Annotated in this window: 107 protein-coding genes, 1 tRNA gene and 2 pseudogenes; 25 read left to right on the top strand and 85 right to left on the bottom strand. The window is 41.5% G+C overall.

What is annotated here, in order from left to right; genetic code table 11:
- Positions 1–184: 184 nt before the first annotated feature.
- From sufB to J5M87_RS01795, 8 genes are all read right to left on the bottom strand, one after another.
- The gene (sufB, locus tag J5M87_RS01830) at positions 185–1,597 is read right to left on the bottom strand and encodes a Fe-S cluster assembly protein SufB (RefSeq protein ID WP_154632455.1); all 1,413 of its coding nucleotides are present in this window, start codon (positions 1,595–1,597) and stop codon (positions 185–187) included.
- A 30-nt stretch (positions 1,598–1,627) separates the two neighbouring features.
- Positions 1,628–2,062: a Fe-S cluster assembly sulfur transfer protein SufU gene (gene sufU / locus J5M87_RS01825; RefSeq protein ID WP_154609078.1), complete on the bottom strand. Its 435-nt coding sequence runs from the start codon at positions 2,060–2,062 to the stop codon at positions 1,628–1,630.
- Positions 2,049–3,278 carry a cysteine desulfurase gene (locus J5M87_RS01820; protein ID WP_154609077.1) on the bottom strand — a complete coding sequence of 410 codons (1,230 nt, stop codon included), beginning with the start codon at positions 3,276–3,278 and terminating at the stop codon, positions 2,049–2,051. Before J5M87_RS01820 ends, sufU begins: the two co-directional genes overlap by 14 nt.
- 5 nt (positions 3,279–3,283) lie before the next feature.
- A complete protein-coding gene (gene sufD / locus J5M87_RS01815) occupies positions 3,284–4,546 on the bottom strand; it encodes a Fe-S cluster assembly protein SufD (protein WP_154609076.1) in 1,263 nt (420 codons plus the stop codon).
- A 29-nt stretch (positions 4,547–4,575) separates the two neighbouring features.
- Positions 4,576–5,346 carry a Fe-S cluster assembly ATPase SufC gene (sufC, locus tag J5M87_RS01810; RefSeq protein ID WP_154609075.1) on the bottom strand — a complete coding sequence of 257 codons (771 nt, stop codon included), beginning with the start codon at positions 5,344–5,346 and terminating at the stop codon, positions 4,576–4,578.
- 80 nt (positions 5,347–5,426) lie between these two features.
- Positions 5,427–6,605: a glycosyltransferase family 4 protein gene (locus J5M87_RS01805; RefSeq protein ID WP_154609074.1), complete on the bottom strand. Its 1,179-nt coding sequence runs from the start codon at positions 6,603–6,605 to the stop codon at positions 5,427–5,429.
- Entirely contained in the window at positions 6,602–7,330 is a 729-nt protein-coding gene (mecA, locus tag J5M87_RS01800) for an adaptor protein MecA (protein ID WP_154609073.1), read from the bottom strand. The genes J5M87_RS01805 and mecA overlap by 4 nt, the downstream gene beginning before the upstream one ends.
- A 695-nt stretch (positions 7,331–8,025) precedes the next feature.
- On the bottom strand, positions 8,026–8,865 hold the full coding sequence (locus J5M87_RS01795) for an undecaprenyl-diphosphate phosphatase (RefSeq protein WP_154609072.1): 840 nt from the start codon (positions 8,863–8,865) through the stop codon (positions 8,026–8,028).
- Positions 8,866–8,992: 127 nt separating this feature from the next.
- Between J5M87_RS01795 and J5M87_RS01790 the strand changes: the two genes are divergently transcribed.
- Both J5M87_RS01790 and J5M87_RS01785 read left to right on the top strand, forming a co-directional pair.
- A complete protein-coding gene (locus J5M87_RS01790) occupies positions 8,993–10,558 on the top strand; it encodes an ABC transporter substrate-binding protein/permease (protein ID WP_154609071.1) in 1,566 nt (521 codons plus the stop codon).
- Positions 10,551–11,300: an amino acid ABC transporter ATP-binding protein gene (locus tag J5M87_RS01785; RefSeq protein WP_154609070.1), complete on the top strand. Its 750-nt coding sequence runs from the start codon at positions 10,551–10,553 to the stop codon at positions 11,298–11,300. The genes J5M87_RS01790 and J5M87_RS01785 overlap by 8 nt, the downstream gene beginning before the upstream one ends.
- A 185-nt stretch (positions 11,301–11,485) precedes the next feature.
- Here J5M87_RS01785 and J5M87_RS01780 read toward each other — a convergent pair whose 3' ends face one another.
- From J5M87_RS01780 to J5M87_RS01755, 6 genes are all read right to left on the bottom strand, one after another.
- Positions 11,486–11,695 carry a capsule biosynthesis transcriptional regulator gene (locus tag J5M87_RS01780; RefSeq protein WP_075098784.1) on the bottom strand — a complete coding sequence of 70 codons (210 nt, stop codon included), beginning with the start codon at positions 11,693–11,695 and terminating at the stop codon, positions 11,486–11,488.
- Positions 11,696–11,780: 85 nt separating this feature from the next.
- Positions 11,781–12,674 carry an SPFH domain-containing protein gene (locus J5M87_RS01775; protein WP_375138174.1) on the bottom strand — a complete coding sequence of 298 codons (894 nt, stop codon included), beginning with the start codon at positions 12,672–12,674 and terminating at the stop codon, positions 11,781–11,783.
- 94 nt (positions 12,675–12,768) lie between these two features.
- Positions 12,769–14,019, bottom strand: coding sequence for a threonine ammonia-lyase IlvA (ilvA, locus tag J5M87_RS01770; protein WP_154609068.1), 1,251 nt, complete (start codon positions 14,017–14,019; stop codon positions 12,769–12,771).
- Between the two features lie 129 nt (positions 14,020–14,148).
- Positions 14,149–15,171 (bottom strand): ketol-acid reductoisomerase, encoded by a 1,023-nt coding sequence (gene ilvC / locus J5M87_RS01765; protein WP_154609067.1) that lies wholly within the window; start codon positions 15,169–15,171, stop codon positions 14,149–14,151.
- A 131-nt stretch (positions 15,172–15,302) separates the two neighbouring features.
- Positions 15,303–15,779: an acetolactate synthase small subunit gene (ilvN, locus tag J5M87_RS01760; protein ID WP_067086499.1), complete on the bottom strand. Its 477-nt coding sequence runs from the start codon at positions 15,777–15,779 to the stop codon at positions 15,303–15,305.
- A complete protein-coding gene (locus J5M87_RS01755; protein ID WP_154609066.1) occupies positions 15,772–17,475 on the bottom strand; it encodes an acetolactate synthase large subunit in 1,704 nt (567 codons plus the stop codon). The genes ilvN and J5M87_RS01755 overlap by 8 nt, the downstream gene beginning before the upstream one ends.
- A 342-nt stretch (positions 17,476–17,817) precedes the next feature.
- Here J5M87_RS01755 and ilvD point away from each other — a divergent pair, with 342 nt between their 5' ends.
- Complete coding sequence (gene ilvD / locus J5M87_RS01750) at positions 17,818–19,533, top strand: dihydroxy-acid dehydratase (RefSeq protein WP_154609065.1); 1,716 nt, start codon at positions 17,818–17,820, stop codon at positions 19,531–19,533.
- Positions 19,534–19,580: 47 nt separating this feature from the next.
- Positions 19,581–19,952, top strand: a complete 372-nt coding sequence (locus J5M87_RS01745; RefSeq protein ID WP_154609064.1) for a DUF6176 family protein — start codon at positions 19,581–19,583, stop codon at positions 19,950–19,952.
- A 567-nt stretch (positions 19,953–20,519) separates the two neighbouring features.
- On the opposite strand, the gene J5M87_RS01740 is transcribed toward J5M87_RS01745, so the two are convergent.
- Positions 20,520–20,861 (bottom strand): metal-sulfur cluster assembly factor, encoded by a 342-nt coding sequence (locus J5M87_RS01740; RefSeq protein ID WP_154609063.1) that lies wholly within the window; start codon positions 20,859–20,861, stop codon positions 20,520–20,522.
- 811 nt (positions 20,862–21,672) lie between these two features.
- On the opposite strand from J5M87_RS01740, the gene J5M87_RS01735 reads away from it, so the two are divergent.
- Genes J5M87_RS01735 through tnpC form a run of 4 tightly spaced genes read left to right on the top strand, consistent with a single transcriptional unit; the run spans position 21,673 to position 23,751 of the window.
- The gene (locus tag J5M87_RS01735) at positions 21,673–21,858 is read left to right on the top strand and encodes a hypothetical protein (protein WP_154607888.1); all 186 of its coding nucleotides are present in this window, start codon (positions 21,673–21,675) and stop codon (positions 21,856–21,858) included.
- Complete coding sequence (gene tnpB, locus J5M87_RS01730; protein WP_208769377.1) at positions 21,839–22,189, top strand: IS66 family insertion sequence element accessory protein TnpB; 351 nt, start codon at positions 21,839–21,841, stop codon at positions 22,187–22,189. Before J5M87_RS01735 ends, tnpB begins: the two co-directional genes overlap by 20 nt.
- A gap of 49 nt (positions 22,190–22,238) precedes the next feature.
- Positions 22,239–22,445, top strand: coding sequence for an IS66 family transposase (locus J5M87_RS01725; RefSeq protein WP_154632457.1), 207 nt, complete (start codon positions 22,239–22,241; stop codon positions 22,443–22,445).
- Positions 22,417–23,751: an IS66 family transposase gene (gene tnpC, locus J5M87_RS01720; RefSeq protein ID WP_208769383.1), complete on the top strand. Its 1,335-nt coding sequence runs from the start codon at positions 22,417–22,419 to the stop codon at positions 23,749–23,751. The genes J5M87_RS01725 and tnpC overlap by 29 nt, the downstream gene beginning before the upstream one ends.
- 212 nt (positions 23,752–23,963) lie before the next feature.
- Here the strand turns inward: tnpC and rbfA are convergent, their stop codons facing one another.
- From rbfA to J5M87_RS01670, 11 genes and pseudogenes are all read right to left on the bottom strand, one after another.
- Entirely contained in the window at positions 23,964–24,317 is a 354-nt protein-coding gene (gene rbfA / locus J5M87_RS01715; protein ID WP_154607682.1) for a 30S ribosome-binding factor RbfA, read from the bottom strand.
- Positions 24,318–24,787: 470 nt separating this feature from the next.
- Positions 24,788–26,767 (bottom strand): annotated as a pseudogene (gene infB, locus J5M87_RS01710) (translation initiation factor IF-2); the annotation flags it as partial.
- Positions 26,768–26,817: 50 nt separating this feature from the next.
- A pseudogene (locus J5M87_RS09890) lies at positions 26,818–27,520 on the bottom strand (translation initiation factor IF-2 N-terminal domain-containing protein); the annotation flags it as partial.
- Between the two features lie 17 nt (positions 27,521–27,537).
- Complete coding sequence (locus J5M87_RS01705; RefSeq protein WP_154607684.1) at positions 27,538–27,876, bottom strand: YlxQ-related RNA-binding protein; 339 nt, start codon at positions 27,874–27,876, stop codon at positions 27,538–27,540.
- Positions 27,833–28,129, bottom strand: a complete 297-nt coding sequence (rnpM, locus tag J5M87_RS01700) for an RNase P modulator RnpM (protein WP_154607685.1) — start codon at positions 28,127–28,129, stop codon at positions 27,833–27,835. The genes J5M87_RS01705 and rnpM overlap by 44 nt, the downstream gene beginning before the upstream one ends.
- An 18-nt stretch (positions 28,130–28,147) precedes the next feature.
- On the bottom strand, positions 28,148–29,287 hold the full coding sequence (gene nusA / locus J5M87_RS01695) for a transcription termination factor NusA (RefSeq protein WP_154607686.1): 1,140 nt from the start codon (positions 29,285–29,287) through the stop codon (positions 28,148–28,150).
- A 33-nt stretch (positions 29,288–29,320) separates the two neighbouring features.
- The gene (gene rimP, locus J5M87_RS01690; protein ID WP_067086524.1) at positions 29,321–29,791 is read right to left on the bottom strand and encodes a ribosome maturation factor RimP; all 471 of its coding nucleotides are present in this window, start codon (positions 29,789–29,791) and stop codon (positions 29,321–29,323) included.
- Between the two features lie 349 nt (positions 29,792–30,140).
- On the bottom strand, positions 30,141–30,776 hold the full coding sequence (trmB, locus tag J5M87_RS01685) for a tRNA (guanosine(46)-N7)-methyltransferase TrmB (RefSeq protein WP_154607687.1): 636 nt from the start codon (positions 30,774–30,776) through the stop codon (positions 30,141–30,143).
- On the bottom strand, positions 30,773–31,567 hold the full coding sequence (gene ccrZ / locus J5M87_RS01680) for a cell cycle regulator CcrZ (protein ID WP_154607688.1): 795 nt from the start codon (positions 31,565–31,567) through the stop codon (positions 30,773–30,775). Before ccrZ ends, trmB begins: the two co-directional genes overlap by 4 nt.
- A gap of 50 nt (positions 31,568–31,617) precedes the next feature.
- Positions 31,618–32,664 carry an ABC transporter permease gene (locus J5M87_RS01675; RefSeq protein WP_154607689.1) on the bottom strand — a complete coding sequence of 349 codons (1,047 nt, stop codon included), beginning with the start codon at positions 32,662–32,664 and terminating at the stop codon, positions 31,618–31,620.
- Entirely contained in the window at positions 32,661–33,395 is a 735-nt protein-coding gene (locus tag J5M87_RS01670) for an ABC transporter ATP-binding protein (RefSeq protein ID WP_154607690.1), read from the bottom strand. Before J5M87_RS01670 ends, J5M87_RS01675 begins: the two co-directional genes overlap by 4 nt.
- Before the next feature lie 62 nt (positions 33,396–33,457).
- Between J5M87_RS01670 and J5M87_RS01665 the strand changes: the two genes are divergently transcribed.
- Positions 33,458–33,874, top strand: a complete 417-nt coding sequence (locus tag J5M87_RS01665; protein WP_154607691.1) for an HIT family protein — start codon at positions 33,458–33,460, stop codon at positions 33,872–33,874.
- Positions 33,871–34,161, top strand: a complete 291-nt coding sequence (locus J5M87_RS01660) for a chemotaxis protein (RefSeq protein WP_154607692.1) — start codon at positions 33,871–33,873, stop codon at positions 34,159–34,161. The genes J5M87_RS01665 and J5M87_RS01660 overlap by 4 nt, the downstream gene beginning before the upstream one ends.
- Before the next feature lie 167 nt (positions 34,162–34,328).
- Here the strand turns inward: J5M87_RS01660 and J5M87_RS01655 are convergent, their stop codons facing one another.
- The 4 genes from J5M87_RS01655 to J5M87_RS01640 form a co-directional block, all read right to left on the bottom strand.
- A complete protein-coding gene (locus tag J5M87_RS01655) occupies positions 34,329–35,438 on the bottom strand; it encodes an LCP family glycopolymer transferase (RefSeq protein ID WP_154607693.1) in 1,110 nt (369 codons plus the stop codon).
- The gene (locus tag J5M87_RS01650) at positions 35,435–35,968 is read right to left on the bottom strand and encodes a GNAT family N-acetyltransferase (RefSeq protein WP_154607694.1); all 534 of its coding nucleotides are present in this window, start codon (positions 35,966–35,968) and stop codon (positions 35,435–35,437) included. Before J5M87_RS01650 ends, J5M87_RS01655 begins: the two co-directional genes overlap by 4 nt.
- Positions 35,955–36,401 carry a tRNA (adenosine(37)-N6)-threonylcarbamoyltransferase complex ATPase subunit type 1 TsaE gene (gene tsaE / locus J5M87_RS01645; protein WP_154607695.1) on the bottom strand — a complete coding sequence of 149 codons (447 nt, stop codon included), beginning with the start codon at positions 36,399–36,401 and terminating at the stop codon, positions 35,955–35,957. The genes J5M87_RS01650 and tsaE overlap by 14 nt, the downstream gene beginning before the upstream one ends.
- Positions 36,402–36,677: 276 nt before the next feature.
- On the bottom strand, positions 36,678–38,138 hold the full coding sequence (locus J5M87_RS01640; RefSeq protein WP_154607696.1) for an NCS2 family permease: 1,461 nt from the start codon (positions 38,136–38,138) through the stop codon (positions 36,678–36,680).
- A 268-nt stretch (positions 38,139–38,406) separates the two neighbouring features.
- Here J5M87_RS01640 and J5M87_RS01635 point away from each other — a divergent pair, with 268 nt between their 5' ends.
- From J5M87_RS01635 to serS, 6 genes are all read left to right on the top strand, one after another.
- The gene (locus J5M87_RS01635) at positions 38,407–39,222 is read left to right on the top strand and encodes a Cof-type HAD-IIB family hydrolase (protein ID WP_154607697.1); all 816 of its coding nucleotides are present in this window, start codon (positions 38,407–38,409) and stop codon (positions 39,220–39,222) included.
- 1,119 nt (positions 39,223–40,341) lie between these two features.
- Positions 40,342–41,334 (top strand): PTS sugar transporter subunit IIB, encoded by a 993-nt coding sequence (locus tag J5M87_RS01630; RefSeq protein ID WP_154607698.1) that lies wholly within the window; start codon positions 40,342–40,344, stop codon positions 41,332–41,334.
- Between the two features lie 183 nt (positions 41,335–41,517).
- Positions 41,518–42,318 (top strand): PTS mannose/fructose/sorbose transporter subunit IIC, encoded by an 801-nt coding sequence (locus J5M87_RS01625; protein ID WP_119876022.1) that lies wholly within the window; start codon positions 41,518–41,520, stop codon positions 42,316–42,318.
- Positions 42,319–42,333: 15 nt separating this feature from the next.
- Positions 42,334–43,245 (top strand): PTS system mannose/fructose/sorbose family transporter subunit IID, encoded by a 912-nt coding sequence (locus tag J5M87_RS01620; protein ID WP_154607699.1) that lies wholly within the window; start codon positions 42,334–42,336, stop codon positions 43,243–43,245.
- Positions 43,246–43,413: 168 nt separating this feature from the next.
- Positions 43,414–43,785: a DUF956 family protein gene (locus J5M87_RS01615; RefSeq protein ID WP_154607700.1), complete on the top strand. Its 372-nt coding sequence runs from the start codon at positions 43,414–43,416 to the stop codon at positions 43,783–43,785.
- 210 nt (positions 43,786–43,995) lie between these two features.
- Positions 43,996–45,273, top strand: a complete 1,278-nt coding sequence (gene serS, locus J5M87_RS01610; protein WP_154607701.1) for a serine--tRNA ligase — start codon at positions 43,996–43,998, stop codon at positions 45,271–45,273.
- A 1,041-nt stretch (positions 45,274–46,314) separates the two neighbouring features.
- Here the strand turns inward: serS and J5M87_RS01605 are convergent.
- From J5M87_RS01605 to J5M87_RS01540, 14 genes are all read right to left on the bottom strand, one after another.
- A complete protein-coding gene (locus J5M87_RS01605; protein WP_154607702.1) occupies positions 46,315–47,082 on the bottom strand; it encodes an acetyl-CoA carboxylase carboxyl transferase subunit alpha in 768 nt (255 codons plus the stop codon).
- Positions 47,079–47,945, bottom strand: a complete 867-nt coding sequence (gene accD, locus J5M87_RS01600) for an acetyl-CoA carboxylase, carboxyltransferase subunit beta (RefSeq protein WP_154607703.1) — start codon at positions 47,943–47,945, stop codon at positions 47,079–47,081. Before accD ends, J5M87_RS01605 begins: the two co-directional genes overlap by 4 nt.
- A 272-nt stretch (positions 47,946–48,217) precedes the next feature.
- Complete coding sequence (accC, locus tag J5M87_RS01595; RefSeq protein ID WP_154607704.1) at positions 48,218–49,588, bottom strand: acetyl-CoA carboxylase biotin carboxylase subunit; 1,371 nt, start codon at positions 49,586–49,588, stop codon at positions 48,218–48,220.
- Between the two features lie 173 nt (positions 49,589–49,761).
- Entirely contained in the window at positions 49,762–50,184 is a 423-nt protein-coding gene (fabZ, locus tag J5M87_RS01590; protein WP_154607705.1) for a 3-hydroxyacyl-ACP dehydratase FabZ, read from the bottom strand.
- Positions 50,181–50,648: an acetyl-CoA carboxylase biotin carboxyl carrier protein gene (gene accB / locus J5M87_RS01585; protein WP_160463123.1), complete on the bottom strand. Its 468-nt coding sequence runs from the start codon at positions 50,646–50,648 to the stop codon at positions 50,181–50,183. The genes fabZ and accB overlap by 4 nt, the downstream gene beginning before the upstream one ends.
- Complete coding sequence (gene fabF / locus J5M87_RS01580) at positions 50,649–51,881, bottom strand: beta-ketoacyl-ACP synthase II (protein ID WP_154607706.1); 1,233 nt, start codon at positions 51,879–51,881, stop codon at positions 50,649–50,651.
- Between the two features lie 11 nt (positions 51,882–51,892).
- Positions 51,893–52,627, bottom strand: a complete 735-nt coding sequence (gene fabG, locus J5M87_RS01575; protein ID WP_154607707.1) for a 3-oxoacyl-[acyl-carrier-protein] reductase — start codon at positions 52,625–52,627, stop codon at positions 51,893–51,895.
- A gap of 3 nt (positions 52,628–52,630) precedes the next feature.
- Complete coding sequence (gene fabD, locus J5M87_RS01570; protein ID WP_154607708.1) at positions 52,631–53,554, bottom strand: ACP S-malonyltransferase; 924 nt, start codon at positions 53,552–53,554, stop codon at positions 52,631–52,633.
- Between the two features lies 1 nt (position 53,555).
- The gene (fabK, locus tag J5M87_RS01565) at positions 53,556–54,521 is read right to left on the bottom strand and encodes an enoyl-[acyl-carrier-protein] reductase FabK (protein ID WP_154607709.1); all 966 of its coding nucleotides are present in this window, start codon (positions 54,519–54,521) and stop codon (positions 53,556–53,558) included.
- Between the two features lie 312 nt (positions 54,522–54,833).
- Positions 54,834–55,058, bottom strand: a complete 225-nt coding sequence (locus tag J5M87_RS01560; protein ID WP_067086589.1) for an acyl carrier protein — start codon at positions 55,056–55,058, stop codon at positions 54,834–54,836.
- 60 nt (positions 55,059–55,118) lie between these two features.
- A complete protein-coding gene (locus J5M87_RS01555; protein ID WP_154607710.1) occupies positions 55,119–56,096 on the bottom strand; it encodes a beta-ketoacyl-ACP synthase III in 978 nt (325 codons plus the stop codon).
- On the bottom strand, positions 56,093–56,527 hold the full coding sequence (gene fabT / locus J5M87_RS01550; protein ID WP_160463124.1) for a fatty acid biosynthesis transcriptional regulator FabT: 435 nt from the start codon (positions 56,525–56,527) through the stop codon (positions 56,093–56,095). Before fabT ends, J5M87_RS01555 begins: the two co-directional genes overlap by 4 nt.
- 120 nt (positions 56,528–56,647) lie before the next feature.
- Positions 56,648–57,439, bottom strand: a complete 792-nt coding sequence (fabM, locus tag J5M87_RS01545) for a trans-2-decenoyl-ACP isomerase (protein WP_154607711.1) — start codon at positions 57,437–57,439, stop codon at positions 56,648–56,650.
- An 831-nt stretch (positions 57,440–58,270) separates the two neighbouring features.
- Positions 58,271–58,909, bottom strand: coding sequence for an HAD family hydrolase (locus J5M87_RS01540; RefSeq protein WP_154607712.1), 639 nt, complete (start codon positions 58,907–58,909; stop codon positions 58,271–58,273).
- Between the two features lie 140 nt (positions 58,910–59,049).
- Between J5M87_RS01540 and J5M87_RS01535 the strand changes: the two genes are divergently transcribed.
- The gene (locus J5M87_RS01535; RefSeq protein ID WP_154607713.1) at positions 59,050–60,399 is read left to right on the top strand and encodes an aspartate kinase; all 1,350 of its coding nucleotides are present in this window, start codon (positions 59,050–59,052) and stop codon (positions 60,397–60,399) included.
- A 69-nt stretch (positions 60,400–60,468) separates the two neighbouring features.
- Here J5M87_RS01535 and lacD read toward each other — a convergent pair whose 3' ends face one another.
- From lacD to J5M87_RS01495, 8 genes are all read right to left on the bottom strand, one after another.
- Positions 60,469–61,467, bottom strand: coding sequence for a tagatose-bisphosphate aldolase (lacD, locus tag J5M87_RS01530; protein ID WP_154607714.1), 999 nt, complete (start codon positions 61,465–61,467; stop codon positions 60,469–60,471).
- A gap of 83 nt (positions 61,468–61,550) precedes the next feature.
- Complete coding sequence (nagA, locus tag J5M87_RS01525) at positions 61,551–62,699, bottom strand: N-acetylglucosamine-6-phosphate deacetylase (protein WP_154607715.1); 1,149 nt, start codon at positions 62,697–62,699, stop codon at positions 61,551–61,553.
- Between the two features lie 632 nt (positions 62,700–63,331).
- Complete coding sequence (gene alr / locus J5M87_RS01520) at positions 63,332–64,435, bottom strand: alanine racemase (RefSeq protein ID WP_154607716.1); 1,104 nt, start codon at positions 64,433–64,435, stop codon at positions 63,332–63,334.
- Entirely contained in the window at positions 64,416–64,787 is a 372-nt protein-coding gene (gene acpS, locus J5M87_RS01515) for a holo-ACP synthase (RefSeq protein WP_154607717.1), read from the bottom strand. Before acpS ends, alr begins: the two co-directional genes overlap by 20 nt.
- Before the next feature lie 77 nt (positions 64,788–64,864).
- On the bottom strand, positions 64,865–67,390 hold the full coding sequence (gene secA, locus J5M87_RS01510) for a preprotein translocase subunit SecA (protein ID WP_154607718.1): 2,526 nt from the start codon (positions 67,388–67,390) through the stop codon (positions 64,865–64,867).
- Between the two features lie 140 nt (positions 67,391–67,530).
- A complete protein-coding gene (gene manA / locus J5M87_RS01505; protein ID WP_154607719.1) occupies positions 67,531–68,475 on the bottom strand; it encodes a mannose-6-phosphate isomerase, class I in 945 nt (314 codons plus the stop codon).
- A gap of 260 nt (positions 68,476–68,735) precedes the next feature.
- A complete protein-coding gene (gene scrK / locus J5M87_RS01500; RefSeq protein ID WP_154607720.1) occupies positions 68,736–69,617 on the bottom strand; it encodes a fructokinase ScrK in 882 nt (293 codons plus the stop codon).
- Positions 69,618–69,707: 90 nt separating this feature from the next.
- Positions 69,708–71,591, bottom strand: coding sequence for a sucrose-specific PTS transporter subunit IIBC (locus tag J5M87_RS01495; RefSeq protein ID WP_154607721.1), 1,884 nt, complete (start codon positions 71,589–71,591; stop codon positions 69,708–69,710).
- A 225-nt stretch (positions 71,592–71,816) separates the two neighbouring features.
- Between J5M87_RS01495 and J5M87_RS01490 the strand changes: the two genes are divergently transcribed.
- Both J5M87_RS01490 and J5M87_RS01485 read left to right on the top strand, forming a co-directional pair.
- Complete coding sequence (locus J5M87_RS01490) at positions 71,817–73,271, top strand: sucrose-6-phosphate hydrolase (RefSeq protein WP_154607722.1); 1,455 nt, start codon at positions 71,817–71,819, stop codon at positions 73,269–73,271.
- Positions 73,252–74,214, top strand: a complete 963-nt coding sequence (locus J5M87_RS01485) for a LacI family DNA-binding transcriptional regulator (RefSeq protein WP_154607723.1) — start codon at positions 73,252–73,254, stop codon at positions 74,212–74,214. The genes J5M87_RS01490 and J5M87_RS01485 overlap by 20 nt, the downstream gene beginning before the upstream one ends.
- A gap of 63 nt (positions 74,215–74,277) precedes the next feature.
- On the opposite strand, the gene nusB is transcribed toward J5M87_RS01485, so the two are convergent.
- The 8 genes from nusB to uvrA form a co-directional block, all read right to left on the bottom strand.
- The gene (gene nusB, locus J5M87_RS01480; protein ID WP_154607724.1) at positions 74,278–74,709 is read right to left on the bottom strand and encodes a transcription antitermination factor NusB; all 432 of its coding nucleotides are present in this window, start codon (positions 74,707–74,709) and stop codon (positions 74,278–74,280) included.
- A complete protein-coding gene (locus J5M87_RS01475; protein ID WP_154607725.1) occupies positions 74,699–75,091 on the bottom strand; it encodes an Asp23/Gls24 family envelope stress response protein in 393 nt (130 codons plus the stop codon). The genes nusB and J5M87_RS01475 overlap by 11 nt, the downstream gene beginning before the upstream one ends.
- 27 nt (positions 75,092–75,118) lie before the next feature.
- On the bottom strand, positions 75,119–75,679 hold the full coding sequence (gene efp / locus J5M87_RS01470) for an elongation factor P (protein ID WP_067086631.1): 561 nt from the start codon (positions 75,677–75,679) through the stop codon (positions 75,119–75,121).
- Between the two features lie 63 nt (positions 75,680–75,742).
- Positions 75,743–76,804: a M24 family metallopeptidase gene (locus tag J5M87_RS01465; protein ID WP_154607726.1), complete on the bottom strand. Its 1,062-nt coding sequence runs from the start codon at positions 76,802–76,804 to the stop codon at positions 75,743–75,745.
- A 712-nt stretch (positions 76,805–77,516) separates the two neighbouring features.
- Positions 77,517–77,699 carry a hypothetical protein gene (locus J5M87_RS01460; RefSeq protein ID WP_154607727.1) on the bottom strand — a complete coding sequence of 61 codons (183 nt, stop codon included), beginning with the start codon at positions 77,697–77,699 and terminating at the stop codon, positions 77,517–77,519.
- A gap of 146 nt (positions 77,700–77,845) precedes the next feature.
- Complete coding sequence (locus J5M87_RS01455; RefSeq protein ID WP_154607728.1) at positions 77,846–78,160, bottom strand: hypothetical protein; 315 nt, start codon at positions 78,158–78,160, stop codon at positions 77,846–77,848.
- 330 nt (positions 78,161–78,490) lie between these two features.
- Positions 78,491–78,763, bottom strand: a complete 273-nt coding sequence (locus J5M87_RS01450) for a MazG-like family protein (protein ID WP_154607729.1) — start codon at positions 78,761–78,763, stop codon at positions 78,491–78,493.
- A gap of 68 nt (positions 78,764–78,831) precedes the next feature.
- On the bottom strand, positions 78,832–81,666 hold the full coding sequence (gene uvrA / locus J5M87_RS01445; protein WP_154607730.1) for an excinuclease ABC subunit UvrA: 2,835 nt from the start codon (positions 81,664–81,666) through the stop codon (positions 78,832–78,834).
- A gap of 124 nt (positions 81,667–81,790) precedes the next feature.
- On the opposite strand from uvrA, the gene J5M87_RS01440 reads away from it, so the two are divergent.
- Both J5M87_RS01440 and J5M87_RS01435 read left to right on the top strand, forming a co-directional pair.
- The gene (locus J5M87_RS01440) at positions 81,791–82,735 is read left to right on the top strand and encodes a magnesium transporter CorA family protein (RefSeq protein WP_154607731.1); all 945 of its coding nucleotides are present in this window, start codon (positions 81,791–81,793) and stop codon (positions 82,733–82,735) included.
- Between the two features lie 18 nt (positions 82,736–82,753).
- Positions 82,754–83,407, top strand: a complete 654-nt coding sequence (locus J5M87_RS01435; protein ID WP_154607732.1) for a DUF1129 domain-containing protein — start codon at positions 82,754–82,756, stop codon at positions 83,405–83,407.
- Positions 83,408–84,605: 1,198 nt separating this feature from the next.
- Here J5M87_RS01435 and rpsR read toward each other — a convergent pair.
- The 22 genes from rpsR to truA all read right to left on the bottom strand — a co-directional run bounded on the left by rpsR (position 84,606) and on the right by truA (position 107,726).
- A complete protein-coding gene (rpsR, locus tag J5M87_RS01430; RefSeq protein ID WP_002939250.1) occupies positions 84,606–84,845 on the bottom strand; it encodes a 30S ribosomal protein S18 in 240 nt (79 codons plus the stop codon).
- Between the two features lie 35 nt (positions 84,846–84,880).
- The gene (locus J5M87_RS01425; RefSeq protein WP_067086994.1) at positions 84,881–85,375 is read right to left on the bottom strand and encodes a single-stranded DNA-binding protein; all 495 of its coding nucleotides are present in this window, start codon (positions 85,373–85,375) and stop codon (positions 84,881–84,883) included.
- A gap of 11 nt (positions 85,376–85,386) precedes the next feature.
- Positions 85,387–85,677: a 30S ribosomal protein S6 gene (gene rpsF, locus J5M87_RS01420; protein WP_067086996.1), complete on the bottom strand. Its 291-nt coding sequence runs from the start codon at positions 85,675–85,677 to the stop codon at positions 85,387–85,389.
- Positions 85,678–85,834: 157 nt separating this feature from the next.
- Positions 85,835–87,199, bottom strand: coding sequence for a glycoside hydrolase family 32 protein (locus J5M87_RS01415; protein ID WP_154607733.1), 1,365 nt, complete (start codon positions 87,197–87,199; stop codon positions 85,835–85,837).
- 19 nt (positions 87,200–87,218) lie between these two features.
- Positions 87,219–88,832: an ABC transporter substrate-binding protein gene (locus tag J5M87_RS01410; RefSeq protein WP_154607877.1), complete on the bottom strand. Its 1,614-nt coding sequence runs from the start codon at positions 88,830–88,832 to the stop codon at positions 87,219–87,221.
- A gap of 468 nt (positions 88,833–89,300) precedes the next feature.
- Complete coding sequence (locus J5M87_RS01405; RefSeq protein ID WP_154607734.1) at positions 89,301–90,188, bottom strand: carbohydrate ABC transporter permease; 888 nt, start codon at positions 90,186–90,188, stop codon at positions 89,301–89,303.
- A gap of 11 nt (positions 90,189–90,199) precedes the next feature.
- Positions 90,200–91,114, bottom strand: coding sequence for an ABC transporter permease (locus J5M87_RS01400; protein ID WP_154607735.1), 915 nt, complete (start codon positions 91,112–91,114; stop codon positions 90,200–90,202).
- Positions 91,115–91,238: 124 nt separating this feature from the next.
- On the bottom strand, positions 91,239–92,264 hold the full coding sequence (locus J5M87_RS01395; protein WP_154607736.1) for a LacI family DNA-binding transcriptional regulator: 1,026 nt from the start codon (positions 92,262–92,264) through the stop codon (positions 91,239–91,241).
- Between the two features lie 184 nt (positions 92,265–92,448).
- Entirely contained in the window at positions 92,449–94,113 is a 1,665-nt protein-coding gene (locus J5M87_RS01390) for a DAK2 domain-containing protein (RefSeq protein ID WP_067091413.1), read from the bottom strand.
- 2 nt (positions 94,114–94,115) lie between these two features.
- Positions 94,116–94,481 (bottom strand): Asp23/Gls24 family envelope stress response protein, encoded by a 366-nt coding sequence (locus J5M87_RS01385; protein WP_067087011.1) that lies wholly within the window; start codon positions 94,479–94,481, stop codon positions 94,116–94,118.
- 614 nt (positions 94,482–95,095) lie between these two features.
- Positions 95,096–95,284, bottom strand: coding sequence for a 50S ribosomal protein L28 (rpmB, locus tag J5M87_RS01380; protein ID WP_067087013.1), 189 nt, complete (start codon positions 95,282–95,284; stop codon positions 95,096–95,098).
- Between the two features lie 230 nt (positions 95,285–95,514).
- Complete coding sequence (locus tag J5M87_RS01375) at positions 95,515–96,396, bottom strand: class II fructose-bisphosphate aldolase (RefSeq protein WP_067087018.1); 882 nt, start codon at positions 96,394–96,396, stop codon at positions 95,515–95,517.
- 173 nt (positions 96,397–96,569) lie between these two features.
- Positions 96,570–96,655 (bottom strand) — tRNA-Leu (locus J5M87_RS01370).
- Between the two features lie 63 nt (positions 96,656–96,718).
- Positions 96,719–98,278, bottom strand: a complete 1,560-nt coding sequence (locus J5M87_RS01365) for an ATP-binding cassette domain-containing protein (protein WP_154607738.1) — start codon at positions 98,276–98,278, stop codon at positions 96,719–96,721.
- Between the two features lie 825 nt (positions 98,279–99,103).
- Positions 99,104–100,714, bottom strand: a complete 1,611-nt coding sequence (locus J5M87_RS01360; protein ID WP_154607739.1) for a CTP synthase — start codon at positions 100,712–100,714, stop codon at positions 99,104–99,106.
- A gap of 111 nt (positions 100,715–100,825) precedes the next feature.
- Entirely contained in the window at positions 100,826–101,419 is a 594-nt protein-coding gene (gene rpoE / locus J5M87_RS01355; protein ID WP_154607740.1) for a DNA-directed RNA polymerase subunit delta, read from the bottom strand.
- Positions 101,420–101,606: 187 nt separating this feature from the next.
- The gene (gene tig, locus J5M87_RS01350; protein ID WP_154607741.1) at positions 101,607–102,890 is read right to left on the bottom strand and encodes a trigger factor; all 1,284 of its coding nucleotides are present in this window, start codon (positions 102,888–102,890) and stop codon (positions 101,607–101,609) included.
- A gap of 453 nt (positions 102,891–103,343) precedes the next feature.
- A complete protein-coding gene (locus tag J5M87_RS01345) occupies positions 103,344–104,960 on the bottom strand; it encodes an ATP-binding cassette domain-containing protein (protein ID WP_154607742.1) in 1,617 nt (538 codons plus the stop codon).
- A gap of 238 nt (positions 104,961–105,198) precedes the next feature.
- On the bottom strand, positions 105,199–105,762 hold the full coding sequence (locus J5M87_RS01340) for a TIGR01440 family protein (RefSeq protein WP_154607878.1): 564 nt from the start codon (positions 105,760–105,762) through the stop codon (positions 105,199–105,201).
- A gap of 3 nt (positions 105,763–105,765) precedes the next feature.
- Positions 105,766–106,236, bottom strand: coding sequence for an ECF transporter S component (locus J5M87_RS01335; protein WP_154607743.1), 471 nt, complete (start codon positions 106,234–106,236; stop codon positions 105,766–105,768).
- Positions 106,226–106,987 carry a bifunctional hydroxymethylpyrimidine kinase/phosphomethylpyrimidine kinase gene (locus tag J5M87_RS01330; protein ID WP_154607744.1) on the bottom strand — a complete coding sequence of 254 codons (762 nt, stop codon included), beginning with the start codon at positions 106,985–106,987 and terminating at the stop codon, positions 106,226–106,228. Before J5M87_RS01330 ends, J5M87_RS01335 begins: the two co-directional genes overlap by 11 nt.
- A complete protein-coding gene (gene truA / locus J5M87_RS01325; protein ID WP_154607745.1) occupies positions 106,977–107,726 on the bottom strand; it encodes a tRNA pseudouridine(38-40) synthase TruA in 750 nt (249 codons plus the stop codon). The genes J5M87_RS01330 and truA overlap by 11 nt, the downstream gene beginning before the upstream one ends.
- A 145-nt stretch (positions 107,727–107,871) precedes the next feature.
- On the opposite strand from truA, the gene J5M87_RS01320 reads away from it, so the two are divergent.
- On the top strand, positions 107,872–108,321 hold the full coding sequence (locus tag J5M87_RS01320; RefSeq protein WP_067086696.1) for a Fur family transcriptional regulator: 450 nt from the start codon (positions 107,872–107,874) through the stop codon (positions 108,319–108,321).
- 57 nt (positions 108,322–108,378) lie between these two features.
- Here J5M87_RS01320 and J5M87_RS01315 read toward each other — a convergent pair whose 3' ends face one another.
- From J5M87_RS01315 to J5M87_RS01305, 3 genes are all read right to left on the bottom strand, one after another.
- Complete coding sequence (locus J5M87_RS01315; RefSeq protein WP_154607746.1) at positions 108,379–109,044, bottom strand: amino acid ABC transporter permease; 666 nt, start codon at positions 109,042–109,044, stop codon at positions 108,379–108,381.
- Positions 109,045–109,298: 254 nt separating this feature from the next.
- Complete coding sequence (locus J5M87_RS01310; RefSeq protein WP_154607747.1) at positions 109,299–110,177, bottom strand: transporter substrate-binding domain-containing protein; 879 nt, start codon at positions 110,175–110,177, stop codon at positions 109,299–109,301.
- Between the two features lie 107 nt (positions 110,178–110,284).
- The gene (locus J5M87_RS01305; RefSeq protein ID WP_154607748.1) at positions 110,285–111,739 is read right to left on the bottom strand and encodes an amidase; all 1,455 of its coding nucleotides are present in this window, start codon (positions 111,737–111,739) and stop codon (positions 110,285–110,287) included.
- A gap of 583 nt (positions 111,740–112,322) precedes the next feature.
- Here J5M87_RS01305 and J5M87_RS01300 point away from each other — a divergent pair.
- The 3 genes from J5M87_RS01300 to J5M87_RS01290 all read left to right on the top strand — a co-directional run bounded on the left by J5M87_RS01300 (position 112,323) and on the right by J5M87_RS01290 (position 114,838).
- Positions 112,323–113,219, top strand: a complete 897-nt coding sequence (locus tag J5M87_RS01300) for a helix-turn-helix domain-containing protein (protein ID WP_160463125.1) — start codon at positions 112,323–112,325, stop codon at positions 113,217–113,219.
- A gap of 61 nt (positions 113,220–113,280) precedes the next feature.
- Entirely contained in the window at positions 113,281–114,117 is an 837-nt protein-coding gene (locus J5M87_RS01295; RefSeq protein ID WP_154607749.1) for an ABC transporter ATP-binding protein, read from the top strand.
- Entirely contained in the window at positions 114,110–114,838 is a 729-nt protein-coding gene (locus J5M87_RS01290; protein WP_154607750.1) for an ABC transporter permease, read from the top strand. Before J5M87_RS01295 ends, J5M87_RS01290 begins: the two co-directional genes overlap by 8 nt.
- The last annotated feature ends 505 nt before the right edge of the window (positions 114,839–115,343 follow it).

Here is a 115,343-nt window from a genome sequence, read left to right as displayed (position 1 = left end):
GTTTGACTTATATCAATAGTCAGGGGAGTGACGATTGATACCTGAGCCTAAAAATTCAAAAGTGAGGATTGTCGGGGTGAGAGTAAAATAATCCAGTGAATTATTTTAGACCAAACCTAGAAATAAAGGAGTGAGGATAATCGATTTCTTCGAAATGACGATTTTTATTTCACTCCTCGGTATATTAGCCGACTGAACCTTCCATTTCATAAGCAATCAAGCGGTTGAGTTCGACTGCGTATTCCATTGGAAGTTCTTTGGTAAATGGTTCAACAAATCCCATGACAATCATCTCTGTAGCTTCACCTTCTGACAGACCGCGGCTCATGAGGTAGTAGAGCTGTTCTTCAGAAATCTTAGACACTTTAGCCTCGTGCTCCAAGGCCACTTGCGAATTGTGGATTTCATTGAAGGGAATGGTATCTGATTTTGAAATATCATCCATGATAATAGTGTCACACTCGATGTGGCTGACTGATTTTTTAGAATTCCGGGCAAAAGTGACTTGTCCACGGTAGTTTACCGCTCCGCCACCTTTAGCAATCGATTTGGACACAATTGATGAGCTAGTATGCGGCACATTATGGATCATCTTGGCACCTGTATCTTGGTGTTGTCCCGTATTGGCAAAAGCGATAGACAGCATGGTCCCACGCGCTCCTTCACCGTCCAAGTAGACAGACGGGTATTTCATGGTGGTTTTAGCTCCCAGGTTGCCATCAATCCACTCCACTGTCGCATCTTTCATCGCACGAGCACGTTTGGTAACAAGATTGTAGACATTATCCGACCAGTTCTGAATCGTCGTATAGCGCATGTAAGCTCCGTCAAGGGCAAAGATTTCAACAATTGCCGCATGCAAACTGTCACTTGAATAGGTCGGCGCTGTACACCCTTCAACGTAATGCACACTTGCACCCTCATCTACAATGATGAGGGTCCGCTCAAACTGTCCGGTACTTTCGTTATTGATTCGGAAATAGGTCTGCAAAGGAATATCACATTTTACACCTTTTGGCACATAGATAAAGGTGCCTCCAGACCATACTGCACTATTGAGAGCAGCCAATTTATTATCGGTTGGTGGCACTAATTTGGCAAAATACTGCTTGAACAAATCAGGGTATTCTTTCAAAGCTGAGTCGGTATCTGTAAAGATAATGCCCAGCTTCTCAAATTCTTCTTTCATATTGTGGTAAACCACTTCTGATTCGTACTGAGCAGCAGCACCTGCAAGATAAGCACGTTCTGCTTCTGGAATTCCGATGCGTTCAAAGGTTTCCTTTATTTTCTCAGGCACATCATCCCATGAACGAGCTGGTTTGTCAGATGCCTTTTGGTAGTAAATCAAGTCATCAAAATCAATCTCAGACAAGTCTGCTCCCCACGTTTCAAGGGGCATTTTTTTGAAAGCCTCATACGATTTTAACCGAAATTCTAACATCCATTCTGGCTCGTTTTTCGCTGCAGATAAGGCTCGAATTACGTCTTCGTTCAATCCTTTTCCGGTTGACATAATAGGCTCTACATCATCATGAAAACCGAATTTGTATTCACCGAGGTCAATCGGTTTTGGTTCTACTCTTTCCTCTGTCATTCTTTCCTCCTCTATTTCTTTGAGATTTTTCTACTCTTCATTTAAGCCTTTTTTTAGCGCATTCCAGGCCAAGGTCGCACATTTTACTCGCTGTGGAAATTTAGCAACACCTGCTAGAAAAGCAGCATCCCCCAATTCTTTTTGTCGCGCATCTGTCTCTCCTTGAACCATCTCAGAAAAGACCTGTGCTAATTCCAGCACTTCTGCCTTTGTTTTTCCTAATACTAGATCTGTCATCATGCTAGCTGAAGCGGTTGAGATGGTGCAACCCGCATTGACAAAGGCAATATCTTGAATGGTTTCACCAGTTTCATCTAATTGCAGCGACAGATGGATAACATCTCCACAAGTAGGATTGTTCAAATCCACCTGATGAGCTCCAGCAATTTCTCCTTGATGATGAGGATGTTTGGAATGGTCTGCTACCACAGCCATATAGAGGCTTTCTAATTTAGAAAGTGCCATTGAAAAACTCCTTTGTCTTCTCTAGTGCTTCAAGCAATCGATCGCAGTCTTCCTTGGTATTATAAAGAGAAAAACTAGCACGAACCGTTGACTGCACACCCAAATAAGCTAGAAGCGGTTGAGCACAATGATGACCTGCTCGCACAGCTACTCCTTCATAGTCCAGTGCCGTTGCTACATCATGCGGATGCAATCCCTTTATATTAAACGAGATGACACCTGAACGTTTTGCCAAGTCTGCTGGACCATAGATTTCAATCCCCTCCATGGCCTGTAATTTTGGAAAAACATAGGCTAGCAAGTCTGCTTCGTGAGCTGCAATGTCCTCCATCCCCACTTCTTCCAGATAGTCGATTGCCTTAGCCAATCCAATTGCTCCTGCCATATTTGGCGTACCAGCTTCGAATTTCCAAGGTAATTCCTTCCACGTAGCAGATTGCTCATAAACAAAGTCAATCATTTCACCGCCAAATTCTACTGGATTCATTTGAGATAGCCATTTTTCCTTCCCATAGAGAACACCAATCCCTGTCGGACCTAGCATCTTATGGCCTGAAAAAGCAAAGAAATCCACATCTAAATCCAATACATCAATAGCCATGTGTAGAATGGACTGGGCTCCATCTACTACCATAATGGCATCAACTTCGTGCGCCAATCGAGTAATTTCTTTGATTGGATTGATTGTTCCTAAGACATTGGAGACATGGGCCAAAGAGACAAATCTTGTTTTTGGTGATAGTTTGGACTGCAAATCCTCCATATCTAAGAGCCCGTCTTTCAGGTAGACATAGACCAACTTTGCTCCCGTCTTTCGACAAGCTTCTTGCCAAGGGATAATATTGGCATGGTGTTCCATAATGGAAATCAAAACCTCGTCCTCTGGTTGCAAGATTTGGGCTGCAAAATGTGCCACCCAATTGAGACTAGTCGTAGTCCCCCTTGTAAAGAGCACTTCTTTTGTTGATTTGGCACGGATAAATTGTCGCACACGCTCACGCGCCGCCTCATAGCGGCTAGTCGCTCGTTCCGCTAAGGTATGCACGCCTCTGTGAACATTGGCATTATCCGTCTGGTAATAGTTTAGGATTTCTTCTAAAACAACTTGGGGTTTCTGCGTCGTTGCGGCATTGTCTAGATAGACCAAGGGCTCATCATGGACCAACTGGTCTAGGATTGGAAACTCTTTTTTGAGAGCATGGCTATCTACTGACATCTCTCTTACCTCTTACTTAACTTTTCTTCAATTCCGTCAATCATTTCATTGCGGACTTCTTTAACTGGAATTTCCGTAATAACTGCTCCTAGGAAACCACGTACAACCAAGCGCTCTGCTGTTGCCTTGTCCAAACCGCGACTCATGAGGTAATACATGTCTTCAGGATCAACCTGACCAATAGAAGCTGCGTGTCCAGCCGTTACATCATTTTCATCAATTAAAAGAATAGGATTGGCATCACTTCGCGCTTTATCTGACAACATCAAGACGCGGCTTTCTTGTTGGGCATCTGCTCCCTTAGCACCTTTAATAATGTGTCCAATTCCATTAAAGGTCAGCGTTCCTTTTTCTAAAATAACTCCATGCTGGAGGATATTTCCGATTGAATGGCGACCATAGTTCGTCACACGAGTATCAATCCCCTGTACTTGCTTGCCACTTGAGAGAGCTACGACTTTCATATCTGCATGGCTACCATCGCCAAACAAATTACTATCAAAATCAGCTACAACGTTGCCCTCATTCATCACACCGATTGCCCAATCAATACTTGCCTGATTACCTAGCGATGCGCGACGGCGAAGGTAGGTTGTAACACCTTGTCCCAAACGATCAATCGCCGCAAATTTAATCTGACTTCCAGCTCCTGCAATGACTTCTACCGTGATATTAGCTGTTGCTTTTTCACCACCATCTCCAATACTTTCAAATCGTTCTAGGTAGTTTAATTTGGTATGTTTACCAGTAATCACAAGGATATGTTTGTTAAATGGAACATCGCTTGTACTATCTTGGTAAAAAATACCTTCGACTGGCACCTTGATTTCAACATTATCAGGGACATACAAGACCGCTCCGCTATTGAAATAAGCGCTATGGTAGGCAGCAAGTTTATCCTCATCATAGGCTACTGTCTTATTGAAATACTGCTCTAGTATCTCTGGGATTTCTTCCAAAGCTGTGTAAAAATCTGTAAAAATCACACCTGCCTCTGCCAATTCCGGAGACAATTGCTCAAAAACGGTCTGAGTTCCCACTTGAACTAGCTTAGGATTATCTCCCAAAGCTGTAAAATCAGGAACATTGCTAGTTGCTTCTGATTCTGTGATTCTACCATCTCCAAGGTTCCAACGGTGGAATTTCACTCGTTCAATCTTTGGTAAATCTAATGTGTCTATTTTTTCAAAAGCTGCTTGACGAAGATTCCTCAACCAAGCTGGTTCTGCGTGTGCTTGTGAAAACAGTTTAATGGCTTCTTTGGTCATTATTTTCTCCTTTCTGAACAAGTTTCGCCTTAAACTTCCTCTTCGTAAGTCAAGCCTAGTTCTTCAGCAATTTTTGCATAGCCTTCTTTTTCAAGACGGATAGCAAGTTCTGGACCGCCTGATAGAACCACGCGTCCTTCCATCATAATATGAACCACATCTGGTGTAATGTAGTTTAATAACCGTTGGTAGTGGGTAATAATCATGGCACCAAATCCTTCTCCACGCATGGCATTGACCCCTTTTGAAACAACTTTAAGGGCATCGATGTCAAGACCTGAGTCAATTTCATCAAGAAGAGCAAAGGTTGGCTCCAACATCAAGAGTTGTAGAATTTCATTGCGCTTTTTCTCACCACCAGAGAAGCCTTCATTGAGGTAGCGCTCTGCCATTTCTTCTTTCATGTTGAGCAATTCCATTTTCTCATCGAGTTTCGTAATGAAATCACGGACAGAAATTTTCTCATCCTCTTCTTTTCCAGCATTCATTGCAGCACGTAGAAATTCTGCATTGGTAATGCCTGGGATTTCACTCGGGTATTGCATAGCAAGGAAGAGTCCCATACGAGCACGCTCATCGACCTCTAATTCCAAGACATTCACACCATCGAACAAGACTTCACCCTGAGTAACTTCATAGTTAGGATTTCCCATAATCGCTGCTGAAAGGGTTGATTTCCCTGTTCCATTTGGTCCCATAATGGCAGCAATTTCCCCTGTTTTCAAGGTCAAGTTAACTCCTTTTAAAATTTCCTTTCCTTCGATTGCCACATGCAAATCTTTGATTTCTAATACCGACATAGATACCTCCATTTAGTTTTTATCTGATTTATTATACCAAAAAAGAGCCTAATTGGCTCCTTCTTTGTTTAGAAACATTCTTATTTGTCTGCTTCTTGTCTTTCATCCTTTTTCGCTCGTTTTTTAGCTAAATATTCCTGCCGAACATCGCTATTGCCAATAAATCGCAAAAGGTTCAATATAGGCGTTCGATTTTCACCAAATATTCCAATCATTTCACTTAAGATTTCTACGCCCAGTAAGAGAGCAATCATCAGCAGAACTCCTCCTATTCTACTCGATACATTTAATAATAAGGAGGTTAGTGAGAAAATAAAGGATATGGCATAAATGACTAAGACAGTCCCCCGATGCGTCAATCCAAGCGACAAGAGACGGTGGTGCAAGTGCATGCGGTCTGCTTCATAGATTTTTTGACCGGACAAGGTTCTTCGAATAATCGCCACCACCGTATCCGTAATGGGAACTCCTAAAATAATCATAGGAGTCACCACAGCAACTGCTGTCGAATTCTTCAGGCCCTGCAAAGACAGAACTCCAATCATAAATCCGATAAATAACGCCCCTGTATCCCCTACGAAAATAATTGCTGGATTGTAATTATAGGGAAGAAAGCCAGCTATTGCAGCAACCAAGACAAAGACTGTTAGGGTCAAGTAAATATTGCTATCATGTAGGAAAAAATAGGAAACAATCCCCATGGTCGTCAGGGAAATAATCGACACCCCAGACACCAGCCCATCCAAACCGTCAATCAGGTTAACTGCATTGGTAATCGCTACAATCCAGAGAATCGTCAATGCAAAAGCCAACCAATTCGGAAAATGCAACATCGGCCCACCAAAGGGAATTTTAAAATTATCAAAATGAAAATCCGTAAAGAACCAAATAATCATTGCTGCAAGCAGAATACCAAGCAACTTGGGTAGAGGACGCAGCTCTTTAATATCATCAAGTAGACCTGTCGCGATGATGATACCGCCAGCAATGATAACTGGGAGGATATACTCCAAATACGTCCCTCGAGGCTGCACATGCGTCACGATAGGAGCCAAAAAACAGGTTGTTCCTAGCACAAAAGCGGTGAAAATTGCTAACCCTCCTGCAGTTGGCATCGGTACCTTGTTGATACGACGAGCATTTGGGTTATCCACTGCTCCAATTCGAAATGCTAAGAAGCGAACTAGAGGTGTCGCAATAATCGACACAATCATGGTCGAAACAACGACAATGATATACTTCAAAGCAAATGGAATCATGCTAGACTCACCTTCCCAAGCTCCTCAATTGCAGCAACTGGGAGTAGTAGAATACCATGCTCTTGAAGGACTGCACGTGAAATAGAAGTATCATCTGCATGCTCTAACATTCGTGACAAAATGTAGTCTGGATAGCGTGTGGAGCGATTTTCAATATTGATCAAAACTGTCATATAGTAGCGATCATTCATCTTGTACAATTCTGATTCCTCAACTGTAAAATCAACAAGGGACACAAACTGAACAGCCTCCTGAAGACTCGCAAAATCAAGGATATAGTAAATATAATTACGGATGTCCTCTTCCTCTTCTTCATCAAGCTCAGCTTCTTCTACCTGCTCCAAATGTTGAACAGCTTGGTTATCACCTGCACTCTTTTCGCGAATGGTTTTCTCAAGTGTCTTCAAAAATTCATCTGGTGTCATGTGTGACAGTTCATCTAAATCTGCCATATCCGCAAAATCATCAAAGTTCAGTTGCTGATCAATGTCTGATTTTGTCACAAAAATATCAACCTTATCTGGTTTTGGCGTCACACGAAAACTCAGCATCCCACTTTCACGGAAGGTTACTGGTAATTCTAATTCATCTAGCACGGTATAGAAAAATTCTTCTGTCTTTTCCTGTGGTACTAGAAAATCTGCCAATTCCATTCCACGCTCTTCCAAATCTTCCATTTTTATCGTGATTTTCAAGGTTGAATCACTGATTTGTTTCATCTTCATCTCATTACCTCATACTATTCCAATCCCTCCCAAACGACACGTTTGAGAATACGTATTTCATTCATTATACAAAAAATCAGACTCTTTTACAAAAGAAAAGGGAGGATATTCCTCCTCTTCCCCTCTCTACTTAAACGAAGGTGACCACTAATTCATTGAGATAGACAAAAAACAAAAATGTTTTAGTGTCCAACCGAAAAACACCCCCGAAAGGAGTTAGGTTCAACTATTTCACTGCGAAAAGAGCTTACTTGAACATTAGCCAATCTGTTTTCGATGCGAAACACCCTTACTACTTTGTTAGACAGGATTTTTTTATCAGAGAAAGTAATACTTGAGAGCTAGAAAGACAATTTTCGATAAGAAAAAGCAGCCCTTCTAGCAGATCCCGGATATTTTACTGAAAAACAAACCCACTAAGAGCTCATTTCGATTTTTTCAATGAAGAACAGCTTCACTTAGAAGCCAGACAAACATTTTTCAGCAAGAGAAGCTTTCGCTAGAAACTAAATCTGAACAAAAAATTTGTTTTTTCTATTTACTCAAATTACTTTACAGTACCTGATAATTTTCTCAACTGTTGATTTCCGAGCTTAAAAATAAAAAAGCGAGGATTTTAAGTTCCTCACTTCCTAATTTCTCAGTTCGGGTTAGAATAATCCACTGAATTATTCTAATCCCACTCCCTTTACTTCCTAAAAGATAAGCGTGATTAGATAGTAAATCACTAAAATTGTTCCTAGAGCGATGCGATACTTTCCAAAAAAGGTGAAGTCATGTTTTTTTACATAGTCTGTCAAGAAACGAATCACGACAAGCGAGATGAGAAAAGCTGTTACCATCGCTACTAATAACAACATCCATTGTCCAGCTGTCACACTTAAGCCTTTCACGAGCAGTTTAATCACCTTTAAAAAGCTGGCACCAAACATGATTGGAATCCCTAAGAAAAAGGTGAATTCTGTTGCTACTGCACGGCTCGTACCTAAAAGAATACCACCGATGATTGTTGCCCCTGATCGACTAGTCCCCGGAATCAAAGCAAGGACTTGGAACAATCCAATCGAAAGGGCTGTTAGATAAGACATCTTCGCCAAAGAAGTCACCTGTGGCTGACGATCTGTCTGTCTTTTTTCTACGTAGATAAAGGCCACACCATATACAATCAGCATCACAGCAACGACGATAAAGTTGTACAAGTGATCGTCTAACCAATCGTCAAATAAAAATCCCAAAACTGCTGCTGGTAAAGCTGCAATCACCACTTTCACCCATAATTGCCATGTCAACCGAATCTCACGACTGGACTTGCCTGGCTGAAAGGGATTCAGACGGTCAAAATAAATAACCATAACCGCTAATATTGCACCTAGCTGAATGACAACATTAAACATGGATGTGAAATCTGTACTGACATTTTTAAAGGAAACAAACTCCTGTATCAAAATCAAATGCCCTGTACTCGATATGGGCAACCATTCGGTTATGCCTTCAATCACTCCAAAAAAAATAGCCTTAAGAATCTCAATCACCATATTCTACTCCTTTTCGCCTCTCATCAATTATATCACAAAAGCGACTGAAACCGTATAAAATTTCAATTAGTTTGCAATTTGTCAGAATTTTTTATACAATGTAACTACTTTTAAAAAAGGAGAGACTATGAAAAAACGACTGTTGCTATTGCTTACGACACTCATGGGAATGTTCTTTCTCTGTACCGGTGTCAAAGCAGATGATTATCTACGTGTCGGAATGGAAGCCGCCTATGCTCCATTCAACTGGACACAAGAAACGGATGAAAATGGAGCTGTTCCCATCGAAGGAACCACTCAATTTGCAAATGGTTATGACGTTCAGGTTGCCAAAAAAATCGCAGACAAAATGGACAAAAAAGTGCTTGTCGTCAAAACCAAATGGGAGGGCCTTGTCCCTGCACTCACTTCTGGAAAAATCGATATGATTATCGCAGGAATGAGTCCAACAGAAGAACGCAAAAAAGAAATCGCCTTTTCTTCCAGTTACTATACCTCTATTCCTACACTCGTTGTCCGCTCAGATAGTAAGTGGGCAGACGCAACTAGTATCACTGAGTTTGTAGGTGCCAAAATCACAGCCCAACAAGGCGTTTATCTCTATAATTTAATTGATCAGATAACCGGCGTTGACAAACAAACTGCTATGGGAGATTTTTCTCAAATTCGTCAAGCACTCGAAGCTGGAATCATTGATGCCTATGTTTCAGAAAGACCAGAAGCTCGGACAGCCCAAGAAGCAAACCCTGCTTTTAAAATGGTTGAACTGACAACCGGCTTTGAGACACAGGCAGAAGATGTGACCATTGCTGTTGGAATGCGAAAAGACGATGCACGCATTGCACAGGTCAACCAAGTGTTAGCTGCCTTTACTGAAAAAGAGCAACTCGCTCTCATGGATGATATGATTGAAAATCAACCAGTTGAAAAAAACGAGACAACTGAAAAACCTTCTTTCTTTGCTCAAGTATGGAATATCCTTGTGAACAACTGGCCACAATTACTCCGCGGAACAGGCATGACCTTGCTCATTTCTATCTTAGGAACGATTATTGGTACCGCAATTGGCTTGCTCATCGGAGTTTTCCGTACTGCGCCACAGGCAGTAAATAAAGGACTTGCTTTTCTCCAAAAAGTCCTTGCTATTCTCATCAATATCTATATTGAAATCTTCCGTGGTACACCGATGATTGTACAATCTATGGTAATCTACTACGGAACCGCTCAAGCATTTGGCTTGAACCTTGACCGAACTTTGGCTGCCATTTTCATCGTATCCATCAATACCGGTGCTTACATGAGTGAAATTGTTCGTGGAGGAATCTTTGCCGTTGATAAAGGACAATTTGAAGCAGCAACAGCTCTTGGCTTTACCCATAATCAAACCATGCGTAAAATCGTCTTACCGCAAGTCATTCGCAATATCTTGCCTGCTACCGGTAATGAATTCGTCATCAACATCAAGGATACTTCGGTATTGAACGTTATCTCAGTAGTAGAACTCTACTTCTCTGGAAATACTGTTGCAACGCAGACTTATCAATACTTCCAGACCTTTACCGTTATCGCTATTATCTACTTTATCTTGACTTTTACGGTTACTCGAATCCTACGCATGATTGAAAAACGCTTTGATACAGATACTTACACAACTGGGGCTAATCAGATGCAAACGGAGGTGCTTCATGACTAATACGATTTTAGAAATCAATCATCTAAAAAAGGCATTTGGCCAAAATTTGGTTCTAAGAGACATTTCCATGACAGTAAAAAAAGGAGAGGTTATCTCCATCATCGGCTCTTCTGGATCTGGAAAATCAACCTTTTTACGGTCAATCAATCTGTTAGAAACACCTAGTGAGGGAGAAATCCTCTATCATGGGCAAAATGTTTTGGAAAAAGGCTATGATTTGACAAGCTATCGCGAAAAATTGGGTATGGTATTTCAATCCTTTAACCTCTTTAACAACTTGAATGTCTTAGAAAACGCTATTGTCGCCCAAACAACAGTCTTAAAACGTAGCCGCGCAGAGGCAGAAACCATTGCCAAAGAAAATCTAAATAAGGTTGGAATGACAGAGCAATACTGGACTGCCAAACCAAGTCAGTTATCTGGTGGCCAAAAACAACGGGTTGCCATCGCCCGCGCTCTTTCGGTCAATCCAGAAGTTATCCTCTTTGATGAGCCGACTTCTGCCCTTGACCCTGAAATGGTTGGAGAAGTTTTAAAAACAATGCAAGACCTAGCTAAGTCAGGATTAACCATGATTATCGTAACCCATGAAATGGAATTTGCCCGCGATGTTTCAGACCGTGTCATCTTTATGGATAAGGGAGTGATTGCGGAAGAAGGCAGTCCTCAGCAAATCTTTGAAAATCCTCAGGAAACACGGACAAAAGAATTCTTACAACGCTTCCTTGGACATGCTCTATAAAGCAAAAATGGAAGTGAGACTCAATCGGTATTTCGCAGAAATCGATTATCCTCACTCCTTTATTTCTAGGTTCGGGCTAAACTGTTAAAGCTATAAAGAAAATGAGGCTGGACACTTTTGTCTCAGCCTCATTTTTATACGAAGTAAAAGAGGAGACAGAATCTCCTCTTTTTTCACGCTTAAAATTAGTTCTCAAATTTTTTATGATTTTTATCATAAAAATCAATAAGTCCCAAAGCGGTAGCAAATGAAATGTTGTCAATTTTTGCACGGCCTTGTGCAAGGGCAATAACTGACATCTCACGTGCGTTTGTCTCTTTACTGATACGGTATCCAGTAATTTTCTTATCGCGTACCCAACCGACAACTGCGGCCACTTTTTCATAACTAGTCATGAGAAACCCCTTTCTTTATTATTCGTTCAATTCAGTCTATTATATCTTTTCTATCTTGTCAAGTAAAATGCGCAATAAATAGGCATTATTTAGCTTTCAAAGCAGACAATATCTGAGTACGAATATCTTCCATGCCTTCAGGACTTGCTGGCAAGAAAATGGTGCTATTTCCTGTATGTGAAAAATTATTAAGGGTATCAAGATATTGGTTGGTTAAGAGGATTGACATAATCTGCTCTTCTGTCAAACCAATATCTGATTCTTTTAACTCCTTGATAGAATCTGCTAGACCATCTACAATGGCTTTCCGTTGTTGGGCAATCCCCACACCATGAAGACGATCTTTTTCAGCTTCAGCTTCTGCTGCTGTGACAATCTTAATCTTGTCCGCTTCTGCCAATTCCTGAGCAGCAGCACGTTTCCGTTGCGCAGCATTGATTTCATTCATGGACTGCTTTACTTCTGCATCAGGCTCGACTTTGGTAATCAAGGTTTTCACAATAATGTAACCGTAAGTAGACATTTCTTCTGCTACCTGTTTTTGTACTTCAAGGGCGATTTCATCCTTTTTCTCAAACAATTCATCCAGCGTTAACTTAGGCACAGAGGAACGAAGAGCATCTTCAATATACGACTTAATTTGTGCTTCAGGACGTATCAATTTATAGTAGGCATCTGTAACATTATTTTCATTGACCCTGTACTGGGTTGCCACATTCATCGTTACAAAGACATTATCCTGGGTTTTGGTTTCCACGACAATTTCGCTCTGCAATAAGCGTAATTGAATCCGAGCTGCAATGTGGTCAATACCAAATGGAAGTCGTAGATGAATCCCACTCGAACTCAACTTCTGGTATTTACCAAAGCGTTCGATAATCACAACCGATTGTTGTCTAACAACATAGAGTGAGCTGAGGACAACTACTCCAACCAACAAAACAAGCAACACAAACACGATGCTAATAATACTAATCATCATAGAGCATCCCTCCTTTTCTTTGTAGGATATTATACTCCTTTATTTGAGACTTATCAAGTAAAAATAGGGGATTTTTACACTATTTTACCGCTTACACAAGAAGATTATATAAGGTTTCATTACCGCGAAGATTGATAAAGGACGGATCAAATGTTTCCATGCGTTCAATCAATCCTGCATAATCATGCTTGTCACCTAAAGCCACCCCAATCAAGACCGGACCTGTTCCCTTACTAGCACGCTTGATGTATTCAAAACGCGTAATATCATCATTTGGTCCCAAGATATCTGTTACAAATTCTCGCAAAGCTCCGGGACGTTGAGGGAAATTGACAACAAAATAATGTTTGATACCGTCATAAATCAGCGCCCGCTCTTCCATTTCTGGCATGCGGTTGATGTCGTTGTTCCCACCTGAGATAATACAGCAGACAGTCTTTCCTTTGATATACTCGCTCAAGACATCTAGAGCTGCAATACTGGCTGCACCTGCTGGCTCTGCCACAATCCCTTGTTTCGAATACAAATCAATTAAGGTTTCAGAAATCAAGCCTTCATCCACACCAATAAGATTCTCCACATACTGACGTGTCACTTCGTAGGTTAATTGGCCTACTTTTTGTACGGCAATGCCATCTGCAAATTTATCAATTTCCTTTAGCTTTACAGGACCTCCTGCTTCAAAGGCAGCCTTCATACTCCGAGCACCTTCAGCTTCTACCCCAATGACTTCAATGGCTGGATTGGTTTCCTTGATATAGGTAGCGACTCCCGCAATTAAGCCACCTCCACCAACTGGTACTAAAACTGTGTCAAAATCAATAGATTCGCGCTCTGCTTCTTCCATAATTTCATAGCCTACCGTACCTTGACCAGCCTGCACATGGATATCATCAAAAGGTGCAATGAAGGTACGGTTTTCACGCTCCGTAAAATCCTGTGCTGCTTTGGCTGAAGCATCAAACGTATCTCCGACCAACTTGATATCCACCATCTCACCACCAAAGAAACGGACTTGACCAATTTTTTGTTGGGGTGTGGTAATCGGCATGAAAATCGTCGCAGGAATTCCCAACTCATTACAGGTAAAGGCAACTCCTTGGGCATGATTTCCCGCACTGGCACAGACCACACCACGCTTACGCTCCTCTTCTTTCAGTTGGGAAATAGCGTAGTAGGCCCCACGAATTTTGAAGGAACGAACACGCTGGGCATTCTCTCTTTTGAGATAGATTTTCGCTCCATATTTTTCTGACAAATAACGGTCATAATCAAGTGGAGTATACACCACCACATCCTTTAATACCTTATGAGCACGTACAATGTCCTTAGCTGTTAACATAGTTTCTCCTTATCCATCCGTGAAAAAAGTGAGGAGCTGAGCATCTTGCTAGCCCCTTCCCTCACTTTCTTTCTATCTTTGTCTGATTTTTCAGTATCTACATCCTATCCGACTTGACCAAGCTCAAGCTTAATTGTAGATTTTGAAGGCATCGTCATCATTTTTACCAACAAATGGCATTGCTTTACGCAATTCAGCACCTACCTTTTCGATTTCAAGCTCCGCTGCTGCCTTGCGGTATTCTTCCATACGTGGACGACCTGCCTTGTAGTCTTCAACAAAGTCATTGGCAAATTTACCAGATTGAATATCTGCAAGAACAGCCTTCATGTTTTCTTTCACTTGGTCTGTAATCACACGTGGTCCTGATACGTAATCCCCAAATTCTGCCGTATTTGAAATAGACTGACGCATTTTCTTGAAACCACCTTCGTAAATCAAGTCCACAATTAGTTTCATTTCATGCAACACTTCAAAATAAGCTAATTCTGGTGCATAACCTGCTTCTGTCAAGACTTCAAAACCAGCTTCCATCAATGCAGTTAAGCCACCACAGAGAACAGCTTGCTCACCAAACAAGTCTTCTTCAGTTTCTTCCTTGAAGGTTGTTTCTAAAAGTCCAACACGCGCTGAACCAACACCTTTTGCCCAATCCATCGCAATGTGCTTGGCGTTACCCGTTGCATCTTGATAAACGGCATAGAGAGCTGGCACTCCAAAACCTTCTTCAAAGGTACGACGCACCAAGTGACCTGGACCTTTCGGTGCACACATGAAAACATCGACATCTGCAGGGACCTTGATAAAGCCAAAATGAATATTAAATCCATGGGCAAAACCGAGTGCATTTCCTGCTTCCAAGTTTGGTGCCACCTCTTCTGCATAAAGATCTGCTTGAATTTCGTCTGGAGCAAGAATCATGATGACATCTGCTTGTTTTGCAGCTTCTGCTACTTCAAAGGTTTCAAAACCATCTTCTTTTGCCTTGTCAAATGACTTACCAGCACGAACACCAATAATAACATCATGGCCTGTATCACGCAAATTTTGCGCATGGGCATGTCCTTGTGAACCATATCCAATAACGGCGATTTTTTTGCCATTAAGTGCTGCTACTGTTACATCTTTTTCATATTGCATTTCTACTGCCATAATCTGTTCTCTCTTTTCTAGTTTATTTTCATTAAATTTACTATTTTTGGATATTTTCTTAACTGTACGAACGCAAGCAAACTTCTCCAAATTCAGAGTGTCAATTGCTCCTATTCCAATTTCAGGGAGTATTAATCTCTACTGAATCCTGTCGCTCCTGTGCGAGCAATATTTTTAATTCCATAAGGTTGAATGACTCTAAGAAGCGCTTCAATCTTATCTCCATCACCCGTCATCTGAATAGTAATCGAATGAGGGGCTACATCAACGACACTTGCTCGGAAGGGCTGAATAATGGCTAAAATTTCTGCTCTCTTAGCAGGCGGTGCTACTATTTTAACAAGAAGCACTTCGCGTTCCAAGTGGGGAATATCCGTAATATCCCTGACACGCACTACGTCAATTAAGCGATTGAGTTGCTTGATGATTTGCTCGACCTCATCCATGGTCTTGACATCAATAATGACCGTCACCCTGGAAATTTCTGCTACTTCAGTCGGTCCCACTGAGATGGATTCAATATTAATCTGTCTACGAGATAGGACACCTGTAAAGCGGTTCAATACCCCAGATGAATTTCTCAACTTTGCTGTTAGCATTCTACGCATTGAACTTCACCCCCAACATTTCTGCATTGCTCTTGCCTGCTGGAACCATTGGTTGCACATGTTCTTTATTAGAAATATGAACTTCTAGTAAGAGCGGTCTATCTTCTTTTAGCACTTGTAAATCTTCGGCTAAAGTCGCTGGATCTGTACAACCTTCATAGCGAATGCCATAGGCTTCTGCTAATAAACGGAAATTCGGCTCTGCGTCAAAGACGGACTGGCTGCGGCGTTCTTCATAGAAGGATTCTTGCCATTGGCGCACCATTCCAAGGGAATGATTATTGAGCAGCACCACCTTAATAGGAACTCGGTAACCATTCAAAATGGCTAATTCTTGGTTAGTCATTTGGAAACCACCATCTCCAACGAAGAGAATGACTTCTCGCTCTGGATTGGCCAATTTTGCACCAATAGCTGCTGGAATCCCAAATCCCATCGTACCCATACCACCAGAAGTAATCAACTGCCTTGCATGTTTGTAAGGATAAAACTGAGCTGCCCACATTTGGTGTTGACCTACGTCCGTCACGATAATCGCATCGCCATTCGTTATTTCACCAATCAGCTCAACAACCTTTTGTGGCTTAATGTGGTCCGAATCCTCATCGTAGCCAAAGGGTGCCTTGCGCTTATTTTCCAAGGTCAGATTGGTCCATTCTTCATGGTCAGTTTCTACGGTTTCAAGAGCTAGTAGAGCTTCAAGCGTTGCTTTGGCATCCCCTACAACTGGAATATGCGTTTTAACTACTTTTCCAATTTCTGCTGGGTCAATATCAATATGTGCCACTGTCGAATGAACTGCAAAAGTGCTTGGATTACCAGTCAAACGATCATCAAATCGTGCCCCGATATTAATAATATAGTCCGCATCGGTCAAGGCCATGTTTGACGCATAAGAACCGTGCATTCCACCCATTCCTAGTGATAATTCATGCTGAATCGGAATGGTTCCCAGACCAAGAAGGGTTGATACAACCGGAATACGATAGCGCTCTGCAAAGGCAACTAATTCTTTTGTAGCATTAGCATAATTCACTCCACCACCTGCAAGAATAACGGGCTTTTTGGATATGGAGAGCCACTGCAAAATCTTCTTCACTTGCAAGCCATTTGGTTGAATCGTTGGCTGATAACTTGGTAATTGAACCGTATCATCATAGTAGAAATCAACTACAGCTTCTTGAATATCTTTTGGAATATCAATGACTACTGGACCTGGACGACCTGTTGTTGCAATATGAACCGCTTCAGTAATCACACGGGGAATATCTGCTGCATCTCGCACTTGATAATTATACTTGGTAATAGGCATGGTAATTCCAATAATATCTGCCTCCTGAAAGGCATCCTTACCAATTCCTCGAGTAGCAACCTGTCCTGTGAAGACCAATAGCGGTACGCTATCTCCCATCGCATCAGCTATTCCGGTAATGGCATTGGTTGCCCCTGGTCCACTCGTAACGAGCGCAACACCAATTTTCCCAGTTGACTTGGCATAACCTTCTGCTTCATGGGTTGCTCCTTGCTCGTGACGTGCCAATACATGCTGAATTCCGTCAAAGCGATAAATCTCATCATAAAGCGGCAATACTGCTCCACCTGGATAACCAAAAATGATGTCAACACCTAACTTTTTCAGGGTATCAAGTATCAGATAGGATCCCGAACGTACTTCATCTAATTGAACTTGGTTCAACTCTCCTCCTCCTCTCGTCTGTCGTTTTATATTTATCTTCTATAGTATCATGTTCTGAACAAAAATACCAGATGAATGTTGCTTATGTACTATCATATCATAATAGTTGCTAAAGTCAATAGAATTTTCTGAAAATTCCTAATTTTATTCGTTTTTAGAAACTTTTTAACATAATTCTCTCTCCAAATGTATTTTTAATTTTCTTTCGAAAGAAGGAAATGTTAGAATTTATAAAATAATTGAATTTTCAGAAATTACTAATTTTTTAATCTTATCATTTAATAAAACGCAAATCTATGCTATAATATAAGGAAAACTATAGAGAAAGAATAGGACGAGCCGATGACAGCTAAAGAAACACCGCAAGATTTGAGACACCGTAGTTCTGTCTATGATTCCATGGTTAAATCACCAAACCGTGCCATGTTGCGTGCTACAGGTATGCAAGATGAAGATTTTGAAAAACCAATCATCGGAGTGATTTCAACTTGGGCAGAAAATACACCTTGTAATATCCACCTGCACGACTTTGGAAAAATTGTCAAAACAGGAATTAAAGATGCGGGTGCTTGGCCAGTCCAATATGGAACCATTACTGTTGCAGACGGGATTGCAATGGGAACTCCTGGAATGCGTTTCTCCCTCCCTTCTCGTGATATTATTGCTGACTCTATCGAAGCAGCTATGGGTGGTCACAACGTTGATGCCTTCGTAGCAATTGGGGGCTGTGATAAAAATATGCCTGGCTCTATGATTGCCATTGCCAACATGAACATTCCTGCTATTTTTGCTTACGGCGGAACGATTGCCCCAGGAAACTTGGACGGCAAAGACATCGACCTTGTCTCTGTTTTTGAAGGAATCGGGAAATGGAATCACGGTGATATGACCGCTGAAGAAGTGCGTCGTCTTGAATGTAATGCCTGCCCAGGACCTGGTGGATGTGGCGGAATGTACACGGCCAATACCATGGCCTCTGCTATCGAAGTTCTTGGAATGAGCTTGCCAGGTTCTTCATCACACCCAGCTGAATCAAAAGAAAAGAAAGCAGATATTGAGGAAGCAGGTCGTGCAGTTGTCAATATGCTAAAACTGGGATTAAAACCGTCTGATATCTTAACACGAGAAGCCTTTGAAGATGCCATTACTGTCACCATGGCACTCGGTGGCTCAACCAATGCCACTCTTCACCTCCTTGCCATTGCTCACGCAGCCAATGTTGATTTAACTTTGGAAGATTTTAATGATTTCCAAGAAAAAGTACCGCACTTGGCTGACCTGAAACCATCTGGAAAATATGTTTTCCAAGATCTTTACGAGGTCGGTGGCGTTCCTGCGGTCATGAAATACTTGCTGAAACATGGCTTCCTACATGGAGATCGAATCACCTGTACTGGTAAAACTGTTGCAGAAAATCTCGAAGCCTTCGATGATTTGACACCGGGTCAACAGGTCATCATGCCACTGGAGAATCCTAAACGCGCAGATGGTCCACTGATTATCTTGAAAGGGAATCTAGCACCTGATGGTGCAGTAGCCAAGGTATCAGGAGTGAAAGTCCGCCGCCATGTCGGTCCTGCTAAAGTATTTGATTCTGAAGAAGAAGCAATTGAAGCTGTCCTATCTGACGAAATTGTAGACGGGGACGTTGTCGTTGTGCGTTTTGTTGGACCAAAGGGTGGTCCTGGCATGCCAGAAATGCTCTCTCTATCTTCTATGATTGTTGGGAAAGGGCAGGGGGATAAGGTCGCTCTCATCACAGATGGTCGCTTCTCAGGTGGTACTTACGGCCTTGTTGTCGGTCACGTTGCACCTGAAGCTCAAGTTGGTGGTCCAATTGCTTACCTCCGCACAGGCGATATTGTAACAGTTGACCAAGATACCAAAGAAATCACAATGGCTGTATCCGAGGAAGAAATCGAACGCCGAAAAGCAGAAACAACACTCCCACCACTCTACTCGCGTGGCGTACTTGGAAAATATGCTCATATCGTATCATCTGCTTCCAAAGGAGCCGTTACAGACTTCTGGAAAACCGAAGAAACAGGGCAAAAATAGACCAAAAAACCAGTCATTTCACTAACTGGTTTTTGAGAAAGGATAATATGAACTACAAGGTTGAACTGACTCGCTTTAAAGTTAAGGAAGGAAAGTCTGCAGTCGTTGATGAGTGGATGAACTTTCTAAATAGTCATATGGAAGAAACCCTACTAACTCTTGAAGATGAGAAAATGTATGTCGAAACGATTTTTAGAGAAACCCTAGACGGGCAAGAATACCTCTACTGGTATGCTGTCCAAGGTCTAGGTGGTATTGATGTCGAAGATTCTGAATCTGAAATTGACAAGAAACATCTGGAATACTGGGAAGAATGTATCGATAGCAGCTTTGGCTTCAAAGATTTAGATACACAGGTCGTCATGATTCAAAAGCCAATTATCGAAACCATGGAAAAACTAGATTCTGATGATAAGTGACACGATAAAAGAGACTGAAATAGCTATTTTCAGTCCCTTTTATTTTATCCATAGACACTTAAATGAATGACCTGTCCTTCTCATACTCTATAAAAATCAAAATCTGACTAGCTTCCACAATTGAGAATTGTGGAAGACTGGAAATAGAACGAGCACAGCTCGCCCCTTGCTTGCAATTGAGAATTGTGGAAGGTAAGAAATAGAGCGAGCATAGCTCGTCTCTACTGAACCACTAGTTCGAACTAATGTTAGCCGAGGATTATGATATAATCCTTCAGCTTGAAGAAAAAGTCTTTTTATTGCTACCCTCCTCATGTGCTTTCGGAAATCACGACTTCTGTCTCACTCCCACTTTTAGCACGGCGGAGGTGGCGGTATTGTGCTCGCTACGCTCGCAAATTTTCTAACCTTAAAACTACAGAAAATGAAATATCATTGTACTGTTTTTCTGAATTGTGAGGTTTGTCTACATTCTGAATCCTTATTTCCAACCTTCAACAGTCCACCGGACTGTTGAAGCAAGGTAGTGAACGACGTCAGACTTTGATTTTTGATGAGTATCACCTTTTATTTTGGGCTGATTCCCAACGTAATACGACCAACTCGGCTAATACGTGTCATTTTCCAGACAGGAGACCAAACAACTTCAATCCCAGCATTTTCAATGCCGTCAATCTTTTTTAACGCATCTATTAGCTCTTCTGGCAAGGTTTCCGAGCAGGTACAGCCAGCATCTGTGAACGTCATGACTACTTTACAAAATCCATTTTCATCCAGATGAATTTCATAAATCAGACCTAGATTATAAATATCCAGCTCAATTTCTGGATCATAAATGCTTTCTAAGGTTTGAATCAATTGATTTTCCAAAGCTAAGGCCCGATCGTTGATTTTAATATCTTCTCTCATTCTACCCCTCCACAATCTTATTTCTATAGTGGATTGAGAAAGGAATAGGACAGGCGATAGAACTAGCAATCATCAAACCGACTGAACGATGTCCTAACCTTTATTCAATTCACTATATTATGTCAAAAACCAACGCAGCTAATCTAGTTGATATTTATTGAGTATTATTCTCTCATATTTCATACAGATTTTCAAGAAGAATGAAAATCGTTTCAAAAGGGAGTGGGACAAACCAGGATGAGTGCGACGCGCTCACCCACAAAAGAATGTAATCTGGAAGATTACGTATAAAAAATCGTGATTTCGTAGAAATCGATTATCCTCACTCCTTTATTTCTAGGTTCGGGCTAAAATAATCCTCTGGATTATTTTAGCTTGAAGAAAAAGTCTTTTTATTGCCACCATCCTCATGTGCTTTCGGACATCAGCGACTTCCTTCGGAATTCCATGATTCATCTTCGAGTCCAAGGTCTCGAAGATGCCGAGTGACAGAAAACGTTATTAAATGAACGTTTTCTGTCACTTTTAGCACGGCGGAGGTGAAGGTATTGTGCTCGCTACGCTCGCAAATTTTCTAACCTTAAAACTACAGAAAATTAAATATCATTGTAATATTTTTCTGAATTGTGAGGTTTGTCTACATTCTGAAATAATCCTCTGGATTAGTTTACCCCCACCCGCAAGGTTGATTAGCTTTCACAATTCTCAATTGTGAAAGGTTGGAAAGTAAGCGCTCCATAACGAGGTATCTAGTAATCCTCTCACTCCTCCAGTATACTGTTAGTAGAAAACAGAATTGGAGGCTATTGTGATGTCACAACCTATTGTTCCTTTGGAAACGCCCCAATCTCGTCGTTTTGATAAGAAAAACAAAAACGAGATGGTGCTGAAATTGCGTATTGGAAGAGTTGAACTAAGCTTGTTCCAATCTCTTCATCAAGAAACACTGGAAACTATTTTAGATAAGGTATTGCTCTATGGCGATTCATCTCAGTGATCTAGGCAAGGTCTATCTTGTCTGCGGGAAAACGGATATGAGACAAGGTATTGACTCGCTCGCTTATCTTATTAAACGTCAATTTGAATTAGATCCCTTTTCTGGTCAAGTTTTTCTCTTCTGTGGTGGCCGCAAAGATCGTTTCAAGGCCCTTTATTGGGATGGACAAGGTTTCTGGTTGCTTTACAAGCGATTTGAAAACGGCAAACTCACTTGGCCTAATGATGAACATGAGGTCAAAGCCCTCACTTCCGAGCAAGTAGACTGGCTGATGAAGGGATTTTCGATAAGCCCTAAAATAAACCCTACAAACAGTCGTGATTTCTATTGAAATCATGGCTTTCTTTTCGGTATAATAAAGAAAACTGGAGGGTGAGACTATGGAAGAGTTATTAGCCATTATTAAACAACAAGCAGCTGTTAACCAACAACTCACAAATGAACTTGCTCTCCTTCGTGAACAAGTAGCTTATCTGACACAAAAGCTCTATGGCAAGTCATCAGAGAAGGTTGTGTATCAACCTGGTCAGCTAAGTCTCTTCGAAGAAGAACCACTTCCTGAAGAAGACGCTAACTTGCCCAGGTGACACAGAAACGATTACCTATAAACGTAAGAAAACCAAGGGAATTCGTCAGGCTATTTTTAGTCAATTCACTCCAGAGATGGTTCATCATGAACTAAAAGGCGAAGACTGCACTTGTCCAGACTGTCACGGTCAGTTGAAAGAGATTGGTTCAACCGTCCAACGTCAAGAATTAATCTTTATTCCTGCGCAATTGAAGCGGATTGATCATGTCCAACATGCTTACAAATGTCAGGCGTGTAGCGAGAAGAATCTCAGTGATAAGATTGTCAAAGCTCCCGTCCCTAAAGCCCCTTTAGCACATAGCTTTGGGCCAGCCTCCATCATCGCTCATACGATTCATCAGAAATTCAATCTCAAGGTACCGAACTACCGCCAAGAAGAGGATTGGAATAAACTTGGCTTGCCTATCACACGGAAAGAAATCGCCAACTGGCACATCAAGTCTAGTCAGTATTATTTCGAGCCGATTTATGATCTTCTGCACGAGAAATTACTAGAACAGCCCATTCTCCATGCGGATGAGACTTCTTATAAGGTCTTGGAAAATGATAGCCAGTTGACCTTTTACTGGACCTTCTTGTCTGGGAAGCATGAAGAACAGGGAATCACTCTTTATCATCACGATAAAGGGCGGAGTGGCTTGGTTGTGAAGGAGTTTCTTGGAGATTACACAGGCTATGTACATTGTGATATGTGGTCGGCATATAGGCAGTTAGACAAAGCTCAGCTAGTTGGTTGTTGGGCGCATGTCAGAAGAAAGTTCTTCGAGGCGACGCCTAAGAAGGTAGACAAGACCTCTTTAGGAGCTAAGGGATTAAGGTATTGCGACCGCTTATTTGCTTTGGAGAATGACTGGGTTGACCTCTCTACTGAAGAGCGACTACATAAACGCCAGGCAGAGTTAGCTCCCTTGATGGATGAGTTCTTCGACTGGTGTCGTGAGCAGGCTGTTTTATCAGGTTCTAAATTGGGCATGGCCTTAGAGTATAGCCTCAAATACGAAACCACCTTCCGAACGATTCTCTCGGACGGCAATCTAGTCTTGTCCAACAACATAGCAGAGAGGGCTATGAAGACCTTGGTTATGGGGCGTAAGAACTGGCTTTTTTCTCAGAGCTTTGACGGCGCTAAGGCGACAGCCATCATCATGAGCTTACTAGAAACAGCTAAGCGTCATGATCTCAACACTGAGAAATACATGACTTATCTTCTAGAACATCTTCCTAGTGAGGAAAGCCTCGCAAATAAGAACGTTCTAGAGGCTTATTTACCGTGGGCGGAAAGTATTCAAAACAACTGTAAATAGAAAACATTCCAGAGTCCGTCCAGACTTTGGAATGTTTTTCAATATACCTCGTTATGGGGCGGTTACGTTGGAAATAAGGCTAGCGAATTATTCTTCGCTAGCCTCTTTAATAGAATGTTGATTTATCAAGGTTTTACAAGCCAGACAACTACTGCGCCAAACTGTTGAATCTACAAAAATAATGAGGTCAGGGACTTTTGTCCCAACCCCTTTTAATCTTTATTCTCTAACGCGCGCAACATTTGGTCAATCTTGTTCCCATATTCAATGGATTGGTCTTTTTCAAAGACCAGATCTGGGATTTTATACAAGGTGAGCTTGCGGCCAAGTTCCCGTTTAATGGTTCCTTTTGCTTTTTCAAGCCCTGTCTGCGCTTTTTGATTTTCTGAAGCCAAATCACTCATAATAGAGTAATACACTTTAGCCACAGATAAATCCCCAAGCATCTGCACATCTGTGATTGTTACGCCTTGGACACGTGGATCACGGACTTTCTTTTGTAAAATCTCATTGACTTCACGTTTTATTTCCATGCCAACACGGTCTGTACGAAAATGATTTGCCATATTCGTTCCTCCTTTTTAAAGGATTTTCTGATTGAAAATCAAGCTAACACTCTGCAACTGAGTCATCTAATCAAGCCACCTAATAAGATACGGCAAATGGCACGATAGCTAAAACTAAAATACACCCTAAAAACTGTGTGAAACAGAATTGTGTTCTAGCTAAAAGTCGCTATGACAAAGAAACAATACTGTGACTGCTTTAGCAGACTACAGCTTTGGCTCCCTTTAGGGATAGATTCATCCGCCTTCAGCGAACGCTTCACAAATCTCCTAGTTGCCGTAGCTGTTACAAGCTGGGCGCGTTCTACGGACACGGATGCCCTTGGGGTATCAGGACTTTTTTAACGCTCTCACTACTTAGCTAACTGAACACGCCCTAAACACTGTGTGAAAAAGACAAATCTTCCTAGAGCCTACAGGCTCTACGTCAGATTTGCTATTTTCACTTGGTGTTTTACGGGCTTTGTATCTTATTTTTTAATCTCTTCCATGATGTAGGCTTCGATGACATCGTCAACTTTGAGGTCGTTGTAGTTGTCGATCATGAGTCCGCCTTCGCGGCCATTAGTGATTTCTTTGACATCATCTTTGAAATGTTTTAAACTAGCAAGTTTTCCATCAAAGACAACAACACCATCTCGAATGACACGAACGCTTGAGTCACGAGTAACTTTCCCGTTAATCACCATAAATCCACCGATTGTTCCCACTTTCGAAACTTTAAAGGTTTCACGAACGAGTGCTTCACCGATAATTTTTTCTTGGTACTCAGGATCCAGCATACCCTTCATCGCATCTTCCATCTCTTCGATAACCTTGTAGATGATACTGTGGAGACGAATTTCGACATCATCAGCTTCTGCTTGTTGGCGTGCCTGTGGTGTAGGGCGGACACTAAATCCAATGATGAAGGCATTTGATGCTTCTGCCAAGGTTACATCAGATTCATTAATTGCACCAACTGCTGAATGGACGATATTAACACGAACACCTTCTACTTCGATCTTCTGAAGAGAAGAAACAAGTGCTTCAACCGACCCTTGTACGTCGGCCTTGATGATGACATTAACAGATTTGACTTCTCCAGCTTTAAGAGTATCAAAGAGATTCTCAAGACTAACACGTTGAGTAACTTGACGTTGTTTCAAGAGGGCACGTTTTGCACGTTCTTCCCCTGCCGCACGCGCTGATTTTTCATCTTCATAAACTGCAAAATGATCACCAGCCATCGGCGCTTCATTTAGACCTGTAATCGAAACTGGAGTAGATGGTCCGGCTGCTTTCACACGACGACCAAGGTCATTGGTCATAGCACGAACACGTCCAAAGGTATTTCCGACAACGATTGGGTCTTGCACATTCAAGGTACCTTGTTGAACAAGAAGAGTCGCTACTGCACCTTTACCTTTATCCAAATGCGCTTCAATAACCGTACCAATCGCACGAACAGTTGGATCAGCTTTCAATTCTTGAATTTCAGCAACCAGTAAAACGGTTTCTAGCAATTCATCAATATTTTGGTTGAATTTGGCTGAAATTTCGACAAATTCACAGTCACCACCCCAAGCTGTTGAGATAACACCATGCTCCGCCAATTCACCAATTACACGCTCAGGGTTCGCACCTGGCTTGTCAATCTTGTTAATGGCTACAATGATTGGAACATTGGCTGCTTTAGAGTGATTGATTGCCTCAATAGTCTGTGGCATCACACCATCATCTGCGGCAACGACCAAAATCGTTAAGTCCGTAACCGATGCTCCACGTGCACGCATACTTGTAAAAGCCGCGTGTCCTGGTGTATCAAGGAAGGTGATTTTTCTACCACCTTCTTCAATTTGGTAGGCACCGATATGCTGCGTGATTCCCCCAGCTTCACCTGTTGCAACACGTGAATTCCGAAGGGTATCTAAAAGAGTGGTTTTCCCGTGGTCAACGTGTCCCATAATCGTTACAACAGGTGGACGTTCGACCATTTCTTCTTCGTTAAGATAACCATCTTCCACAAAGAAGCGCTCGATATCCGCATTATCCACTTCAATCTTTTCTTTGGCTTCGATTCCGTAGTCCACCATCAACAATTCAATGGTATCACCATCTAAGGATTGATTTTGAGTCGCCATAACCCCCATCATAAAGAGCTTCTTCACAATTTCAGCTGGCTCACGCTTGATGCGTTTAGCAATTTCAGCGACTGTCATACCTGATGTGTATTCAAACTCTGTAGGCAATTCGTGGAACTTACGTTCAGTGACAGGTTTCACAACTGGTTGTTGCTTGCCTTTTTTGTTCTTCTTGTTTGGATTCCAGTTACTATTTTTTTGATTTCTCACTTGATTTTGACTATTTCGATTCTTTTGTTGTTTCCGTGGACCGTCTTCTTCGTGATCAAAATCATCACGACGTTTTTCTGGTCGAGTTTGTTTTTTCCGACGTTTGTCTGCGGCAGGTAGTTCTTCCATAACTGCTGGCACGACCTTCTTAGGTTTTGGTTCCATCACAGGCTCTTCAAACTTAATTTCTTTTGGTTTTTGTGGTTGTTTTTTCGCTTCTTGCGCTTGGCGGAAGCGTTCTTCACTCGTACGGGCATATTCTTGCAATTGTTCTGCTTTTAAAGCGGCCGCCCGTGCTTTAAAATCAATTTTAGCTCTCGTTTCTTCTACTTTTGGAGCTTGCTCTGGACGATTTGGACCTCTGCTCGCTTGAGCTGAACGTTTATCAAAACTTTGTCCCTTATTTCTACGGTCCTGCTCTTTGCGGTCACGATGTGGTTTTTGCTGACCATTTGAGCCTTGCTCTTGCTGACGCCCTTGATTCTTGCCTTGATTTCGTCTAGCTGCTTGCTCTTTGGCACGCGCTTCACGCTCTGCCTTAAAATTTCGACTTTTGGGACGATTTGGAGTAGTTTGAGGGGCGACTGGTTTTGTTTCCTTGCTCACCTGTTCTACCACTTGCTCTGTCTTTTTAGAAGCAACTTCTGGTTTTACTTCTTGAACAGGGGCTTTTTCAACCACTTTATCAGCTACCTTTTCCACTGTCTTTTTCACTGCAGAAAATCCGTCAACAATCCGTTGTGCAACTTCTGCTTCGACACTAGATGAGTGACTTTTGACCTCAATTCCTAATTCTTTTGCCTTGGCGACAATTTCCTTGCTTTCTTTGCCCAATTCCTTGGCAATCTCATACAATCTCTTCTTAGACAATACCTTGTCCTCCTGTTCTATTCCATAATAGACCTCATTTTCTTAGTAAATCCAGCATCTGTCACAGCCAGCACCTTACGTGGTTTGCCAACTGCCGAGCTTAATTCCAGCGTTGAAAACGCGGTAACGACTTCTACCTGATAGGTATGGCTTTTATCTGTCACTTTCTTACTGAGATTTGGACCAGCATCATGCGCCAAAAAGACCAGTTTTGCTTTTTGCTTTTGAATGCTCTCAACGACCAGCTCTTCGCCTGAAATCAAACGACCAGCCCGTTGTGCTAATCCTAGTAAATTTAATAGTTTTTGCTGGTTATTCAAGACCCAATTCTCTCCTTTTGATCTTATGATCAACATAGGCAATCAATTCGTCGTAGAATTCGACAGCTACTTCCATGCTAAAGGCACGGTCAAATGCACGTTTTTTCTTAGCCTGAGCTGCTTCGGTATTATCAAGCTTGATATAGGCTCCACGACCATTTGCTTTTCCTGTTGGATCAATGAAGACTTGGTCTTCTTTATTTTTCACAATACGCAACAAATCACGCTTGTCAATGATTTCTCCAGAAACAACCGATTTTCGTAAGGGGATTTTTCTAGCTTTTGCCATAAGTACCTCCAGACAATCTTATTCGCCTGCTTCGTCTGTTTCTACAGTTTCTACTTCACCATATAAGGCTGCTTCCATTGCTTCGTATTCTGAAGCTGATTTGATGTCGATACGGAAACCAGTCAAATGAGCCGCTAAGCGAACGTTTTGTCCACGACGACCAATGGCAAGTGACAATTTATCATCTGGCACAACAACCGTTGCGTGTTTACCATCTTCTGTGTCAAAGATAACTTGATCGACTTCTGCTGGGGCAATGGCATTGTAGATAAATTCTGCTTCGTCTGGTACCCACTCGATGACATCGATATTTTCTTCGATTGGAATCATACGATCTAACTTAGCATCATAGCGTGCTGGGTGGAATTTCCCAGTAATTTTCTTGATGTTCGAACCACCACGTCCGACAATTGTTCCGATAGCATCAACATTGGGATTATGGCTACGAACAGCAACCTTGGTACGGTCACCTGCTTCACGGGCCACACTCATAATTTCCACCGTGCCATCATACACTTCCGGAATTTCTTGCTCCATTAAACGCTTAATCATTTCTGGATGACTACGGCTAACAAATACGTTAACCCCACGCGCATTATCTTCAACCTTGTAGACATACACTTCAATGCGGTCATGCGATTGGAAAACCTCACCAGGAATCTGATCTTGCTTAGACAATTGTGCTTCGATATTACCCAAATTAACATAGATGAAACGGTTGTCAAAGCGTTCAACAGTTCCAGACATGATTTCTTTTTCATGAGCCTTATAGGTATTATAAGTAATCGCACGTGTTTGCTTGCGCATTTTTTCCATAATGGTTTGTTTGGCAGATTGAGCAGCTACTCGACCAAATTCTGCTGGTGATTCTTCAAACTTAATCTTATCCCCTAATTCATAGGCTGAAGAAATAGCCAAGGCATCTTTTAAACTAATTTCCAGACGACTATCAAAGACTTCGTCTACAACCTCACGGACAGTATAGACACGAAAGTCTCCTTTTTTCTCATCAAACTCAATAGCAGCCGATTCTGATTGACCATAGCGGCGCTTATAAGCTGAGCGAAGCGACTCCATAACCGCCTCAATGATGTCTTCCTTTTTGATCCCCTTGTCTTCCTCTAAAATACGGAAGGCTTCTAGCATTTCTTTACTCATCTTGTTCTCCTTTTTCTCAAAAGGTCCTTTCTTTTAAATTTTTACAGCCAGACGTGCTTTCGCTACTGTCTGATAGGGAATGGTTACTTGTTTCTTTCTTGTTTTATCCATGTATTCTATCTGTAATTCCTGGTTCTCAAAGGAAAGGAGCGTTCCTTCAAACACCTTGTTTTTTTCAATTGCTTGATAGAGCTTTACATGAATGTATTGACCAACAGCCTTTTCAACTGATTCAGCATTTTTTAAGGGTCGCTCAAGACCAGGGCTAGTGACTTCTAGCATATACTGTTCTGGAAATGGATCCGGTTGAATCTGATCCAACAGCGGACTAATCACTTCGGACAGCTCAGCCGTATCATTGAGGGAAATGCCTCCCTCCTTATCTACAAAAATCGATAGGACATAGTCGCCACCCATCTTGCCATACTCCACATCAACAAGCTCATAAGGAGCTACAATGTGAGGAGTAATCGCCTGCGTGACAATGTCTACAATCGTCGCCATGGGAATACCTCCTTCTAGATACATATCGAAAGGGCTGGCACAAAACCAACCCTCCTTTTTCTCTATTTTTTCCTATTATAGCACAATTCCAAGGCTTTGTAAAGGAATATGCGTTTATCGTGGATAAACGCATGAAACAACTATTTCCGAATTATAGTCTGAATAAAAACAATTTATTTTAAGGTTCTTCTATAGTAAAAACACTAAACCATGTTCAATTCTTTATGAAAAATCCGAATTATGAAATACAGAAAACGTTATTTTCTCTCTAAAAGTCTTTCATGTATTTGGCGTGCTGTTTGTCTCACTAGCATTACTGCTTTTGATGAATTCTATTCGCACATATTTGTTAAAATGCTGCTTCGACACGGTAAATGACTTGACCTTTTTTAGAGAATTTTTCTTCATACTCCGTCATGACATTGTCTTCCATGTCACTAGCATGTAAATCCAACCAGACACCATTTAATGTCATGCCATACTGAGAAAAGCTCACGAGGCTATACTCAAACAGTCCACGGTTATCTGTTTTAAAGTGAATTTCACCCTTCTCTGGCAAAATTTCCTTATAAGTATCCAAAAAACTCTTATAAGTCAGACGGCGCTTTTCATGGCGTTTCTTCGGCCAAGGATCCGAGAAATTGAGGTAGAGCCGATCAATCTCTGCTGGCGCAAAATAATTGGTCAAACTCGATCCGTCCACCTGCAATAATTTGATATTTGGTAAACCTGCTTCGACGACACGATCCAAGGCATAGCTTAACACAGTCATCTGGATGTCAATCCCAATGTAGTTAATCTCTGGATTCTGAGCCGCCATTCCCGTGACGAAACGCCCCTTCCCAGATCCAACTTCAATATGAATAGGATTACCATTCCCAAAAATATTGGCCCATTTCCCCTTACAGTCCTCAGGAGTTAGGATAACATACTGAGGATATGCCGCTAGCATGTCGCTAGCTCCTTTACGATTTCTTACTCTCATACTTCCTTATAGTAGCTCTTACGGAAATACCGTAAGGCATAAATTTCTTTATTTGCTGCCTCCATGTCATAACTTTCGACATGTTTTGTAATTTGATTCAAATAGCCTAGTTGACCATACCAGTAAATCTTATTTAAAACCGTTTGGTTGTACTTGTATCCATAGCTTCTGAGCCACTCTTCCCATGATTGTCTTGGAATATAGTGGGTCAGTAAGTAAGCCACATCCAGCATCCGATCTGTCACACAAGCTGTTTCCCAGTCTGTTAGATAGATTAACCCACTCGTTGTTTCTACCCAGTTCGTATGGTGTAAATCCCCATGAACAAAAGTAGCCGTATCTTTCCGAAAACTTGGGAGATGATGTAATAAATCGCTACAAACAGACTGAAGATAGGTGTTTTTAGCCAGACGAGCTGGTGCTTCTTGCTGCCATTTGCGAACCAAATCCTGCGGTTCTTGATAAGTATAATTTAGCTGTAAGGCCTGATTCAGCAACATTTTGGAATAATGCATCCGTACGAGGATTTGCTGAATTTGCTTTCCACCCATATCTGATCGAGTCAGGGTATGACCATTCAACCACTCCTGCTCAACACGTTGCCCAACTCCCAATTCACGATTGGCAGAAAGAACAGGCGGAGTAATTTGCTCATGCGCTAGGGCTGAAACAATCGGAGGCATTTCATACTTGACAAAAACGGGTGTCCCATCTGTTCGCATCCCCTTAAATGCTTTACCACTATTTCCTGCGATTGATTGCAGACGAAGTCCGCTTGTATCAAATTGCATGCCATTTCTCCTTTAAAAAATTCTTTACTATTTTACTAGTTTTCACCTTATTAGTCAATCAATTTCTTTGATTTCACACCTAGGTAGACATGAGTTAAAACAAGACCCATTCCGACTATGACTACAAGGTAAATTTTCTCTCTTAAAACCATGAAGCCCACTCCTAATTGTAAGGCTAGCAGTCCATACATAAGTCCTCGAATCACACGCTGAAAACTCATTCGTTTAGCTTGCGCAGAAATCGGATAAAGTCGACTCACATATTGATAATCATAGACATGATACAAAGCTAGCAACTGAAACAACAAGAGATAATCAAAGAGGACCGTCAACCCAGTTGCCAACCAGGATTCTTGAATCAAACAAAGGCTGGCTAAAGTCAAGGCAAGCAAGCGAACACTCAACCAGAAAAAATCCCCCGACCGTAAAAAACCACGTAAAAAGAGATAAGCCCATGTGCTATCCTGTCTTTTCTTGACCAGATTTAACACAAAATCCAGATACTGACGCCGCTTGACATCACTGCTAATTCCCTTGACATGGGTAAAGAGGGAGTAGAATTGCAAGATATTTTGCTTCCGCTTGATTTCATACTGAATTGCCCTATCCCAATCAAGACCACCTTGTGCTGTTGCAAAACCGGTCGTAAAGGTTACCCAAACAGATTTCCCCACCGATAACAGACAAAGATAAATCACAAAGATAGGAACTGTCCAGCCTAATTTCAAATACAAGGGAAATAGCAAGCCTTGCCCCACCACTTGAATACTCCCCCACAAGATAATGGCACGCAGTCGAGCAGTTTTAATTTGCTGGTCAATGGCCATTTCCTTGGGCAACAAAAACTGTCGATCCGCTGGCTCGATATAGGTCGCTATTCGTCCAGCAAAAAAGAGCAAGGCGGTGACGAGAACAAGCAAGATAGAAACACCCCAAGGATTGGCTGGGAAATGTTCTAAAAGTTCTCGGTATTGCAAGGCCAGAAAACCAAGCAAAACCATTAAGACCAAAACAAAATGATCATTTAAGACATAGCGGAGATACTTCAGACAACGCTCGATAAACGCTCGTCTACGCTCTTGAAAGAGTTCTGTCATGCCTGCTCTCCTTCTTTAGTAAGAGCAAGATACAATTCATTCAAGCTAGCTTCTTTTCGACCAAATTCTGCCTGTAAGGTTGCTAAATCTCCCTGTGCACGTACCTGTCCTTGGTGTAAGATGACAAAGCGATCACACATTTTTTCAGCTGAATCAAGAACATGGGTTGACATCAAAATAGAAGTCCCCTTGGCCTTTTCTTCTTCTAACAAGCGAATCAAATCATCAATCGCTACCGGATCCAAGCCCAAAAATGGCTCATCAACAATCAACAAAGTAGGATTGACCATGAAAGCACAGATAATCATGACCTTTTGCTTCATTCCCTTAGAAAAATTTACTGGAAACCAGTCGAGTTTTTCATCTAAACGAAAGAGTTCAAGCAACTGCTGTGCACGAGAAAGGGCCTGTTCGACATCCAAATCATAGGCCATAGCCACCACTTCCAAATGCTCTTTTAAAGTCAACTCTTCATAGAGGCTTGGCGTTTCTGGAATAAAACCAATTTTCTTCCGATAGTTTTGTGGATTCGACTGAAGACTCTCTCCATCAATTAAAATCTGTCCCTGATACGGCGATAAGAGTCCGATAATCTCTTTAATCGTCGTCGATTTTCCTGCACCATTTAGACCAATCAAACCAACCAATTCTCCATCTGCCACTTGAAAGGAAATATCTTTCAAGACCGGAATATTGACATAGCCACCTGTCACATTTTTTACTTCTAACATACATTTTTTCCTATAATTTGATATACTTATTATAACAGAATTTCAAAAAAGAGGTTTACTTTATGTCAGATTGTATTTTTTGTAGCATCGTTGCGCGCGACATTCCCTCATCAACTATTTATGAAGATGAAAATATCCTTGCTTTTTTAGACATTACCCAAGTGACAAAAGGACATACTTTGGTTATCACAAAACAGCATTTCCGTAATCTGCTTGAAATGGACCAAGCAGCAAGTGCTACCTTATTTGCCAAGATTCCCGTGATTGCAAAGCATCTCAAAGATACCCTCGGAGCAACTGGCGTCAATCTGATTAGTAATATGGAAGCAGCTGCCGGTCAGACAGTTTTTCACACCCATATCCACCTCTTACCTCGCTTTGATGAGCAAGATGGACTGCACATTGCCTTTGAGACCAAGGAACCCGATTTTTCAGCCTTAGCTCAACTAGCCGACCAATTACGTTTGGAGAAATTATGAAAGTAACACACCTCATCGCAGCAGGAACAGCTGCTACTCTCTCCTATCTAGCAGTTAAAAACCGCGATAAAATCGCTCAAGAAACAGCTGAAACCAGAGATATCATTCACCGGATAAAGGACCACTCTCAAAAAGTCCAAGACAGTCTCGCCCTTATCCAATCCTATCAAGAACCTCTACAGGAAATGGCAGAAGAAATCCAATATAAGGTAAAAGTCTACCAACAAAGCATTGCTGGCAATATCAGCGAAATTCAGAAAGTGCAAAAGAAATACCAAGAAAAATAAAGATGCTACTAGCATAATATCTTCCTAAATAACAAAAAGACGATCTGCATCGTCTTTTTTTGCTGTATAAATACTAGAAAATCGAACTACTATGTTATGGTAAATTGCATAAAGGTTAGGCTCCCCAATTTGTAAAAACAACTTGACGGAGCTATTAATCGCCCTCTTTATTGTGAAGAATCAAGTCCTGTTTCTCCTACAAATGTGGTGCTACCTCCAATCGGAGCTGTTACTCCAGGTAAACCTGTATAAGCATTAATTAATGGGATAGAAGCTACCGAATCAGCTACCCTAACATTAGTCTTCAATTCAGTAGACGTCGGTAAGCCTAGGGAACTCTTAATGACATTTTGAATTTCTAGCAATTCTTCACTTGTCGGAATTTGGTAGTATAGTTCATCTACTAACTGACCATTTCCGACTAACTGATAGGTTTCAATATTCTTTAAGGAATCCTTATAGCCTAATAAGCCCGGCAAACTTGACGGAGTAATGGCTACATTGGTACGCATATTATTGGAAACAGCATTTAAAATCGGCTTGTATTGGGTAATCCCGTCTAGTTGCAATAACTTTCCAACGACCGCTTGAATCACTTCACGCTGCCTTTTTTGGCGACCAATATCTCCTTCAGGATCATCATAACGCATACGAGAGTATACAAGAGCCTGATTTCCATTAATATGCTGAACTCCTGGGTCAACAACTGAAGTATAGACCGGTTCATGCTCGCTGATTGAAATCGGAAAACCTAAGGTATTATTTACCGTAATGCCCCCAACTGCATCAACCAACTCAATCAGACCATCCATATTGATTTCAACATAGCGATTAATGTTAATATCAAGCATTTTTTCAACCGTTGCAATGGCCATCGGAGCTTGACCATAACTATAGGAATGGTTCAGTTTTTCTACTGTTCTGCTAGACGTTCCATCTGCATTTGCAATCTCAACCATAATATCGCGTGTCAAACTGACCATTGTCGTCTTTTGGGTCTTGGGATTAACGGTTACCAAAATCATGGAATCGCTCCGTCCATCTTCCCAGTTCCCACCACGGCTAGCCTGGTCCATATCAACCCCCATCAGAAGAACAGCAAGAGGTTCTGTTGCTTCAATGACCTTGTCCTCTTCTTGTCCTTCGATGGACTTATAGGTTTTTGAAAAACTCTCAGTTGAATAATTCAAAACAGTTGTTGCATATAATGCTCCCGCACCGACAGTCAAGCCAATAATGGCGAGTAGCATGAGAAAAATTTTCTTACCAATACTCATTTATCATCTATCAGCTTGCCCATATAATACAGGTCAAGCCATTCCCCTTCATCTGTTCTTGCACCCCATTTTTGAGTGCCTTCTATTTCAAAACCCACCTTCTGATATAAGGCAACAGCTCGCTCATTTCGAGCTTGAACCGTCAGCTCTAGCCGTTTGATGATACCGTAGCTTTTTGCCCATTCAATCACTTCTTCTAGTAAAATACGTCCGATACCATGTCCCCAATAGTCCTTTCGTAGAGCGATAAAGACATTCCCGATATGACTGATTCGGTACTGCTTTGAAGCACGAACGGTGACCGCTCCAATCACCTCTTCCCCGCATAAAGCAAGAAGATGAAGTTGGTTTGGACTACTCAGACTATTTTCAAAAATAACTGCTAGCTCATCTGGCGTAAACTGAAAACCCGTCTCATCCATAACAAGAAAGTCTGTCTCAATTGCCACCTGATTCATAAAATCAATAAAGGCTGCCGCATGTGTGCTGTCAGCTTGTTCAAAAAAGATTTCCTTCTCAATCTGTCCCATGTTCAATCTCTTCTACTAGCATTTGACTGCGTTTCCCATGAGCCTGCAAGGATAGTTGGCGACCAAAGCTAGTCTTTTCAATCACAATCGTGAGAAAATCATGCAAGAGGGAAGCCTCTAACAACTCTCCCCACTCAATCACTGTCACACCATCTCCATATAAAAAATCATCTAAGTCAATCGAATCTGGATCATCTCCAATACGATAAACATCCAAATGATAAAGCGGCAGGCGCCCCTCATATTCACGAACAATGGTATAAGTCGGACTTTTTATCATCTGCTGAATCTCAAGACCTAGAGCAATTCCCTTGGTTAGCGTAGTTTTTCCAGCCCCTAAGTCTCCTGTTAAAACAAGGACATCTCCTGCCTGCAACTGCTGACCAATCCGAGTGCCTAGCGCAATTAATTCTTCTTCGTTATGGCTTTTCATGCCCTATATTATACCATAGAAATAAGACTTTGTCATTTGATTATGGAAGACTTTAGTGAATTGAATAAAGGTTAGGATACCGTTCAGTCGCTTTACTTCAATAGTCCAGTGGACTTGTTGAAGGTTGGAAATAGGGATTATGGAGTAATCCTCAATTAACGCCAGTTCTATCTGCAGCTCCTTGCCTTCTTCTATTTCTTTCTCAATCCACTATAAATATAAAAAACGAATAAGCCTGTCAAGACCTATCCGCTTCAATGATATATACCCCATTCTTTATAAAATGGCTAAGATAATGAAGTTCAGAATGAACAGAGCTGTTGCTCCCCAAAGAATTGGGTGAATTTCTTTCGTCTTTCCAGTTGATACTTTGACCAAGCAATAGAAGATAAAGGCTGCTGCAATTCCGTATGAAATGGAGAAGCAAAGTGCCATGAAGAAGGCTGCAAAGAAAGCTGGTAGAGCATCTTCAAAGTTGCTCCAATCCACATCAAGGAAAGAAGAAACCATCATGACCCCAACGATGATAAGTGCTGGAGCAGTTGCAGCGGCTGGAACAATCCCTACAAATGGCAAGATTAAAATAGAAAGTAAGAACAAGACAGCTGTCGTAACTGCTGTCAAACCAGTTCGACCACCTGCTGAAATACCTGCAGCAGACTCCACATAGGTTGTTGTATTTGAAGTTCCGAAAATCGCACCTATAGAGGTACCAATGGCATCCGCAAAGAGGGCCTTATCCATTTTTGAATTGAAGCCTTTTCCGTTTTCAAGAGCTGCTTCATCTTCTGCTGAGAAAATACCTGTCTTACGACCAGTTCCGATAAAGGTTCCAAGCGTATCAAAGGTATCAGACAAACTGAAAGCGAAAATTGTCATAAGGACCAATGGCAAGCGTTCTGTATTGCTGAAGAGAGAAGCCATGCCACCAAAAGCTGCAAGGAAGGTTGTTCCCAATTCTGCAAAGGCACTACCGATATGATTTTCTGCAAAATTAATAGAAGAAATATCGACTACACCGATTGGAATTCCCGCAAGAGTTGTTGCAATAATCCCAATAAGAATCCCACCGCGAACATTTTTAATAACTAAGATAGCTGTTAAAATCAAACCAAAGACGGTTAAGAGAACACTAGGATTTGTAAAGGTTGAAATCGCTGGAACAACTCCACCACCTGCAAAAACAGAAAAGACACCATTTGAGAAAGTATCTGCTGTTGCATCAGCAGGAGCCACACCATTGACTGTAATAATATCAGAACCTGACGTTAAAAATGTGATGAGGTTAGCATTTTTGAAACCAAGATAGGCAACGAAAACCCCAATACCACCACCAATCGCATGTTGTAAGCTAACTGGAATCGCCTTGATAATACTCTTACGTACCTTTGTAACCGTGATAAAGATGTTGAACAAGCCACAGAGGAAGACCATAGCAAGAGCTTCCTGCCAAGTAAAGCCAAGACCGATAACAACGGTATAAGTAAAGAAGGCATTCAATCCCATCCCTGGTGCTAGCGCATATGGAACATTAGCAAATAAGCCCATGATTAAGGTAGAAACCGCGCTGGCAATAATAGTTGCCAAGAACACCGCTTGAGAAGGCATTCCTGCTACACTAAGTACACTTGGATTGACAAACAAGATATAGGACATGGCAAAGAAGGTCGTCATACCCGCCATTATTTCTGTTGAAACTGTTGTTCCATTTTCTTTTAGACCAAAATAGTTGTCCATTTTTCAAAAAATCTCCTTTATTTACGAACGATAAACACATTATAACCTAAAAATATTCACTTTTCAAGTCTATTGTTCGTGAAAATGTTTTCTTTTTTTACTATTTCCCTGTTTCTACTCTAAAACGTTCGGTTTTTCCGATGCTTTTTTCTAATTATAGACTGATAAGACGAACTCTTTTCAATTTCCTTCCAACTCTCTATGTTTTGCCAGACAGAGCTTAATCTGTTATACTGAAATGTATTAGCTGACTGAAAGGAGTTCCTGTATGACAAAAAAAATGATTGCTCTCGATTTGGACGGAACCTTGTTAAACAACAATAGCCAATTAAGTGACCTTACTATTGAAACCATTCGACAGGTCCAAGAAGCAGGCCATACTGTAATTATCGCAACAGGTCGTCCCTACCGCATGGCACGCCAGTATTACCAAGATTTAGGACTTTCCACTCCCATGATAAATTTTAATGGCTCACTGATTCATATTCCTGAACAGCGCTGGAAATGGGAGAAAAATATTCTCATCGATAAGCATTATCTGATTGACTTTCTAAAAGAAGAAGAACGATTTGAAGCCGATTTTATTGCCGGAGAGTACAAAAATAAGTTTTTCATCACCCAAAATTATTTAGATCATTTCAATCCTGCTCTTCTAGGAGTCGAGCAAATTACCCCCGATACTCTGATGAAACCAGAACGTATTACAACAGATCCTCACTCTATCTTGATGCAGACACGAGCAACAGATAAATACGCCCTAGCCGATGAAATCAGCCACCATTTCAATAATGAGCTGGAAATCAATACTTGGGGTGGTCCTCTCAATATCCTTGAGACCTGTGCAAAGGGCGTTACCAAAGCCTCTGCCTTATCCTATCTCCTCGACCACTACCGTATGGACGCAAAGGATCTCATTGCCTTTGGCGATGAACAAAACGATGTCCAAATGCTCTCCCTAGCAGGTATTGGCTATGCCATGAAAAATGCAAGTGACACTCTTCTTCCACATGCTGATCGTCTGACAGAGTTAACAAATGACCAAGACGGCGTGGCAAGAGAGCTACGCAAACTATTTTTAGACTAAGGAATCAATTCCCTCTTTGGGCGTTGATTTTTTGTAGGCTGATGATGATCCTACTCAGTCAAAATCACCGTTCACATTTTTGATATAGTGAATTGAATAAAGATTAGGACATCGTTATACTCTATAAAAATCAAAATCTGACTAGACAACGAAATCGTAGCTAGAACTGAAGTTCAGCAAGGTGAGTTAACGACGTCAGACTTTGATTTTTGACGAGTATAAGTCGCTTTGCTTCAATAGTCCAGTAGACTGTTGAAGGTTGGAAATAGGGATTATGGAGTAATCCTCAATTAACGCCAGTTCCATCTGCAACTCCTTGCCGTGTCCTATTCCTTCATAAGATACGAGAGCGTATAAAGCACAAAGTGAAAATAGGAAATCTGACGAAGAGCCAAAGGAGAGTTTGCTCTGCAAACTCCTATCACTCACCTCCAAAGGTATACTATACCTTTGGAGCTAGGAAGACTTATCTTTTTCACACAGTGCTTAGCCCGTGTTCAGTTTCATAAGATACAAGGGCGTCAAGAGCAAAGTATACCCATAGGGCATCCGTATCTGTAGAACGAGCAAGCTCGTAACAGCTACGGTAAGATAGGAGATGGACGATGTGTTCGGTGAACACAAGGCAATCTATCCCTAAAGGGAGCCTCAGCTGTAATCAACTAAAGTTGGAACATCTGAGTCTCTTTTTTACATAGCTCTTAGTCCGTGTTCAGTTCTCAATCCACTATTATTGTTCTCAGAAATAGGGACATGAATACCCCCAACAATGTAGAGAAGTGTTGGAGTAATCGGATGTCACACTTCTCTGTCATCTTTTTTTCTTATTTCAGAATCCTCCAATTCCTTTATTTATCAACTCTCATGCAAACTTGTTTGTAAATGTATAGACCATTTTTCAGAAATCCTTGAAAAATTTACTTCCAAACAGCACATATCTACTTGACAGAGGATTTGAAAACGTTTTATAATAAGACAGTTCGGAAATGTCGGCTCAAAATAGCAACATGGAGAACTTTAGTCATTGATTTAGACTACAACATTCAGAAACTGTAGATAGGCACAATATACTGAAGGTAGCTTGTTCAATGATTGGAAAATTACTTAGGAGGAAACATAATGAGTATCGGAATCATTATTGCAAGCCATGGTGAATTTGCTGCAGGTATTCATCAATCTGGTTCGATGATTTTTGGCGAACAAGAAAAAGTTCAAGTTGTAACCTTTATGCCAAACGAGGGGCCAGACGATTTATACGCTAAATTCAACGATGCCGTGGCTACTTTTGATGCGAATGACGAAATCTTGGTTCTTGCTGACCTATGGAGTGGGTCACCATTTAACCAAGCAAGTCGTGTTATGGGAGAAAATCCAGACCGCACCTTCGCTATCATTACTGGCTTGAATTTGCCAATGTTAATTCAAGCCTACACAGAACGGATGATGGATGCAAATGCAGGCGTTGCCGCTGTCGCTGCTAACATCATCAAAGAATCTAAAGACGGAATCAAAGCCCTTCCAGAAGAATTGAACCCTGTAGAAGAAGCAGCCGCTGCACCAACAGTTGCAGTCGCACAAGCTGCTATTCCTGAGGGAACAGTCATCGGAGATGGGAAATTAAAAATCAACCTTGCTCGTATTGACACACGCCTCTTGCACGGTCAAGTTGCAACTGCTTGGACACCTGATTCAAAAGCAGACCGAATCATCGTTGCTTCTGACTCAGTAGCTGCTGATTCACTTCGTAAAGAATTGATCAAACAAGCTGCACCAGGAAATGTCAAAGCAAATGTCGTACCAATCCAGAAATTGATTGACGTTGCAAAAGATCCTCGCTTCGGAAATACCCATGCCCTTATCTTATTTGAAACACCTCAAGATGCACTTCGTGCAATCGAAGGCGGTGTGCCAATCAAGACCTTGAATGTCGGCTCAATGGCGCATTCAACTGGTAAAACCATGGTCAACAATGTACTTTCTATGGACAAAGAAGATGTCGCAACCTTTGAAAAATTACGTGATTTAGGCGTTGAATTTGACGTTCGTAAGGTGCCAAACGACTCGAAGAAAGACTTGTTTGACTTAATCAACAAAGCAAATGTGCCCCACTAATTTCTAATTAGAAATTGTGGTCTGATTGACGGTTTCATTCATCGGCAAACTTGAGCTGTTCGCCTATCACACTTGGGTATGCCTATCCAGATGAACCCAATTCAATCATTCTTGGCACAATAAGAGGAAGAAACAATCGTTTTCAACCTCATCTTATATCGTTATGAAAAGAAAGGATTTATCATGTCATTACTTTCAATGATTTTGGTCGTCGTAGTTGCATTCCTTGCTGGTATGGAAGGTGTCCTCGACCAATTCCAATTTCACCAACCAATCGTTGCTTGTACCCTTGTCGGTCTTGTAACAGGTAACCTTGCAGCTGGTGTTGCACTTGGTGGTGCACTTCAACTTGTCGCTCTCGGCTGGTCTAACATCGGAGCTGCTATCGCTCCTGATGCTGCTCTTGCTTCTATTGCTGCTGCTATCATCCTTGTAAAAGGTGGCGACTTCTCACAAGGAGCTATCAGCGTTGCTCAAGGGATTGCTATCCCTCTTGCGATTGCAGGTCTTTTCCTTACAATGCTCGTTCGTACTGCTTCTGTTGCTCTTGTGCACGGAGCTGATGCTGCTGCTGAAAAAGGAAACTTCGCTGCAATTGAACGCTACCACTTAATCGCTCTTTCACTTCAAGGACTTCGTATCGCGATTCCTGCCGCTCTGCTTCTTGCGATTCCTGCTGAGTCTGTCCAAGCTATGCTTAACCTCATGCCTGAGTGGCTCAAAGGCGGTATGCAAGTCGGTGGTGGTATGGTAGTAGCTGTTGGTTTTGCTATGGTTATTAACATGATGGCAACCCGCGAAGTATGGCCATTCTTTGCGATTGGTTTCGTACTTGCTGCTGTCACTCAAATCACCCTTATCGGTTTTGGTGCTCTTGGTGTTGCCATCGCCCTTATCTACCTTCACCTTTCAAAAACAGGTGGAAATGGTGGCGGAGGTGCTACCTCTAACGACCCAATCGGCGATATCTTAGAAGATTACTAAGAAGGGAGATTTACAATGTCAGAAAAACTACAACTTTCCGTAAACGACCGTAAAAAAGTATGGTGGCGTTCACAATTTCTTCAGGCTTCTTGGAACTTCGAGCGTATGCAAAACTTGGGTTGGGCTTACTCTTTAGTACCTGCTCTTAAAAAATTATACACGAACAAAGAAGATCAAGCTGCGGCTCTGAAACGCCACATGGAATTCTTCAATACGCACCCATACGTAGCTGCTCCTATTATCGGTGTGACACTTGCTCTTGAAGAAGAACGTGCAAATGGTGCGGACATTGACGATGCTGCAATCCAAGGGGTAAAAATCGGTATGATGGGACCTCTTGCTGGTATCGGTGACCCAGTCTTCTGGTTTACTGTTCGCCCAATCCTTGGTTCTCTTGGTGCCTCTCTTGCCCTTACAGGAAACATCATCGGCCCACTTCTCTTCTTCATCGCATGGAACTTGATTCGTATGTCCTTCTTGTGGTACACGCAAGAAATCGGCTACAAGGCTGGTTCTGAAATTACCAAAGACATGTCAGGTGGTATCTTGCAAGACATCACAAAAGGAGCTTCTATCCTTGGTATGTTTATCCTTGCTGTCTTGGCACAACGTTGGGTATCTATCAACTTTGCCTTCAAAGTATCTGAAGTGCCACTTGCGAAAGAAGCATACATCCATTGGGATCAATTGCCAGCTGGTAGCGAAGGAATTCGCCAAGCCTTTGAACAAGTTGGTCAAGGACTTTCACAAACTCCTACTAAGGTCACAACCTTCCAAGATAACTTGAATGGTTTGATTCCAGGATTCATGAACTTGCTCCTTACCTTCCTATGTATGTGGTTGTTGAAGAAAAAAGTTTCTCCAATCACTATCATCATTGGACTCTTTATCGTTGGTATCCTTGCTCGTGTAGCAGGTATCATGTAATACTCGCCAAACATCAAACTCTGACCTTGTTCACTCACCTTGCTGAACTTCAGTTCTAGCGGTACTGCATTGCATAGTCAGAACGTTAAGGTTTACAGAGTATCAAAAAAGAAGGTTTCGGCCTTCTTTTTATGATATAATAAGAAGAGCAACACGAAAGGATGACTCATGGCACAATCGCAAAATAAACAGGTCGATTTTCAGACAACTGGTGTTTCCTACCTTGGCATCGGAGGAAAAGTCGGCAAATTTTTAGTTGGTGACAAGGCTCTAGAATTCTACGCCGATGCCAATGTGGAAGACTATATCCAAATCCCTTGGGAAAATGTCCTACAAATTGGTGCAAATGTTTCTGGAAAAAATGTCAGCCGGCATTTCCAAGTCTTTACCGATCAGGGGAAATTTCTTTTTGCCTCTAAAGATGCTGGTAGCATTCTCAAACATGCTAGAAACTATATTGGTAATGAAAAAGTCGTTAAATTACCCACTCTTTTACAAACAATCGGTCACTTTTTTAAAAATCTATTTGCCAAAAAGTAAAAAATCAAGTATAATCATCTCAACGGATAAGTAGTATCAGGCGTTTTTCAGAAAGTCTGCGGTCGCTGTGAGCAGATAAACAAGTGATATGAAATTCTACCGTTTAAACCACTTTAATAGAAAAACAAGTGCACTCATGTGAAGTTGGATGGAACCGTGGCTCTGTCACTCCAACACGTTCATGGGTGTATTTTTTATAGGAGGAAAATCATGTTAGATATCAAACGTATTCGTGCCGATTTTGACGGTGTCGCTACAAAACTCGCAACCCGTGGAGTAGCAACTGAAACCCTAGCTCAAATCAAAGAACTCGATGCCAAACGCCGTGAGGTATTGGTCAAGGTAGAAGAGCTCAAGGCCGAGCGCAATACCGTATCAGCTGAAATTGCCCAAGCAAAGCGTAACAAGGAAAATGCAGACGATAAGATTGCAGCCATGCAAACACTCTCTGCAACGATCAAGGAACTCGATGCTGAACTCCTTGCAATAGACGAGGAATTACAAGCTATTCTCGTCATCTTACCAAATACACCCCATGATAGCGTACCAGTTGGGGCAGACGAAGAAGAAAATGTCGAAGTGCGTCGTTGGGGAACACCGCGCGAATTCGACTTTGAACCAAAAGCGCACTGGGATCTAGGGGAGGACTTGGATATTCTTGACTGGGAACGTGGAGCCAAGGTAACCGGCGCTCGCTTCCTCTTCTATAAGAACCTCGGTGCTCGCTTGGAACGTGCCCTCTATAACTTCATGCTTGATGAGCATATCGCTGAAGGTTATCAGGAAATCATCACTCCTTACATGGTCAACCACGATTCTATGTTTGGAACAGGGCAATATCCAAAATTCAAGGAAGATACCTTTGAACTTGACCAAACCAACTTTGTCCTTATCCCAACAGCCGAAGTACCGCTTACCAACTACTACCGTGATGAAATTTTAGACGGTAAAGACTTGCCTATTTACTTCACCGCTATGAGCCCATCTTTCCGTTCAGAAGCTGGCTCTGCTGGCCGTGACACTCGTGGTTTGATTCGCCTGCACCAATTCCATAAAGTTGAAATGGTCAAATTTGCCAAACCAGAAGAATCTTACGAAGAACTAGAGAAAATGACAGCCAACGCAGAAAACATCCTTCAAAAACTAGGACTTCCTTACCGCGTTCTTGCTCTTTGCACAGGCGACATGGGCTTCTCCGCTGCGAAGACCTACGATTTAGAAGTCTGGATTCCTGCCCAAAATACCTACCGTGAAATTTCTAGCTGCTCTAATACTGAAGATTTCCAAGCACGCCGTGCCCAAATCCGCTACCGTGATGAGGCAGATGGTAAGGTCAAACTCCTTCATACCTTAAACGGTTCAGGACTGGCTGTAGGTCGTACTGTCGCTGCCATTCTTGAAAACTACCAAAACGCAGACGGCTCTGTGACTATTCCAGAAGTCCTTCGACCATACATGGGCGGGGCAGAAATCATTGCACCGAAATAAGACCGTTTTATAGAATAGAGGAAGAGCTATCCTCTAGCCCTTCTTCTGATTTTAATTCGCGACCTCACAATTCAGAAAAACAGTACAATGATCTTTCATTTTCTGTAGTTTTAAGGTTAGAAAATTTGCGAGCGTAGCGAGCACAATACCGCCACCTCCGCCGTGCTAAAAGTGGGAGTGAGACAGAAGTCGTGATTTCGCTGAAATCGATTATCCTCGCTCCTTTGTTTCTGGGCTCGGGCTAAAATAATCCACTGGATTATTTTACTCCGAAGGAAGTCGCTGATGTCCGAAAGCACATGAGGATGGTGGCAATAAAAAGACTTTTTCTTCAAGCTGAAACCAGTTGAGCAATGCTCAACTGGTTTGATGATTATAAATGCTGCCACATTCCCCTATTTCATCTCTTTTTGGCGAGACTGAGAAGCTAAAGAACTATGTTTGCGTGAAAGAAAATCCGACTCGAAACTTAGGGAATGATTTTTTACAGAAAAATGTAAGACTGGAAGTCTAGGAAGCGATTTTTCTCGAAAGAAGGCAAAACTTAGAAGATAGGGAGCATATTTTTCGTGAAAAAAGCGAAACTTGAAACTTAGGGAACAAATCTTTCATGGAAGAAGACTAGACCTGAAACTCAGAGAGCATTTTCTCACAGAAAAATGTAAGACTGGAAGTCTAGGAAGCGATTTTTCACAAAAGAAGGCAAAACTTAGAAGATAGGGAACTATGTTTGCGTGAAAGAAAGTGAAACTTGAAACTTAGGGAGCAAATCTTTCGTGAAAGAAGGCTAGACCTGAAACTCAGAGAGCATTTTCTCACAGAAAAAAATGAAACCTGAAAGATAGACACTTGACGATAGAAAACTAGATACGTTTGTATAGTGAATTGAATAAAGGTTAGTCGCTTTGATGAACGCCAGTTCTATCTGCTGATCCTTGCCTTGTCCTATTTCTTTCTCAATTCACTATAATGTAGGAAGTAGCAGAAGAACCCAAAAGTGAGGATAGGCGATTTCGATGAAATCACGCTCTTCCTCACTTTTTAATATTTTCGGAAACGCTCATACCGTTCTGCGACTAATTGTTCTCTTGAACGAGATTGTAACTCTGCAAAGCTAGCAATCAACTCTTCTTTCAAGACTTCCACAACTTCTGTTTGACTGCCTTTTTCTGAAATAACCTTGTCAACCACTCCCATTTCCAATAACTCATAGGAGGTGATTTTCATGAGCTTGGCAGCTTCCATAGCACGACTGGCATCTTTCCATAAAATAGAGGCAAATCCCTCTGGACTAAGCACTGCATAGATTGCATTCTCTAACATCCAGACTCGGTCTGCTACTGCTAGGGCGAGTGCGCCACCTGATCCCCCCTCACCGATGATCAGAGCAATAATGGGAACCTTTAAATCACTCATTTCCATGAGATTACGAGCAATCGCCTCCCCTTGGCCACGCTCTTCCGCACCGATTCCTGGATAGGCTCCAGCCGTATTAATCAACGTCAGAATTGGCCGACCAAATTTCTCAGCCTGCTTCATCAAGCGCAAGGCCTTTCGATACCCTTCTGGATGTGGCTGACCAAAATTGCGCTTGAGATTATCCTGCAAGCTTTTCCCTTTTTGGATGCCCACAACTGTCACAGGCTCTCCACCCAAAAAACCGACTCCACCGATGACCGCACCGTCATCACGAAATTGACGATCACCATGCAATTCCATAAAGTCATCTAGGAGCAGACGCGCATAGTCCAGACTGGTCAATCGAGCCTGATCACGTGCCTGCCGAATGATTTTTGCTATCTCCGTCATCTCTTTCCTCCATGCAATCGGACTAGGTAGCCAATGGTTTCCCGTAATGCTTGCCGCTTGACAATCGCATCGACAAATCCATGTTCTTGTAAAAATTCAGCCTTTTGAAAATCATCTGGTAGCTGCTCTCGAACAGTCGTTTCAATCACACGACGGCCCGCAAAGCCTACTAAGGCTTGTGGCTCAGCTAGGATAATGTCACCCTCCATAGCAAAGGAGGCGGTTACCCCACCTGTCGTTGGATCGGTCAAAATGGTCAAATAGAACAAACCTGCATTGGAATGGCGCTTAACAGTTGCAGAAATCTTTGCCATTTGCATGAGGCTCATAATCCCTTCCTGCATCCGAGCACCGCCCGAAGCTGTAAAAAGGACGACCGGCAACTGTTGCTCTGTCGCATATTCAAACAAACGGGTGATTTTTTCGCCGACCACGGTCCCCATACTAGCCATGATAAAGGAGGCATCCATAATACCGAGTGCTACTTCCTGACCTAAAATCTCTGCCTTTCCTGTCAATACCGCTTCATCCAAACCTGTTTTCGCACGGACTGCTGCTAACTTTTCGGTATACTGGGGGAAATTGAGAGGATTGGTCGTTTCAATACCTGTAAACAATTCTTCAAATGTTCCCTCATCAACAGTTAAGGCCAGACGCTCATAGGCACTAATGCGAAAGGTGTAGGAACAATGCTGGCACATTTTCTCCTGACCCAACTCTTTCTGATAAATCAGACGTTTGCAGGCAGGACATTTTGAAAATAGGGCATCCGGCACTTCGGGCTTATTCTGAGAAGTTGTGTTAATGAGCGATCGATTGGGATTGATGCGAATGTATTTATCCTTTTTTCTAAATAAAGCCATTGGCTCCTCCTTCTTTACTACTGATTAGCCTCACTTCTACTCGTCAAAAATCAATATCTGATGTCGTTAACCCTGCGGTTTTTAGGACACAAGCTACGCTAGTTTTATCTATCACCTTCCACAATTCTCAATTGCAAGGGGCGAGCTGCGCTCTTTCTATTTCCAGCCTTCCACAATTCTCAATTGTAAGGGGCGAGCTACGCTCTTTCTATTTCCAGCCTTCCACAATTCTCAATTGTGGAAGTTAGTCAGATGTTAATTTTTATAGTGTATTACTCTACTACTCCACGATAACGAGGTAAAAAGTCTTCCATGAGGTAGGCTGTGTCATAATCTCCTGCTACCACACGTTTATCCGCAATCAAGTCCAATTGGAAATCTGTATTGGTCACCAGTCCATCAATCTCTAACTCATACAAGGCACGTTGCATTTTCATCAGGGCTTCAAAACGATTGCCACCATGAACAATGACCTTAGCAATCATGCTGTCGTAGTAGGGCGGAATTGTATACCCTGGATAAACCGCCGAATCCACTCGCACTCCGACACCACCACTCGGTAGGTAAAGATTGGAAATCTTCCCGGGACTTGGGGCAAAGTTAAAGGCTGGATTTTCAGCATTAATGCGACACTCAATGGCATGACCCTGAATCCTAATCTCGTCTTGAATCACACTCAATTCTTGCCCTGCAGCAATACGAATCTGCTCCTTGACAATATCAATGCCCGTGACAAATTCTGTTACAGGATGTTCTACCTGAACACGGGTGTTCATTTCCATGAAATAAAACTGACCACTTGCTTCGTCTAGCAGAAATTCAATCGTTCCTGCATTTTCATACCCAACAGACTGGGCTGCTCGTACTGCTGCTTGGCCAATCTGTTCACGAAGGGTTTGCCCAATAGCAATGGACGGAGCTTCTTCAAGAACCTTTTGATTATTACGCTGCAGGGAGCAATCTCGCTCTCCTAAATGGACAACATGACCGTATTGGTCTGCTAAAATTTGAACCTCAATATGTCTTGCTGGGTAAATGACCCGCTCAAGATACATAGCCCCATTTCCAAAAGCGGCCTTGGCTTCGCTAGAAGCAGACTCAAAAGCTGTACTCAGGTCTGCTGCTTTTTCCACCTTGCGGATTCCTTTTCCGCCACCACCAGCCGAGGCTTTTAGCATGACAGGATAACCAATTTTTTCAGCAATGGCAAGGGCTTCTTCAGCTGTAAATACTTCTCCGTCTGAGCCTGGAATCACAGGGACATCTGCTTCAATCATCTTTTTTCGAGCATTGATTTTATCCCCCATGGCATCCATAACTGCTCCAGACGGTCCGATAAATTTAATTCCTACTTCGGAACAAAGAGTCGCAAAGGTAGAATTTTCACTTAAAAAGCCAAAGCCTGGGTGAATAGCTTGCGCCCCTGTTACGACAGCTGCAGAAATAATGGCATTCATGTTTAGATAGGAATCTCTCGAACGAGCTGGACCAATACAAATAGCTTCATCTGCTAACATCGTATGCAAAGCTTCCTTATCAGCCGTTGAATAAACTGCAACTGTTGCAATTCCCAATTCGCGTGCCGCACGAATAATCCGCACAGCAATTTCTCCACGATTTGCGATGAGTATTTTTTGAAACATGTTCTCCTCCTTCCTCTTCGTACTCTATAAAAACAGCACTATTTGACTAGAGTTTGGGACAAAAGCCCCGTATCCCATTACATTTTATCGTTTTAACAGTTTGACGCAGTAATTGTCAGACTTGTAAGGGAGTTTGGAACCTCAAAAGGGTTCTCACTCTCTATTTTCCAAACTCAGACACCTACCGCAAAGGTTAGGGTTCCACTTGCTGCGAGTACACCGTCTACTTCCGCTTTGGCTTCAACAACTGCAATCGTCCCACGGCGTTTGACAAAACGAGCTGTCATGATGAGCTGGTCTCCTGGCACAACTTGCTTTTTAAATTTTACCTTGTCCATACCTGCGTAAAATACCAATTTCCCCTTGTTCTCTTCCTTAGACAGTTCCAAAACACCTGCTGTCTGCGCTAGGGCTTCCATAATCAGAACTCCTGGCATAACAGGATGGTCTGGAAAATGCCCATTAAAGAACGGTTCGTTCATGGTCACATTTTTTAGCGCTACAATTTCATCTTCTCTAACCTCCAGCACCCGATCAACTAAAAGCATCGGATAACGATGAGGAAGAGCTTCTTTTATTTCTTGTATCGTCATCATACAATCCGTACCAATCCTTGTCCAAATTCAACCACAGCTTCATTAGCAACCAAGACTTCTGCTACTACACCATCACACGGTGCAGGAATTTCATTCATCACCTTCATAGCCTCGATAATCATCACGGTTTGACCTTTTTTAACAGTATCACCAACTGAAACAAAGGCTGCCTTATCTGGTGACGGAGATAGATAGGCTACTCCTACGAGCGGACTGTCCACAACTGTCCCTTCGCTCACGGTTTCAGGAGCCCTTTCTGCTACTCTTGCTGTACTGATTGCTTCAACTCTCAGCTCTGACATACCTCCTGCTGGGGTAGCTGACTGAATACTTGATCCAACCGACTCAGCCTTGTGTTCATTTTTACTAAAGACGAGTTGAATACCGTCGTTTGTATAAGAAAATTCCCGTAGACTTGATTGATCAAATTGGGCCATCAAGTCCTTAATCTCAGTATTGTTCACTTAATCCTCCCAACGTTTAAAAGCAATCACGGCATTATGGCCACCGAAACCAAAGGTATTTGAAATAGCATGGCGGATTTCCATATCACGACCTTGACCATAAATGACATCTGCTTCAATGTAATCGGACAATTCTGTCGTTCCCGCTGTCTTTGGTGCATGAGAATGGCGCATGGCCTCAATCACCGCAACCGCCTCAACGGCTCCTGCTGCTCCTAAGAGATGACCAGTGTAAGATTTGGTAGAAGAAACTGGCGTATTCGTCCCAAATACTGCTACAATCGCTTGGCTCTCGCCCTTCTCATTAGCTGGAGTAGAAGTTCCATGGGCGTTGATATAATCAATATCTTTAGGTTCTAAACCTGCTTCACCAATGGCTAACTTCATCGCCTTAATGGCACCAAGTCCTTCTGGATGAGGAGAGGTCATGTGGTGGGCATCGCAGGTATTTCCATATCCTACGATTTCTGCTAAAATAGTCGCTCCACGTTTTGTGGCATGCTCCAAACTTTCCAAAACAAGGACAGCTCCTCCTTCCCCCATGACAAAACCATTACGCTCCTTATCAAAGGGAATAGAAGCTCTCTCTGGATCTTCCGTGGTGGAGAGGGCTGTTAAGGCTTGGAAACCGCCGATTGCAAACGGTGTAATCGCAGCTTCTGAGCCGCCTGCTAAAATGACATCTTGAAATCCAAATTTGATTTCACGAAAAGCTTCGCCTATCGCATCATTAGATGAAGCACAAGCGGTAATCACACATTTACAAATGCCATTTGCCCCAACCTGCATAGCAATATTGCCAGCAGCCATATTCGGAAGAGCCTTAGGAAGGGTCATAGGTCGAATTCGCTTTGCGCCCTTGGTATTCATTTTTTCAACCTGCTCTTCAATCTCCTTGATTCCACCGATACCTGTTGATAAAATAACACCAAAACGGTCGCGATTTAGGTTATCGGTATCTAAAGCAGCATGAGCAACTGCCTCGTGAGCTGCATATAAAGCATATAGAGAATACAAATCATAGCGGTTGCTATCTTTTTTGACGAAATACTTATCAAATGGAAAATCGGTCACTTCTGCAGCATTGTGGACATTGTAGTCGCTCGTATCAAATTTGGTAATTGGTCCAATTCCGACTTTTCCAGACTTCAAGCTATTCCAAAATTCTTCAGGTGTATTTCCGATTGGCGATGTTAGGCCATATCCTGTTACTACTACACGGTTTGTTGTCATATCTTACTCCTTTATTGCATGGTTAAGCCACCATCTATGGCGATCACTTGACCTGTGAGGTATTCTTGGCGAGCGAGAAATACAGCAACTTCTGCTACTTCTTGTACCAACCCAAAACGTTTCATCGGAATTTGCCCTAACATAGCTGTCTTAATCTTATCCGGTAAAACAGCTGTCATATCTGACTCGATAAAACCTGGTGCAATCGCATTGACACGGATATTTCGACCGGCAACCTCACGGGAAATCGACTTGGTCAATCCAATCACGCCTGCTTTAGAAGCTGCATAATTGGCCTGACCGGCATTCCCTGTCAACCCCACGACACTAGACAAATTGATAATTGCTCCAGCTTTCGCCTTGGTCATCGGTTTCAATACAGCCTGTGTCATATTAAAAGTCCCTGTCAGATTAACCTTCAGTACCCCTTCAAAATCATCTTCTGACATCCTTAGTGCCAAACCGTCTTTGGTAATACCAGCATTGTTAACCAAAATATCGACAGAACCTGCATATTCAATGGCTTCTGCTACCATACGCTGTGCTTCACTAGAGTCCGCAACATTGCCTAGCACTACATGGACTTGAACACCATAAGATGCAAAACTCTCTATCACCTCTTCTGAAATACTATTGCGCCCATTTAAGATAATATTAGCTCCTTGTCTGGCAAATTCATGGGCAATACCCAGTCCAATTCCACGACTAGATCCTGTAATCAAGACATTTTTTCCCTTTACTTCCATTTTTTACTCCTCTGCCATAAATATTGCCAGTGTAGCGAGATTTTCGACCTGATGGACACGTGCTGAGCGATCAATTTTTTTCAAAAAACCTGACAAGACTGCTCCTGGCCCAATTTCAACAAATTCTGTTACCCCAGCTGCCTGCATACAAGCAATCGAATCATAGAAACGAACAGGTTCCATCACCTGGCGCGTCAAAAGAGGAACGATTTCTTCTTTGGTCATCACCTGAGCCAGCGTATTGCCAACCAAGGGAAGGGTAAAATCATGAAAGGAAACCGTCGCCAAGGCTGTTGCTAATTGCTTTGAAGCAGGTTCTAATAAGGCTGTGTGAAAAGGTCCTGATACATTGAGGGGGATCAAGCGCTTCACCCCTGCTTCTTTCAGCAAATCTAAAGCCCTATCGACTGCAGCAACTTCACCACCAATCACGATTTGAGCAGGTGTGTTGTAGTTAGCAGCTGCCACAATGCCATATTCTGAAGCTTCTTGACAGGCTTGTTCAATTATATGTAAATCCGCATTCAGGACGGCCACCATTTTACCACTACCTGCCGGCGCAGCAGTCTCCATATATTCACCACGCTTAGCTACCAGGGCAACCGCCTCTTTAAAATCTAAAGCACCTGAAGCTACCAGGGCACTATATTCACCTAGAGAGAGACCGGCCACCATATCTGCGCTTGCTCCCTTTTCCTGCAACAAACGCCAAATGGCAACTGAAGTCGTCAAAATCGCTGGCTGAGTATAGCGAGTTTGATTCAGTTTTTCCTCATCTGAGTCAATCAAGTGCCGTAAATCATAACCAAGAACACTTCTTGCTTCATCAAAAGTTTGTCTCACAATTTCATACTGGTCATAGAGGTCACGCCCCATTCCAAGATATTGAGCACCTTGACCAGCAAATAAATAGGCTCTTTTTGTCATCTTATTCTCCACTTATTGCCCAACGTGTAGCCTGTTCCTTGATGACACGAGCTGCTCCGTCATAAATATCACGCACAATCTCCGCACATGACTCTTCTTTTCTAATCAAGCCAGCAATCTGTCCAGCCATGACTGAGCCATAATCCACATCACCGTCTACAACCGCATTACGCAAAGCGCCAGCTCCTAAGACTTCAATGTCTTCGCTTGTTTTTTCCCCACGTAGAAAGTCTTTTTCCGCGCTTGCATAAGCTGTTGCCAACTTATTTTTGATAGCACGTACAGGATGACCTACGACTTGAGCGGAAACAGTGGTATCAATATCTTTTGCCCTGAGAATCTTAGCCTTGAAGTTTGGATGAGCATTGGATTCTGTTGCGACAACAAAGCGTGTCCCAACTTGTACTGCCTCCGCTCCTAGCATAAAGGCCGCTGCCGCACCAGCACCATCTGCAATTCCTCCTGCCGCAATAACAGGAATGGATACTGCCTCAACTACCTGTCGGACCAAAGTCATAGTCGTCAATTTTCCAATATGGCCACCAGCTTCCATACCTTCTGCGATGACAGCATCAACACCTAGTTTCTCCATGCGTTTTGCAAGGGCAACACTTGGAACAACTGGAATGACTGTAATTCCCGCAGCATGAAACCGTTCCATATACTTCCCTGGATTTCCAGCTCCAGTCGTTACCACTTTGACACCTTCTTCAATGACTAAATCAACAATGTCTTCTACAAAAGGTGATAAGAGCATGATGTTGACTCCAAATGGCTTGTCAGTTAATGATTTAACCTTGTCAATATTGGCTTTGACAACCTCTTTTGGGGCATTTCCGCCACCGATAATCCCTAGACCTCCTGCATTGGATACCGCACCAGCTAGATCACCATCTGCGACCCAAGCCATTCCACCTTGGAAAATAGGATAATCAATACCAAGCAGTTCTGTAATTTTTGTTTGCATACTGTCCTCTTTCAATTCTTCATTTGCTTAGTTAATCATTTGATATTCAAACAATTAACTAAACAAGGAAGTGAGTATCTTTCACTCACTACTTTTTTATAAATACTTTGATATATAGATGTTTTGAATGTCAAAGTATATACCCTAGTAAAAATGCTAGAAACTAGCATTTGACTACTCCTACTCAATCACAATCAGCACCTAAGTAGCTTTTACAATTAAGAATTGTGAAGATTAGAAAGCGTTCTAGCAAAGCTAATCTCTGCTAGAACTGACATTCACTCAATGTTAGCGACTGATTTTTGACGAATATTATTTTGTTTGTGCTTCTACGTAAGCCACTAAATCAGCTACCGTGTTCAACCCTTCTTCTGATTCGATTTGAATATCAAATTCATCTTCGATTTCTGAAATAACTTGGAACAAGTCCAATGAATCTGCATCTAAATCTTCAAATGTTGTTGTAAGGGTCACTTCTTCTGCATCCTTACCAAGTTCTTCAACAATAATTGCTTGTACTTTTTCAAATACTGCCATGATAGTTCTCCTTTAAAGAAAATATAAAATTTTTTAATAACTGTAAAAACAGTCCATTAACTAAAGTTTTAATAGAATAGCTCCCCAAGTGAGGCCTCCGCCAAATCCACTCATCACCAAAGTTTGGCTGCCGTCAAGGAGAATGCTACCCTGTTCTACACACTCCGATAGTAAAATCGGAATACTTGCTGCGCTGGTATTGCCATACTCGGCCATATTGGCTGGAAATTTCGCTAGATGACTGCCTAATTTCTTAGCCATTTTTTCCAAAATCCGTCGATTGGCCTGATGTAATAAATAATAATCAATCTCATCATCTGATAAATCGTGACTGATGAGCAAGTCTTGTATGGTCTTGGTCACATCTCGCAGCGCAAATTCAAAGATAGAGCGCCCTTCCATTTTCAGATAGGGATGAGGAACACTTGTTTCTGAAAAAGGAGATGAAAGTCCTAACACACCCGATTGTAAATCCATTCCTCTGCTACCATCTGTCCGATGAATTTCCCCTAGAAAATGCAGTTGCTCTGCCACATCTAAGAGGACACCTCCTGCACCATCTCCAAAGAGAACAGCCGTGCTTCTATCTGACCAATCAAGGGTTTTGGAAAGTGTTTCTGCACCAATGACCATCCCTCTTTTGTATCGACCCGAAGCAATCAACTTTTCAGCAGTTGATAAAGCAAAGACAAAGCCTGAACAAGCTGCAACCAAATCATAGGCAAAGGCTTGACTTGCACAAATATTGGCCTGAACTCGTGCTGCTGTTGACGGCATAGCAGAGTCGGGTGTAATCGTTGCAAGGATAATAAAATCAATCGTTTCTGGAGCATAGCCACTCTTTTGCAGCAACTGCTTTGCTACTTGTGTGGCTAAATCACTCGTATCCTCATTCCTTGTGATATGGCGTCTGCGAATCCCAGTCCGAGAGGCAATCCATTCATCACTCGTATCCATTAGCTGCACCAATTGATTATTTTCAATGACTTGCTTAGGAACATAATGGGCTACATGACTGATTTTTGCAAAGCTCGTCATTTTAAGTCCTCCAAGAAATGATAGAGTTTCAAGAGGCCCTTTTTCATGACCTTATATTCGGCTTCATCCATATCTGAGGTAATTTGGCGCACCATTTCTTTGTGAAAGCGTTGGTGCAATCGATAGACCAATCTCCCTTTTTTTGTCAAATGAAGATGAATCACACGGCGATCTCTAGTTGATCTAACCCGTTCAATATAGCCTTTTCGTTCCAAATTATTCAAACTGGTTGTTACTGTACCGAGTGTGACCATCAAAGAACGGGCTACATGACTAGGAGTTACACCTTCTCTGTCACCAATGACATCAATCGTGTGCATTTCCTTGATTGAAATATCCTTAAAACGACTACCGCGCAGGCTGGTTTCTTCAATAATCAATACATTATTAAAGATTGCAGTCAGATATTCATTTATCTTTGCTTCTTCCACAATTGAATGCCTCCTCACATACTTTGACTCTCAAAGTATACGATAAATTAGTTTGATTGTCAAATATTTTCTGTTACATCGGATAGCAACTATGGAACTATCCCTATCCAAAACAAGACATTATTTACCTGTAAATTGAGGTCTCCGTCTGTCAAAATGCGCCCGAACTCCTTCCTTAAAATCCTCTTTAAAGGCAAGTTCTCGTTGCAAGTCCAGCTCCAACCGAGTGTATGCTTCCCACTGCTCAAACTCACTTTTCCACATCAATTCTTTGATCGCACGGTAGGAATTTGGAGAATGGCGCAAGAGACGTTTGACCAATTGTTGACAGGTCTTTTCCATTTTTTCCTGCTCTACCACTCGGTAGACAAGTCCATAATCATAGGCTTTTTCTGCTGTAAGGCTTTCTCCTGTCATGGCCAATTGACTCGCGCGAGTCGTGCCAATACTGCGACTCAAGAGAAATAAGCCGCCCGCATCAGGTACTAGACCAACTCCTACAAAAGCTTGGATAAACCTTGTCTTATCTGAAGCAATGACAAAATCAGCTGCAACTGCCATATTGGCTGCCGCGCCCGCTACCGCACCGTCTGTCAACATGATGACTGGCTTTGGACATTTCTTTATTGCAAAGGAAATCCGGTTGACCAACTCTGCGATGCGAACTAAAGAGGCAATATCGTCTTCATCCACCGCTCGCTTCATTTCGACCAAATCTCCACCAACTGAAAAAACTGTTCCTTCTGCTTGGATAATGAGAACCGCAACTTCCTCTGCCAAACTTGCTTTTTCAATAGCATCTAAGATTTCCTCACACATGGGAATATTAAAGCCATTTGAGACTTCTGGACGACACAAGGTCAGTCTAGCAAGGCGATTTTTAACTTCATAACGAATGGTAACGTAGGTCATCTGCTACTCCTTTTATCTTAAAAGTATTGGAGCTATTCTATCACAAATTCTTTCAGAAAAAACTGTCCCTAGTGTGACAGCCGAAAAAGATATAGTGAATGGAATAAAGGTTAGGACATCATTAAGTCGCTTTGATGAACGCCAGTTCTATCTGCAGCTCCTTGCTTTATCCTATTACAAAGGACATCAAGAGCAAAGTATACCCATAGGGCATCCGTATCTGTAGAACGAGCAAGCTCGTAACAGCTACGGTAAGATAGGAGATTGACGATGTGTTCGATCAACACAAGGAAATCTATCCCTAAAGGGAGCCTCAACTGTAACCAGCTAAAGCTGGAACATCTGCGTCTCTTTTTTACACAGCTCTTAGTCCGTGTTCAGTTCTCAATCCACTATAACTAGCGATTAGCGGATTGTCTTCTAGCTTAGATAATCGTAAGAGCTTGGGACAACTTGGGACAAACATTCATGGTGACTTCGTTCTCACCCACAAAAGAATGTAATCTAGGAAGATTACGTATAAAAAGTCCCTGACTTCATTATTTTTGTAGATTTAACAGTTTAGCGTATATCAATAGTTAGGGGAGTGACTATTGATACCTGGGCTTGGAAATCAAAAAGCGAGGATTGTCTGGTTTGTAAAATGCTGATAAATCAACATTCTATTAGAAGATGCTAGCGAACATTTCTTTTCTAGCCCTATTTCCAACCTGTCACAATTCTCAATTGCAAGGGGCGAGGACAGTCCAGTGGACTGTTAATACTTGAGCCTAGAAATTAGAAAGCGAATTTGACAAAATTGATTTCTACGAAATTACGATTGAGTCCCACTCACAACTTATCATACAAGTCACTCAAACTGTCTAAAAAATCATCTGCTTGTGACTGATCCAAATCGAATTCTTTGTCTCGAATCGCCCAAACAGTAAGACCTGCAGCTTTCCCTGCCTCAATTCCCTTGGGGCTATCTTCAATCACTAGGATTTCGGATTTAGCAAATCCTAGCGCAGCACAGGCTTTTTCATAGACTTCAGGATCCGGCTTACAGGCACGGCATTCTATCCCAGAAAAAATATAGGAAAAATATGAATAAATCCCTGCTTCTGTCAAGGCTCGCTCAATCTCCCTACGATTGGTATTCGAAGCAAGAGCTAACTCTATTTTCTGTTCCCTTAGATAAGACAATACCTTTGACACATCTGGAAAGAGAGAATCGCCGTAGGGCGTTGGTCGCCCTTCTTTGTACTGCCTGTATTCTTCTTCTAAAGCTTGAATATCCCACTTATCATCGTCATCTTGCAAGACCAACTTCCAGACCTGGTTCACTCTTCCTCCTACAAAAATAGCAGGGTCTAAATGAGCAACCGATAAACCTTTTGTCGCCAAAAAATCAGCCCGTCGTTGATAATAGAAGTGCTCTGTCTGAAATAAAACACCGTCCATATCAAAAATAATTCCTTTATAGGTCATCTGCTACTCCTTTTCTCAATCTTTTAACTGTTATTATAACATAAATCAGAACATTCAAAAAATTTCGCACAAAGTCTACTGACAAGCGTAGTAGTTTTTGCTATAATGATGAAAAGTATAAAAGGAGATTGAAAATTTCTATGAAAGTGACCAAATTTGGCGGTAGTTCTCTCGCATCAGCTACCCAACTTGAAAAAGTATTCGCTATTGTCCAAGCAGATTCAGAACGTCGATTCATTGTCGTATCTGCTCCCGGTAAACGAGATAGTAACGACACTAAGGTAACCGATGCCCTTATTAAATATTACAAGGAATACATAGACGGTAAAGATGTTTCTGCTAGCCAAGAATGGATTATCAATCGCTATCAAGCCATGGTGGAGGAGCTAGATTTCCCAGGAAAATGCATGAAAAAAATCACAGATAGCATTCTGGGACTGGCAACACTACCAATTGAAGACAATGACTTTCTCTATGATGCTTTTTTAGCAGCAGGAGAAGATAATAATGCCAAATTAGTTGCCGAATATTTCACCTATAAAGGCGTTCCTGCCCGCTATATTCACCCTAAAAAAGCAGGTATCATTGTTAGTTCAGAACCTGGGAATGCACGCATTTTGCCTTCTAGCTACGATAAAATCGAAGAATTGAACAAGGCAGACGAAGTCCTTGTCATTCCTGGATTCTTTGGGGTAACAGTTGATAACCAAATCTGTACCTTCTCTCGTGGTGGATCAGATATTACTGGTTCTATCGTTGCTGCTGGTGTTAAGGCTGATCTCTATGAGAACTTTACAGATGTTGACGGTATTTTTGCTGCTCACCCTGGAATCATCCACAATCCACATTCTATCAAGGAATTGACCTATCGTGAAATGCGGGAGTTGGCCTATGCTGGATTCTCTGTCCTTCACGACGAAGCCCTACTTCCTGCCTACCGTGGTCGCATTCCGCTCGTCATTAAAAACACCAATAACCCTGACCACCCTGGTACACGTATTGTACTCAAACATAGCGACCATACCTTACCAGTTGTCGGAATCGCAGCAGATGACGGCTTTGTCAGCATCAATATGTCGAAATACTTGATGAACCGAGAAGTCGGTTTTGGCCGGAAAGTCCTAAACATCCTCGAAGACCTCAATATTCGTTGGGAACATATGCCAACTGGAATTGATGACCTCTCACTTGTTTTGCGCAGCCGTGAATTAACACCAATCAAGGAAGAAGAAATCCTCCGTCAGCTCACTTCTAAACTAGAAGTCGACAAGGCAGAAATAGAACATGGCCTGTCGATTATCATGATTGTTGGTGAAAACATGAAGAGTCATGTCGGGGTAACAGCTACCGCAACAGCTGCCCTCTCTCAAGAAAATGTCAACTTGACCATGATTTCTCAAGGTGCTAGCGAAGTATCTGTCCTATTCGCTATCAAAACCGAAGAAAAAGAAAAAGCCCTCAAAGCCTTGTATGCAGCCTTTTTTGGGTAAATCTATCCTGACTAAAAATCCAACTCTGACATGAGAGTTGGATTTTTTTACTTTATTTTATATAGAACGTTACTTGACTTCTACTTTATCAAGCCAAGAACTTGCAGTCGTTTCAAGGACACCATTCAATTCTTCCATATTCTGACGACCTTGGTCTGCCAACCATGCCTTAGCCGCAGCTTCTCCTTCTTTCGCAAAGACAGCCACTGCATCTTTCCATGTTGCACGACCACACAGCACACCATTAAAGCTAGAACCTGCTTCTTTAGCTACCACAAGTGTTTCTTGGAAGAGTTTAGCGGATACACCCGCACTCAAGAAGATAAATGGTAGATGAGTTGCTTCTGCTTGTTCTTTAAAGTATGCTTTTGCTTCTTCTAGGCTATAAACAGGTTCTTGATCCGTATAGCCTTCCACAAAGTTCATATTAACTGGAACTTCCACCTTCAAGACATCAGCATTGTAGCGAGCCTTGCTAAATTCACGCATCGCACCATTTACTTTATGAGGTTTCAAGGCTGCATATTCACGAGATGTCACATCCATATCGCTAGCATCATAGGTCAAGATTTCCACAAAGTATGGAATATCTTCAGCAATACACTCGCTACCGATTCGTTCGATCCAGGCATGCTTGATATCGTTAATTTCTGGCTTATCATCTACATCATAGTAAAGCAAGATTTTCACCGCATCTGCACCCAATTCTTTGATCCGTTTTGCAGACCAATTTGGAAGCAAGTCTGGTAAGCGACCTGGTGTTGACGCATCATATCCTGTTTTCTCATAAGCCGCAATAAACCCACAATCTGGATGGCGCAATTCTGAAGCTGGTACACCATATTCCGCATCCAGTAAGATAGAGCTTGCATACTGAGTCAAATCACTTGAAATGACTTTTTTGAAATCAACCAAAATCTCATCTCCAAAATCAGCATCTGCCGCTGCCGACAAGAGCCGTTTCAAGGCACCACGTTGGTCAATTGCGAGGGCTGCAATCACTTTTTCATCATTGGATAGACGAACTAAATGATCATACTTAGCCTGTGAAAGTTGTAATTTTTCCATTATCTTCCTCCTAGATAAAATAGAATATCATTCATTATTTTAGCTTTCGCCAATTGAATTGCCGTTAGATATCAAAGAACAGGCTAGACACCAAAGCGTTTCACACCATCTAAATACGTAGCCTGTAAGTGGCCTTCATCATCAACCACAATGAAGTCCGCTGCCCGACCTGCTACAATTTGTCCACATACATGATCAATGTTGACAGATTTTGCTGGGGCAAGTGACGCCATACGGACAGCATCTGGTAAACTTGCCAAGCCCCATTCTACAATATGTTCTACTGCCTGAATCAATTCCAAGATAGAACCTGCCAGACTACCATTATGTTTCAAACGAGCTGTTCCGTCTTTGACCACAACCTCAAATTCACCCAAACGAGAATCTCCTTCCCCTTGGCCTCCTGCACGCATACAGTCAGTAATGAGAACTGTTTCTTCTACCCCACGCGCTTTCAACACAATATCTACTGCTGCTGGATGGACATGGTGACCATCACAGATAACCTCAGCAAAGACATTTTCTAAATCAAGCGCCGCACCGACCATGCCTGGTTCTCTATGATGAAGCCCACTCATCCCATTGTAAACATGGACGAAGATATTGGCCCCTGCTTCAACTGCCTTTTTAGCTTGATCATAGGTTGCATCACTGTGGGCAAGGGCAGTATGAATCTTTTTCTCATTAGCAAAGTGGATAAATTCCTCTACTCCATCACGTTCTGGAGCAATCGCAATCTTATTGACCAAGCCTTCTGATAAACGGTGCCATTTGTCCAATTTCTCAACAGACGGATCCCCCATATACTTAGGATTTTGTGCACCCTTGTATTTCTCAGTAAAGAACGGTCCCTCTAGGAAAATACCTTGAATTTTTGCTCCCGTTTCTTCACCTGCATGGCGACCAATGGTTTCACAAACCGCATCCAAATTCTCTGTTGAATCGGTTAAGGTTGTTGGTAACCAAGAAGTAACACCACAAGACAAGAGCCCCTCTGAAATCACCTTAATCCCTTCAAAATCATTGTCCATAACGTCATACGAAGCATAGCCATGGATATGGGTATCCACTAGACCAGGGCCAATATGATAGTCTGAATAATCTACAATTGTTCCTTCTGGTTTTTCCGTCACAATCTCACCAAATTGACCATCATCTGTAATCTCTAAATAGGCATTTTCTACCTCTTGATCTGACAAGATAATGGATTTTGCAAAAATATAATGTGCCATGTTGTCTCCTTTCTAAAAGACTCGATTCTACTAAATTAACATATTAACCGAAAACTGGTTATAACCTCTCCCCTTTATTGTACTCACCTTTTCGCAAATTGTCAAGTTATTTCTCAATCCTAGCTAGCTTTTTCTGACACTAAAAAGACAATTCCCTCTTGGCCATTTCAACGAAGCAGACAGAACAAGATCCACCTAATACTCTATCAAAATCAAAATCTGACTAGCTTCCACAATTGAGAATTGTGGAAGGCTGGAAATAGAAAGAGCGTAGCTCGCCCCTTGCAATTGAGAATTGTGGAAGGCTGGAAATAGAAAGAGTGCAGCTCGCCCCTTACAATTGAGAATTGTGGAAGGTAAGAAATAGAGCGAGCATAGCTCGTCTCCACTGAACCACTAGTTCGAACTAATGCTAGCTGAGGATTATGACGTAATCCTTATTTCCAACCTTCAACAGTCCGCCGGACTGTTGAAGCAAGATGAGTTAACAACGAAAGAAGCCGATTGTTGACGAATATCATACTAAAATAACTAACTTATCCACCTATAATAAAATAAAAAGAAAGCACCTTCCTACTGAAATCTAGACAGACAAAAACTGCTGTTTCCATCTTACAAACAGCAGCTCTCTTTTAATCATAATAGCGAGGAATCCGATCTGACAAGCTACAAACTACCTCATAGTTAATCGTTTTGAGATAATCCGCCCAATCCTGTACCTCTATTGATCTATCACCACTGACACCAATGAGCGTAACAGGGGTTCCTAAAGGATAATTTTTCGGCAAACGCACCGTAATTTGATCCATGGAGACACGGCCAACAACCGGACAATATTCACCTTCTACTAACAGTGAAAAGCCCTGCATAGCACGGAAAAAACCATCTGCATAGCCGATTGGAATCGTACCAATGTATTCTCTTTGTTCACTATGATAGGTCGCACCATATCCGATACTAGTTCCTGCTTCTACTTCTTTCACATGAACCAATTCAGAGGTTAATCGTAAGGCCGGCTGAATAGAGTAGGGCAAATCTAGAGCATGACCACTCGGATTCAGACCATACAAGATATTTCCTAGTCGCACCATCGTAAAGACCGTATCCGCATGCCAAATACTAGTGGCTGAATTACTAGCATGAATGCAGGATGGCACTTGGTTCAACTCTGAAATCAGCTCCTTAAATCGCACTAATTGTGACTGAAATTGACGGTCATCTTTCTCATCAGCCGTCGCAAAATGAGTGAATACTCCTTCGATTGTGACACCATGTTGCCTCAACTCATCCATGGCTTGATTGAGGGATTGACTATCCCTAAAACCAATCCGCCCCATACCGGTATCTATTTTCAAATGAACCTGCAAACCGTGTAAGGAAATACCTTGTTGTAAGAGCAATTGTATCCATTCAAGACTAGCTACTGTCACCATAATCTTTTCTGAAATAGCAAGAGGCACCGCTTCTACGGGTATAATTCCTAATATCAATACTGGTTGAGCAACCCCTGCTTGTCGTAATTCCAGCGCCTCGTCCATATTGGACACACAAAACCCATCTACCTGATTCTCCAAATGCCTGGCAACTGCAACAGCTCCGTGGCCGTAGGCATTAGCCTTAACGACCGCAAAAACCTGTGGCTGATTGGGCAATCCTTGTCTGACTTGCTCTAGATTCTCTGAAATAGCTGCTAAATCAACCTGAATGGTTGTCGGTCTATGAATGCTTGCTCTCATCTACTTCCTCCAAAATAACACTTGCCTGCACAAAACCGGCCGAGTGGCTAATGCTAATCCAGGACTTGGCTTGAATAGGGGACTTGGCGATATAGGGTGCCCCTTTTTTATCTGTTAAAATTTCAATATCGTGAAAACCGACTTGCCCAATCCCTGTTCCAAGTGCCTTGACAAAGGCTTCTTTCGCTGACCAACGGCCTGCTAAATACTCGACTTGCCGTCGGTGTTTCAACTGTCGAAAACGATCTAATTCATTTTCGGTCAATACTTTACTGGCAAATCGTTCGTGCTTCTTCATCGCTACTTCCACAGCAGCCATTTCTTGTATGTCTATTCCGTGTCCTATTATCATTTCCCAAAAAAGAAGTGGGAAACCCCATATTCTTTCGAATACTGGATAACCTCACTCCTCCCTCATGTTTTCTTCATTTACTTACGACCATGACAGTTCTTGAATTTTTTGCCTGACTGACATGGACATGGGTCATTGCGATCCACACCTTCAAAGCTTACTCGTTCTCCTGTTGCCGCTTGCGCTTGAGCAGGAACAATATTCTTCGTAGCTGTTGTGTGGGCTTCTGGTGTTGTACGTTCACGTTCAATATTATCATGAATCTGTGCTTTCATCATCAGACGTGTCACATCAAACTCAATCGAAGCAATCATATCATTAAAGGTTGTGAAGGCTTCTGATTGGTATTCCACAACTGGATTGTTTTGAGCATAGCCACGAAGACTTACTGCATTGCGGAGTTGATCCATCATGTCAATATGGTCTGTCCATTTATTGTCTACAACACGGAGAATCAATACCTTTTGGAATTCTCTCACACGGTCTTCATCACGCAATTTTGCAACTTGACTGTCATAGACTGCTAAGGAACGCTCATACAAGTCTGCTACGATTTCTTTATCTGACTTGCCTTCCAAATCTGCTAAATCGATAGACTCTTCCGGAACAAGATTCAACTGAGCAAAGTTCAGAATAGCCTGCAAATCTTTCTCGCGTTTTCCTACAGTATGGTCTGCTACCTGACGTTCAATAGTCCGCAGAATCATCGCCTTGATTTCAGGTGCTAAGTCGCGATTGGCTGTGATGACATCATGGCGTTGACGATAAATAATCTCACGTTGTTCACGCATCACATCGTCGTATTGAAGGACTTGTTTACGAGAATCATAGTTATTTCCTTCGACACGTTTTTGCGCCCCTTCTACCTGACGGGTTAGCATTTTTGACTTAATCACAGACTCTTCTTCCGTCAAATTCATGCGTTCCATGAAGGCCTTGATTCGCTCTGAACCAAAACGTTTCATCAAATCATCTTCCAGAGAAAGATAGAATTGTGACTCACCTGGATCTCCTTGACGACCAGAACGTCCACGAAGCTGATTATCAATCCGACGACTCTCATGGCGTTCTGTACCAATGACACAAAGCCCACCAAGTTCACGGACACCCGGGCCCAACTTGATATCCGTACCACGTCCAGCCATATTGGTGGCAATCGTCACCGCACCACGTTGACCAGCATTCATGATAATTTGTGCTTCACGGTAGTGGTTTTTCGCATTCAATACTTCGTGCGGTACACCCGCAGCAACTAAGCGTTTTGAAAGGTAATCAGAAGTTTCAACAGCTACTGTACCAACCAAGACAGGCTGTCCTTTTTCGTAGCGTGCCTTCACATCTGCCACAACTGCATTGAACTTGTAATCCAAACTTGGATACAGCAAATCTTCATGGTCAATACGAGCAATTGGGCGATTGGTTGGAATTGGAATCACACGAATATTGTAAATTTCACGGAATTCTTCTTCCTCTGTCTTACCAGTACCTGTCATTCCGGATAGTTTTTTATACATACGGAAAAGATTTTGATAAGTGATAGAGGCGCTGGTTTTTGATTCATTTTGAACAGGAACACCTTCTTTGGCTTCAATCGCTTGGTGAAGACCGTCTGAATAACGACGACCTTCCATGGTCCGTCCTGTAAATGGATCAATAATCATGACTTCTTGCTCTTCATTTACGAGATAATCAATATCATAAATCATGATGTAGTTAGCACGTAAAGCATTGTCAATAAAGTGAGTCAAGGCAACATTTTCAATGTCATATAAATTGCTCAACCTAAAGAAACTCTCTGCCTTATCAATCCCAGAATCCGATAGACTAATAGTCTTTGAAGGAACATCAATAATGTAATCCTCGTCGTTTAATGATTTCACCAAATTGTCGGCAAGGAAATACAATTGATTGGTTTCAGAAGATGTTTGACCAGATACAATCAACGGCGTCCGTGCTTCATCGATTAAGATAGAGTCAACCTCATCGACCAAGGCGTAATTAAGTGGACGTTGCACCATATCTTCTGCACGAACGACCATGTTATCACGAAGGTAATCAAAACCAATCTCTGAGTTCGTTGAGTAGGTAATATCGCAATTGTAGGCTTCCCGTTTTTCAAAGGAAGACTTAGCAGCCAAGTTAATTCCAACAGACAAACCAAGCCATGAGTACAGCTCACCCATTTCTGTCGCATCACGTTCTGACAGGTACTCATTGACTGTGACAACGTGCACTCCTTCTCCAGACAAGGCATTTAGATAGACTGGCATGGTCGCTGTCAACGTTTTCCCTTCACCCGTACGCATCTCAGGAACATCCCCATGGTGGAGAACAATCCCTCCCATTACCTGCACTTTATAAGGAAATAGACCAAGAACACGTTTTGCTCCCTCACGGACTACCGCAAAGGCTTCATAGAGCAAGTCATCTAGACTTTCCCCATTGTGGTAACGCGCTTTAAATTCTGCTGTTTTTGCTTGTAGTTGCTCATCTGATAAGGCTGCCATTTCATCTGCATAAGCAAGGACCTTATCAGCCATCTTTTCTAATTTTCGTAATTCACCTTTATCATTTTCGATAATTGTTTTTAAAATATTTGCCATTGTTTTCCTTACTTGTATCGATTCTTATTTTTTGTGTTCTTTTCATTATAGCATGTTTCCCCACTACTTTCAAGAATGAGCGACAGTTTAAACCGATGAAGCAACTGCCCATCGGTTCTATTTCTAGCATATTTTTGTGCTTATGGATGACTAGCAATAATTTCTAATTCTTGCCCCTTCAAAGTCCACTCAGTCACATCTGCAGGTAAGATAAGGTGGTCACCTTTTCCAATTAGATAGACCTGACCGTCAATAATAAGTTCCCCTTGACCAGTCAAGACACTAACCAAATAATAGTCAGCTGTTTGCTGCATATGAACTTGACCAGTTAACTCCCACTTGTAAACACTGAAAAAGTTATTAGCAACAAGCAGGGTTGAGAGTAAATCATCTACGTGTAGGGTAACCGGACGGCTATTTGCTGGCTCTCCAATCCTTGTCACATCAATGGATTTTTCCAAATGCAATTCCCTCAGATTCCCCGCATCATCCTTTCGGTCAAAATCATAGACACGGTAGGTGGTATCGCTTGATTGCTGGGTTTCCAAAATCATAATACCCTGTCCAATAGCATGAATAGTCCCACTTGGGACATAGAAGAAATCGCCAGCTTTGACAGGAACCTTCTGCAACAGCCCTTCCCAATCTTTCTGATCAATCTTTTCACGGAGTTCTTCTTTTGAGAGAGCCTTGTGCCCGTAAATAATTTCAGATCCCTCATCAGCTGCTAAAATATACCAACATTCGGTCTTGCCAAGCTCTCCCTCATGCGCCAAGCCATACGCATCATCTGGGTGAACTTGTACGCTCAACCAGTCGTTGGCATCTAAAATTTTCGTCAAAAGGGGGAAAACTTCTTCTGTTCGATGAGCAAAGAGTTCGCGGTGTTCATGGTACAAATCATCTAATTTCCAACCTGCATAAGTCCCATTTTTAATCAAAGAAACACCATTTGGGTGGGCTGAAATCGCCCAATATTCACCGACATGATCACTAGGGCTTTCATAGCCAAATTCGTCCCGAAGTCTAGTTCCGCCCCAAATTTTTTCCTGCATAACCGATTGTAAAAATAATGGTTCCGCCATAATGATTCCTCATTTCTATTTCTTACTGCTATCATAGCAAAAATGAGATGAAAAAGCGAATTTTCCTCAAAGATTTCTCAAAAAAGGAGAGAAAATGTTACTTGCTAGAAACGGAAAAGGAAGCTGGGCAAAAACTCAATTTTTGACCTTCCTCTTAAAAACTGAACAATATAAAATGGCTTAGAATCAACGTTTCTTGACAACGTTAATCTAAGCCATTTACTCTTTTTAAGACTTTTTGCCCAGCCTCACTTCTATTCCTATTTTTCAGAGACTTGCTTTGCCAAAGCAAAGTTTCCAAGGGTTGCTGAGCCATTTTCAGCAACGGCTGGTGTTACGATATACTCTGTCACATCTGGCGTTGGTACATAACCATTCATCAAAGCGGTAAATTTATCACGTACACGTTTCAGCATGTGTTCTTGCCCCATGACACCACCACCAAAAACAATGACTTGTGGACGGTACATCAAGGTTGCCTGTACTGCTGCTTGAGCAATATAGTAGGCCTGAACATCCCAGACATCCGCATTTTGCTCAATCAATTCTCCACGAATACCTGTACGAGCTTCCAATGACGGACCTGCTGCCAAGCCCTCCAAACAGCCATTATGGAAGGGACAAACACCCTTAAATTCTTTGGCAACATCCTGTGGATGCAAAGCAAGATAAGTATGACCAGCTTCTGTATGCCCTACTCCACCAATGAATTCTCCATTTTGGATAGCACCAGCTCCAATTCCTGTACCGATTGTATAATAAACGAGGCTCGTTACTCCCTTACGAACAAGAGCTTCCCCAAATGCAGACGAGTTCACATCTGTCGTAAAGTAAAAAGGAATCTTAAATTCTTTGGCAATCAAGCCTAACAAATCAACATTTGCCCAATGAGGTTTTGGAGTCGTTGTGATATAGCCGTAGGTAGCTGAATTTTGATCAATATCAATTGGCCCAAATGATCCAATTGCAATCCCTGCCAAACGATCTTCATAGCGCTTGAAAAATTCAACTGTACGCTCAATCGTCTCATAAGGTGTCGTCGTTGGAAATTGCGTTTTTTCAATGACTTGAAAATTTTCATCTCCTACAGCACAGACAAATTTAGTCCCTCCAGCTTCAAGGCTACCATACAATTTTGTCATCTTTTATCTCCTTTTGAAATCAGTTTCATTCTAGTTTATTATACCATAATTTTAGGCGTAAGAAAAAGGCGAAACGCCTTTTTCATGTGATTATTTTACAACTTTAAGGAAGGCATCTCCATGCGCTACTGTCGCATTTGCAAGAGCTTCAACGGTTGTAAATTCTGCTGTATTTGTCACGATGACCATAGTAGTATCATCAAGACCTGCTGCTGCAATTTTACCTGCATCGAACTTAGCAATCGGTGTACCTGCTGCAACTGTATCACCTGCTGCAACTAATTTCTCAAACCCTTCACCATTCATTGATACTGTATCAATACCAATGTGGATAAGGATTTCAGCACCACTTGCGGTCTTCAAGCCATAAGCATGACCTGTTTCAAAGGCGATAGTGACTTCTGCATCTGCTGGTGCATACACAACACCTTCAGAAGGTTTAACTGCAAGACCTTTCCCCATTGCACCTGATGAAAAGACAGGATCATTAACATTTTCAAGGGCAACTACTTCACCTGAAAGTGGTGACACAAAGGTTTCTTCGTTAACAAGAGCTACTGGGACTTCTTTTGCTGTTTCAGTAGCTTTAGCAGGAGCTTCTTCATCTTCAAATCCGAACATGTAAGTAAGAGTGAAACCTGCTACGAATGATACAGCAACCATCAAGAGGTAAGAGAAAAGTTGTCCATTCAAGTAAAGGAGGGTACCTGGAATAATCGTAATCCCAAATGCAGTACCTGCAAGTCCTAGGAGAGAGGCAACGGCTCCACCGATTGCACCTGCAATCAATGAAAGGAAGAATGGTTTACGGAAGCGTAAGTTTACACCAAAGATAGCTGGCTCTGTAATTCCCAAGAAGGCTGCAAGAGCTGCTGGGAAAGCAAGAGCTTTCAATTTAGGATTTTTTGTTTTCACACCAACTGCAATGGTTGCCGCACCTTGTGCTGTCATAGCCGCAGTGATAATGGCGTTAAATGGGTTTGCTCCCGTATTTGCCACCAATTGAGATTCCAACAAGTTGAAGATATGGTGAACACCTGATACCACGACAACCTGATGCAAGCCACCAATCAAGAGACCTGGAAGACCAAATGGAAGGGCAAGAAGAGCATTTGTCGCTGCCAAAATATAGTTTTCAACCACGTGGAAGACCGGACCAATGACAAACAACCCAAGAATAGACATCACAAGGAGAGTCACAAATGGTGTTACCAAGAGATCAAGCACTTCTGGGACATACTTGCGGACTAATTTTTCAAATTTAGCACCAACAATACCGATAATGAAGGCTGGAAGAACAGATCCTTGCAAACCAACGACTGGAATAAAGCCAAAGAATTGCATTGGCGTCACATCCCCACCTGAAGCTACTGCCCAAGCGTTTGGTAAAGAACCAGAGATGAGCATCATTCCAAGTACGATACCAATAGTTTGGTTTCCACCAAATACACGGAAGGTTGACCATACTACAAGGGCTGGAAGGACGATAAAGGCTGTATCTGTTAAAATTTGAGTATAGGTGATAAAGTCAGGGTTGTACTCCGCTATGCCAAAGAAGGACATAATCGCTTCTTGTGTCAACAAGCCACGGAAGCCCATGAACAAACCGGTTGCTACGATTGCTGGAATGATTGGAACAAAGACGTCACCAAATGTACGAATAGCACGTTGGAAGGCATTTCCTTGCTTAGCAGCTTCTGCTTTCATATCGTCCTTTGAAGAAGTTGGCAAACCAAGTGCTACGACTTCATCATAAATCTTATTTACTGTACCAGTACCAAAGATGATTTGGTATTGACCTGAGTTAAAGAAGGCACCTTGCACCTTCTCAATATCTTCGACACGTGCTTTGTCGATTTTATTTTCATCTTTTACCATGACACGTAGACGAGTTGCACAGTGAGCTACACTGTTGACATTCTCACGTCCACCCAAGGCTTCGATGACACTTTTTGCAATTTCAGTATTATTCATCTTTGCAAAAATCTCCTTTAATTAACTATTTTCTTTTTTGAAAGCATTTTCAAACTTTCTATGTTTTTTATTATACCATTTTTTATCAATATGTCAAACGCTTGACATAAATTTTCGTTATTTTTTAAGTTTTAAAGGTAAAACCTTGCTTTTTGACAAGCAAACGTTTACTATATTACTATAACTAATAGAAGAAATACGTACAAGATAACATAAGGAGACAACATGGCCTTCACAACTGAAGAACGCTACCGCGCTTATGCGGATTGGCCAGCAGACTATATTGACAAGATTACCCAGAATACCAAACATTCCCCTTGGAGAACCAATTTCCACATTGAAACACCTCACGGCCTCTTAAATGATCCCAATGGCTTTTCTTATTTTAATGGAAAATGGACCCTCTTCTACCAATACTTTCCATTTGGGGCAGCTCATGGATTGAAATCATGGGTTCATACCGAGTCAACCGACTTGGTTCACTTCGAGCCAACAGGAACCATGGTCTACCCTGACACACCACTCGACAGCCACGGTGCTTATTCGGGATCTGCCATGCAGTTTGGTGACAAGCTTTTCCTCTTTTATACAGGAAATGTTCGCGATGAAAACTGGATTCGCCACCCTTACCAAATCGGCGCTCTCATGGATACAAAGGGGGAGATTCAAAAAATCGATCACATTTTGATTGATCAGCCAGACGACACAACAGACCACTTCCGCGACCCACAAATTTTTAACTTCAAAGGTGACTACTATGCGATTGTCGGCGGACAAAATCTGGACAAAAAAGGAATCATCAAACTCTACAAGGCTGTGGACAATGACTACCTCAACTGGGAGTATGTGGCTGATTTAGATTTCGCTAATAACTTGACTGCCTATATGATGGAATGCCCAAATCTCGTTTTCATCGATGAAAAGCCTATCCTTCTTTATTGCCCGCAAGGACTAGATAAAAGCGTTCTTGACTACGACAATATCTATCCAAATCTGTATAAGATTGCACAGTCCTTTGACCCAGAAACAGCTATAATGGTCGATCCAAGCCCCCTTCAACAACTAGATTATGGCTTTGAATGCTACGCCACTCAAGCCTTCAATGCTCCTGACGGACGAGCGCTTTCCGTCAGCTGGCTTGCACTACCAGATGTGGAATATCCGACAGACCGCTACGATTACCAAGGCTGCCTGTCCCTTGTCAAAGAACTGACGCTTCAAGACGGTAAACTCTACCAATACCCTGTTGAAGCGATTACGAGCCTCCGTACAGATAGCCAGATTTTCGCACCAAAAGTAGCAACAAACAATTGCTACGAATTGGAATTGACAGTAGAAGCGGATAGCAAGATTGACTTGGTTCTCTTTGCAGACGCAAACAAAAAAGGACTTAAACTCTCTATTGACCCTGCCAATGGACAGGTAACTCTTGACCGTAAGGACTGTGGCGAAGCCTTCGCCCTCGACTTTGGTACTGAACGTCATTGCCAAATTGCCAACCAAGTAACAATCGCTAACATCTTCATCGACAAGTCTGTCTTTGAAATTTTCATCAATAAAGGAGAAAAAGTATTTTCCGGACGTGTCTTTCCTCACCAAGATCAAACAGGTATTGCGGTGCTAGCAGGTCAGGTAACCGGAAATTACTACTCATTAGATTATGGTCGCAAAACTCACTGATGTCGCAAAACTAGCCGGAGTCAGCCCTACGACAGTCTCCCGTGTCATCAATAAAAAAGGCTATCTGTCCGACAAAACGGTCAAAAAAGTCACCGATGCCATGCGAGAATTAGGCTACAAACCCAACAACCTCGCTCGGGGCTTGCAAGGGAAGTCGGCAAAACTCGTTGGACTCATCTTTCCAACTATCAGCAATATCTTCTACGCAGAATTGATTGATTATCTCGAAAGAGAGTTATTTAACCGAGGCTACAAGGCCATTATCTGTAACAGCCAGCACGATTCTGACAAAGAACGAGAATACCTAGAAATGCTGACAGCTAATCAGGTAGACGGCATTATTTCAGGTAGCCATAATCTGGGAATCAAAGACTATGACCGCGTATCGGCGCCCATTATTGCCTTTGACCGCAATTTATCACCGTCCACTCCGATTGTCTCTTCTGATAACTACGGCGGAGGGGTCTTAGCTGCTGAAACACTCCAAAAAGCAGGGTGCATAAAACCGATTATGATTACAGGAAATGACGATTCCAATTCTCCTACAGGCCTTCGGCAAACGGGATTTTCTAGCATTTTTCCACATGCAGCCATTCACCATATTTCAAGCGATTTCTCCCCTGTTCGTAAGGAACTGGAAATCAAAACCATTCTCCAAACAAGCTCAACAGACGGTATCTTTGTTTCGGGGGATTTGACAGCTATGTTGGTCTGGAATATCGCCCAATCCTTGGGCTTGTCTATTCCCCAAGATCTCAAACTCATTGGCTATGACGGTACCTATTTTATCGAGACCCATTATCCGCAACTAACTACAATCAAACAACCCCTAGCAGATATAGCCAAACTCATGGTCGATCTTCTCGTACAAAAAATCGAGGGAGCAACCCTCGAACAACATTATTCTCTACCTATTAGCCTCTTGGCAGGTCGGAGTGTCTAATATAGTAAATGGAACATCGTTAATGCAATTTGACCAACTTAGATACATAAAAAAGGAAGCCGCTTAGGCTTCTTCTTTTTTGATAAACTGACTTAAGACACCATTGATAAACTTTGCAGAAGCAGGGTCTGAAAATTCTTTGGCTAGCTCAATCGCTTCATTGACTGCTACGCGGTCTGGTGTTTCTTCAAAATACAACATTTCAAAGAGACCCAAACGCATAATATTCTTATCAATCAAGGTCAAGCGATCCAAGGTCCAACCTGCTTTCAAACGTGGAGCTAATTGAGCATCAATCTCATCCTGCACACCTGCAACTCCTGTGACCAGGTTGAGCAGAAAGAGCGGAATCTCCACTTCTTGCTCTTCTTCATAATCATACAGGTAGGCAAATTGAGCTGCTTGAACAGGTTCCTGCCCAAACTCCAAGGATACAATCGCTTGAAGCGCACATTGGCGCAAGTAATGCCGTGATTCGTGTTGCTTATTCTTCATCTAAGAAGTCCTCACCAAACAAATCCTTTAAGTCTGGTTTTGGTGTCTTGTCTGGCACGATACCATCCACATGGATATTCACGGTTTTCACTGTGACATCCGCATAGTTTGCAACAGCTGTTTTTACCGCACGTTGAATGTTCATTGATACTGTCGGTACATTCACGCCGTATTCCAAATAGACATAGATGTCCGCCGTCACTTCGCCTTCTTCATCTGTTTGGAGATAAACACCACGATTTAAGGCAGTCTTTGACAAACCATCTTTAACACTTTTATTATGAAGAGAGTGCACACCTTCTACCTTTGCAGAAGCAATTCCTGTGATCACTTCTAACACGCGAGGTGCAATCACAATTTCGCCTACATTTTCTTTTGCCATTCGAAATCCTTTCTAAGAGGAATGCTATTAAGCACGTGATACGTATGTTCCCTCTGCTGTGTTGATAACCAATTTTTGACCAGCTTCAATGAAATCTGGCACATTCACCACAAGTCCTGTTTCCATTGTCGCAGGTTTTCCTGAACCAGTAACTGTTGCACCCTTGATAGAAGGTTGTGTTTCAGCAACGACCAATTCAACCGTAGTTGGAACAGTCACACCAATCACTTCTGTTCCGTAGAACTGAATTTTCACTTCTGAATTTTCAAGAATGTAGAGTAATTCTTCTTTGACACTTGCTACTGGAATTTCATATTGATCAAATGACTCTGTATCCATGAAGTAAGCTGTATCATCCATTTGGTAAAGGTAGGTTGCTACACGTGTTTCGATAATAGCTTGTTCAAATTTTTCATCTGGACGGTAGGTTGTATCAAAAGTTGAACCAGTACGAACATCACGCAATTTCATCCGCATGATAGTATTTCCTTTACCTGGTTTGTGGTGACTCGCCTCCAATACACGGAGAAGTTTTCCGTCTGGTGCGATAAATGTCATACCTGCTCTTAATTTACTTGCATCAATCATGTTTATGATTACCTCTTCATTATTTTATTATTCGTTTTATTCTATCACAAATTGGCCGATTTCTCAAATAACAATCAACTCTTTTGGCGCTAGGGTCAAGATTTTACAACCTGTTTCTGTAATCAAAAGATCATCCTCAATCCGGACACCATACTTTCCTTCCAGATAAATCCCTGGCTCATCCGTCAAGACCATACCAGCTTGAATTTTATCCGTTGCAGTTTGTCTAAAATAAGGAATTTCATGGACATCAAGCCCCATCCCATGGCCAATCCCATGCGTAAAGTAAGGTCCATAACCCGCCGCTTCAATCACCTGACGAGGAACTCCGTCAAATTCACGGTATTCCATGCCAGCCTTTGCCGCTGCAATCAGGGCTTGGTTGGCTGCTAAAACAGTCTGGTAGATTTCTGCTTCTTCATCGCTGACAGAACCAATATAGATGGTACGTGTCATGTCGCTCACATAATGGTCATAGATACAGCCAAAATCAAGTGTAAGAGCATCACCAGCTTCGATGACCTTCTCAGACGCACGTCCGTGCGGCATAGCAGAGCGGTAACCCGATGCAGCAATGGTATCAAAGGATACGGCCTCAGACCCCATTTCCCGCATGCGAAAATCAAGGAAATTCGCTACTTCAAGCTCTGTTTTTCCTGGTTTGATAAAGTCCAATGCGTCTAAAAAGGCTTGATCCGAAATCTGACAGGCACGTTGAATGATTGCAATCTCTGTCTCATCCTTAATCATCCGCAAATTCATCACCATATCTGTCGTTGGCACTAAGCGTATTCCTTCAAAGACTGTCTGCATAGCTTGGTAGTAGGCTACTGACACCTCATCTTCAAAGGCCAACTCAGTTACCTTGCTATCTTTTAAGATTGCTGCAACCACTGAAAGGGCATCTCGGTCTGATACCACCTCAAAATCCTTGACCACAGACTGGGCATAGGTAATATAGCGATCATCAGTGATCAACACTTGTCGTTCTGCTGTAATCAAAACCGTTCCAGCCGAACCCCAGAAACCTGTCAGATAGTAAATATTCTTCAAATTCGTGATGAGGAAGGCAGGTAGCTCCTGAGCAACTAATTCATTGCGTAGCTTTGTTAATCGTTGTTCCATCTTCTATCTCCTTACAATTGATTAGTATCATTGTAACATAAAATCGCGGAAATTGGAGCAGCACAACCGTCCTTCGTTCACAGAAAACAAGTCATACTCTATAAAAATCAAAATCTGACTACCTTCCACAATTGAGAATTGTGGAAGGTGAGAAATAGAGCGAGCATAACTCGTCTCTACTGAACCATCGGACTAATGCTAGCTGAGGATTATGACATAATCCTTCAGCTTGAAGAAAAAGTCTTTTTATTGCCACCGTCCTCATGTGCTTTCGGACATCAGTGACTTCCTTCGGAGTAAAATAATCCAGTGGATTATTTTAGCCCGAGCCCAGAAACAAAGGAGCGAGGATAATCGATTTCAACGAAATCACGACTTCTGTCTCACTCCCACTTTTAACACGGCGGAGGGGCGGTATTGTGCTCGCTACGCTCGCAAATTTTCTAACCTTAAAACTACAGAAATTTAAATATCATTGTAATGTTTTTCTGAATTGTGAGGTTTGTCTACATTCTGGAGGATTATTACATAATCCTTATTTCCAACCTTCAACAGTCCGCCGGACTGTTGAAGCAAGGTGAGTTAACGACGTCAGTCTTTGATTTTTAACGAGTATCAGTAGACTGCTTACGGGCAAAAAGCAGAGGCTCAGTCAGCACTGAACCTCCATTAAAGTCTATCATTTAGGGAAATAAGGATAAGGGCAACATGATTATTTTTCAGCTATTTTGCCTAAAAGGTGGATTGCAAGCCATTGAGATAGGACAATGCTAGTAAACATCAGCAGAAAGAACTGATCAACCGCACTCGTATTTTTCGCTAAAGCAAGAGCTAAAAATGGAGATAGCAAATATAGAATAATTTGTAGCCATGTTATCGTCCGTTTGTTCATCATCTGAATACCTAACTTTCTAGTGAAATTTCCCAAAATAATAGCCGCTTGCAGTTTTTAAAGCTACCAATCCAACCGGATAGTAACCTAATAATACTATTAAAAAAAACGGCATCGCAACTAAAACGCTGCTATTCAGTCTACCCTTTTTACTGATTCTCAGGCAAGGAATCGGTATCTTCCTCCGCATTTTTCCCTCTCGTTAGAAGGTAGATAAAATAAATCGGAGCAATGAGATACAACCCTAGATAAATCAAACGTGAAAAAACAGCGGGAAGTTTCCATTTCCTATCCTCTTCAAAGTCTTCTAGAACAAAGGAAAAACAAATAGTAGCCGCTAAAAAATAGAGGGTGGACAGTATTTTAGGAAAGGTCAAAAACGACTCCTCAAACATCATGATATACACGAATAAAAACATGCAGCCAACAATAAATGCAATAATATCAAACCTTAATTTCTTCATACGACCACCACACCAACACTCTAGTCGGTTTCACCTTTCAACGATTTTGAAGCTGAGACAATAGTGTCTGTCCTTTCTTCTTTCATAGCTTTAGCAATTTGACGCATATCAATAGTCAGGGGAGTGACTATTGATACCTGAGCCTAGAAATTCGAAAGCGAGGATTGTCTGGTTTGTAAAACGTTGATAAATCAACATTCTAGTAGAAGAGGCTAGCGAACATTTCGCTAGCTCTATTTCCAACTTTTCACAATTCTTAATTGCAAGGAGCGAGCTACGCTCGTTCTATTTCCAGCCTTCCACAATTCTCAATTGTGAAAGCTAGTCAACTTACTCCCACCCTTTTCTCGTTGATAGCCATTTTTTCAGTATTTCTTCAGATAGGTCTACTCCAAGCATCTCTGAGATACCAAGCAAATAAATAGCACTATCGGCCAATTCTTCTGCCATATTTTCTTGGTCACCCTTCAAATAGCCTTTAAATAGTTCTGCTATTTCACCATGTAATAATAAAAGTTCAAATTTGATGTCTGTCGTATTAAAACCATGATTGACCTTATTTTGGATTACACGTTTTTGTAGCTCTGATACATCAAGCTTCATCTCGATTTCACCTTTTCATACATGCTCCAGTCTGATTCAGTACCTATCTGCAATATTCAGATATCGTCCTAAATTCTTGGAATCAACTTCCCTTTCAAATACTGGCCTGTATAGCTGGCTTCGTTTGCAGCTACTTCTTCTGGTGTTCCAGTTGCGATAATCATACCGCCACCGACACCGCCTTCTGGACCTAAATCAATGATGTAGTCCGCAGTCTTAATCACATCGAGATTATGCTCAATGACCAGTACGGTATTTCCGTCATCGACAAAGCGTGCCAAAACTTTTAATAGCTGGGCAATGTCTTCTGTGTGGAGACCTGTCGTTGGCTCGTCCAAAATATACAAGGATTTCCCAGTTGAGCGCTTGTGGAGCTCACTGGCTAGCTTCATCCGCTGGGCTTCTCCTCCTGAGAGAGTTGTCGCTGGTTGTCCCAAGGTGACATAACCTAGACCGACATCTTGGATTGTCCGCAATTTCCGCTCAATTTTTGGAATATGCTTGAAAAACTCAACTGCATCATTGACAGTCATATCAAGGACTTCCGCAATATTTTTTTCCTTGTAATGGACTTCTAGAGTCTCTGAATTATACCTGCGACCATGGCAGACTTCACAAGGGACAAAGACATCTGGCAGGAAGTGCATCTCAATCTTGATGATACCATCTCCCGAGCAGGCCTCACAGCGTCCACCCTTGACATTGAACGAAAAACGTCCTTTCTTGTAGCCACGAATCTTAGCTTCATTGGTCTGGGCAAACAGGTCACGAATATCATCAAACACACCCGTATACGTTGCCGGATTAGAACGTGGTGTGCGCCCAATCGGACTTTGGTCAATGTCAATCAAACGATCCAAGTGTTCAATCCCAGAAATCGCCTTAAATTTCCCTGGCTTTTCCGAATTGCGGTTGAGTTTCTGAGCAATGGCTTTTTTCAAGATAGAATTGACCAAGGTGGACTTGCCAGAACCTGATACACCTGTAACAGCAACGAATTTACCGAGTGGAATCCGTGCGGTCACCTGTTGGAGATTGTTTTCAGAGGCTCCTGTTACCTCGATAAAACGACCATTTCCAATTCTCCGCTCCAAGGGGACTGGAATTTCGCGCTTACCAGATAGGTATTGGCCTGTGATTGACTTTTTGTTTTTTGCAACCTGGCTTGGAGTGCCTGAAGCGACAATCTCCCCACCAAAGACACCTGCACCCGGTCCAATATCAATCAGATAATCCGCTGCTCGCATGGTATCCTCATCATGCTCCACCACAATCAGCGTATTACCCAAATCTCTCATTTTCTTAAGACTAGCAATCAAGCGGTCATTATCTCGCTGATGAAGTCCGATTGACGGTTCATCTAAAATATACAAGACACCACTCAAGTTTGATCCAATCTGGGTTGCCAACCGAATCCGCTGACTTTCCCCACCCGACAAAGTTCCAGCCGACCGTGATAAGGTCAGATAGTTAAGACCAACATTGTTCAAGAAGGTCAAGCGGTCCTTGATTTCCTTGACAATCGGTGTCGCAATCGTCGCTTCATTAGCAGAGAGCTGCAAGTGCGATACGACTTCCAAGTGGTCAGCTACAGATAGTTCCGACAATTCTCCAATGTGAAGCCCCTGTTCACCGCCCACACGAACCGACAAGGCCTGGTCATTCAAGCGATAGCCATGGCAGGTTGCGCAGGCCAACTCATTCATGTAAGTCCGCATAACTTGACGCGTGTAATCGCTGTTGGTTTCACGATAGCGCCTGCTAATATTGCTAATCAAGCCTTCAAATGGAATGTCAATATCTCGTACACCACCAAATTCATTCTCATAATGAAAATGGAATTCCTTCCCATCTGAACCGTGGAAAATCAAGTCTTTCTCTTCAGCAGACAAATCCTCAAACGGCGTATCCATATCGATACCAAACTGGGTCATGGCTTGTTCTAACATCTGCGGGTAATAATTAGACGAAATTGGATTCCAAGGCGCCAAGGCCCCTTCATGCAAGGTCTTTTGCCGGTCTGGTACAATCAAGTCTTCATCCACTTCCAACTTCATGCCGAGACCGTCACAGTCGCTACAAGAGCCAAAAGGAGCATTGAAGGAAAAGAGGCGTGGTTCTAATTCTGGCACTGTAAAACCACAGACTGGACAGGCATAGTATTCCGAAAAGAGCAATTCTTTCCCATCCATGGTGTCAATAATGACATAGCCTTCCGCAATGCGCAGAGCTGCCTCAATCGAGTCAAACAAACGAGAACGCACTCCATCCTTGATCACAATCCGGTCAACAACAACTTCAATCGTATGCTGCTTGCTCTTTGACAATTCAGGAACTTCCGTTACATCGTGGATGTCCCCATCCACACGCACACGCACATAAGCATCCTTTTGAATTTTTTCAAAAATAGCCTTATGCTGCCCTTTTTTCTTACGGACAATGGGCGCTAGAATTTGCAGGCGCTGCCGTTCTGGTAACTCCAGCACCTCATCGACAATCTGCTCCACAGACGAAGCTGAAATCGCTCCATGACCATTGATACAGTAAGGCGTTCCCACCCGTGCATAGAGCAAGCGCAGATAATCATTGATTTCTGTCACCGTTCCAACGGTCGAACGTGGATTTTTAGATGTTGTCTTTTGGTCAATAGAGATAGCAGGACTCAAACCGTCAATGGAATCTACATCCGGCTTGTCCATATTGCCCAAAAACTGCCGCGCATAGGCAGACAAACTCTCCACATAGCGACGTTGTCCTTCGGCATAAAGTGTATCAAAAGCTAGACTTGATTTCCCAGACCCAGACAATCCTGTTACCACCACCAATTTATCACGTGGAATCGTCACATCAATATTTTTTAAATTATGAGCACGCGCCCCATGAATTTCAATCTTATCTTTCATTCTTTCTTCCTTCTAAAATATCTCATATTATACCATATTTTGGGAAAAACTTTTCCGCTAGAGCGCTTTTTTTGATATAATAAAGGGTGCGCTTAACGCAATAAAAAACTGAGGAGGATTTGATATGAAACAAATGTTTCGTTCTACATTAACAAATTTAGAAGAAATCCAGACCTTTGAACCAGGGGCTTGGATTAACTTGGTCAACCCCTCCCAGGAAGAATCTGTCAAATTAGCCGAACAATTTAATATTGATATTACCGACCTAAGGGCCCCTCTTGACGTGGAAGAATCCTCTCGTATTACCGTAGAAGATAACTACACCTTGATTATCGTAGACGTTCCAACCTATGAAGAGCGGAACAACAAAAGCTACCACATCACCTTGCCGCTCGGTATCATTGTCACCAATGATGCTGTTATTACTACCTGCGTGCAACCCCTTACTCTTTTTGACTTTTTCTTTAACCAACGCATTAAGAACTTTTACACCTTTATGAAGACCCGCTTTGTCTTCCAATTGCTCTATCGGAATGCAGAACTCTTCATCACAGCCCTTCGTTCTATTGATCGACAGACAGACCGCATTAGTGCCCATATCGACCGAGCAACCAAAAACGAACAGGTTATCGATATGATGGAGTTGGAAAAATCTATCGTCTACTTAAAAGCCTCGCTCAAACTCAATGAACGAGTGGTCAAAAAGCTAGCAATTAGAAATAGCACCTTGAAGAAGTATGAAGAAGACGAGGACTTGTTGGAAGATACCTTAATTGAAACCCAGCAGGCGCTTGAGATGGCGGACATCTATGGCAACGTCTTATACGCCATGACCGAAACTTCTGCCGCAATCATTTCCAACAATCAAAATACCATTATGAAAACCTTAGCCCTCATGACCATGGCCCTTGATATTCCGACAGTGATTTTCTCAGCCTATGGTATGAATGTCCCCGAATCAGGCATGCCTTTTGGTGGACATCCCAACGCCTTTTGGCTAATCGCCTTTATCTCAGCCTGCTTCAGTGCGATTGTTGTCATCAACTTTTTACGAAAAAAATGGTTCTAACCACACAAGGAGATTATTATGTCATTTACTGAAATGAAAGAATTGACCAAAAAAAATCAAGAATTTATCCACATCGCAACCAATCACTTGATTCAAGCTGGAAAATCAGATGCCGAAATCAAAGAATTACTCGAAGAAATCATCCCTGTGATACTTGAAAAGCAAAAAACAGGCGTCACTGCCCGTAGTATCTATGGAGCTCCGAGTGAGTGGGCAGCCAGCAAGACCGCTAGTCCTGCTGAATCAGATCAACAACCACTCAATGAAAACCCTTGGCTCATGTGGCTCGATTCTAGCCTTCTGCTCCTTGCCATTATCGGCCTAGTCAACGGTGCCATGAATTCCTTTGGAGTTGGAGCAAACTATGGCATCATTACCCTCTTGCTGATTGGCTTTGGAGTTGGGGCAGGTATGTATATGATGTACCATTTCGTTTACCGCGATCAAGTCAAAACTGGCAAACGACCTAGCTTGCTCAAAGCACTTGGATTTCTTGTTTTGGCCACTCTTGCCTGGAGTTTTGTTTTCTTCCTCGCAGCACTGATTCCAAGCTCTATCAATCCGACGGTGACACCAACAGTTGCTATTATCTTAGGGGCAGTAGCCTTTGGTAGCCGTCACCTGCTCAAGAAAAAATACAACATTCGCAACGCTATGCAGCCTATGCCATAAAGCATTTAGGAGGACGACCAACTGATTTCTAAGATATCGATTGGTCTCCTCTTTTTTCTACTCCAAAAATACGACAGATAAGAACTTGTTTAATCTCGCTAGTCGAAACGGCAAACTCGAAGCTCAGAAAACCATTATTTTTCTGAAATACCAAAACTTGGAAACTAGGAAACCATTTTTCTACGAAGAATACCAGACTTAGAACATAGGCAAGAAATTTTCAATAAAAATTGTCTGACTTAGAAGTTAGGAACAAATGTTTCAGCGAAGATTGCAAAACTTGGAAGCTAGGAAACCATTTTTCTACGAAGAATACCAGACTTAGAACATAGGCAAGAAATTTTCAATAAAAATTGTCTGACTTAAAAGTTAGGAAGCAAATGTTTCAGCGAGGATTGCAAAACTTAAAAGCTAGGAAGCTATTTCTCAACGAAGAGTGCAAAATTTAATTGATTGGTGTCAGTCTGCTTATCAAAGTTTATTGACCAATACTAAACTACTATTGATGATTTTTTGTAAACCAAACCGTTTATTGTTGACAAGGACTGCCGTGCTAAAAGTGACAAAAAACGTTATTAGATGAACGTTTTCTGTCACTCGGCATCTTCAAGACTTTAGACTCGAAGATGAATCATGGAATTCCGAAGGAAGTCGCTGATGTCCGAAAGCACATAAGGATGGTGGCAATAAAAAGACTTTTTCTTCAAGCTGAAATACATAAGTATTTGATTCTCTCATACAGAAAGCGTATAATCAAATTGTAAGCGCCACCTACAGAAGTGTCTGACTTAGAAAGAGGACGCAATGATAAGAGACAAGAAATTATTTTGGTGGGTATGTTTTGTATTTCTAGTCGGAGTCCTTTCTGTTTTGATAACACCTCTATTATTCAAGATTATCTTCAGCTAGTTTTTTTAGTTTTACATGACTACCTAATCTATCGTAATGGGAGTGGGACTCAATCATGATTTCGTAGAAATCGATTTTGTCATCCCACCCCCGCAAGGTTGACAAGGACTGCCGTGCTCTTCCGTTTCTAGCCGAGAGAAAAACACCCTATTAAGAGGGTGAATCGCCTTTATTACTTTATAAGCTCGTGAAAAAACAGTCCACTGGACTTCCTCGCTCTATAGTTGCTAGGCGAGGGAAAAAGAGGCCCACCGGACCTGAAAAAAACAACCCATCAAGGGTTGTTTTTTTAATCTTCATTTACAAATGGTAATAGTGCCATTACGCGAGCGCGTTTGATAGCTGTTGTTACTTTGCGTTGGTTTTTAGCTGAAGTTCCAGTTACGCGACGTGGTAAGATTTTTCCACGTTCTGAAATGAAACGGCTAAGAAGCTCAGTATCTTTGTAATCAACATATTCAATTTTATTCGCTGCGATATAATCAACTTTTTTACGGCGTTTGAACCCGCCACGACGTTGTTGAGCCATGTTTTTTCTCCTTTATAATTTTTATCTGTCCTTACCTAGAATGGTAAATCATCATCCGAAATATCCATTGGGTTTGTTGTCCCAAATGGGCTTTCTTCGCGTGCAAAGTTTGGTGTAGATTGTGCAGGCGCTTGATAGGAAGTATTGTAATCATTTCCACCAGCAAATGAATTGCTTGCTTGATAACCTCCACCTTGGCCTTCACGTGCAGTACGACTTTCCAATAATTGGAAACTTTCTGCAACAACTTCTGTTACATAAACGCGTTGGCCTTGCTGGTTGTCATAACTACGAGTCTGAATACGACCAGTAATACCCACCAAAGCACCTTTCTTAGCCCAGTTTGCCAAATTTTCAGCTTGCTGGCGCCAGATGACCACATTGATAAAATCCGCTTCTCGCTCACCGTTTTGATTTTTAAAATTGCGATTCACCGCAAGTGTAAAAGTCGCAACAGCCTGATTAGACGGTGTGTAACGAAGTTCTGCATCACGGGTCATACGACCAACTAGTACTACATTATTTATCATAATCTACCTTCTTACGCGTCTAATTTTACAATCATATGACGAAGAATGTCGCCGTTGATTTTTGAAAGACGGTCAAACTCTTTAAGAGCTACGTCATCAGTTGCTTCAACGTTCACGATGTGGTAAAGTCCTTCACGGAAATCTTTGATTTCGTATGCAAGACGACGTTTTTCCCATGCTTTTGATTCAACAACAGTTGCACCGTTGTCAGTCAAGATAGAGTCAAAGCGTGCTACCAAAGCATTTTTAGCTTCTTCTTCAATGTTTGGACGAATAATATAAAGAATTTCGTATTTAGCCATTGATATGTTCCTCCTTTTGGTCTAATGACTCATGGTCTAGCCACGAGTAAGTGAGGGTTTCTCACAAGACATTATTATATCGCACTTTCAAGGAAATAGCAAGGAAAACAGCAGGATTTTTGAATGAAATATAAAAAAGAGGGAATCCCCCCTTTTTCTAATATGTAACTAACTGGCGTTGGCCTGACAAGAAATAGGTACTGGTCAAGCTATCCTGACCGCCATTCACAAAGAGTTCGATGCTATTTGTATCAAGAACCACTAATACGTGGGGATTTTCAGCTTGCACAGCACGGCGTTCCGTAGACCAGGCTTCCTCTCCTTGAATCGCTTGTTTTAATGAACTGCGATCAATGTAGACTTCTTGTCTTTCTGCATCATAACCAAATTCGATATAGTCCGCTTCGCTTCCCAATCGAAAGACCTTTCCACCACTCCAATCTCCTTGGAAATAGCCGACTTCAACTGCTCCTTGCTCAGACAAGACGGGTAATTGCTCTAACAAGCTGGCAGGAAGCTCTTGAACAAGTACCCCGTTGTCCCATTTCAATTTTCTTGGTAAGGTCATAGCACAAGCCCACTTATGGTCTAATTGATCCGTGATATTGGTCCGACCCCAAGTCTGCATCCAAGCAATCATAATGCGTTCCCCAGCTGCATTTTCCAAACTTTGAGGTGCATAAAAATCATGACCGTGGTCAATTTCTTTGACTGTTTCCAGTTCAAAGACCTTCTTGTCCCAATCTACACGACCTGTCATAATGACAGAAGAATTGATATTTGCATAGTCAAGACCGGTCTTTTCATATCGCATCGGTGACATAGCTAGACAAGACACCTCATCCAATTCAAAGTAATCAGGACACTCCCACATAAAGCCTTGATGTGGCTCACCTTTTAAGAAAATAGAAGCAAAGTTCCAATTGACTAAGTCGGGTGATTCAAGTAGAACAATCGTCCCAACATCCTCACGGTGTTTGGCAGCAACAACCGCATAATAATGGCCATTTTTTTCAAATAATTTTGGGTCTCGGAAATCACTGGCAATGAGCTCTTCTGGTAGCATCTCCCCTGTCGCAACTGGATTGGAGTCTAATTTTTCAAACTGAATGCCGTCTTTGGAAAAAGCCATGTTTTGCACTTGTGAAATAGAGCCATCTGCATTAACAATATGACCGGTATACATCAACCAAAGAACATCGTCTTTGACAATAGCACTTCCTGAGAAGCAACCATCCTTATCATAAGATTGATCAGGAGCAAGGGCCACTGGGAGATGTTCCCAATGGAGCAAATCCTTACTCTTTGCATGTCCCCAGTGCATTGGCCCCCACTGTGTTCCGTAGGGATAATATTGGTAAAACAAATGGTATTCCTCTCTGAAATACACCAAACCATTCGGATCGTTGATCCAACCTATCGGCGCTGTAAAGTGAGCCTCAGGCTTGTACAAAGGATTCACCTCTGCTTGATGCTCCGCAATATACTCGTTGGCTTTGGTTACACTCAATACGTCTCCCATATTTTCTCGCTCTCTATTCCTATTTTTGATTTTCTAAGTATTTATCGTAATATTTTTGTTTGATGGCTAACCAATCTGACAAGCCATATTTTTCTAATTCCTTGAGATAGTCATCCCATTCTTTATCGATGTTGCCGTTAACAATCCACTCTGCACGTTTGCGATAGATATAGTCATTCATGTCTGCTTCAATTTGAGCAAGTTTATCCAAATCTTCTTCTTCCATGAAGACACGTGGGTAGATAGAATCATTGTTCATATATGGAACATAGGTTTGCTTCAAAATATCTAAGCGCCATGCAGCGTCATCTGGTTTTGTTGTCACTTTACCATAGTAGCTGTCTAGGATAGCGAGTGGTCCTCCGACTTCTGTTTTCTGACGAAGCTCTCCTGGTGCTGTTCCTTCAAGTGGCAAGTGTTTCAAACTATTTGTTGCTTTGTCAAATTCAAAGATATTTTGTTGCGTATCATCGCCATAAGTACCCCAGTTATTTTGAACAGATTGCAATGGTGCATACTGGGCATCAATCCATTTGGCTGTCAATTCAAGGTTTTTATTGGCACTTGTAATCACCATACGGTCGCGTGAGAAGCCCATTCCGTTTGTACGAGCCACATGTTTTTTACCGTTTGGTCCTGCCAGAACTGGTAGGACATCATAGCTATCATTAAAACCTGAAACGTTGGCTTTATCCCATGTAAAGTAAACCCCGTACTGATGTTCGCCACCTTTTGCAATATAGGTGTTCCAATCTTGCTCAAAGGCTTCTGGATCAAGCAAACCTTTTTCTTGCAATTGACGAATGAATTTTACACCTTCTTTATATTCTGGGTTGTCAGCCGTAAAGTCCACCACGCCGTCATTTCCAACGACCAAGTGATCATCGTTATCCCCGATACCAAATGCTCCAAACAAAAGTTTGAAATCTTCATTTCCGCCTGCATTGATAAAGGACATTGGAATTTCATCAGCTTTGCCATTTCCATTTGGATCTTGTGTCTTGAAGGCTTCTAGCACTTTCACCAATTCATCTGTGGTGGTTGGCATTTCAAGATTTAATTTTTTCAACCAATCTTTGTTAATCCAAGCCATGTCATTCACAGAGTGAATCGATTCTTTTCCGTCACCCAATTCCTCAATCCAAGGGAATGAATAGATATGACCATCTGGTGCTGTCATCAAGGCACGGTATTCTGGCTTCTCTTCCAAAATCTTCTGCAAGTTTGGCATGTATTTCTCAATCAGATCTTCAACCGGAATAATCACACCTTGTTTTGCCCATTTAACCAATTCGACATCAGAAGCACCGTCATTATGAATTGCATCTGGTAAATCTCCGGATGAAATATCCAAGTTTCGTTTTTCGCCAAAATCAGAAGAGTAGTTTGTCCAGTCAATATGGACACCTGTTTCTTCCTCTAAACGTTGGTAAATCAATTTATCATTCGGATTTTTGGGAGCAAGTGGTGAACTACCTGTGATAAATTTCAAGGTCACTTTTTCCTTTAGAGGGAAGGAAACATTTTCAAGCTTATAATCTGGACTTGAAGCTGTATTTTTGCTACCACAAGCAGCCAAGACCAAAGTAGATGTTGCTAATAGAGTCGCACTAAGACTCATCCATTTTTTCATTTTCATGAGAAAAACTCCTTTTTTATTGATAAATAGTTAACGATATAATCGAAAAACCAAATTTTATTGACAATTTTACTTATATAAATTCCGTGAGGCTCTATAAAAATCAAAGTCTGATTAGCTTCCACAATTGAGAATTGTGGAAGGCTGGAAATAGAACGAGCGTAGCTCGCCCCCTTGCAATTGAGAATTGTGGAAGGCTGGAAATAGAACGAGCGTAGCTCGCCCCCTTGCAATTGAGAATTGTGGAAGGCTGGAAATAGAACGAGCGTAGCTCGCCCCCTTGCAATTGAGAATTGTGGAAGGCTGGAAATAGAACGAGCGCAACTCGCCCCTTTGAACCACTAGTTCGAACTAATGGTAGCTGAGGATTATTTCATAATCCCTATTTCCAACCTTCAACAGTCCAGTGGACTGTTGAAGCAAGGCGAGTTAACGACGTTAGAATTTGATTTTTGACGAGCATCACCCTTTTAATGAACCAGCCATAATACCCTTATCAAAGTATTTCTGGAAGAATGGATACATGACAATCAGCGGCAAACTAGAGATAACAATTGTTGCATACTTAATCATTTCTGCAATTCGTTTCATTTCATTCATCGCAGCCTGAGCCCCAATCATATCTTTTCCTGGCTCACTTTGAATCAAAATCTTCCGCAAAACAAGTTGGAGCGGTTCTAAGTTTGGATCTTTGATATAAATCATGGCATCAAAGTATGAATTCCATTGTCCGACAAAAGCATATAAGAAAAGAACAAACATAATTGGTTTAGCAAGTGGCAACATAATCTTGACAAAGATTTCTAAATCATTTGCTCCGTCAATATACGCTGCTTCAAGCAATTCATCTGGAATCCCTTGGAAATAGGTTCTTGCCAAAATGATATTCCAAACATTAATAGCACCTGGTACAATAATGGCCCATACGGTATTTAACATCCCTAAATCTTTCACAAGCAAATAGGTTGGAACCAAACCTCCACCAAAGAACATGGTAAAGATGAGAAAGGCATTAATCCATTTCTTTCCAACCAAATCCTTTTTCGATAAGGGATAGGCGGTCAGAACGGATAAGAACACTGTTAGAGTAGCAAAACTGAAGGAGTAAAAGAGAGAATTGAAGAAACCTCTTATAATTGACTTGTCACTAAATACCCTTTGATAGCCTTCAACCGTCCAATCAGCCGGATTAAAACTAATTCCTTTGCTAACAAGCACTTGAGGATCCATAAAGGAGGCGACTAGAATATAGAGCATTGGAACAAGTGTAATAAGGACCAAAAAGGCAATGATGATTTTATTGACAACCAGCATACGTCGGTCAAATTTCGTATAAATCTGTGTATTCATTTTGTCCTCCCTTATAATCCTTGACCATCATTCATTCGTTTCACAATTTGATTCACTGCAACCAATAAGATAACATTGATAACTGCATTGAAGAGCCCTACTGCTGTCGAGTAAGAATAATCTCCTGAGACAAGACCGACCTTATAAACATAGGTTGAGATAATCTCGGAACTCGTCAAGTTGAGTGATGTTTGCATCAAGAAGGCTTTTTCATAGCCGACATTCATGATGTTTCCAGCTGCTAGTACAAATTGAATCACCATAACAGGTCTTAAGGCTGGCAAATCAATATGCCAAATTCGTTGGAAAATATTAGCACCATCCATCTTTGCTGCTTCAATCAAGGACGTATCTACATTGACCAGTGTTGCGGTGTACAGCGTGGAAGCCCAACCCATTCCTTGCCAGATTCCACTAAAAATATAAAGTGGTCTGAAGGCATTTGGATCGGTCAAAAAATTCGCTTTAATCCCAAAAAGTGATAGTAGGCTATTGATTGGACCTCCAACTGAGAAGAAGAGAAATATCATTCCGACAATAACCACAACAGAGATAAAGTTTGGTGCATACAGAATGAGTTGAATCCGCTTTTTCGCCTTATCGCTTAGTAACTGATTGAGCATAATTGCCAAGATAATCGGTGGTAAGAAACCTAACAGTAAGCCATACACACTTAATTTCAAGGTGTTCCCTAACAAAATACCGAAGTTAGGAGAGGAGAGAAATTTGGTAAATTCTTGAAATCCAATCCACTCACTTCCCATTACACCCTTTAAAGGATTGTAATCTTTAAAGGCAATCAAGATACCGTACATCGGTATGTACTTAAAGACAAACGTCAACAACAAGCCAGGAAATAGCATCATTAGCAATACTTTTTGCCGTTTGATTCTACTCCACAAAGAGTAATCCTTTCCTACGTTCATAATTCCTCCTTTTGAAACGTTTCAAATTTGAGAGAAAGGAGAAAACCTATTCACTCTTAATAGATTTTCTTTTTTGAAACGTTTCAGTTTTGTTGTAAAAAATAAATTTCCTACCTATAGTCTATCATTGGTAGCGCTTTCTGTCAAGTGTTTTTGAAAAATTTTTTGTTGTTTTCCCTTCAACATAGGAAATTGGTAAGACACTTTGTCGGCTAGGAGTCTGATGATCAATGATTGAAAGCAGAATACTAACTGCTTCTTCTGCCATTTGCTCTAATGGTTGTTTAATCGTAGAGACTAGATATTCATGCTCTTTGGCCATACGAATACCGTCATAACCAATAATCTGGACATCATCAGGGACTCGTTTGCCCTGTTTTACTAAGATATGCATAACTTCTAAAGCTGTAAAATCATTGATTGCAAAGATACCATCAATTTGCGGATGTTGTTCCAGAAAAGCTTCTAGCTGTTCTAGAAAATTATCAAATGGCTCTTCTAAATCAAAAATCAAGCATTCCTTATCCGTCAACCTTACTGTCTCTTCAAAAAATTGACGGCGTTTTTTGGTCTCATTGACCGTGTTGTTGTGACTCCCCACAAAGGCTAGATGCTGGCAGCCCTTTTCTAAAAGCATTCGAGCCGCAAGTTCTCCACCTGTTTGATTATCCGATGTGACACAAGCAATTTCCTTATCCTGGTAGGTTCTATCAATACTTACAAAAGGAATATTCGATGCTAAATAATCTTCAATTGGACTATAGGTAATCGCAATAATACCGTCTACCTTATTTTGTCGCAACATGGATAAATATTCAATTTCTTTTTTAGCCCCATCTGTATTGCACAGCAATAATTTATAATTCTTCTTGCTGAGGGCTTCTTCAACAAAAAAGGCAAACTCGCTAAAGAATGGATGCCAAATGGTCGGCAGAATTAAAGCGACTGTCTCTGTCCGATTGGTTTTCATACCTCGGGCATAAACATCTGGAATATAATCAAGCTCAGCAATCGCTTGTTGAACCTTTTCGAGCGTTGTTTTCTTAATACCTTGCTCTTGGTTGATGACACGCGATACTGTACCTACACTGACGCCCGCTCGCTGCGCTACATCTTTCATTGTAACCGATTTTTTTTGCTTATCCTCCATCACTTCACCTCCTTTGTTTTTATTATATCATTTTTTGAAATCGTTTTCCATATTTTTTTCAAGAAATAGATTATCTAGCTATGAAAGTACAAAAGAAACCCATTCCTAATCTACAAGAATAAGTCGTTTTCCCACCAATATAGACTAGCAAAAAAGCCAAGCACTACTGCTCAGCTTTCTCATTCTATTCAACACTAAACAAATATGGGTATACTGGTTGGCCACCTTGGTGGATTTCCACTTCAATGTCTTCAAATTTTTCTTCTAATGCTTCGGCGAGGGTTTCGGCTAATTCTTGATGACCATCTTCTCCAACGTAGATAGTAACAATCTCGCTGTCTTCATCTAGCATCGCTTCAAAAGTTGCCTCTAGCGTTGCCATCATATCAGGATTAGACACAACAATCTTACTGTCAACCATGCCAAGATTGTCATTTTCATGAATTTCAAGACCGTCAATCGTCGTATCACGAACTGCCGTCGTCACACTACCACTTTTAACATCAACAAGCGAAGCTGTCATCGCTTCAAAGTTTGCTTCAATATCGCGACTTGGATCAAAGGCTAGTAAACTAGTAAATCCTTGCGGAATCGTCCGTGTTTCCACGACTTTGACAGCTACTTCTGCAACTTCTGCTGCTGATTGAGCCGCCATTAAGATGTTCTTATTATTCGGCAGTAAGATAACGTTGCGTGCATTGACCAAATCAATTGCCTTTACAAAGTCTTCGGTAGAAGGATTCATGGTTTGACCACCTGAAATCACATAGTCTACCCCTTGTGACTTGAAGATTTCAGTTAAACCTTCACCCGCTGCAACAGCAATCACTGCGTATTCTGTTTGTTCAGCTGGTTTTTGGAAACTCTCTTCTTTTTCTACTTGCGCTTCATGTTGCTCACGCATATTGTCCACTTTGACTTTTACCAAACTACCATACTGGAGACCTGCCTGCATAACCAGTCCTGGATCTTCTGTGTGAACATGGACTTTTACAATTTCGTCATCATTCACCACTAGGAGAGAATCCCCTAAGTCATTCAAATAGGTACGAAATTCTTCGTAATCAAATTCTTTTACATAGGTTGGCCCTTGACGAAGAGCCACCATGATTTCTGTACAGTAACCAAATGTAATATCTTCTGTTGCAACATGTCCCGCTACTGACTTGTGATGCTCTGCATTAATCATCCCAGACATCACCGCAGGAGTTGCTTCAAAATCATCAGAAGCAATGTATTCACCAGTTAAAGCCGCTAAAAAGCCTTCATAGATATAAACCAGACCTTGGCCACCAGAATCTACTACACCAACTTCTTTCAATACTGGAAGCAAATCTGGTGTTTTCTTGAGTGCACGTTTTGCTCCCTCTAGGGTTGCACGCATCACTTCAACTGCATCATCTGTCTGCTCAGATTTTTTCAAAGCTGCAGTTGCTGCACCACGAGATACCGTAAGGATTGTCCCTTCAACCGGCTTCATTACCGCTTTATAAGCTACTTCAACACCATGCTGGAAGGCTTGTGCTAGGTCTTTTCCTGTTAACTCGTCTTTTCCTTTAACTGATTGGCCAAAACCACGGAATAATTGAGAAGTGATTACTCCTGAATTTCCACGAGCTCCCATCAACAAACCTTTGGATAAAATTTGAGCTGCTTCACCAACCGTGTTAGCAGGTTTATCAGACACTTCTTTTGCACCATTGGTAATGGTCATGCCCATATTGGTTCCTGTATCTCCATCTGGAACAGGAAAGACATTTAATGAATTCACATATTCTGCTTGTTTATTCAGACGAGTTGATGCAGCTTGCACCATTTCTTGAAATAAACTAGTTGTAATTTTAGACACCATTATTCTCCTACGACTTTGATATTTTGAATATAGACATTGACCGTATCTGCTGCAATCCCTAATTGATTTTCCAAGTTAAATTTCACACGCTCTTGGATATTACGAGAAACCTCACTGATTTTGACACCATAGCTCATCACAGTATAGACATCTACTGCGATATGCCCTCCTTCTGTCGTCTTAATCACAACACCCTTGGCATAATTTTCCTTACCGAGAAGCGCTTGGAAATTATCCTTAATCGCAGATTTGCTGGCCATACCAACAACGCCAAAAATCTCTGTCGTAGCACCACCCACAACCGTAGCAATGACATCATCTGTTAGCTCAATCTGGCCATCTTTTGTATTGATTTTAACCGTCATTTTTCGTACCTCAAATCATTTTATCACTCTATTTTACCATATTTTCTCACGAGTGTAAAAAACTAGGCTGTTACAGCAGATTAGACTTTTCAAACGGATAGTAGCACGCCTTCGGCAATAAAATAAAAAAGGTCATTGGACTGTCTAGGATTGCAGAAAAAGTTTTTTTGAGATACTTTTCTTAGGTGGTACGGACGGTAGCGACTTCCTGTGGAGTAAAATAATCCAGTGGATTATTTTAGCCCGAGCCCAAAAACAAAGGAGCGAGGATAATCGATTTCAACGAAATCAGGATTGAGTCCCACTCCCTACTTTTACCACAGCGAAAAGTATCTGATGAGGCTCGCTCCGCTTGCGAAAATCATAAAATCAAATGTTCAGTTAGCAGATCTTTTGAATTTATTTACATAAATCTCAGGTTTGCCTACATTCTGAAACAGCTTATCAGGCTGTCTGCATTTTCCGGTTTCAAGATTCAGAGAAAAAGAAGTCCACCGGACTTCTAAACTCGCTATTCTGTTTTCTTAGCTCGTGAAAAAGAGGTCCACCGGACCTCTAGACTCGCTATTCTGTTTTCTTAGCTCGTGAAAAAGAGGTCCACCGGACCTCTTTTTTTAAACACGTTCAATTTTACCTGATTTAAGTGCGCGAGCTGAAGCCCAAACTTTTTTAGGTTTTCCATCAATCAAAACAGTTACTTTTTGAAGATTTGGTTTTACCGCACGTTTTGTTTGGTTCATCGCATGTGAACGGTTGTTTCCTGATACAGTTTTACGACCTGTAAAATAACATACTTTAGCCATGTGTATTCCTCCTCATTTGATCAAATATTACGGATGTGCTAGCACCACATACTTGACTATTCTACCAAAAAATATGACTCTTGGCAAGAAGAACTTTCATTTTTTTAAAAATCTACTGTCTACCGTACAATGAATAACGGCTTATTCATTCCTTTTAGACTGGGTTTTGCTTTGTGTATGTATACAAAAAACAACTTCTCAATGGAGAAGTTGTTGGCTATTTGGGCTAATTAAGCCTTGTTTTCAGAACCGAAAACGTCAATACGCTCTTCAACAGATGCTTGGATAGCTTTTACACCGTCAGCCAAGAATTTACGTGGGTCAAAGAGTTTTTTCTTGTCGTATTCTGCTTCGTTTGCTTCATAAGATGCTGCAAATTTACGAGTTGCGTTTGCAAATGCGATTTGGCACTCAGTATTTACGTTAACTTTTGCCACACCAAGTTTGATAGCTGCTTGGATTTGCTCATCAGGAATACCAGAACCACCGTGAAGTACGATTGGGAAACCTGGAACAGCTTCTGTCAATTTCTTCAAGTGATCAAGGTCAAGACCTTCCCAATTTGCTGGGTATGGACCGTGGATGTTACCGATACCTGCTGCCAAGAAGTCGATACCAGTTTCTACCATTGCTTTTGCATCTTCGATTGGAGCAAGTTCACCAGAACCGATAATTCCGTCTTCTTCTCCACCGATTGTTCCAACTTCAGCCTCAACCGAAATTCCTTTTGCATGTGCCAATTTAACAACTTCGCGTGCTTTTTCAAGGTTTTCTTCAACTGGAAGGTGTGAACCGTCAAACATGATTGAAGTGTAACCTACTTCGATACACTCAAGTGCATCTTCGTAGTGACCATGGTCAAGGTGAATAGCAACTGGAACTGTGATGTTCATTGATTCTACAAGGTTTGCAATCAAGTTACGAGCTACTTTGTAACCACCCATATATTTTGCTGCACCCATTGATGTTTGGATTAAAACAGGAGCTTTTTTAGCTTCTGCTGCACGCAAGATAGCTTGAGTCCACTCAAGGTTGTTTGTGTTAAATCCACCAACTGCGTAACCGTTGTCACGAGCTGCTTGGACGAATTTTTCTGCTGAAACGACTGGCATTTTCTAGCCTCCTCTTAATTTTTGTGGGCTTCTCCCACTTACATTGTTTATTTTATCACGTTTTCGAGAAAAACGCTACTTTTTTTCTGCTCTTTCAATCTAGTTTTTGAAAAATGCGAAAATTTTCACAGATTATTCACAAGAAAAAAGACTGGCAAAACCAGTCTAAACTATGCGGAGAGAGGGACTTGAACCCTCACGACCTAAAGCGGTCACAGGATCCTTAGTCCTGCGCGTCTGCCAATTCCGCCATCCCCGCGATTGAGTACCCTACTAGTATACCAAGGAGGTGATTTCTTGTCAATACTTTCCAAACATTTTTTTATAAAATTATTTGCTGGTCATAATCTTGTGCATGATAGGTCCGGTGGCTAATATGGAGCAAGGTTATATTTTCCTGTTCTAGTAAGGCTCTTTCAACAGTAGAAAAGGTCGCATCATCCAATCCTGACAAAGTCTCATCCAGTATCAAAACTGCTTTTTCCAGTAGCAAGCTCCGAATGAGAGCCAACCGTTGCTGTTGACCTCCCGACAGACTACTATCTGCATCAACGATTTCATGTTCCATCGCAACCCTTGACGGAAAACGGTCAGACAAGCCAAATCGCTCTAACCACTCAAGGACACTCGCTTCACTCACAGGACGGTCTAGGGTAAGATTATGCCAAATACTTGTGTGGAACAAGCTGACTTTTTGGGGAAGAAAACTCATATATGACTGAACAGTCTGGTAGGAAAGTTGGGCAGTTTCTATTCCATTGATATAAATCCCTCTCACTTGCTCTTCAGTGTTTTGCGTTACTAAATAAGCTAAGATTGATTTGCCAACACCACTTTCACCTTGAATTAAGTATTTTTTCCCTGCTTCAAATTTCAGCGTTAGATTGCTAAAAATACGCTTGTCTTCGATTTGATAAACAACGCTACGAAGCTCGATATCTCGAAAATCGAAAAGTTTAGGTGACCTAGGAACTACAGGCAACATCGAAAATTCCATTAAATTCTTGCGAATGCTTCCTACAGAAGTCATATCAGAAACAGCACCTGCAACGAGCAAAATGGGCATGGACAATTCTAACGAGATCGTGTAAATAGCCACTAAAGACCCTAGACTCAGCTGTCCTGCAAACACAGCTCGTCCACCCAAATATAAAATCAAAACAAAGGTCAGATAAAACGGTACTGCTGACAGAACATTGACAATTGCTTTCCATGTGGCTTGTCGATTCTCTTCTTGGTTAATACGGCGATACTGATTGGTCATGGTTTCAGAAAATTCTCGGTACAGACCAATATTTTTCACTATGACAAGGCTGGATAGCAGATCGTTCAAATCGGTTTGATAGCGTGCTTTTTCTCGTGATAAATTCTCTTGAATATGACTACGAATCCCTTTGAAGATATAGGGAATTACTACTGGCAGTAAGGAAACAAGCAAAATCACCGCGGCAATCTTCTTATCAAGTGAAACCAAGGCAAGACTAGCAATTACGAAGGAAACAATACCTTGATACAGCGAGAAAAATGTATCATAGTACAAGTCTTTAACCATTTCAATGTCATTCGTTACATTCGATAGATACTGACTAGCTTCTGAGCGCTTCAACAGCCCCTCTTTGGTCAACAAGCGCCCAATAACATTTTGATGAATCCGATACGAAACTTGGTTGAGAAAGCGTTGGTTACAAATCTGACGAATCAATTCCGCTACAAGTAAGCAAACAAAAGCAAAAAACATCAGCCCGATGTTTTGATAGAAGGATGAGAAATGCCCCTGTGTCAAACTATCAATAATGTGAGAGGTTTGATAGCTAAAATACACATTGGTAGTAGCAACTATTGTAATTGCAAGTAGCGTAATCATCACATAGCTCTTTTTCATGTTAAATCTCCATTTCAAGCAAATCGCGACAGTCTATCCTTGGAATTGTTAGCAAATAAACACCTATTCTTATTTGTATAGTGAATGGAATAAAGGTTAGGATATCATTATACTCTATAAGAATCAAAATCTGACTAGCTTCCACAATTGAGAATTGTGGAAGGTAAGAAATAGAGCGAGCATAGCTCGTCTCCACTGAACCATCGGACTAATGCTAACTGAGGATTATTACATAATCCTTCAAAATGTAGACAAACCTCACAATTCAGAAAAACATTACAATGATATGTAATTTTCTGTAGTTTTAAGGTTAGAAAATTTGCGAGCGTAGCGAGCACAATACCGCCACCTCCGCCGTGCTAAAAGTGGGAGTGAGACAGAAGTCGTGATTTCGCTGAAATTGATTATCCTCGCTCCTTTGTTTCTGGGCTCGGGCTAAAATAATCCACTGGATTATTTTACTCCCAAGGAAGTCGCTGATGTCCGAAAGCACATGAGGACGGTGGCAATAAAAAGACTTTTTTTAAGCTGGAGGATTATTTCATAATCCCTATTTCCAACCTTCAACAGTCCGCTGGACTAATGTTAGCTGAGGATTATTACATAATCCCTATTTCCAACCTTCAACAGTCCGCTGGACTGTTGAAGCAAGGTGAGTTAACGACGTCAGACTTTGATTTTTGACGAGTATTAAGTCGCTTTGATGAACGCTAGTTCTATCTACAGCCCCTTGCCTTGTCCTATTCCTTTTTCAATCCACTATATTATAGCTTACTTCATCAAAAAACACCACCCTGTCAGAGGACAAGATGATGCACTATCCGATTAGTCATTATGATGTTCAACTGCCGCTGATACAAAGGCTGTGTAGAGCTCTTCTGGACGGTTTGGACGGCTGGAAAGTTCTGGGTGGTATTGGCAGGCCACAAAGAAGTCGTTTTCAGGAATTTCTACAATTTCAACTAAGCGATTATCAGGCGATACTCCTGAAAAAACAAAACCAGCTGTTTCAAAGGCTTCACGGAATTTATTGTTAAATTCATAGCGATGACGGTGACGGCGCTGCACAACTTCTTGTTCCTTATAGGCCGCTGCAGCACGGCTTCCTTTTTTCAATTTGGTTGGATACAATCCCAAACGAAGCGTTCCACCCATATCTTCTACATCGATCTGATCCCGCATTAGGTCAATGATTGGGTAAGGGGTATCAGGCGCTAGTTCAGCAGAATTTGCACCTTCTAACCCAAGAACATGACGGGCAAATTCGATACAGGTCAACTGCATACCTAGACAAACTCCGAGCATTGGGACATTGTTTTCACGCGCATATTTAATGGCTTGGATTTTCCCTTCGGTCCCGCGTTTTCCAAAGCCACCTGGTACAATCATTCCATCCGCATGGCCAAGTAAGTCTACTACATTGTCTGCTGTCACATCATTGGCATTAATCCAATCAATCTTCACTTCTGCATCATTGGCATAACCAGAATGTTTCAAGGCTTCTACGACAGAAATATAGGCATCTGGTAATTCGACGTATTTTCCGACCAAGGCAATCTTCACTTGCTTCTTCAAATTCATAACCTTGTCAACCATAGCAGACCAGTCTGTCATGTCTGCTGCTGGCGCATCAATCTTCAAATGGTCGCAGACGATTTGGTCCATTTGCTGCGCTTGTAAATTAAGAGGAATTTGATACAAATGCTCTACATCAAGCGATTCGATTACCGCTTCTGGTGCAACATCACAAAATTGTGCTAATTTATTTTTAATCCCTTGACCAACAGGCTCTTCTGTCCGAATCACCAGCATATTTGGCTGAATACCTAGCCCACGTAATTCTTTAACGGAGTGTTGGGTTGGCTTGGTTTTCATTTCACCAGCAGCTTTCAGATAAGGTAGGAGAGTCGTATGAATATACATAACATTATCTGCACCGACATCTGATTTCATTTGGCGAAGGGCCTCTAAAAATGGCAAACTTTCAATATCCCCAACTGTTCCACCAACCTCTGTGATAATGACATCAGCATCCGTTGTCGTTGCTGCTCGCTTGATCTTTTCTTTTAAGGCATCTGTGATGTGTGGAATAACCTGAACGGTTGCTCCTAAATACTCACCACGGCGTTCTTTACGGAGAACTTCACTATAGATTTTTCCAGTTGTTACATTGGAATACTTATTGAGATTGATGTCAATAAAGCGTTCATAGTGACCTAAATCAAGGTCTGTTTCTGCCCCGTCATCTGTAACAAATACTTCCCCATGTTGATACGGACTCATTGTCCCCGGATCAATATTGATGTAGGGATCAAATTTTTGAATCGTGACTGTTAAACCACGGTTTTTCAGCAATCGACCCAGACTTGCTGCCACAATGCCTTTCCCGATTGAACTCACCACGCCACCTGTTACAAAAATATACTTTGTTGCCATGCAATTCTCCTTTAAAAAACAAAAATAGCCCCCTGAAACAGGGAGCTCTGGCCTCAAAAGAGGCGCCCGATTAATACTATACTGAAAATAAATCCATTTGTCAACTGACAATTATTCGTCATCTACTGTTTCATCGTCTTCTTCAGAATAATCATCATCGTCTTCTTCATTTAGCTCAACTTCTTCATCAACCAAATCCTCATCTGGGATAATTTCATTGATTTCTGAATCGTATGACTCTACTTCATCTTTCTCATCATCTGGATTGTCATCGCCATATTCAGTTGATGTCGTTGTCTCATAGCTATCTTCGTCTTCTGGATCATCATTTCCGTAATCAATCGCATCTTCATCGCCATCCATAAAGGCATTGACACGTTTTTTCTTCCGTTTTGGTGCATCTTCATCGTCTTCTTCAAGTGTAATGACTTCTTCATCAATCTCATCAATCGCATACCATGAACGAAGCCCCCATTTGTTTTCACCTAGAGGGATGAAGCTACCGTCCACATTCAAATCAGAGTAGAAAATAGGCAGGGTTGCACGAATATCACTATTTGATTTTCCTAGATAATTTTGCACTTCATTGACCAAATCATTGAAATACATCTCGTTATCACGGCCACGTTCTTCCAAAATAGCACGTGCCACCTCAATCATGGATAGTTCACTTTTTTCTTGTCCTGCAAATACCGTTAATTCCAAGGCTATTCTCCTTATGTCTATCTGAGTCCGTTTCAGCAACGAGGGCTTAGGACGAATTCGTTTTTTGTCTTTCCTTACTATTTTACGCTAAAATCAGCAAATAGTCAAAGATAATTTCATTCTCATGAAAATGAGAGAAAAATAGAAGCTGAGACTTAGCTCAACCTCTATTCATTGATTTTTTGTGTTATTTTACAGTTGCTGTGCTTGTAATCACTTCAACAGCTTTTTTCACTGCAATGTCATGTTTCAACATATCTTCTGAAAGAAGGCGACGAACTTGTTCTACTTCCATGTTGTATGTTGCAGCCAAGTCAGTGATTTCTGCTTCAATTTCTTCTGCTGTTGCTTCAAAGCCTTCTGCTTTTGCTACCGCTTCAACAACAAGGTTTGTTTTTGTACGTTTTTCAGCATCTGCTTCGTATTGTTTATGAAGGTCATCACGTGTCGTTCCTGTGATTTGGAAATACATATCTGGTGAAATACCTTGCTGTTGCATACCGCCAAGGAATTCGTTGATAGCACGGTGTACTTCCTCATGAACCATTTCTTCTGGAAGGTCAACGATTTCTGCATTTGCAACTGCCAAATCAAGTGCTGCTGATTCAACTGCATCGTCAAAAGCAATTTCTTTTGCTGCTTCTAATTCTTTGCGGTATTTCGCTTTCAACTCGTCAAGTGTTTCCACTTCTTCGTCAAGATCTTTTGCTAATTCATCATCAAGTGCTGGCACTTCTTTTGCTTTAACTTCATGAATTTTTGTCACAAAGAGAGCTGGTTTTCCTGCCAAGTCTGCTGCTTGGTAATCTTCAGGGAAGGTTACTTCTACATTTACTTCTTCACCTGCACTGTGACCTACCAATTGGTCTTCAAATCCTGGGATAAATTGACCGCTACCAAGAGCTAATGAGAAGTTCTCACCTTTTCCACCATCAAATTCAACGCCGTCGATTGAACCAACGAAGTCAATCACAACTGTATCGCCTTCAGCAGCTGGTTCCTCCTTGATGACCAATTCTGCTAACGTATTGCGTTCACGCTCAACTTTTGCATCTACTTCTTCATCTGTTACTTCTTTTGTTGCTTCAACAGATACTGCTAAGTTTTTGTAGTCACCTAATTTCACTTCTGGTTTTGTAACGACTTCAGCAGTAATCGTCCAGTCTTGACCTTTTTCCATTGACACAACTTCGATTTTTGGTTGCGCAACCACTTCAAGACCTGCTTCTGCTACCGCTGCTTCATAGGCTGCTGGTAAAAGAGCATTGACAACATCTTGGTACAATGATTCTTCACCAAATTTTTGGTTGAAGACTGCACGTGGTAAATGACCTTTACGGAAACCAGGTACGTTAATGTCTTTTTTAACCTTGTTAAATACACGATCCAATTCTGGTTTGATAGCATCTTGAGCGATTGTAAATGTCAAGACACCGCGGTTTGTTTCTTTTGATTCAAATGATACAGACATTCTGTCATTTCTCCTTAAAATTTTATTGCATACACGCTATTATATCATATCTCTCTGTATTCTCCAAATTTTTGTGCCAAATCTTTTCATAAATTCCATCGATAACAACCGCTATTTTCTTTATTATTTGACCCAAAAGGACTATAATAAAACTATATAGCAACCGATTCTCACTTTCCAACAGGAGATTGATTATGAAAAATATCTCATCAGCGCTATCCTTCAAATTGTGGCTAGGGACATTGCGATTTTTATCGGCATTTCCTGGAAAAATATTCCCATTAGCGCAGCCTTCATCTCCCTCTTAGGCATGCACGCTGTCACTGCAATTCATCTCTTGAATGCCTGTACCGATCATCAGTATTCAGAGACTAAGAAGCGATACACTTGAGAAGTGTGCCCGGTTGAGAATAGCTGTTTAACAACGTTTTACAAACCTGACTGAGCTTGCTTTTATGCTATTTCATGGCAAATCATTTCTCGATTGCGCAACTCAATATGATGAGTATAGCGGTGTTTGAGTCTTTCATCATAATGGTGGGCCACTTCAAAAATTGTACAGTCTGTTTCAAAAAAGAGATTGCGAATGATGTCAGACGATTGCTTGTCAATAGCCGATGTCCCCTCATCTACTAGTAAAACCGGTTGCTGATGTAGCAAGGCACGCGCAATCTCAATTCGCTGCTTTTGTCCACCAGATAATTGAGAGCCGTTTTCTCCATATTCTTGATCCAAGCAAGCCTCCCCCAACTCCTTCACTAATCCTACTTGATTGAGTAAATCAAGCAACTGTTCATCTGGGATATCCTGCAATTCCATCAGCAGATTTTCCCTCAAGGTCACATCAAAATAATAGGGTCCCTGCTGGATACGAGCAATCTGAACAGCTGAACAAGGCACTTCACCCCAGTTTTCCTCAAACACAACCTGTCCGCTCCTTGGCTGCAAGCACCCCTGCAACACATCCAAAAAACTGGTTTTCCCGCTACCTGATGCACCTGTGATTAAGACCTTACTGCCGAATGGAATACGGAAGTTTGCCTGATGAACAAGATTATCTTCATAGCCAAAAGCAAGATCAGAAACTGCAATTGTTGGGCGTACCGCAAAAGAATGAGACTCTTGAGATTCTAGTATCGTTCTGTCTTGAGCAAGGATTGTAGCGATTTTCTCACGTGTGCTCTTTGTTGATTGAATCATCCGTAAGTAAGCTGCCACATTACGAAAAGGATAAATCACACGATCACTCGCTAGAAAGAGAGCGATGATAACCGTGATTGTCAATTGACCGTTTAGTACAAAGAAAAGACCGACTGCTGTTGGAATAATATAGCCAACCCATGAAGCCATTGCTCCGATAAACATAACCATCGCATGTTTATTGTTGAGATCCAATCCCCTTGTTTCCATTTGCGCAAGGCTCTTATCCGAACGTGTAAAGAAGGTTGAAAAAGCCTGATAGGTCGATACAACTGCATAACCTTGAAAGAAATCCTTGGTATTTTTTATAAAGGCTTCATTCGCCTTCGTAAACTGCTCCGTTGCACGCCCTAGCATATTGGCAAAAAGCATGGATGGTAGCATTGCTAAAAGAGCAAATACCAAATAAACCATTGAAATAAAGGGATGTAAATACACGAGGTAGATTAGAGAAATCAACCCCATCACGCCATGAAAGATACACTCAAAAATAACTCTAAAATACTTATCTTCAATCAGTTTTAAATCAACGGTTAGTAGAGAAATTGTATTCCCCACATCGGACTGAACTTCCTTAGCTAAGGCTAGAGAGCGAATCAATTCTTGCTTATAATGCTGATTAAGACCTTTTATCAACTGATTTTTCAGATAATCTTGTAACCAAGTAGCTAACTGGATCATCAATACTCCACCCAGACCAACTCCAACAAAGAGCAGTAAATCCTCTACAGTTGAGCTTTTTGAAAAGAGCGTTACGCGAGATACAATCTGAGACAATACAATCCCATCAAAACTAGATACCAACATAGCCAAACCACAAACGATGACAATTCTCTTCGGTAAAACTTTCCATAGCTGATGTATATTCATCTTTAGCTCCTCCTTTTATCTACCCTTAGTTTAGCAAGATACAAGGAAAAAACAAGGGTATTTCAGCAAGAGGTCAACTGTAAGTGGTAAGTGGTAAAAATCGCGATGTAAGATACAAAGGAAGTGACTGTCGATACCCATAAAGAAAGGGTAAGCCAGTGGATTAGTTTAGCCTGAGTCTAAAAATAAAAGAGTGGACTCAATCGGTTTCTGAAAAATCACGATTGAGTCCTACTCCCTATCTCTTGCGAATGCTATCTTCTTGATACAAAGCCCTAGCTCCGCCAATCAATTTTGGCCGACTAGCAAGCGCTGTGACATGAGCCTGTCCAATCTGGCGTAAGGTCGGTCGCAGAGGCACTTGAACATGTTTGACATGCATACCAATCGAGGTATCTCCGATGTCAAGACCCGCATAGGCTGTGACAAATTCAACTTCAATAGGATCTGTCATATACTCAAAAGCTGCTAACTGACCTGAACCCCCTGCATGTAAGCTCGGTAGTACATTCACCATTTCTAAATCCTTAGCAAGCGCAAATTCTCTTTCCACTACCAAGGCGCGATTTAAATGTTCACAACCTTGAACGGCAAGGTATATTCCTTTCTCCGTAAGAGTGTCTAATATAGTCTTAACAATCACTTGGCCGACTTCAAGACTAGAGCGCTTGCCGATAGAACCTCCCAAAACCTCACTTGAAGAAAGCCCCAAGACAAACAACTGCCCTTTTTGAATTTGGCTGAGTTCTAGCACCTCTTCTAAGACCGTCAAGGTTTCCTGTCTGATTATTTCCATATCCATCATCTAGACCGCCACCTTTCTGACCTTGGTCATTGCAGCTGCAAGGATTGACCCAAGAATGATTCCGACTGCATTTTGAATGAGATTTCCGGCAAGACCATCTAGGGCACTAGCAACGTTATACAAGAACACACTCGCTATAAAATAGCCACCAACCATGGCAATTGAAGCTAGAAACAGCCCGAGAATCCGACCCTTTCCTGACCAACCAGCTGCATAACCTTGCAGACCATGAAAGAGCAGACTGAAGAAGGCCCATTGTGGATAACCTAGTAAGAAATCGAGCAGAAGAGCCGATAAACCACCAACAATTGCTCCCTCTTTTGCCCCAAGATAAAAGGCTGTAAAGAAGACTCCCACATCTAATAATGTAATAAAGCCTGTTAAAGTAGGAACGTGTATGTAGCCCAAAACGACTGTCAAAGCCGTCAAAATGGACAATAACACGATTCGTTGCGTTTGATTAATTTTCATATTGTACTACTCCATATTCATCTGCTGCTTGAATGGCACGGTAGACAAAATCCTTAGCTTCTGTCACCGCCTCTGCTACCTTGCTGCCTAGAACCAAATGACTGGCAATGCTTGAGGCAAATGTACAACCAGCACCTGTATTATTATTGTTCAAAACCTGCGAATCTAGCACTTGAACTGTCTTTCCATCATAGTAAACATCTAACGCACGTTCATGATTGAGGCGATTACCACCTTTGATAACCACATGTCTAGCTCCTAAATCGTATAAAGTCTGAGCAGCTTCTTTCATCTCATCAAGCGTTTGGATTTTTCTTTGGGTCAATAGCTCCGCTTCTGCCACATTCGGAGTGACAATGGTGATATAGGGTAAAAATGCCAGTAACTCATCGCGTAGATTACTCACTTCCACATCATGTGTTTCCTTACAAACTAAAACCGGATCAAGGACAATCGGAATATCTTGATGAGAACGTACAAAGGCGAGTGCCTGCTTAGCAATGGCTACATTGGGTAGTAACCCTAATTTTATGCCCGCAAAAGGAATATCTTTTAAACTAGCCAACTGTTTCGCAAAGACTGCTTCATCAATCGGTATGACTTCAAATCCTTTTTCTGTCATAGCAGTTAAACAAGTCACCGCAACAAAACCATGCAAGCCATTGACCGTATAGGTTGTCAAGTCTGCATGCAGTCCACCGCCACTAAAAATATCATTCCCTGAAAGGGCTACGATGTATTTACTCTTCATACCAAATCTCCTTTAAGTATAGACCATTGGGTGCAGCCGTAGGACCTGCTAACTGCCTGTCTTTTTCTTTCAAAATGCGCTCTATCTGCTCAACCGGCATCCGATGATTGCCAATTTTCAACAAGGTCCCCACCATATTGCGTACCTGTTTATAGAGAAAGCCATTTCCTGTAAAGGTGAAAACTAGTAAATTCCGATCTGTGTCTACTTCCACACGCGCTTCTGTAATTGTCCGTACCTTGTTCTCTACTGCTGTACCAGAGGCTGTAAAACCTGTGAAATCATGAGTCCCAACTAAAGACCGAATCGCTTCTGTCATACGGGACAACTCCAAATCATAGGGAAAATGAGTCGCATAGCGCCGCATCATCGGATTCTTCGGCCGACCAATATCCACTAAAAACTCATAGGTTTTCTGGTGTTTGGCATAACGGCAATGAAAATCGTCTGCCACTTGCGCAACAGCTACTACATCAATATCTTCCGGACTTTGAGTGTCCAATGCATAACGCAACTTTTCAACATCACGGGTGCCTAGCAAGTCAAAATGAATGACTTGTCCATAAGCATGTACCCCACTGTCTGTCCGCCCCGCTCCGTGTACCACTACTTCTTGTCCGCTATTTAAACGTCGCAAGGTCTTTTCCAATTCCTCCTGAACGGTCCGTGCATGGGGTTGGCGCTGAAAACCTGAAAAATCGTATCCATCATAGGAAATAATCGCTTTATATCTTGTCATAGCATGATTGTACCACAGTCCAAAACTCTCTTGCAAGATTGTCAAACCCCATCTGTCCTATGACAGATTAAGAGAGGGAATTTTATTCGCTCTTTTGATCTAAATAAGGTATAATAAAGAAAACGATTAGAAAGAGAGGCGTGCCATGTCTATCCCTATCCATCATACTGATCACCAAGAAGCCTATGCGCACGTCGTCAATCACCTAAAAGAAAAAGGAGTACGGATGACTGAAACCAGAAAAGCAGTTATTCGCTATCTTATTGACAGCTCCGAACATCCAAGCGCCGAGATGATTTACAAAGACCTACGCCCAGCTTATCCCAATATGAGCCTGGCCACTGTTTATAACAATCTCAAGGTCTTAGTCGAAGAAGGATTCGTCACTGAATTAAAACGTAATAACGATACAACCACCTACTACGACTTCATGGGCCACGATCATTTAAATGTCATCTGTGAACGCTGTGGAAAAATTACTGATTTGATCGCTGAAAATATGCCTAGCCTCGAACATCAGGTCGAAGCTCAAACAGGCTATCAGATTACCAAAGAACTCTTAACCGTTTATGGTATTTGTCCAGATTGCCAATAAATATAAAAAAGCCTAGAACAGAAATGATCGTTCCTGTTCTAGGCTTTTTTCCATTTTTCAATAGGTTGCCAAGCGTTTTTCCAGATGAACTTGTCCTAGTGCATAGAGGGTACAAATCATCCAGTAAATCAAGGCTACACAAATATAGACTGTCATATAATCTGACTTAGCTCCACCGATAATTTTAGCCTTATTAAATAATTCTGGCACAGTAATCATAGCAGTCAGCGAGGTACTTTTTACCATATCTAACAAAACATTGCTAAGGGGTGGCACTGCAATCCGAAAGGCTTGGGGAATAATCACTTTCCGATAGATAATCGAGGTCTTTAATCCAAGAGAACGAGCCGCCTCCCATTGCCCATGATCAATCGCAGAAAGTGATGAACGAATAATCTCTGAAATATAGGCACTCGACATGAGGGTAAATGCAATGATACTAGCACTAATTGCATCTAACTCCAAGCCCATAAAAGGTAAGCCAAAATAGATAAAAAAGAGTAAGACCATTAGCGGAATTCCTCGCATCAAAGAAATATGGAGCATGGCTAAATAGCGAAAAATAGCTAGACGTGACATCCGACAAAGGGCTACAAAAAAGCCAAAAACAGTTCCCAAGGCAAAACCAATGAGGGATAAGGAAAGAGTATAAGGTAAACCTTCTAAAATCTTAGGAATTGCCTCCCTTGCTAGCTCTAGATTAAAAATAGCCTGCCAATTCATGTTTTCTCCTCCACCATCGAAAAGGGAGCGGAAATTCCCAGTTCGATTCAAACTAGTTTTTCTTCACTCCCATGTATTCTCTTGCTATAGTGGATTGAGAAAGGAATAGGAAAAGGTAAGGAGCCGCAGATAGAACTAGGCGTTAATTGAGGATTACTCCATAATCCCTATTTCCAACCTTCAACAGTCCACTGGACTATTGAAGCAAAGCGACTGAACGATGTCCTAACCTTTATTCAATTCACTATACAAATCTATTTGACGTCTGATGTATCAATAACTGGTAAACTTTCTACTCCTTTTTCAGGCTCTGTCAAGTCTTGACCAGCATAGTATTTTTCAGAAATTGCCTTGAGCGTCCCATCTTCTTTCATCGCTTTGAGGACTTCATCTAGCTTTTCTTTTAGGCTCGTATCAACCTTACTCATCACAATTCCTTGCTCAGTCGGATTGTATTTAGCCGTTCCCATTTTCACCTTAATATCTGGGAATTGTTGTGTAATATATTTTACCGCAATCACTTGAGTATAATAATCGTTTGGAATAAAGTCTGTACGACCTGTTGACACATCGCGCAAGTAGACATCATTCGTAACATTATCATAGATTACAGGCTCTGCACCTAATTTCTCTGCAATTTTCATGTACTGAGTACCAGCACCGCCTCCAGCTTTTTTACCTTTCCAATCGCTCAAATCAGCTGCTTCAATACCTGATGAACCGTCTTCACGAACAATCATACCGCCAATAGAGTATTTATATGGAGTAGAGAAATTGTATTTTTCTAACCGTTCTTTTGTCGTATCAAAGTTATTCACAGCGATATCAACTTTTCCACTATCGACAGATGTAAAGGCTTCCGCAACACCAATTTCTTGGTATTCAACTTTAATATCTAATCGCTTACCAATTTCATTGAGCATATCAATTTCATATCCAACTAACTCATTGTCATCATTATGGTAAGACGTTGGATAAAGCGTTCCTGGGGTTGCAACTTTCAACACTCCTGCCTCTTTAATACGATCCCATTCTGTCTGATTTGCAGAAGATGTTTTTTCTGCATTTCCAGAACACGCAGCTAATGCCAAGGAGGATACAAGTACAGCTGAGGCTAGTAATTTTTTCAACATAAAAATCTCCTTTTTATTGTTTGAATAACCTCTATCTCAAGGTCAAAAAACATACACGAAAATGGTAACACAACAACATACTTTTAGCAATTATTTTAACTGAAAATTTAAAGCGCTTTTCCAAACCATTTTCCTTCATTTTCAAGCTCTTCTGCCAGCGATAGAAGAATATCCTCACGCCCTTTAGCGGCTGTTAGTTGGACACCAATTGGCAGGCCTTGAGCTGTTTGATAGACCGGTAAACTGATAGACGGTTGACCTGTTAAATTAGCCTGTGCAGTAAATGGAGTCCAAGCTAAAGCTGCTTCAAACATTTGCCAAATCAATTCTTGCTGCTCCTCCATCTCATAGTCATCCATATTCCGTAGCTTTTCTTCTATGTGTTTGTCTAATGCAAATTGACCATGTTTGGGAGCAGCATTTGCTACCGTAGGAGTCAACAAGACATCATACTGTTGATGAAAAGCTGCCATTTTTGCACTGTATTGATCCCAGTCCTGTAAAATATGACTATAACGATGGGCTGGAATCGTTAATCCACTACGGTAAATCGCCCAGGTCATCAACTCCATATCATCAATTGTCGCCTTGCGCCCCAAACTACGTTCAATTTCCACAAACATCTGTGCCGTTTCAACACTATTCATCATGTAATAAGAACGAATAGCTTCTATCCCATCTAGCGGATCTCTCGTCAATTCAACCACTTGATGCCCCAGTTGCTCCAAGAGGGGCAATATACTTAAAACAGCCTCCTGCGCTTCTTTTTCTACCTGCGTTCCAATGGGGGATTTGAGCGAAAAGGCAATTTTGAGCGATCTTTTTTCTGGAGCGAACAGACAATCCCAAGATAGGGTTTGCAAAGGGAAAGGTGCCTCCACTTGATAGGTCTGCAAATGATAGAGTAGTCGCTTGGTATCTCGAATTGATTTGGTCAAGGCAAAATGGACAGAAGCCCCTTGCCAACCGCGGTAAGAGGAAGGCCCAACTGGTATCCGTCCTCGACTAGTCTTTAAACCAATTAAACCATTGAAACTAGCAGGAATACGGATAGAACCACCACCATCTGAGGCACCCGCTAGAGGCACCATACCAGAAGCGACAGCAGCTGCCGAACCACCACTTGATCCACCTGCATTTCGCGTCACATCCATCGGTAAATTCACAGACCCATGCACTTGGCTATCTGAAATATTCTTAAAACCAAACTCTGGCGTATTAGTTCGTCCTAGCACAATAAAACCTAGCGCTTCCATCCGCTGCGTATAAAGGTCACTCTTTTGTGCCCTATAATGAGTAAATAAGCGAGAGCCAGATGTGGATAATTCCCCTTCCTGTTCTTGGCCTAAATCTTTTAACAGAATCGGAACACCTGCAAAGGGCTGATTATCTTTTTTCACATTTCTTGCTTGCTCCAACGCTCGCTCATATTGAGTGCTTACAACTGCATTCAGAACTGGGTTCAATTCCTCAATCTTGTCAATACTTGCTTTAACACATTCTTCCGCTGACACCACGCCGCTTCTAATAGCCTCTGCCATAGCTGTCGCATCTTGGTACATTACTCTTCTCCTTTTTAAACCTCATTTAGCCATTCTGTCCTCTGAATGCTAGCCTATCACGAAATAGAAAATTCAGCAAGTCCGACTTGCTAAATAAAAAAGAAATAAACTATAGTGAATTGAATAAAGGTTAGGACATCGTTCAGTCGCTTTGCTTCAATAGTCCAGTGGACTGTTGAAGGTTGGAAATAGGGATTATGGAGTAATCCTCAATTAACGCCTAGTTCTATCTGCAACTCCTTGCCTTATCCTATTCCTTCATAAGATACAAAGGACGTCAAGAGCAAAGTATACCCATAGGGCATCCGTATCTGTAGAACGAGCAAGCTCGTAACAGCTACGGTAAGATAGGAGATGGACGATGTGTTCGATGAACACAAGGAAATCTATCCCTAAAGGGAGCCTCAACTGTAACCAGCTAAAGCTGGAACATCTGCGTCTCTTTTTTACACAGCTCTTAGTCCGTGTTCAGTTCTCAATCCACTATATGTTTAAAAACGTTTGAGTTGCCTCTACAACAATTCCTAAATGTTAAAATTTTGGTATAATTAAAAATATACTAAATGCAGGAGAATCCATAATAGTGGGAGATATTAAGGTTGAGATTGGAAAAAGAATCCGTTCGGCACGACTAAACAAAGGCCTTACGCAAATAGATATTTGTGATGACGAATCAGAGTTAACCATACGACAATTGGCTCGGATAGAGAACGGCCAAGCAATGGTAACGTTACCTAAAATAATTTTTTTATCAGAAAAGCTTGGAATTCCAGTTCAAGATTTACTCGATAGGAATAAGATTGAGATCCCAAACAGATATTTAGAACTTAAGAATAAGTTGATTAAATCACACACTTACGGCGATGCGGAGCGAATCAGACAACACGAATTAATGTTTGATGAAATCTATGAAGAATTCTACGACAATCTACCGGAAGAAGAGCAATTATTGGTAGAGGTTTTACAAGTTAAATTAGATGTTTTTTCAAGTAGAAATTCTGAGTTCGGAATTCGTTTACTCGAGGAATACCTTCATCAGATTCTAAAAAAGAAGCACTACAGTTATAATGATTTGCTGATTATTGATTTATATCTCTTTTGCTGCGCCATCGATTTGGAGGATAAAACCTACTTCGAGGAATTGTCACAAAAAGTCCTGTCCTACATTGATTACAGCGATTTTGAACGAATGTATGTATTAGAGAAAATATTATTGTCTATACTGACACAGATAGAACCAGATCAGTATCTTTTATACACAAAAACCTTTAGAGAAATTATAGAAACAACGAATAACTTCCAGCATAAGCCTGCTATTTATGCTTTTGAAGCAAAATATTATTTACAAGTACAGAAAGACATTGAAAAAGCTACAGAGTCGTACGATAAGTCGATTATGTTCGCAAAAATGCTGAACGATACAGTGTTAGCAAGTAACCTTGAAAAAGAAAAATCGGCAGATTTAGGCAACCTGACTTAGAAGTCATGTTGCTTTTTTATGTTTTCAATATAATAAAACCATAAAGAAAGGAAGGATTGATATGACTAGCACTACGATTGAAGTAAAAAATATTGTAAAAAAATTTGGAACGAAGATTGCTTTAGATGCTATCAGTTTTAAGATAAAGGAAGGAATGATTTTTGGTTTTTTGGGTCCATCTGGTTCTGGCAAAACAACTATGATTCATATTCTTACAGGACAATTAGCACAAGAACAAGGAATCGCCGAAATTTTTCAAAAAGATTCTCGGAATATAACTGCAGATGATTTTGAGAAAATCGGAATCGTTAGCGATAAGAGTGGATTTTACGAAAAACTTTCACTAGAAAAAAATCTACAATTTTACGGCAAATTATATGGTGTAAACAATGAAAAAATAGATGAACTTTTGCAAAAAGTAGGATTGTATGAGAGCAAAAAAATACCTGCCGAAAAATTATCAACAGGAATGAAACAGCGAATGTTACTAACTCGAGCCTTGATAAATAAGCCAAAAGTTTTATTTCTTGATGAGCCTACAAGTGGTCTAGATCCAACAACTTCTCAATCTATTCACAAACTATTGATTGATTTGAAAAATCAGGGAACATCTATTTTTTTAACAACACATGATATGAGTGAGGCGACCTTACTTTGCGATGAATTAGTTCTACTAAACAAAGGAAAATTAGTAGAAGCAGGTGTACCAAAAGAGATTATCCAAAAATACAATACAAGCAAAAAATTAAAGTTAACCTACTCAAATTTTGAAGAAAAAGAACTGACTTTCTCAGAATTTGAAGGATTAGACTTAGCGAATGTTGTAGCAGTTCATTCTTGTGAACCAACACTAGAGGATATTTTTATACAGCTTACAGGGGAGAAATTAAATGTTTAAACGAATGAAAGCTTTGATTTGGCTAAGAAATCAGATTTTAATGACTAATAAGAATTTACTTGTCCAAATTTTATTACCATTCATACTCGTGCTACTGTATAAAAACATTGTAGGATTGACCGGTATGAAGTTGATGTTTGCATGCTTATCAATGGCAATTTCAATATCTATTGGAAATATGATTTCAACCATCATTTCAGAAGAGAAAGAAAAAAATATTTTAAAAACATTGATTTTAAGCGGTGTTCGATACAACGAATATATCTTATCTGTCCTTATCCCTCCCATTATTGTTACAATCGTTACTATGACTGTGTTTCCCATTTTAACAGAATCAAATATAGACGATTTGTATTTAGAATATTCCGTAGTCATATTGTTAACTTCTTTAGCAGTGATGTTGATGAACATGTGTATTGGATTGCTGTCATCCACTCAATCACAAGCCCAAATCAATGGATTACCGATCACGTTTATTGTAGCATTATTACCAATGTTTTCAGGCATAAAAGATAGCTTAAAAAAGGTTGTAGATTGCAGCTTCATGGGAGCCTACACGAACTTTTTCACTGACCCAGAATTTTCAATTAGCGATACTTCTATTAAAATCTTAATTATTTGGAATATCTGCTTAAGTCTACTTGCTTTCTTAGCAATAAAGAAAAGTAAATCTCTGGAAATAAACAGAAGACATTCTTTGTCTAAGTTAAAATTTTTCTAGTAAAATAGGTGTTATCCGGGCATAAAGTCATATATTTATAGGCGGATATGCCCTTTTATATTGCTTGTGATTTGTCGCAGTTGCACCAATCAATGTATTCCTTAATTTGATGCTTACATCTCTCTCGCTTAATAAAATGCCCGTATTTACATTATTGTAACTAACTCCCCTCGTCCGAACAAAAAAGAACCTCCTTATAAGAGGTTCCCAGAATGTAGACAAACCGCACAATTCAGAAAAACATTACAATGATATTTAATTTTCTGTAGTTTTAAGGTTAGAAAATTTGTGAGCGTAGCGAGCACAATACCGCCACCTCCGCCGTGCTAAAAGTGACAGAAAACGTTCATTTAATAACGTTTTCTGTCATTCGGCATCTTCGAGACCTTAGACTCGAAGATGAATCATGGAATTCCGAAGGAAGTCGCTGATGTCCGAAAGCACATGAGGACGGTGGCAATAAAAAGACTTTTTCTTCAAGCTGAGAACCTCCTTATAAGAGGTT

It is taken from the genome of Streptococcus sp. zg-86 (genome assembly GCF_017639855.1).
GTDB lineage: Bacteria > Bacillota > Bacilli > Lactobacillales > Streptococcaceae > Streptococcus > Streptococcus zhangguiae.
Note: the sequence above shows the minus strand (reverse complement) of the source record. Positions and strands in the feature narration are given on the sequence as shown.

Coding starts and splice junctions, on each gene's coding strand:
- J5M87_RS01455 (WP_154607728.1), bottom strand. CDS start 78,160: ATGAAGAAATTAAGGTTTGATATTATTGCATTTATTGTTGGCTGCATG.
- sufD (WP_154609076.1), bottom strand. CDS start 4,546: ATGACCAAAGAAGCCATTAAACTGTTTTCACAAGCACACGCAGAACCA.
- J5M87_RS01485 (WP_154607723.1), top strand. CDS start 73,252: ATGGTCGCAAAACTCACTGATGTCGCAAAACTAGCCGGAGTCAGCCCT.
- fabD (WP_154607708.1), bottom strand. CDS start 53,554: ATGACAAAAAGAGCCTATTTATTTGCTGGTCAAGGTGCTCAATATCTT.
- efp (WP_067086631.1), bottom strand. CDS start 75,679: ATGATTGATGCAAGTAAATTAAGAGCAGGTATGACATTTATCGCACCA.
- ccrZ (WP_154607688.1), bottom strand. CDS start 31,567: ATGCAATTTGATACAAGCGGACTTCGTCTGCAATCAATCGCAGGAAAT.
- J5M87_RS01705 (WP_154607684.1), bottom strand. CDS start 27,876: ATGTTGATCATAAGATCAAAAGGAGAGAATTGGGTCTTGAATAACCAG.
- uvrA (WP_154607730.1), bottom strand. CDS start 81,666: ATGAAAGATAAGATTGAAATTCATGGGGCGCGTGCTCATAATTTAAAA.
- J5M87_RS01560 (WP_067086589.1), bottom strand. CDS start 55,058: ATGGCAGTATTTGAAAAAGTACAAGCAATTATTGTTGAAGAACTTGGT.
- J5M87_RS01440 (WP_154607731.1), top strand. CDS start 81,791: ATGAAACAAATGTTTCGTTCTACATTAACAAATTTAGAAGAAATCCAG.
- scrK (WP_154607720.1), bottom strand. CDS start 69,617: ATGACAAAATTGTATGGTAGCCTTGAAGCTGGAGGGACTAAATTTGTC.
- J5M87_RS01475 (WP_154607725.1), bottom strand. CDS start 75,091: ATGGCAAAAGAAAATGTAGGCGAAATTGTGATTGCACCTCGCGTGTTA.
- J5M87_RS01650 (WP_154607694.1), bottom strand. CDS start 35,968: ATGGGACAGATTGAGAAGGAAATCTTTTTTGAACAAGCTGACAGCACA.
- J5M87_RS01305 (WP_154607748.1), bottom strand. CDS start 111,739: ATGTACCAAGATGCGACAGCTATGGCAGAGGCTATTAGAAGCGGCGTG.
- J5M87_RS01410 (WP_154607877.1), bottom strand. CDS start 88,832: ATGAAAAAATGGATGAGTCTTAGTGCGACTCTATTAGCAACATCTACT.
- J5M87_RS01450 (WP_154607729.1), bottom strand. CDS start 78,763: ATGAAGCTTGATGTATCAGAGCTACAAAAACGTGTAATCCAAAATAAG.
- J5M87_RS01665 (WP_154607691.1), top strand. CDS start 33,458: ATGTCAGATTGTATTTTTTGTAGCATCGTTGCGCGCGACATTCCCTCA.
- J5M87_RS01635 (WP_154607697.1), top strand. CDS start 38,407: ATGACAAAAAAAATGATTGCTCTCGATTTGGACGGAACCTTGTTAAAC.
- J5M87_RS01495 (WP_154607721.1), bottom strand. CDS start 71,591: ATGAATAATACTGAAATTGCAAAAAGTGTCATCGAAGCCTTGGGTGGA.
- J5M87_RS01555 (WP_154607710.1), bottom strand. CDS start 56,096: ATGACGAGCTTTGCAAAAATCAGTCATGTAGCCCATTATGTTCCTAAG.
- tsaE (WP_154607695.1), bottom strand. CDS start 36,401: ATGAAAAGCCATAACGAAGAAGAATTAATTGCGCTAGGCACTCGGATT.
- J5M87_RS01330 (WP_154607744.1), bottom strand. CDS start 106,987: ATGAAGAGTAAATACATCGTAGCCCTTTCAGGGAATGATATTTTTAGT.
- truA (WP_154607745.1), bottom strand. CDS start 107,726: ATGACAAGATATAAAGCGATTATTTCCTATGATGGATACGATTTTTCA.
- J5M87_RS01540 (WP_154607712.1), bottom strand. CDS start 58,909: ATGACCTATAAAGGAATTATTTTTGATATGGACGGTGTTTTATTTCAG.
- J5M87_RS01415 (WP_154607733.1), bottom strand. CDS start 87,199: ATGGGAGACGTATTGAGTGTAACCAAAGCCAACGAGTATATTGCGGAG.
- ilvD (WP_154609065.1), top strand. CDS start 17,818: ATGACAGCTAAAGAAACACCGCAAGATTTGAGACACCGTAGTTCTGTC.
- J5M87_RS01375 (WP_067087018.1), bottom strand. CDS start 96,396: ATGCCAGTCGTTTCAGCAGAAAAATTCGTCCAAGCAGCTCGTGACAAC.
- J5M87_RS01735 (WP_154607888.1), top strand. CDS start 21,673: ATGTCACAACCTATTGTTCCTTTGGAAACGCCCCAATCTCGTCGTTTT.
- J5M87_RS01385 (WP_067087011.1), bottom strand. CDS start 94,481: ATGACGGTTAAAATCAATACAAAAGATGGCCAGATTGAGCTAACAGAT.
- lacD (WP_154607714.1), bottom strand. CDS start 61,467: ATGGAAAAATTACAACTTTCACAGGCTAAGTATGATCATTTAGTTCGT.
- J5M87_RS01425 (WP_067086994.1), bottom strand. CDS start 85,375: ATGATAAATAATGTAGTACTAGTTGGTCGTATGACCCGTGATGCAGAA.
- J5M87_RS01775 (WP_375138174.1), bottom strand. CDS start 12,674: ATGATTAGTATTATTAGCATCGTGTTTGTGTTGCTTGTTTTGTTGGTT.
- J5M87_RS01490 (WP_154607722.1), top strand. CDS start 71,817: ATGGCCTTCACAACTGAAGAACGCTACCGCGCTTATGCGGATTGGCCA.
- J5M87_RS01640 (WP_154607696.1), bottom strand. CDS start 38,138: ATGGACAACTATTTTGGTCTAAAAGAAAATGGAACAACAGTTTCAACA.
- J5M87_RS01655 (WP_154607693.1), bottom strand. CDS start 35,438: ATGAGTATTGGTAAGAAAATTTTTCTCATGCTACTCGCCATTATTGGC.
- nusA (WP_154607686.1), bottom strand. CDS start 29,287: ATGAGTAAAGAAATGCTAGAAGCCTTCCGTATTTTAGAGGAAGACAAG.
- J5M87_RS01315 (WP_154607746.1), bottom strand. CDS start 109,044: ATGAATTGGCAGGCTATTTTTAATCTAGAGCTAGCAAGGGAGGCAATT.
- accC (WP_154607704.1), bottom strand. CDS start 49,588: ATGTTTCAAAAAATACTCATCGCAAATCGTGGAGAAATTGCTGTGCGG.
- J5M87_RS01785 (WP_154609070.1), top strand. CDS start 10,551: ATGACTAATACGATTTTAGAAATCAATCATCTAAAAAAGGCATTTGGC.
- J5M87_RS01605 (WP_154607702.1), bottom strand. CDS start 47,082: ATGACGGAGATAGCAAAAATCATTCGGCAGGCACGTGATCAGGCTCGA.
- J5M87_RS01805 (WP_154609074.1), bottom strand. CDS start 6,605: ATGATTCCATTTGCTTTGAAGTATATCATTGTCGTTGTTTCGACCATG.
- rpsF (WP_067086996.1), bottom strand. CDS start 85,677: ATGGCTAAATACGAAATTCTTTATATTATTCGTCCAAACATTGAAGAA.
- J5M87_RS01360 (WP_154607739.1), bottom strand. CDS start 100,714: ATGGCAACAAAGTATATTTTTGTAACAGGTGGCGTGGTGAGTTCAATC.
- sufU (WP_154609078.1), bottom strand. CDS start 2,062: ATGGCACTTTCTAAATTAGAAAGCCTCTATATGGCTGTGGTAGCAGAC.
- J5M87_RS01795 (WP_154609072.1), bottom strand. CDS start 8,865: ATGGTGATTGAGATTCTTAAGGCTATTTTTTTTGGAGTGATTGAAGGC.
- ilvN (WP_067086499.1), bottom strand. CDS start 15,779: ATGCGTAGAATGCTAACAGCAAAGTTGAGAAATTCATCTGGGGTATTG.
- J5M87_RS01660 (WP_154607692.1), top strand. CDS start 33,871: ATGAAAGTAACACACCTCATCGCAGCAGGAACAGCTGCTACTCTCTCC.
- ilvC (WP_154609067.1), bottom strand. CDS start 15,171: ATGGCAGTAGAAATGCAATATGAAAAAGATGTAACAGTAGCAGCACTT.
- manA (WP_154607719.1), bottom strand. CDS start 68,475: ATGGCGGAACCATTATTTTTACAATCGGTTATGCAGGAAAAAATTTGG.
- secA (WP_154607718.1), bottom strand. CDS start 67,390: ATGGCAAATATTTTAAAAACAATTATCGAAAATGATAAAGGTGAATTA.
- fabZ (WP_154607705.1), bottom strand. CDS start 50,184: ATGATGACGATACAAGAAATAAAAGAAGCTCTTCCTCATCGTTATCCG.
- J5M87_RS01820 (WP_154609077.1), bottom strand. CDS start 3,278: ATGTCAGTAGATAGCCATGCTCTCAAAAAAGAGTTTCCAATCCTAGAC.
- J5M87_RS01780 (WP_075098784.1), bottom strand. CDS start 11,695: ATGACTAGTTATGAAAAAGTGGCCGCAGTTGTCGGTTGGGTACGCGAT.
- J5M87_RS01395 (WP_154607736.1), bottom strand. CDS start 92,264: ATGGAGGATAAGCAAAAAAAATCGGTTACAATGAAAGATGTAGCGCAG.
- J5M87_RS01725 (WP_154632457.1), top strand. CDS start 22,239: ATGGAAGAGTTATTAGCCATTATTAAACAACAAGCAGCTGTTAACCAA.
- J5M87_RS01340 (WP_154607878.1), bottom strand. CDS start 105,762: ATGGATATGGAAATAATCAGACAGGAAACCTTGACGGTCTTAGAAGAG.
- J5M87_RS01435 (WP_154607732.1), top strand. CDS start 82,754: ATGTCATTTACTGAAATGAAAGAATTGACCAAAAAAAATCAAGAATTT.
- acpS (WP_154607717.1), bottom strand. CDS start 64,787: ATGATAATAGGACACGGAATAGACATACAAGAAATGGCTGCTGTGGAA.
- tig (WP_154607741.1), bottom strand. CDS start 102,890: ATGTCTGTATCATTTGAATCAAAAGAAACAAACCGCGGTGTCTTGACA.
- trmB (WP_154607687.1), bottom strand. CDS start 30,776: ATGAGAGTAAGAAATCGTAAAGGAGCTAGCGACATGCTAGCGGCATAT.
- J5M87_RS01535 (WP_154607713.1), top strand. CDS start 59,050: ATGAAAGTGACCAAATTTGGCGGTAGTTCTCTCGCATCAGCTACCCAA.
- mecA (WP_154609073.1), bottom strand. CDS start 7,330: ATGAAGATGAAACAAATCAGTGATTCAACCTTGAAAATCACGATAAAA.
- J5M87_RS01400 (WP_154607735.1), bottom strand. CDS start 91,114: ATGAACGTAGGAAAGGATTACTCTTTGTGGAGTAGAATCAAACGGCAA.
- J5M87_RS01365 (WP_154607738.1), bottom strand. CDS start 98,278: ATGAAAAAGAGCTATGTGATGATTACGCTACTTGCAATTACAATAGTT.
- rbfA (WP_154607682.1), bottom strand. CDS start 24,317: ATGGCAAATCATTTTCGTACAGACCGTGTTGGCATGGAAATAAAACGT.
- nusB (WP_154607724.1), bottom strand. CDS start 74,709: ATGAAGAATAAGCAACACGAATCACGGCATTACTTGCGCCAATGTGCG.
- rpmB (WP_067087013.1), bottom strand. CDS start 95,284: ATGGCTAAAGTATGTTATTTTACAGGTCGTAAAACTGTATCAGGAAAC.
- J5M87_RS01405 (WP_154607734.1), bottom strand. CDS start 90,188: ATGAATACACAGATTTATACGAAATTTGACCGACGTATGCTGGTTGTC.
- J5M87_RS01335 (WP_154607743.1), bottom strand. CDS start 106,236: ATGAAAATTAATCAAACGCAACGAATCGTGTTATTGTCCATTTTGACG.
- J5M87_RS01345 (WP_154607742.1), bottom strand. CDS start 104,960: ATGAATATACATCAGCTATGGAAAGTTTTACCGAAGAGAATTGTCATC.
- J5M87_RS01295 (WP_154607749.1), top strand. CDS start 113,281: ATGACTAGCACTACGATTGAAGTAAAAAATATTGTAAAAAAATTTGGA.
- rimP (WP_067086524.1), bottom strand. CDS start 29,791: ATGGCGACGATTGTAGACATTGTCACGCAGGCGATTACTCCTCACATT.
- J5M87_RS01745 (WP_154609064.1), top strand. CDS start 19,581: ATGAACTACAAGGTTGAACTGACTCGCTTTAAAGTTAAGGAAGGAAAG.
- J5M87_RS01670 (WP_154607690.1), bottom strand. CDS start 33,395: ATGTTAGAAGTAAAAAATGTGACAGGTGGCTATGTCAATATTCCGGTC.
- J5M87_RS01790 (WP_154609071.1), top strand. CDS start 8,993: ATGAAAAAACGACTGTTGCTATTGCTTACGACACTCATGGGAATGTTC.
- accD (WP_154607703.1), bottom strand. CDS start 47,945: ATGGCTTTATTTAGAAAAAAGGATAAATACATTCGCATCAATCCCAAT.
- nagA (WP_154607715.1), bottom strand. CDS start 62,699: ATGGCACATTATATTTTTGCAAAATCCATTATCTTGTCAGATCAAGAG.
- rpsR (WP_002939250.1), bottom strand. CDS start 84,845: ATGGCTCAACAACGTCGTGGCGGGTTCAAACGCCGTAAAAAAGTTGAT.
- J5M87_RS01290 (WP_154607750.1), top strand. CDS start 114,110: ATGTTTAAACGAATGAAAGCTTTGATTTGGCTAAGAAATCAGATTTTA.
- fabK (WP_154607709.1), bottom strand. CDS start 54,521: ATGCAAACAAAAATTACAGAACTGCTTGGTATTGATTATCCTATTTTC.
- alr (WP_154607716.1), bottom strand. CDS start 64,435: ATGAGAGCAAGCATTCATAGACCGACAACCATTCAGGTTGATTTAGCA.
- fabG (WP_154607707.1), bottom strand. CDS start 52,627: ATGGAAGTAAAGGGAAAAAATGTCTTGATTACAGGATCTAGTCGTGGA.
- J5M87_RS01620 (WP_154607699.1), top strand. CDS start 42,334: ATGTCAGAAAAACTACAACTTTCCGTAAACGACCGTAAAAAAGTATGG.
- J5M87_RS01615 (WP_154607700.1), top strand. CDS start 43,414: ATGGCACAATCGCAAAATAAACAGGTCGATTTTCAGACAACTGGTGTT.
- fabM (WP_154607711.1), bottom strand. CDS start 57,439: ATGACCTACGTTACCATTCGTTATGAAGTTAAAAATCGCCTTGCTAGA.
- J5M87_RS01460 (WP_154607727.1), bottom strand. CDS start 77,699: ATGATGAACAAACGGACGATAACATGGCTACAAATTATTCTATATTTG.
- J5M87_RS01320 (WP_067086696.1), top strand. CDS start 107,872: ATGTCTATCCCTATCCATCATACTGATCACCAAGAAGCCTATGCGCAC.
- fabF (WP_154607706.1), bottom strand. CDS start 51,881: ATGACAACAAACCGTGTAGTAGTAACAGGATATGGCCTAACATCGCCA.
- J5M87_RS01625 (WP_119876022.1), top strand. CDS start 41,518: ATGTCATTACTTTCAATGATTTTGGTCGTCGTAGTTGCATTCCTTGCT.
- sufC (WP_154609075.1), bottom strand. CDS start 5,346: ATGTCGGTATTAGAAATCAAAGATTTGCATGTGGCAATCGAAGGAAAG.
- J5M87_RS01740 (WP_154609063.1), bottom strand. CDS start 20,861: ATGAGAGAAGATATTAAAATCAACGATCGGGCCTTAGCTTTGGAAAAT.
- J5M87_RS01465 (WP_154607726.1), bottom strand. CDS start 76,804: ATGGAACAACGATTAACAAAGCTACGCAATGAATTAGTTGCTCAGGAG.
- J5M87_RS01630 (WP_154607698.1), top strand. CDS start 40,342: ATGAGTATCGGAATCATTATTGCAAGCCATGGTGAATTTGCTGCAGGT.
- rnpM (WP_154607685.1), bottom strand. CDS start 28,129: ATGGCAAAAGCTAGAAAAATCCCCTTACGAAAATCGGTTGTTTCTGGA.
- tnpB (WP_208769377.1), top strand. CDS start 21,839: ATGGCGATTCATCTCAGTGATCTAGGCAAGGTCTATCTTGTCTGCGGG.
- serS (WP_154607701.1), top strand. CDS start 43,996: ATGTTAGATATCAAACGTATTCGTGCCGATTTTGACGGTGTCGCTACA.
- J5M87_RS01310 (WP_154607747.1), bottom strand. CDS start 110,177: ATGTTGAAAAAATTACTAGCCTCAGCTGTACTTGTATCCTCCTTGGCA.
- ilvA (WP_154609068.1), bottom strand. CDS start 14,019: ATGTTAACAGCTAAGGACATTGTACGTGCTCATAAGGTATTAAAGGAT.
- sufB (WP_154632455.1), bottom strand. CDS start 1,597: ATGACAGAGGAAAGAGTAGAACCAAAACCGATTGACCTCGGTGAATAC.
- J5M87_RS01675 (WP_154607689.1), bottom strand. CDS start 32,664: ATGACAGAACTCTTTCAAGAGCGTAGACGAGCGTTTATCGAGCGTTGT.